The 113076-nt window shown below is 67.8% G+C and carries 102 protein-coding genes and 3 pseudogenes (2 of these 105 cut by a window edge); 68 read left to right on the top strand and 37 right to left on the bottom strand.

Annotated features, from left to right (window positions below; all coding sequences use genetic code 11):
* On the top strand, positions 1-977 hold the 3' portion of the coding sequence (locus ACIP5Y_RS09090; protein WP_400348948.1) for a calcium:proton antiporter. The gene continues 163 nt to the left of window position 1, outside the view; only the last 977 of its 1140 coding nucleotides appear in the window; its start codon lies beyond the left edge, outside the window; its stop codon occupies positions 975-977.
* A gap of 1 nt (position 978) precedes the next feature.
* On the opposite strand, the gene ACIP5Y_RS09085 is transcribed toward ACIP5Y_RS09090, so the two are convergent.
* Complete coding sequence (locus ACIP5Y_RS09085) at positions 979-1194, bottom strand: nuclear transport factor 2 family protein (protein WP_400348947.1); 216 nt, start codon at positions 1192-1194, stop codon at positions 979-981.
* 399 nt (positions 1195-1593) lie between these two features.
* Here ACIP5Y_RS09085 and ACIP5Y_RS09080 point away from each other — a divergent pair, with 399 nt between their 5' ends.
* Genes ACIP5Y_RS09080 through ACIP5Y_RS09040 form a run of 9 tightly spaced genes read left to right on the top strand, consistent with a single transcriptional unit; the run spans position 1594 to position 10052 of the window.
* Positions 1594-2430 carry an MlaE family ABC transporter permease gene (locus tag ACIP5Y_RS09080; protein WP_400348943.1) on the top strand — a complete coding sequence of 279 codons (837 nt, stop codon included), beginning with the start codon at positions 1594-1596 and terminating at the stop codon, positions 2428-2430.
* Positions 2430-3293: an ABC transporter permease gene (locus tag ACIP5Y_RS09075; RefSeq protein ID WP_397011401.1), complete on the top strand. Its 864-nt coding sequence runs from the start codon at positions 2430-2432 to the stop codon at positions 3291-3293. Before ACIP5Y_RS09080 ends, ACIP5Y_RS09075 begins: the two co-directional genes overlap by 1 nt.
* Before the next feature lie 3 nt (positions 3294-3296).
* Positions 3297-4325, top strand: coding sequence for an MlaD family protein (locus ACIP5Y_RS09070; RefSeq protein ID WP_400348940.1), 1029 nt, complete (start codon positions 3297-3299; stop codon positions 4323-4325).
* Positions 4322-5320: an MlaD family protein gene (locus tag ACIP5Y_RS09065; protein WP_400348937.1), complete on the top strand. Its 999-nt coding sequence runs from the start codon at positions 4322-4324 to the stop codon at positions 5318-5320. The genes ACIP5Y_RS09070 and ACIP5Y_RS09065 overlap by 4 nt, the downstream gene beginning before the upstream one ends.
* 14 nt (positions 5321-5334) lie before the next feature.
* Positions 5335-6327, top strand: a complete 993-nt coding sequence (locus ACIP5Y_RS09060) for an MlaD family protein (RefSeq protein WP_400348934.1) — start codon at positions 5335-5337, stop codon at positions 6325-6327.
* Positions 6327-7409, top strand: coding sequence for an MlaD family protein (locus ACIP5Y_RS09055; protein WP_400348929.1), 1083 nt, complete (start codon positions 6327-6329; stop codon positions 7407-7409). The genes ACIP5Y_RS09060 and ACIP5Y_RS09055 overlap by 1 nt, the downstream gene beginning before the upstream one ends.
* Positions 7406-8455, top strand: a complete 1050-nt coding sequence (locus ACIP5Y_RS09050; protein ID WP_400348928.1) for an MlaD family protein — start codon at positions 7406-7408, stop codon at positions 8453-8455. Before ACIP5Y_RS09055 ends, ACIP5Y_RS09050 begins: the two co-directional genes overlap by 4 nt.
* The gene (locus ACIP5Y_RS09045) at positions 8452-9408 is read left to right on the top strand and encodes an MlaD family protein (RefSeq protein ID WP_400348927.1); all 957 of its coding nucleotides are present in this window, start codon (positions 8452-8454) and stop codon (positions 9406-9408) included. The genes ACIP5Y_RS09050 and ACIP5Y_RS09045 overlap by 4 nt, the downstream gene beginning before the upstream one ends.
* Before the next feature lie 23 nt (positions 9409-9431).
* Complete coding sequence (locus ACIP5Y_RS09040) at positions 9432-10052, top strand: hypothetical protein (protein ID WP_400348925.1); 621 nt, start codon at positions 9432-9434, stop codon at positions 10050-10052.
* Positions 10053-10073: 21 nt separating this feature from the next.
* On the opposite strand, the gene ACIP5Y_RS09035 is transcribed toward ACIP5Y_RS09040, so the two are convergent.
* Complete coding sequence (locus ACIP5Y_RS09035) at positions 10074-10619, bottom strand: YdcF family protein (protein WP_400348923.1); 546 nt, start codon at positions 10617-10619, stop codon at positions 10074-10076.
* A gap of 96 nt (positions 10620-10715) precedes the next feature.
* Between ACIP5Y_RS09035 and ACIP5Y_RS09030 the strand changes: the two genes are divergently transcribed.
* Both ACIP5Y_RS09030 and ACIP5Y_RS09025 read left to right on the top strand, forming a co-directional pair.
* The gene (locus ACIP5Y_RS09030; RefSeq protein ID WP_400348921.1) at positions 10716-11585 is read left to right on the top strand and encodes an LLM class F420-dependent oxidoreductase; all 870 of its coding nucleotides are present in this window, start codon (positions 10716-10718) and stop codon (positions 11583-11585) included.
* 64 nt (positions 11586-11649) lie between these two features.
* Entirely contained in the window at positions 11650-12456 is an 807-nt protein-coding gene (locus tag ACIP5Y_RS09025) for a nuclear transport factor 2 family protein (RefSeq protein ID WP_400348919.1), read from the top strand.
* Here the strand turns inward: ACIP5Y_RS09025 and ACIP5Y_RS09020 are convergent.
* Both ACIP5Y_RS09020 and ACIP5Y_RS09015 read right to left on the bottom strand, forming a co-directional pair.
* Positions 12453-12680 carry a hypothetical protein gene (locus ACIP5Y_RS09020; protein WP_400349194.1) on the bottom strand — a complete coding sequence of 76 codons (228 nt, stop codon included), beginning with the start codon at positions 12678-12680 and terminating at the stop codon, positions 12453-12455. The two genes, ACIP5Y_RS09025 and ACIP5Y_RS09020, sit on opposite strands and share 4 nt — an antisense overlap.
* A gap of 40 nt (positions 12681-12720) precedes the next feature.
* The gene (locus ACIP5Y_RS09015; RefSeq protein ID WP_400348918.1) at positions 12721-13737 is read right to left on the bottom strand and encodes an AraC family transcriptional regulator; all 1017 of its coding nucleotides are present in this window, start codon (positions 13735-13737) and stop codon (positions 12721-12723) included.
* Between the two features lie 70 nt (positions 13738-13807).
* Here ACIP5Y_RS09015 and ACIP5Y_RS09010 point away from each other — a divergent pair, with 70 nt between their 5' ends.
* The 4 genes from ACIP5Y_RS09010 (at position 13808) to ACIP5Y_RS08995 (ending at position 17387) form a co-directional block, all read left to right on the top strand.
* The gene (locus ACIP5Y_RS09010; RefSeq protein WP_400348916.1) at positions 13808-15301 is read left to right on the top strand and encodes a flavin-containing monooxygenase; all 1494 of its coding nucleotides are present in this window, start codon (positions 13808-13810) and stop codon (positions 15299-15301) included.
* A gap of 322 nt (positions 15302-15623) precedes the next feature.
* Entirely contained in the window at positions 15624-16301 is a 678-nt protein-coding gene (locus tag ACIP5Y_RS09005; protein ID WP_400348915.1) for a hypothetical protein, read from the top strand.
* 72 nt (positions 16302-16373) lie between these two features.
* Complete coding sequence (locus ACIP5Y_RS09000) at positions 16374-16907, top strand: Rv3235 family protein (protein ID WP_400348913.1); 534 nt, start codon at positions 16374-16376, stop codon at positions 16905-16907.
* A gap of 135 nt (positions 16908-17042) precedes the next feature.
* Complete coding sequence (locus tag ACIP5Y_RS08995; RefSeq protein ID WP_397011371.1) at positions 17043-17387, top strand: Lsr2 family protein; 345 nt, start codon at positions 17043-17045, stop codon at positions 17385-17387.
* A 115-nt stretch (positions 17388-17502) separates the two neighbouring features.
* On the opposite strand, the gene ACIP5Y_RS08990 is transcribed toward ACIP5Y_RS08995, so the two are convergent.
* Entirely contained in the window at positions 17503-21165 is a 3663-nt protein-coding gene (locus tag ACIP5Y_RS08990) for a BTAD domain-containing putative transcriptional regulator (protein WP_400348911.1), read from the bottom strand.
* A gap of 265 nt (positions 21166-21430) precedes the next feature.
* Between ACIP5Y_RS08990 and ACIP5Y_RS08985 the strand changes: the two genes are divergently transcribed.
* The 3 genes from ACIP5Y_RS08985 to ACIP5Y_RS08975 all read left to right on the top strand — a co-directional run bounded on the left by ACIP5Y_RS08985 (position 21431) and on the right by ACIP5Y_RS08975 (position 25062).
* Positions 21431-21661 carry a hypothetical protein gene (locus ACIP5Y_RS08985; RefSeq protein WP_397011367.1) on the top strand — a complete coding sequence of 77 codons (231 nt, stop codon included), beginning with the start codon at positions 21431-21433 and terminating at the stop codon, positions 21659-21661.
* 142 nt (positions 21662-21803) lie between these two features.
* Positions 21804-24386: an ATP-dependent Clp protease ATP-binding subunit gene (locus tag ACIP5Y_RS08980; RefSeq protein ID WP_400348909.1), complete on the top strand. Its 2583-nt coding sequence runs from the start codon at positions 21804-21806 to the stop codon at positions 24384-24386.
* Positions 24387-24558: 172 nt separating this feature from the next.
* On the top strand, positions 24559-25062 hold the full coding sequence (locus ACIP5Y_RS08975; RefSeq protein WP_400348908.1) for a PaaI family thioesterase: 504 nt from the start codon (positions 24559-24561) through the stop codon (positions 25060-25062).
* A 1-nt stretch (position 25063) separates the two neighbouring features.
* On the opposite strand, the gene ACIP5Y_RS08970 is transcribed toward ACIP5Y_RS08975, so the two are convergent.
* The 5 genes from ACIP5Y_RS08970 to ACIP5Y_RS08950 form a co-directional block, all read right to left on the bottom strand.
* Positions 25064-26488 carry a WGR domain-containing protein gene (locus tag ACIP5Y_RS08970; protein ID WP_400348906.1) on the bottom strand — a complete coding sequence of 475 codons (1425 nt, stop codon included), beginning with the start codon at positions 26486-26488 and terminating at the stop codon, positions 25064-25066.
* Positions 26489-26574: 86 nt separating this feature from the next.
* Positions 26575-27180 carry a class I SAM-dependent methyltransferase gene (locus ACIP5Y_RS08965; RefSeq protein ID WP_400348904.1) on the bottom strand — a complete coding sequence of 202 codons (606 nt, stop codon included), beginning with the start codon at positions 27178-27180 and terminating at the stop codon, positions 26575-26577.
* Between the two features lie 657 nt (positions 27181-27837).
* Entirely contained in the window at positions 27838-28671 is an 834-nt protein-coding gene (locus ACIP5Y_RS08960; RefSeq protein WP_400348903.1) for a DUF72 domain-containing protein, read from the bottom strand.
* 82 nt (positions 28672-28753) lie between these two features.
* Positions 28754-30265, bottom strand: coding sequence for a glycerol kinase GlpK (glpK, locus tag ACIP5Y_RS08955; RefSeq protein ID WP_400348901.1), 1512 nt, complete (start codon positions 30263-30265; stop codon positions 28754-28756).
* A gap of 25 nt (positions 30266-30290) precedes the next feature.
* Positions 30291-31055 (bottom strand): IclR family transcriptional regulator, encoded by a 765-nt coding sequence (locus ACIP5Y_RS08950; protein ID WP_400348900.1) that lies wholly within the window; start codon positions 31053-31055, stop codon positions 30291-30293.
* 150 nt (positions 31056-31205) lie between these two features.
* Between ACIP5Y_RS08950 and glpK (ACIP5Y_RS08945) the strand changes: the two genes are divergently transcribed.
* The 7 genes from glpK (ACIP5Y_RS08945) (at position 31206) to ACIP5Y_RS08915 (ending at position 39727) form a co-directional block, all read left to right on the top strand.
* Positions 31206-32729: a glycerol kinase GlpK gene (gene glpK, locus ACIP5Y_RS08945; protein ID WP_400348899.1), complete on the top strand. Its 1524-nt coding sequence runs from the start codon at positions 31206-31208 to the stop codon at positions 32727-32729.
* A 49-nt stretch (positions 32730-32778) separates the two neighbouring features.
* The gene (glpD, locus tag ACIP5Y_RS08940) at positions 32779-34455 is read left to right on the top strand and encodes a glycerol-3-phosphate dehydrogenase (RefSeq protein WP_400348898.1); all 1677 of its coding nucleotides are present in this window, start codon (positions 32779-32781) and stop codon (positions 34453-34455) included.
* A gap of 204 nt (positions 34456-34659) precedes the next feature.
* Complete coding sequence (locus ACIP5Y_RS08935) at positions 34660-35490, top strand: MIP/aquaporin family protein (RefSeq protein ID WP_400348896.1); 831 nt, start codon at positions 34660-34662, stop codon at positions 35488-35490.
* A gap of 174 nt (positions 35491-35664) precedes the next feature.
* The gene (locus tag ACIP5Y_RS08930; protein ID WP_397011342.1) at positions 35665-35976 is read left to right on the top strand and encodes a hypothetical protein; all 312 of its coding nucleotides are present in this window, start codon (positions 35665-35667) and stop codon (positions 35974-35976) included.
* A 179-nt stretch (positions 35977-36155) separates the two neighbouring features.
* Positions 36156-37403, top strand: a complete 1248-nt coding sequence (locus ACIP5Y_RS08925) for an MFS transporter (RefSeq protein ID WP_400348893.1) — start codon at positions 36156-36158, stop codon at positions 37401-37403.
* Between the two features lie 49 nt (positions 37404-37452).
* A complete protein-coding gene (locus ACIP5Y_RS08920; RefSeq protein ID WP_400348892.1) occupies positions 37453-38223 on the top strand; it encodes an ArsR/SmtB family transcription factor in 771 nt (256 codons plus the stop codon).
* A gap of 106 nt (positions 38224-38329) precedes the next feature.
* Complete coding sequence (locus tag ACIP5Y_RS08915) at positions 38330-39727, top strand: MFS transporter (protein ID WP_400348891.1); 1398 nt, start codon at positions 38330-38332, stop codon at positions 39725-39727.
* A 9-nt stretch (positions 39728-39736) separates the two neighbouring features.
* Here ACIP5Y_RS08915 and ACIP5Y_RS08910 read toward each other — a convergent pair whose 3' ends face one another.
* On the bottom strand, positions 39737-40732 hold the full coding sequence (locus ACIP5Y_RS08910) for an acyl-ACP desaturase (protein WP_400348889.1): 996 nt from the start codon (positions 40730-40732) through the stop codon (positions 39737-39739).
* Positions 40733-41066: 334 nt separating this feature from the next.
* Here ACIP5Y_RS08910 and ACIP5Y_RS08905 point away from each other — a divergent pair, with 334 nt between their 5' ends.
* Positions 41067-42311 carry a KasA/KasB family beta-ketoacyl-ACP synthase gene (locus tag ACIP5Y_RS08905; RefSeq protein WP_400348887.1) on the top strand — a complete coding sequence of 415 codons (1245 nt, stop codon included), beginning with the start codon at positions 41067-41069 and terminating at the stop codon, positions 42309-42311.
* 142 nt (positions 42312-42453) lie between these two features.
* Entirely contained in the window at positions 42454-44343 is a 1890-nt protein-coding gene (gene fadD32 / locus ACIP5Y_RS08900) for a long-chain-fatty-acid--AMP ligase FadD32 (RefSeq protein WP_400348885.1), read from the top strand.
* Positions 44344-44410: 67 nt separating this feature from the next.
* Here the strand turns inward: fadD32 and ACIP5Y_RS08895 are convergent, their stop codons facing one another.
* Positions 44411-45721: a diguanylate cyclase domain-containing protein gene (locus tag ACIP5Y_RS08895; protein WP_400348883.1), complete on the bottom strand. Its 1311-nt coding sequence runs from the start codon at positions 45719-45721 to the stop codon at positions 44411-44413.
* Between the two features lie 131 nt (positions 45722-45852).
* Between ACIP5Y_RS08895 and ACIP5Y_RS08890 the strand changes: the two genes are divergently transcribed.
* Positions 45853-46659: an SAM-dependent methyltransferase gene (locus ACIP5Y_RS08890; RefSeq protein WP_400348881.1), complete on the top strand. Its 807-nt coding sequence runs from the start codon at positions 45853-45855 to the stop codon at positions 46657-46659.
* Between the two features lie 4 nt (positions 46660-46663).
* On the opposite strand, the gene ACIP5Y_RS08885 is transcribed toward ACIP5Y_RS08890, so the two are convergent.
* Positions 46664-47272, bottom strand: a complete 609-nt coding sequence (locus ACIP5Y_RS08885) for an NADPH-dependent F420 reductase (RefSeq protein WP_400348879.1) — start codon at positions 47270-47272, stop codon at positions 46664-46666.
* A 264-nt stretch (positions 47273-47536) separates the two neighbouring features.
* Between ACIP5Y_RS08885 and ACIP5Y_RS08880 the strand changes: the two genes are divergently transcribed.
* The gene (locus ACIP5Y_RS08880) at positions 47537-48676 is read left to right on the top strand and encodes a lipase family protein (RefSeq protein ID WP_400348877.1); all 1140 of its coding nucleotides are present in this window, start codon (positions 47537-47539) and stop codon (positions 48674-48676) included.
* 57 nt (positions 48677-48733) lie between these two features.
* Here the strand turns inward: ACIP5Y_RS08880 and ACIP5Y_RS08875 are convergent.
* From ACIP5Y_RS08875 to ACIP5Y_RS08865, 3 genes and pseudogenes are all read right to left on the bottom strand, one after another.
* Positions 48734-49783 (bottom strand): annotated as a pseudogene (locus ACIP5Y_RS08875) (YeiH family protein); the annotation flags it as partial.
* A 91-nt stretch (positions 49784-49874) separates the two neighbouring features.
* Positions 49875-50030: a hypothetical protein gene (locus ACIP5Y_RS08870; protein ID WP_400348875.1), complete on the bottom strand. Its 156-nt coding sequence runs from the start codon at positions 50028-50030 to the stop codon at positions 49875-49877.
* A gap of 107 nt (positions 50031-50137) precedes the next feature.
* Positions 50138-51193: an AraC family transcriptional regulator gene (locus ACIP5Y_RS08865; protein ID WP_400348874.1), complete on the bottom strand. Its 1056-nt coding sequence runs from the start codon at positions 51191-51193 to the stop codon at positions 50138-50140.
* 127 nt (positions 51194-51320) lie between these two features.
* On the opposite strand from ACIP5Y_RS08865, the gene ACIP5Y_RS08860 reads away from it, so the two are divergent.
* Positions 51321-53045, top strand: a complete 1725-nt coding sequence (locus ACIP5Y_RS08860; RefSeq protein WP_400348873.1) for a GMC family oxidoreductase N-terminal domain-containing protein — start codon at positions 51321-51323, stop codon at positions 53043-53045.
* Here ACIP5Y_RS08860 and ACIP5Y_RS08855 read toward each other — a convergent pair.
* A pseudogene (locus ACIP5Y_RS08855) lies at positions 53042-53587 on the bottom strand (NAD(P)H-dependent flavin oxidoreductase); the annotation flags it as partial. The gene ACIP5Y_RS08860 and the pseudogene ACIP5Y_RS08855 sit on opposite strands and share 4 nt — an antisense overlap.
* A gap of 92 nt (positions 53588-53679) precedes the next feature.
* Here ACIP5Y_RS08855 and ACIP5Y_RS08850 point away from each other — a divergent pair.
* A complete protein-coding gene (locus ACIP5Y_RS08850; RefSeq protein ID WP_400348872.1) occupies positions 53680-54336 on the top strand; it encodes a TetR/AcrR family transcriptional regulator in 657 nt (218 codons plus the stop codon).
* Positions 54337-54425: 89 nt separating this feature from the next.
* On the top strand, positions 54426-54965 hold the full coding sequence (locus tag ACIP5Y_RS08845) for a TetR/AcrR family transcriptional regulator (RefSeq protein ID WP_400348871.1): 540 nt from the start codon (positions 54426-54428) through the stop codon (positions 54963-54965).
* Positions 54966-54973: 8 nt separating this feature from the next.
* Here ACIP5Y_RS08845 and ACIP5Y_RS08840 read toward each other — a convergent pair whose 3' ends face one another.
* Complete coding sequence (locus ACIP5Y_RS08840) at positions 54974-55690, bottom strand: TetR/AcrR family transcriptional regulator (RefSeq protein WP_400348870.1); 717 nt, start codon at positions 55688-55690, stop codon at positions 54974-54976.
* 124 nt (positions 55691-55814) lie between these two features.
* Between ACIP5Y_RS08840 and ACIP5Y_RS08835 the strand changes: the two genes are divergently transcribed.
* The 5 genes from ACIP5Y_RS08835 to ACIP5Y_RS08815 are packed head-to-tail and all read left to right on the top strand — an operon-like array spanning position 55815 to position 61217.
* A complete protein-coding gene (locus tag ACIP5Y_RS08835) occupies positions 55815-56669 on the top strand; it encodes a metal-dependent hydrolase (RefSeq protein WP_400348869.1) in 855 nt (284 codons plus the stop codon).
* A gap of 29 nt (positions 56670-56698) precedes the next feature.
* Entirely contained in the window at positions 56699-57598 is a 900-nt protein-coding gene (locus ACIP5Y_RS08830) for a metal-dependent hydrolase (protein ID WP_400348867.1), read from the top strand.
* A 21-nt stretch (positions 57599-57619) separates the two neighbouring features.
* A complete protein-coding gene (locus ACIP5Y_RS08825; RefSeq protein ID WP_400348866.1) occupies positions 57620-59188 on the top strand; it encodes a flavin-containing monooxygenase in 1569 nt (522 codons plus the stop codon).
* A complete protein-coding gene (locus ACIP5Y_RS08820) occupies positions 59185-60159 on the top strand; it encodes an SDR family NAD(P)-dependent oxidoreductase (RefSeq protein ID WP_400348864.1) in 975 nt (324 codons plus the stop codon). Before ACIP5Y_RS08825 ends, ACIP5Y_RS08820 begins: the two co-directional genes overlap by 4 nt.
* Complete coding sequence (locus tag ACIP5Y_RS08815; protein WP_400348863.1) at positions 60156-61217, top strand: 2Fe-2S iron-sulfur cluster-binding protein; 1062 nt, start codon at positions 60156-60158, stop codon at positions 61215-61217. Before ACIP5Y_RS08820 ends, ACIP5Y_RS08815 begins: the two co-directional genes overlap by 4 nt.
* A 3-nt stretch (positions 61218-61220) precedes the next feature.
* Here the strand turns inward: ACIP5Y_RS08815 and ACIP5Y_RS08810 are convergent, their stop codons facing one another.
* Positions 61221-62471, bottom strand: a complete 1251-nt coding sequence (locus ACIP5Y_RS08810) for a cytochrome P450 (protein ID WP_400348862.1) — start codon at positions 62469-62471, stop codon at positions 61221-61223.
* Between the two features lie 164 nt (positions 62472-62635).
* Here ACIP5Y_RS08810 and ACIP5Y_RS08805 point away from each other — a divergent pair, with 164 nt between their 5' ends.
* Entirely contained in the window at positions 62636-63214 is a 579-nt protein-coding gene (locus ACIP5Y_RS08805; protein WP_400348861.1) for a TetR/AcrR family transcriptional regulator, read from the top strand.
* A 27-nt stretch (positions 63215-63241) separates the two neighbouring features.
* Here the strand turns inward: ACIP5Y_RS08805 and ACIP5Y_RS08800 are convergent, their stop codons facing one another.
* Positions 63242-64486 (bottom strand): amidohydrolase, encoded by a 1245-nt coding sequence (locus ACIP5Y_RS08800; RefSeq protein ID WP_400348860.1) that lies wholly within the window; start codon positions 64484-64486, stop codon positions 63242-63244.
* Complete coding sequence (locus ACIP5Y_RS08795; protein WP_400348859.1) at positions 64483-65718, bottom strand: MFS transporter; 1236 nt, start codon at positions 65716-65718, stop codon at positions 64483-64485. The genes ACIP5Y_RS08800 and ACIP5Y_RS08795 overlap by 4 nt, the downstream gene beginning before the upstream one ends.
* A gap of 82 nt (positions 65719-65800) precedes the next feature.
* Between ACIP5Y_RS08795 and ACIP5Y_RS08790 the strand changes: the two genes are divergently transcribed.
* From ACIP5Y_RS08790 to ACIP5Y_RS08755, 8 genes and pseudogenes are all read left to right on the top strand, one after another.
* Positions 65801-66850 carry an Lrp/AsnC family transcriptional regulator gene (locus ACIP5Y_RS08790; protein WP_400348857.1) on the top strand — a complete coding sequence of 350 codons (1050 nt, stop codon included), beginning with the start codon at positions 65801-65803 and terminating at the stop codon, positions 66848-66850.
* A 48-nt stretch (positions 66851-66898) separates the two neighbouring features.
* Entirely contained in the window at positions 66899-68065 is a 1167-nt protein-coding gene (locus ACIP5Y_RS08785) for a serine hydrolase domain-containing protein (protein WP_400348856.1), read from the top strand.
* 263 nt (positions 68066-68328) lie between these two features.
* Positions 68329-69996: a thiamine pyrophosphate-binding protein gene (locus ACIP5Y_RS08780; RefSeq protein WP_400348854.1), complete on the top strand. Its 1668-nt coding sequence runs from the start codon at positions 68329-68331 to the stop codon at positions 69994-69996.
* Positions 69993-70658 (top strand): SRPBCC family protein, encoded by a 666-nt coding sequence (locus ACIP5Y_RS08775; protein WP_400348852.1) that lies wholly within the window; start codon positions 69993-69995, stop codon positions 70656-70658. The genes ACIP5Y_RS08780 and ACIP5Y_RS08775 overlap by 4 nt, the downstream gene beginning before the upstream one ends.
* A complete protein-coding gene (locus ACIP5Y_RS08770) occupies positions 70655-71671 on the top strand; it encodes a 3-oxoacyl-ACP synthase III family protein (RefSeq protein ID WP_400348850.1) in 1017 nt (338 codons plus the stop codon). The genes ACIP5Y_RS08775 and ACIP5Y_RS08770 overlap by 4 nt, the downstream gene beginning before the upstream one ends.
* Positions 71672-71702: 31 nt before the next feature.
* Entirely contained in the window at positions 71703-72713 is a 1011-nt protein-coding gene (locus tag ACIP5Y_RS08765) for a pyridoxal phosphate-dependent aminotransferase (RefSeq protein ID WP_400348848.1), read from the top strand.
* A 122-nt stretch (positions 72714-72835) separates the two neighbouring features.
* Positions 72836-73225 (top strand): MarR family winged helix-turn-helix transcriptional regulator, encoded by a 390-nt coding sequence (locus ACIP5Y_RS08760; RefSeq protein ID WP_400349192.1) that lies wholly within the window; start codon positions 72836-72838, stop codon positions 73223-73225.
* A 57-nt stretch (positions 73226-73282) separates the two neighbouring features.
* Positions 73283-73767: pseudogene (locus ACIP5Y_RS08755) on the top strand (MarR family winged helix-turn-helix transcriptional regulator).
* 6 nt (positions 73768-73773) lie between these two features.
* Here ACIP5Y_RS08755 and ACIP5Y_RS08750 read toward each other — a convergent pair.
* Complete coding sequence (locus tag ACIP5Y_RS08750; protein ID WP_400348846.1) at positions 73774-74499, bottom strand: Mut7-C RNAse domain-containing protein; 726 nt, start codon at positions 74497-74499, stop codon at positions 73774-73776.
* Between the two features lie 317 nt (positions 74500-74816).
* Between ACIP5Y_RS08750 and ACIP5Y_RS08745 the strand changes: the two genes are divergently transcribed.
* From ACIP5Y_RS08745 to ACIP5Y_RS08720, 6 genes are all read left to right on the top strand, one after another.
* Positions 74817-75224, top strand: coding sequence for a hypothetical protein (locus ACIP5Y_RS08745; RefSeq protein WP_400348844.1), 408 nt, complete (start codon positions 74817-74819; stop codon positions 75222-75224).
* Between the two features lie 124 nt (positions 75225-75348).
* Entirely contained in the window at positions 75349-77013 is a 1665-nt protein-coding gene (locus tag ACIP5Y_RS08740) for a condensation domain-containing protein (RefSeq protein WP_400348842.1), read from the top strand.
* Between the two features lie 3 nt (positions 77014-77016).
* Entirely contained in the window at positions 77017-78306 is a 1290-nt protein-coding gene (locus ACIP5Y_RS08735; protein ID WP_400348841.1) for a glycosyltransferase, read from the top strand.
* Entirely contained in the window at positions 78303-79337 is a 1035-nt protein-coding gene (locus ACIP5Y_RS08730) for an ATP-binding cassette domain-containing protein (protein ID WP_400348840.1), read from the top strand. The genes ACIP5Y_RS08735 and ACIP5Y_RS08730 overlap by 4 nt, the downstream gene beginning before the upstream one ends.
* Entirely contained in the window at positions 79334-80164 is an 831-nt protein-coding gene (locus ACIP5Y_RS08725) for an ABC transporter permease (protein ID WP_400348838.1), read from the top strand. The genes ACIP5Y_RS08730 and ACIP5Y_RS08725 overlap by 4 nt, the downstream gene beginning before the upstream one ends.
* A gap of 13 nt (positions 80165-80177) precedes the next feature.
* A complete protein-coding gene (locus ACIP5Y_RS08720) occupies positions 80178-81548 on the top strand; it encodes a hypothetical protein (protein WP_400348836.1) in 1371 nt (456 codons plus the stop codon).
* Between the two features lie 16 nt (positions 81549-81564).
* Here ACIP5Y_RS08720 and ACIP5Y_RS08715 read toward each other — a convergent pair whose 3' ends face one another.
* Complete coding sequence (locus ACIP5Y_RS08715; RefSeq protein ID WP_400348834.1) at positions 81565-82557, bottom strand: amidohydrolase family protein; 993 nt, start codon at positions 82555-82557, stop codon at positions 81565-81567.
* Between the two features lie 186 nt (positions 82558-82743).
* Between ACIP5Y_RS08715 and ACIP5Y_RS08710 the strand changes: the two genes are divergently transcribed.
* Both ACIP5Y_RS08710 and ACIP5Y_RS08705 read left to right on the top strand, forming a co-directional pair.
* Positions 82744-83574, top strand: a complete 831-nt coding sequence (locus tag ACIP5Y_RS08710) for an esterase/lipase family protein (RefSeq protein WP_400348832.1) — start codon at positions 82744-82746, stop codon at positions 83572-83574.
* 8 nt (positions 83575-83582) lie between these two features.
* On the top strand, positions 83583-85133 hold the full coding sequence (locus tag ACIP5Y_RS08705) for a hypothetical protein (protein WP_400348830.1): 1551 nt from the start codon (positions 83583-83585) through the stop codon (positions 85131-85133).
* Between the two features lie 19 nt (positions 85134-85152).
* On the opposite strand, the gene ACIP5Y_RS08700 is transcribed toward ACIP5Y_RS08705, so the two are convergent.
* Entirely contained in the window at positions 85153-85719 is a 567-nt protein-coding gene (locus tag ACIP5Y_RS08700) for a PadR family transcriptional regulator (protein WP_400348828.1), read from the bottom strand.
* 124 nt (positions 85720-85843) lie between these two features.
* On the opposite strand from ACIP5Y_RS08700, the gene ACIP5Y_RS08695 reads away from it, so the two are divergent.
* The 3 genes from ACIP5Y_RS08695 (at position 85844) to ACIP5Y_RS08685 (ending at position 89604) form a co-directional block, all read left to right on the top strand.
* A complete protein-coding gene (locus tag ACIP5Y_RS08695; RefSeq protein WP_400348826.1) occupies positions 85844-86851 on the top strand; it encodes a diiron oxygenase in 1008 nt (335 codons plus the stop codon).
* Positions 86852-86952: 101 nt separating this feature from the next.
* The gene (locus tag ACIP5Y_RS08690) at positions 86953-88455 is read left to right on the top strand and encodes a flavin-containing monooxygenase (RefSeq protein ID WP_400348825.1); all 1503 of its coding nucleotides are present in this window, start codon (positions 86953-86955) and stop codon (positions 88453-88455) included.
* Between the two features lie 90 nt (positions 88456-88545).
* The gene (locus tag ACIP5Y_RS08685; protein WP_400348823.1) at positions 88546-89604 is read left to right on the top strand and encodes an aminotransferase class V-fold PLP-dependent enzyme; all 1059 of its coding nucleotides are present in this window, start codon (positions 88546-88548) and stop codon (positions 89602-89604) included.
* 43 nt (positions 89605-89647) lie between these two features.
* On the opposite strand, the gene ACIP5Y_RS08680 is transcribed toward ACIP5Y_RS08685, so the two are convergent.
* Together ACIP5Y_RS08680 and ACIP5Y_RS08675 are read right to left on the bottom strand one after the other, a co-directional pair.
* Entirely contained in the window at positions 89648-90367 is a 720-nt protein-coding gene (locus ACIP5Y_RS08680; protein WP_400348821.1) for a hypothetical protein, read from the bottom strand.
* 143 nt (positions 90368-90510) lie between these two features.
* On the bottom strand, positions 90511-92058 hold the full coding sequence (locus ACIP5Y_RS08675) for a carboxylesterase/lipase family protein (RefSeq protein ID WP_400348819.1): 1548 nt from the start codon (positions 92056-92058) through the stop codon (positions 90511-90513).
* Positions 92059-92125: 67 nt separating this feature from the next.
* On the opposite strand from ACIP5Y_RS08675, the gene ACIP5Y_RS08670 reads away from it, so the two are divergent.
* Entirely contained in the window at positions 92126-93424 is a 1299-nt protein-coding gene (locus ACIP5Y_RS08670; protein WP_400348817.1) for an ROK family protein, read from the top strand.
* Between the two features lie 14 nt (positions 93425-93438).
* Here ACIP5Y_RS08670 and ACIP5Y_RS08665 read toward each other — a convergent pair whose 3' ends face one another.
* Both ACIP5Y_RS08665 and ACIP5Y_RS08660 read right to left on the bottom strand, forming a co-directional pair.
* On the bottom strand, positions 93439-94080 hold the full coding sequence (locus tag ACIP5Y_RS08665) for a hypothetical protein (RefSeq protein WP_400348816.1): 642 nt from the start codon (positions 94078-94080) through the stop codon (positions 93439-93441).
* Positions 94029-94427 (bottom strand): hypothetical protein, encoded by a 399-nt coding sequence (locus ACIP5Y_RS08660; protein ID WP_400348814.1) that lies wholly within the window; start codon positions 94425-94427, stop codon positions 94029-94031. Before ACIP5Y_RS08660 ends, ACIP5Y_RS08665 begins: the two co-directional genes overlap by 52 nt.
* Positions 94428-94673: 246 nt before the next feature.
* Between ACIP5Y_RS08660 and ACIP5Y_RS08655 the strand changes: the two genes are divergently transcribed.
* Genes ACIP5Y_RS08655 through ACIP5Y_RS08640 form a run of 4 tightly spaced genes read left to right on the top strand, consistent with a single transcriptional unit; the run spans position 94674 to position 99703 of the window.
* Positions 94674-95702, top strand: coding sequence for a helix-turn-helix domain-containing protein (locus ACIP5Y_RS08655; protein ID WP_400348813.1), 1029 nt, complete (start codon positions 94674-94676; stop codon positions 95700-95702).
* 16 nt (positions 95703-95718) lie between these two features.
* Positions 95719-96888: a hypothetical protein gene (locus tag ACIP5Y_RS08650; protein WP_400348811.1), complete on the top strand. Its 1170-nt coding sequence runs from the start codon at positions 95719-95721 to the stop codon at positions 96886-96888.
* On the top strand, positions 96846-98183 hold the full coding sequence (locus tag ACIP5Y_RS08645; RefSeq protein ID WP_400348809.1) for a M20/M25/M40 family metallo-hydrolase: 1338 nt from the start codon (positions 96846-96848) through the stop codon (positions 98181-98183). Before ACIP5Y_RS08650 ends, ACIP5Y_RS08645 begins: the two co-directional genes overlap by 43 nt.
* The gene (locus ACIP5Y_RS08640) at positions 98180-99703 is read left to right on the top strand and encodes a YfcC family protein (RefSeq protein WP_400348808.1); all 1524 of its coding nucleotides are present in this window, start codon (positions 98180-98182) and stop codon (positions 99701-99703) included. Before ACIP5Y_RS08645 ends, ACIP5Y_RS08640 begins: the two co-directional genes overlap by 4 nt.
* Positions 99704-99731: 28 nt before the next feature.
* Here ACIP5Y_RS08640 and ACIP5Y_RS08635 read toward each other — a convergent pair whose 3' ends face one another.
* On the bottom strand, positions 99732-100796 hold the full coding sequence (locus ACIP5Y_RS08635; protein WP_400348807.1) for a fused (3R)-hydroxyacyl-ACP dehydratase subunits HadA/HadB: 1065 nt from the start codon (positions 100794-100796) through the stop codon (positions 99732-99734).
* A gap of 177 nt (positions 100797-100973) precedes the next feature.
* On the opposite strand from ACIP5Y_RS08635, the gene ACIP5Y_RS08630 reads away from it, so the two are divergent.
* Together ACIP5Y_RS08630 and ACIP5Y_RS08625 are read left to right on the top strand one after the other, a co-directional pair.
* Positions 100974-102107, top strand: coding sequence for an LLM class flavin-dependent oxidoreductase (locus ACIP5Y_RS08630; protein ID WP_400348806.1), 1134 nt, complete (start codon positions 100974-100976; stop codon positions 102105-102107).
* Between the two features lie 8 nt (positions 102108-102115).
* On the top strand, positions 102116-102790 hold the full coding sequence (locus ACIP5Y_RS08625) for an FMN reductase (RefSeq protein WP_400348805.1): 675 nt from the start codon (positions 102116-102118) through the stop codon (positions 102788-102790).
* Here ACIP5Y_RS08625 and ACIP5Y_RS08620 read toward each other — a convergent pair.
* From ACIP5Y_RS08620 to ACIP5Y_RS08600, 5 genes are all read right to left on the bottom strand, one after another.
* On the bottom strand, positions 102773-104035 hold the full coding sequence (locus ACIP5Y_RS08620) for an acyl-CoA dehydrogenase family protein (RefSeq protein ID WP_400348804.1): 1263 nt from the start codon (positions 104033-104035) through the stop codon (positions 102773-102775). The genes ACIP5Y_RS08625 and ACIP5Y_RS08620 overlap by 18 nt on opposite strands.
* Positions 104036-104040: 5 nt before the next feature.
* Complete coding sequence (locus tag ACIP5Y_RS08615) at positions 104041-105045, bottom strand: phosphotransferase family protein (protein WP_400348803.1); 1005 nt, start codon at positions 105043-105045, stop codon at positions 104041-104043.
* On the bottom strand, positions 105042-105338 hold the full coding sequence (locus ACIP5Y_RS08610; RefSeq protein ID WP_400348801.1) for a DUF6285 domain-containing protein: 297 nt from the start codon (positions 105336-105338) through the stop codon (positions 105042-105044). Before ACIP5Y_RS08610 ends, ACIP5Y_RS08615 begins: the two co-directional genes overlap by 4 nt.
* A gap of 80 nt (positions 105339-105418) precedes the next feature.
* Complete coding sequence (locus ACIP5Y_RS08605; protein ID WP_400348799.1) at positions 105419-106411, bottom strand: LLM class F420-dependent oxidoreductase; 993 nt, start codon at positions 106409-106411, stop codon at positions 105419-105421.
* A gap of 85 nt (positions 106412-106496) precedes the next feature.
* Entirely contained in the window at positions 106497-106955 is a 459-nt protein-coding gene (locus tag ACIP5Y_RS08600; RefSeq protein ID WP_400348797.1) for a MarR family winged helix-turn-helix transcriptional regulator, read from the bottom strand.
* Positions 106956-107041: 86 nt separating this feature from the next.
* Here ACIP5Y_RS08600 and ACIP5Y_RS08595 point away from each other — a divergent pair, with 86 nt between their 5' ends.
* The 3 genes from ACIP5Y_RS08595 (at position 107042) to ACIP5Y_RS08585 (ending at position 109451) form a co-directional block, all read left to right on the top strand.
* Complete coding sequence (locus ACIP5Y_RS08595; protein WP_400348795.1) at positions 107042-107365, top strand: rhodanese-like domain-containing protein; 324 nt, start codon at positions 107042-107044, stop codon at positions 107363-107365.
* Between the two features lie 124 nt (positions 107366-107489).
* Positions 107490-108179 carry a dienelactone hydrolase family protein gene (locus ACIP5Y_RS08590; protein ID WP_400348793.1) on the top strand — a complete coding sequence of 230 codons (690 nt, stop codon included), beginning with the start codon at positions 107490-107492 and terminating at the stop codon, positions 108177-108179.
* A 72-nt stretch (positions 108180-108251) separates the two neighbouring features.
* The gene (locus ACIP5Y_RS08585) at positions 108252-109451 is read left to right on the top strand and encodes a serine hydrolase domain-containing protein (RefSeq protein WP_400348791.1); all 1200 of its coding nucleotides are present in this window, start codon (positions 108252-108254) and stop codon (positions 109449-109451) included.
* A gap of 1 nt (position 109452) precedes the next feature.
* On the opposite strand, the gene ACIP5Y_RS08580 is transcribed toward ACIP5Y_RS08585, so the two are convergent.
* The 3 genes from ACIP5Y_RS08580 to ACIP5Y_RS08570 form a co-directional block, all read right to left on the bottom strand.
* Positions 109453-111288, bottom strand: a complete 1836-nt coding sequence (locus tag ACIP5Y_RS08580; RefSeq protein WP_400348790.1) for an acyl-CoA dehydrogenase — start codon at positions 111286-111288, stop codon at positions 109453-109455.
* A 143-nt stretch (positions 111289-111431) separates the two neighbouring features.
* Positions 111432-112703 (bottom strand): TetR/AcrR family transcriptional regulator, encoded by a 1272-nt coding sequence (locus ACIP5Y_RS08575; RefSeq protein ID WP_400348788.1) that lies wholly within the window; start codon positions 112701-112703, stop codon positions 111432-111434.
* 49 nt (positions 112704-112752) lie between these two features.
* A protein-coding gene (locus tag ACIP5Y_RS08570; protein ID WP_400348787.1) for a TetR/AcrR family transcriptional regulator crosses the window boundary here: on the bottom strand, positions 112753-113076 show its 3' portion. It continues 264 nt past the right edge of the window; the window shows 324 of its 588 coding nt (coding positions 265-588); its start codon lies beyond the right edge, outside the window; the stop codon is at positions 112753-112755.

Below are 113076 nucleotides of genomic sequence, written 5' to 3'. Positions count from 1 at the left end.
CGGAGACGGTGGCCCACCGGGTGGGTGAGCCGTTCGGGTCGCTGATCCTGGCGGTGGCCGTGACCATCATCGAGGTGGGCCTGATCGTGACCCTGATGATCTCCAGCGGCGAGAAGGCGGCCTCGCTCGCGCGTGACACCGTCTTCGCCGCGGTGATGATCACCTGCAATGGCATTTTCGGGCTGTCGCTGCTGGTGGGAGCGTTGCGCCGGCGGGTGGCGGTCTTCAATGCGGAGGGTACGGGTGCGGCGCTGGCCACGGTGGCGACGCTGGCGACCTTCACCATGGTGTTGCCGACCTTCACCACGAGTGAGCCGGGCCCGGTGTTCTCGGGGGCGCAGCTGGCCTTCGCGGCGGTCGCCTCGCTGGTGCTCTACGGCGTGTTCGTCATGGTCCAGACGGTCCGGCATCCGGACGACTTCCTGCCGGTGGAAGCCACCGCCGGGCTCGGCGGCGGTGCGGCCGGAATCGCCGGCGGGAGCGCCGCGGCGGACGAGGATGAGCACGACGAGCCGCCCAGCGCGCGGCGGGCCCTCATCAGCCTGGGTTTGCTGCTGGTCGCGCTGGTGGGTGTGGTCGGCCTGGCGAAGACGGTGTCGCCGTCCATCGAATCCGGTATCGCCGCGGCCGGATTGCCGCAGTCGGCGGTCGGTGTGGTGATCGCGCTGCTGGTGCTGCTGCCGGAAACCATTGCGGCCGTGCGTTCCGCGCGCCGGGATCGGGTGCAGATCAGTCTGAATCTGGCGCTGGGTTCGGCGATGGCGAGTATCGGCCTGACCATTCCGGCGATCGCGCTGGCGTCGATCTGGATCAAGGGTCCGCTGGAGCTGGGTCTGGGTTCGAATCAGATTGTGCTGCTGGCCTTGACCGTGGTGGTCGGTGCGCTGACCGTGGTGCCGGGCCGGGCGACGCTGCTACAGGGCTGCGTGCATCTGGTGTTGTTCTCGGGCTTCGTCTTCCTGGCGGTCAGTCCGTGATTCAGGAGTCCCAGCCGTAGATCTGGCCGTCGCGGAGTTCATAGCTCGCCGCGGGTTTCGCGCCGCCGCGCGCGGATAACAGGTGCATGACCTGGACGCGTCCGCGGGTGGTGACGCCGTCCTCGGTCCAATGCACGTACGGGTGCACGAGTTTCGCGAATTCCGTCCAGTCGCCGGCCTCGATCGCGCGCAGGACTGCCGAAACGGTGTCATCCACAAGGTCAGTGAACACGTTCACGCAAGGGCTGCGCGAGGGTTCGGCCGAAATTATGGATAGCTCCCAGTTCACTCGCGGCGCGTTTTGGTATGGCCGAACCCGGCCGGAGCCCCTTGTTGACGGTTCGCCAAACATGTGCCGGAGATCATATTGATAGCCGATCCGCTCTAATAACACGTTATAGAACCGCAGGTCACATGGCTGAAAATGCCACTGACCGGGACCTGGGGAGTATGTACTGGAAGGTAACTTAGAGGCCCGGATCACACCCGAATCGGATTTGTTGTAACCCTGCGTAACCATTAGCTTTGAGGGCAGGCAGTGTTGCCGATCACGGAGAAGAAATTTGATGCTCGACACCACGCGCCGATTCCGGCCTCGCGAAGAAGCGGTACTCAGATGACCCGGACCCTCCCGAAGAGTTCGGCGATGCGCATCGTGCGCGACAACTTCTCCGATACCGCGGTGTCGTCGCTGCGCACCTTCGGCCGCGCCGTCGGTATTGCCGAAGAAGCCGTATTCGGCACCTTCACCGATATCGTGCGCCGCGAATTCCAGTGGAAGGAAGCCATCCTCCAGGCCTGGCGGCTCGTCACCGTGACCGCTATCCCGGCCGTGCTCATGGCGATTCCGTTCGGCGTGATCGTCTCGGTGCAGGTCGGCAATCTCATTCACACCCTGGGCGCGGATTCGCTGCTCGGCGCGACCGGCGGCCTGGGCGTCATCAAACAGGGCGCACCGCTGGCCACCGGCTTCCTGCTGGGCGGCGCGGGCGCGGCGGCACTGGCCGCCGATCTGGGCGCGCGCACCATCCGCGACGAGATCGACGCACTGCACACCATGGGCATCAGCCCGATCCACCGGCTGGTGATCCCGCGCATGGTGGCCATGATCTTCGTGGCCCCGCTGCTGAACGTGCTCATCATCTTCGTGGGCGTGCTGGCCGGTTACGCGGTCGCCATCGGCGGCCAGGGCGTGACGCCGGGCAGCTACTGGTCCACCTTCGGATCCTTCACCACCACCGCCGATGTGTGGGTGTCGCTGGTGAAGGCCGTCATCTTCGGCTTCATCGTGGTGATCATCGCCTGCCAGCGCGGGCTGGAGGCGAAGGGCGGACCGCGCGGCGTCGCCGACGCCGTGAACGCCGCGGTCGTGCTGTCGGTGGTATCGATCGTGGTGGTCAATCTGGTCGCCACGCAGATCACCGCCATGTTCCTGCCCACGAGGCTGGCCTGATGTCGGCCACCTATGTGCCCAGGGGACTGGGCTGGGCGGCGCGTTTCTACAAGCGCCGCGGCCTGATCCTGCGCCGGGTGGAGAACCTGGGCTTCGTGCTCGCCTTCGTCTGGCAGGTGCTGTCGTCGATTCCGTTGACGCTCAAGCGGTATCGCGACGAGACCATGCGTGCCATCACCAATATGACCTGGGGCCGCGGGTCCATCATCGTGGGCGGCGGCACCGTGCCGATGATGATCGTGCTGGGTCTGGTCATGGGCGCCTCGGTGGCGGTGGAATCCTTCGAGACCCTCGACATGCTGGGCATGGGCCCGGTGACAGGTCTGGTGTCGGCGTACGCGACCACCCGTGAGCTCGCGCCGATCGCGGCGGCCATCGGTTTCGCCGCGCAGGCGGGCTGCCGCATGACCGCGGAGATCGGCGCCATGCGCATCTCCGAGGAGATCGACGCCATCGAATCCCTCGGTCTGCGTTCGGTTCCCTTCGTGGTGACCACCCGCGTGCTGGCGGGTGCGGTGGCCATCGTGCCGACCTTCCTGATCGCGCTGATCCTGTCGTATGCGGCCTGCCGCGGACTGATCACGCTGGTGGACGGGGCGTCCGCGGGTGTGTACGACCACTACTTCTTCCAGTTCGTCTCCGGCTTCGATGTGATCGCGGCGGTGGTGAAGGTGGCCGTGTTCGCGGTGGTGGTGATCCTGATCCACTGCTACTACGGCTTTTTCGCGACCGGCGGCCCGGAGGGTGTCGGCATCGCCTCGGGTAAGGCGGTGCGGGCCAGTTCGGTGGCGATCATCGCGATCGACATGGTGCTGTCGCTGGGCCTGTGGGGCTTCAATTCGGCGATTACGTTCACGGGGTAGGGGATGCCGAGTTACGGAATGCCCGGTGTGGCCGTCGATCGCAAGCGGGCGATGACGGTCGGTACCATCGCGCTCGCCCTGGTGGTGGCGGTGCTGGCGGCCTGGTGCGTGTACCGGTCGGTGAAAACCGAGGACGGGATGGCGATTTCGCTGCGCACCGAGCAGATCGGTGACGGCGTACTGGTCGGCACCGATGTGCGCGCCAATGGCGTGGTGGTCGGCAAGGTCACCGACATCACCCCGGATCAGCACGGCACGCAGCGGATTTCGCTGCGCCTCGACGATTCCCGGCTGTTCGGGCTGGATGACAGCCTGCAGGTGGATTACGCGCCCGCGAACCTCTTCGGCATCAGCGAGGTCGAGCTGCGCAAGGGGGCCGGCGGCTCGCCGTTGCGGGCGGGGACGCTCATCGATCTGACCGGCAGCCGGGCCAAGGACGTGTACGACGCCACCATGGGTTCCATCCTGCGCAGCATGTCGCAGGTGGGCGGGTCGGTGCTGACGCCGCAGATGGCCTCGGTCATCGCGCAGGCCGCGGCCGATACGCAGGCCCTGACGCCGTTGGCGCAGGCGCTGATCACCGCGCAGCGGACCATTACGAACAACCAGAAGATGCCGATGTCGGAGCTGATGGGCAATCTCGGCCCGGCCTTCGACGGCGGCGGCCAGTTCGCCGGCGCGACCGTGCAGGTGGTGGATCTGCTGCGCAGTATTCAACGGCTGCAGACGAACCGCGAAGCCTATGACCGCGGCGTGGCCATCGTGACCGGGCAGCTGCTGCCCGCGCTCTCGAACAACTTGGGCCAGGCGGGAACTCAGCTGTCCGGGACCACCGACATGCTGGTGCCGGTGCTGACCGCGCTGGCGCAGATGGTGCCCGCGCCGCAGCAGTCCGGCGCGGAGTTGCGACTGCTGTTGCAGCGCTTGACCTCCGCCATGCCGGACAACGGGCAGGGACCGGTGCTGAACGTGCAGGTCGATCTGAAGGGTGTGCCGGCCATCGCGGTGCCGCTGCTGGGAGGTGCGCGATGACTGTGAAGGGCGCCGCGTGGCGGCTGGTGTTGTTCGCGGGTGTCATCGTGGTGGTGCTCATGCTGGTGTTCACCGCGATTCAGCGGCCGGTGTCGGGTTCCACCGAGACGCATGACGCGCTGTTCACCGATGCCAACGGCCTGAAGGTCGGCGACGATGTGCGCCTGTACGGCGTGCAGGTCGGCAAGGTGAAGAGCATCGACCTGGAGGGCGACAAGGCGCGAGTGCAGTGGTCGGTGAAGACCGATGCGCCCGTCTACGACAACTCCAAGCTGGCCATCCGCTACCAGAACCTGACCGGGCAGCGGTACATCGATCTGCAGCAGCAGCCGCAGCCGGGTAAGCGGCTGCCGGGCGGCGCGCGCATCGGGATCGACCACACCGTGCCGTCTTTCGATGTGACGCAACTGTTCAACGGCCTGAAGCCGGTGCTGCAGACCATTTCTCCCGAGGCCATCAATCAGTTCAGCGCCAGCATGGTGGCACTGATCGAGGGCGACGGCAGCGGTGTCGGCCCGGCCATGGACGCCATCGGGAAACTCGCGTCGTACGTGGACAATCGGCAGCAGGTCATCTGGACGCTGATCCACAATATGTCCGATCTCTCGGACCGGCTGGGCGGGCGCGTGCACTATCTGGTGCCGCTGCTGGCGCAGCTGTCGAACATCTTCGAGGCGCTGGAGCAGAACATCGGCGGGCTGGCGCAGTTTGCGGTGACCGCGCCGTCGGTGCTGGGCCCGATCGACAATCTGCTGCGCACGCTGGGCATCAACAGCGGCGATGACGTGGATGCGCTGATCCGCAAGCTCTTCCCGGATGCGAAGGAAGCGGTGGACGTGTTCAGCCGCCTGCCCGCCGTGCTGGGTGCGGCCGATGCGGCGCTGCCCGCTAGCCCGTCGGGCTGGAAGCCGGTGTGCAGCAAGGGCAATGCGGATCTGCCGGCCGTGGTGCGGGTGCTGGTGTCGGGACAGCAGGTGGCGATATGCAACGGATGAGACTGCCTCGCTTCTTGACTCGTGACCATCGGGTCGTCGACGCGCCGACCGCGATGCGCCGGGAACTGAAGCTCGGCATCATCGGCGCGGTGCTGGTGGTGGCGGGCCTGCTGGCCGCGGGCGCGCTGTACGTGCTCCCGCTCGGCAAGCACACCTACACCGCGGAACTGTCCGAGGCGCAGTCGGTGAAGACCGGCGACGATGTGCGCATCGCGGGCATCTCGGTGGGCAAGGTGAAGTCCCTGGATCTGAAGCCGGACAAGGTCGTCATGCGCTTCACCGTGAATTCCAATGTGTTCCTGGGGGATCAGACCTCCCTGGACATCCGCATGCTGACCATTGTCGGCGGCCACTATGTGGCCGTGTTCCCGGCCGGTACGAAACCGCTGGGCGGCAAGGCGATTCCGGCCGATCACGTGCGCCTGCCGTACAGCCTGGTGGAGACCTTCCAGGACGCGACCGCGCCGCTGTCGAAGCTGGACGGGTCCACGCTGAACAAGAACCTGGCGGCGCTGGGCAATTCGATCGACGGCGCGCCGGACAGCCTGCGCACCACGCTGCAGACGGTGAGCAACTACGTGGACGCCTTGGACCGGCAGCGCAGCCAGGTGTCGAACGCCATCGCGGTCGCCGACGAGTACGTGACCATGTACGACGGCGCGAAGAAGGATCTCGGCCGGCTCATGGACAATGCCAATCTGCTGGTGACCGTCCTCGACGACAAGCACACCGAGATGGCCGAGGCCATCCGTCTGCTCAGTGACGTGCTGGGCCGCCTCGACGGTGCGACCCCCACCTGGGACGACCTGAAACCGAAGCTGAACGACGCGCTCACCCAGCTGGAGCAGCTGGGCCAGAAGTTCACGCCGACCCTGACGGCCGCGCAGGAGCTGCAGAAGAAGCTGTCGGATCTGGTGATCCCGGACGGCGGTGTCACCGTCGACCAGTCGCAGCAGACGGTCACCGTGCCGCAGGTGTGCATTCCGGTGCCGGGGAAGGACTGCTGATGCTGAAGCGGATGCTCGGATCGCAGGCGTTCATGTCGGTCGCCGGTGCGGTGCTGGTGTGTGTGCTGGCCGTGGTCGGCTACTTCCTCTGGTTCGATCCGATGAAGAAGACCGAATCCTATTGCGCCATCATGCCGGACGCGGTCGGCCTGTACGCGGGCAACAAGGTGACCATGCGCGGCATTCCGGTGGGCACGGTGGATTCCATCGATTCCGACGGGTCCAAGGTCAAGGTCAAGTTCACGGTGGATGCCGAGTATCCGGTGTACGCGGATGCCGAGGCCACCACCGTCGCGGATTCCATTGTGGCGGACCGCAATCTGGCGGTGCTGAACAGCGGCAAGAACCTGGCGCACTGGGATCCCGCGCAGTGCATCACCAAAACCCTGACCCCCAAGAGCATCACCGAGACGCTGACCGCGCTCGCGAGCCTGTCCGCGCAACTGCAGCAGGCGCAGGCCCCGGATGCCCTGCAGCACGGGCTGTCCGCGCTGGACGCGGCCACTACGGGCACGGGCCCGCAGATCAATGCGATCGTGCAGCAGCTGGGTTCCGCGCTCGCGCAGCCGGATGCCGATATCGGCCATCTGGCGGGCATCTTCGACGCCTTTGCCTCGGTCGGTGAGAAGGTGGAGCAGCACTGGGGTGATCTGCGTTCCATGCTGTTGCGCCTGGCGCCCGCGCTGAACAATGCCAGTACCGAATTGATCGGTCCCGGTGCGGAATTGATCGACCGGCTCGGGCAGGCGCTGCCCATGCTGAACGATCTGGTGACCATTGCCGGTGATCCGATCATGCGCGTCCTGGATGACACGCTGCCGCTGGTGCGGCTGCTGCGCGCCAATGTCGGCTCGCTGTCGGAGATCATGCTCAAGCTGCCGGTGCTCACCAATGCCGCGACTTCCATGCTGGGCAACGGCATCTCCTACGGTTCCCCGCGCGCCGCGCTGCCCGCCCCGCAGGCGCAGCAGGTGTGCGATGCGCTCAACGCTGCCTCGGCCGGCGCTTGCGCCGGTGCCGACAACGGCATGGTGAACGTGCCCCTGGTCCCGCTGGTGCTCGGAATGGCAGGTGCGCGATGAGAATTCGACGTTGGGGCGCCGCCGTGCTGGCCGCCGGACTGCTGGCCGGGATCAGCGGCTGCGCCTTCGATCCGTCGTCCGTCCCGGTGCCGGGCACCACCGTGTCGGGTCCGACCTACACGATCCACATCGAATTCGCGAACGTCCTGAACCTGCCCGCGAAGGCGAAGGTCATCGCCAATGGCGCGCAGGTCGGCACGGTTGCCGGTGTGCGCGTGGTGGATTCGGCGCACTCCGGCGGCAAGGGCGGCTATGTCGTCGTCGACGCCGATATCTCGTCCAAGGTGCAGCTGCCGACCGCCACGGTGGCCGAACTGCGGCAGAACACCGTGCTCGGTGACATCCACCTCGCGTTGACCACGCCGCCGGGTGGATTCGATTCGCTGCTGAAGGACGGCGGCACCATTCCGCAGCAGCAGACGCATCCGCCGGTGCAGCTGGAGGACACCATGGCCGCGCTGGCCGCCTTCACCCAGGGCGGCGCGATCAATCAGTTGCAGGACATCATCAATCGCTTCAATGCGGTGCTGCCGCAGGATCCGGCGGAGACCAAGCGGCTGGCGCAGAACGCGGCCGGGAACGCGGTCGATCTGGCCGCCAACCTGGACAAGGTCGACAGCCTGCTCAACGGTCTGGGCGTGAACGCGCAGGTGCTGCACGATCGTGCGGACTTCCTCGATCACCAGCTGAGCCAGGAGTCGGTGGACACCATGGTCGGTGTCACGAATTCCATCAAGGGCGTGACCCAGATCTTCGCCGTGCTCGGGCAGCTCGGGCAGTCGCTGGTGTGGCTGGCGCCGCTCGCGCAGGCGGGCGATGCGGCGACGGAAGCCTTCGTGCCGCTGGCGCTTTCGGGTAAGCCGCTGGATCTGTCGGTGCCGTCGAATCTGTCGGCCCTGGTTTCGCTGTTGCGGGACAAGCTGATTCCGTTCGTGGAGCAGGGGCCGAAGGTGAATATCACCGGTGTCACGGTGAATTCGGTGTCCCGGGACGATCAGGTGTCGAACATCCTCTCCAGTCTGCGCATGATCGGAGCGGTGCGATGAAGGTGAGTTCACTCGCCTCGCTGGGCGGCATCGCGGCGGTCACGCTCCTGGGCGCGAGCTATCTGACTTTCGGTGTGGTGAAGGCGGATCCGTTCGCCGAGTACACGAATGCCTCCATGGTGCTGGCGGATTCCGGTGGCCTCAGCGTGGGTTCGCCCATCCTGCTCACCGGCATGAGGGTCGGCAAGGTGACCTCGGTGGACGGCACCGCGCAGGGCGTGCAGGTCGGGTTCCGCATCGACGCCGACCGCAAGGTGCCGGTGGACAGCGCCATCACCATCGAGCAGCTGTCAGCGCTGGGTGAGCCCTACGTGGAGTTCCGCCCCAAGACCGGCGGCGCGCCGTACCTGAAGGACGGTCAGCGCCTGGACACCTCCGCGGTGAAGTCGCCGCTGTCCATTCCCGAGGTCTCGCGGCTGGTCAACAAGGTCATGAACCAGCTCGACCCGAAGGTGGCGGCCTCGCTGGCGAGCACCCTGGGCACGGCCTTCCACGACACGGATTCGGCCATGCCGCCGCTCACCCGGGCCGGTGATCTGCTGGCCGCGGCCATATCGAGCCGTGAACCCAAGATTGCGCAGCTACTCAACAGCTTCCAGGCCGCGGCCTCGAACATCGACGGTATCGGCGCGGCGACGGCCGCGGCCGCACCGGCATTCGTGCAGTTCGAGCAGTCGTTGGAGGAGCTCATCAATGCGGTCGGTAGACTCGTGGACCGAGCACCCGGCCCGCAGGTTTATGTCGAGGGCAATGGGCTGGCTCCCTTCCTGGCGAAGCTGACCGACTGGTTACAGCAGGCCGGACCCGAATTGAAGACCCTGGCCCCCCAATTGCAGCCGCTCGCCGATGCGGTCGGCAGCAGTGGGCCGCAGATCAACCTCAGCAGCTTGATCTCGCAGGCGCTCGCGAGCACCGAGGACGGTGCCGTGCGCGTGCAGGTCAACGTGAAATAGGAAACCGAGAAGGAGGAGAGCGGATGTCCCAGGACACCGATCCGAAGCGGGCGGCCGACGTGGAGGCACCCGCTGCCTCCGAGACGGAAACAACGCCGGCCCCAGCGTCCGCGGCGCAGGTGAAGACCGTGTCGCTGAAGCTGTCCACGCTGGGCCTCGCGGCCGCGGCGGTACTGCTCATCGCCGGCATCATCACGACCACCACGCTGTGGGTATCCGCGCGCGGCGATCTGAAGGACCGCGACAATCAGGCCGCCGACGACAAGCATGCCGGGCAGGTGGCCTCCGATTACGCCATGGGCGCGGCCAACCTGAACTACGCGGACTTCAATGCCTGGACCGCACGCCTGAAGAACAACACCACGCCCGCCCTGGCGAGCAAGTTCGATGCGACCGGTTCGAAGCTGCAGCAGATCCTGGTCCCGTTGAAGTGGACGTCCAGCCCGACCCTGCTGAGTTCGCAGGTCGTCGGCCGCGACAACGGCGTGTACAAGGTGAACGTCTATCTCAACGTCAATTCCACCAATGCGCAGAACCCGGACGGCGTGCTGACCACCGTGTATTACACGGTGAACGTCGACCCGAAGAGCGATTGGAAGGTCACCGACGTCGGCGGCATCGACCTGCCGCTGCCCAAACAGTAATCGCACAGCCGAAGCGGTAATTCAGCAGCCGGGCTGGAGAAAGGCCCGCACATAACCCGCCGACTGGCGGATGTACATCCACGTCCAGAACTTAGGACCCGAGTCGCTGGGGCTCGCCACCATGGTGAGCTGCCCGTGGAAACACTTCTCGATGATGTAGCGCGCCCGCGAGACATGCGGCGTATACGTCACCACGATGATGTGTTTCCACCCTTGGGCTTTCGTGAGCCGCTGGATCTCCTCGGCCTCGCCCCGCGTGCTCCACGGATCGGGCACGAAGCAGTACACGGTGAAGTCGAATTTCCCGTCGCAGTACCGGTCCATGTTCGGGTCGTCGGCCCCGGTGGACCGGGAGATGACCAGTTCCCCGGCGTACCCCTCCTGTGCCAGCCGCAGCCCCACATCGAAGCGTGCGTACGCCGTGCCGCCCAGCACCACGATGGCGTCGGCCTTCCGGAGCGGATCCACTTGCGGATACACGTATACCGGTAGTCCGGCGCACGCGATCGCGACGATCAGCGCGGCCAGTGCGGCGGCGACCACGGCTATCCGCCGGAATCCGGGCACGCTTCAGACGGTACCCAGCCGCCCTGAGAAGACCCTCGAGGCAGACTGTGTTGCGTAGCTGTGCAAGGCATGTCACACAGAGACGAGGAGTCCGGCATGGAGCTCGGATTGCACTACTGGACCTATTCGACGCCCGCCGAACCGGAGCGGATCGCGTCCACGCTGACGCAGACCGCGCGGATCGCGGAGCAGGCGGGTTTCGCGGAATTCACCGCCATGGACCACTACTTCCAGATGGAGCATCGCGGCACCGCCGACGAGCCGATGCTGGAGGGGTACACGACGCTCGGCTATGTGGCGGCGGTGACCGAGCGAATGCGGCTGTCGCTGTTGGTGACCGGCGTGATGTACCGGTATCCGGGCCTGCTCGCCAAGATCGTCACCACCCTGGACGTGCTGTCCGGCGGCCGCGCGCAGCTGGGTATCGGCGCGTCCTGGTACGAGCGGGAGCAGCGGGCGCTGGGCGTGCCCGTGGTGTCGATGTCCGAGCGTTTCGAACGTTTGGAGGAGACGCTGCAGATCTGCCTGCAGATGTGGAGTCCCGACAACGGCCCGTACAAGGGGACCCACTATCAGCTCGCCGAAACCCTGTGCGTGCCCGCGCCGTTGCGCAAGCCGCGGCCCCCGATCCTGATCGGCGGCGGCGGTGAGAAGAAGACGCTGCTGCTGGTGGCCCGATATGCGGACGCCTGCAACCTGTTCGCCTCCAGTCCCGAGGACGTCTCCCGCAAACTCGATGTGCTGCGGGCGCATTGCGACGCCGAGGGCCGCGACTACGACGCCATCCGCAAGACGGCCGTCTACATCGGGGAGTCGCCGCTGGACAATCCGGATCAGGTCGTCCGGGACGCCGAGAACTACCGTGACCTCGGCATCACGCTGCTGAATTTCATGCCCGACGGCGACCCGGCCGCCTACACCGAGCAGTTGGCCGAACGCCTGGCTCCCCGCCTGGCGTCGATCTGACCTGTCCGTCCGACGGGGCAGCCGGGTAACATCGCGCGCGCTTGCTTCACCATATGGAGGACCCGTGCCTGCGAATCCGACTGCCGCCGAACTGCTGGCGACCGTAGCGGCCTCACCGGAGGCGGTGGCGGCACACGACCGCGCCGCCTGGGTGGGGCTGTTCGCCGAGGACGGCACCGTCGAGGACCCGGTGGGTTCGCGTCCGCATCGCGGGCGCGCCGCCATCGAGCGCTTCTACGACACGTTCATCGCGCCCAATGGCATCGTCTTCGATGTCGCCAATGATGTGGTGTCCGGTATGACGGTCTTCCGGGACCTGACCATCGCCACCACCATGTCCACCGGCGTCACCCTGCACGTCCCGATGCATCTGCGTTACGACCTGGCCGAGACCGGGGACGCGCTGAAAATCCGTGCCCTGCGCGCGCATTGGGAGTTACCCGGCATGATCACGCAATTGCTGGGTTCCGGCGTGCAAGGTCTGCTGGCCGGTGCGAAGCTGGGCCCGCAGTTGCTGCGCAATCAAGGCGTCGGCGGCGCAATGGGTTTCCTGCGCGGCCTGCGCGGTGTCGGTGCGAAGGGCCGGCATGCGGCGGGCGGGCTGCTGGACGCGCTGGGCCGCGGCGACGCCGCCGGTGCGCGGGCGGTGCTGGTGCCGGTGCCGCGCCTGGAGTGGGTGGGGGACGGGGCCTTCTCGCTGGAGGATTTCAGTACGCGGGTGAAGGGGCTGCGCTGGAGCAAGCCGATCGCGGCCGGCCGCACGGTGACGGCCACGGTGGAGACCCGGCAGGGCCGGGGCATCGCGGAGGTCGATTTCACCGAGCGCGGGCACCGGATCGAGTCGGTGCGAATCTTCGTGTCGCCGAGCTAGTCCCGGGCTCCCACGATCGCGGCCAGTGGATCCTTGCTGCTGAAGGAGCTGCCGCCGGCCGCGCCGACCACCTTCCCGTGCACGCTGATCAGCCATTGCCCGCAGACGCATCGCAGGTATTGCACGGAACGGTGTGATGAGACGGCGGTGGGGGAGGGCCAAGCGCAGGACGGGCATTCGGCGATCATCACCACATACTGGTCGCAGGGCAGGTGGCTTGCCATGATCGACACGCCGCGAGAACCGCAAAACGATTGCGACAGATCAGCTGACGCCGACCCGGCCCTTGCGCACGGCGGATGGGGTTGTGCCCCACCAACGCTGGCAGCAGCGAGTGAAAACCGACTGTTCCGACAAGCCGAGCAGCGAGGCCACCTGGCTCATCGGCATATCCGTGGTGGTCAGATAGCGCACCGCCGCGGCCCGGCGGACCTCGTCGAGCAGGGTAGCGAAGGAGGTGCCCTCGGCCGTGAGCCGCCGCTGCAGGGTGCGCGGGTGTACGGCGAGCAACTGTGCGACAGAGCCGATTTCGGGTGGCGCGGTGCCGAGCAGCTTCTGCAGCGCGATCCGGACCCGCGGGGCGAGCGCGCCGGCCTCGCTGCCCGACTGCCCGGCCAGGAAGTCCATGGCCAGCCGGTGCAGGTTCTCGTCACCACCGGACAGCGCCCGATTGGCCAGGCTGCCGGGCACCCGCAACAGCGCCGCGGGTCGTTCGATTCGCACTGGCGCGCCGAAGAATTCCTCGTAGACGGCGATCGGCGCGATCGGCCGGTACGGCAGTTCCACCGAGCGCAGACCGTAGCGGTCCTCGGCCAGGCGCTGAATCGTGTGGTGTACGAACGCCAATCCGAGGTCGGTGCCCTGAACCGGTGTCGGCACACCGGGTGTCGTGACGCCGTAGCGCAGCGCGATCACACCGCGGTCCCCGTACGGGTCCGATTCCATGGTGAGACTCAGCGAGCGCGCGTGCACGAACAGGTAGCGCGAAGTACACGCCAGCACATCGGCGAGGGTCGGGGAATTGCGGATGGCCAGCGCCAGCGAGCCGAGCATATCCAGCTCCTGCCGATGCGAGATGCGCAGGCCGAGATCCGGGCAGCCGAGCCGATCGGCGGCCAGCTCCAGCACCGCGCCCACGGCCTGATCGGAGACCAGCAGATCGTCGGTGTCGAGCGCGGCGATCGGCAGGCCGCACAGCGTGACCAGTTCCTCCGGATCGGCGCCGAGTTCGGTCACGGTGCTGCGGAAGCCCCGGAGCCCGGCGGATCTGATCACCGACATGTCGTCTAGCATCAAATACTTGTCGTGCAGAGTCAAGAAACCGGGTGACGCCCGCAACAGACTGGAAGGCATGAGTGCTGTGACCGAACTTCCCGAGCACCTGGACGTCGTGATCGTCGGCGCCGGACTTTCCGGCATCGGCGCCGCCTACCGACTACAGAGCGAACACCCCGGCCGCAGCTACGCCATCCTCGAGGCGCGCGACTCCCTCGGCGGCACCTGGGACCTCTTCCGGTATCCCGGCATCCGCTCGGACAGCGACATGTTCACCCTCGGCTACCCCTTCAAGCCGTGGCGCGACGCCAAATCCATTGCCGACGGGCCGTCCATCCTGCGCTACATCGGCGAGACCGCCACCGAGAACGGCATCGACCGCCACATCCGGTTCGGCACCAAAGTGCTTGCCGCCGAATGGGACAGCGGCGCCGCCCGCTGGACGCTCACCCTGTCCGCGGCCACCCCCGAGGGCACCGGGACCCGCACCCTCACCTGCGGCTTCCTCTACTCCTGCTCCGGCTACTACAACTACGAGCACGGCCACCAGCCCGACTTCCCCGGCCTCGCGGACTTCGCCGGCACCGTCGTGCACCCCCAATTCTGGCCGGAGGACCTGGATTACGCCGGCAAGAAGGTGGTCGTCATCGGCTCCGGCGCCACCGCGGTCACCCTGGTCCCCGCCATGGCCGAGCAGGCCGAGCTGGTCACCATGCTGCAGCGCACCCCCACCTGGATCTCCGCCGTGCCCGGCCGCGACAAGCAGGCCGACAAGATCCGCGAACTGCTGCCGCCGAAGCTGGCGCACCGGGTCATCCGCACCAAGAACATCCTGTTCAATGTGGGCTTCTACCAGTACTGCCGGCGCCGGCCCGAGGCCGCCCGCAAGCTGCTCACCGGCCTCACCACTCGAATCCTGAAGGACGAGAAGCTGGTTGCCGAGCACTTCACGCCGTCCTACAACCCGTGGGATCAGCGGCTCTGCGCGGTGCCGGACGCCGACTTCTTCAAGGCCATGCGCAAGGGCAAGGCCGAGGTCGTCACCGACCACATCGAAACCTTTGTGCCCGAGGGCATCCGGCTGCGGTCGGGCCGGGTGCTGGAGGCGGACATCGTCATCACCGCCACCGGGCTGCAGCTGCTGGCCTTCGGCGGTATCGGCCTCACCGTGGACGGTGCGCCGGTGGACCTGTCCGAGCAGTTCGTCTGGCAGGGCACCATGCTCACCGGCGTACCCAATTTCGCGGTCTGCGTCGGCTACACCAACGCCTCCTGGACCCTCCGCGCCGACCTGACCTCCCGACTGGTCTGCAAGGTCCTCGCCTACATGGACCGCAACGGCTACGCCGCTGTGGTCCCCTCGCCGCAGGGCGCGCTGTCCGAGCGGCCGCTACTGGATCTGGCCTCCGGCTACATCCAGCGCTCGATCGGCGACTTCCCCCGCCAAGGCGACCGCCACCCATGGCGAGTCCGCCAGAACTACCTACTGGATTCCGCCATCACGCTGCGCACCGATCTGGGTAAAACCCTGCGCCCGGTGGCCTCGGCGAAGACCCTGCAGCGAGTGTGAGATTCCCGAGTCTCAGGGTGCCGGCGGTCTCACGGATCGCGCAGTGTCAGGGTTCCGGCCCCGTGAACAAGGCTGCATCGGGAAGCGCCGGGCGGCCCTGGGAATGAGCGGCCAACCCGGGAAACAGCTGGCAACACTGCCGGATCGGCCAACTCGGGAAGCGGCGGGCAGTGCTGCCGGATCGGCCAACCTGGGAAGCGGCGGGCAGTGCTGCCGGAGCGGTCGGCCCGGGGGTGGCGGGCAGGTCCTGGAGGAGGCGGGCCGCCTCGATGGCCGTGGCCGCACCGCGCCGCAATCGCCGCCGCTGGATAGAGTCGGCCATATGAGTTCGAGGCGCAGGACGGCGGTGGCGGTGGCCATCGCGGCAGCGGGATCGTTGGTCACCTTCGGAGCGCTGTACGCGGCCGGTGCGGCGGGCGCCGACCCGGCCGCCGCCGTGGCCGGGCAAGCGCCGCTCGATCTGTGGACCGTCCCGGCCGCGCCGGCCGATTCCGCGACGCTCATCGTTGCCTACAGTTTCGGGAATCGCATTCCGGCGGGCGTGGATTCGGCGCGCACGATCGGGGAGCCGGGACCGGTGAACGAGGAGCTCGCGGCGGCCGTGGTGGCCGCGCGGGGGAATCGGGACGTTCCTGTCTACGCGCAGACCGAGATCGCGGAGGTGCTGCGGTCGCGGTACGGGCTGACCGATGTGATCTCCATCGATCCGGATCGTGCGGCGGATGGCACGCTGATCTATCTCTCGACCGACGGTGTGGCCGCCAAGGTGGCCGAGCTGCGCGGGGATTCGGTTGCCACCGACCATGCGGCCGTGGTGGCTTTCCACGATCATCAGTGGCGTGCCACCCGGACGACCGCCAAGCACGGGTTCGACGCCTTCGCACCCGCCGGGGTGCCGATGCCGGATCAATACGATCCGCAATCGGGGCAGCCGTGGACGCGGAGCGCGCTGGTCTATCTGCCGACCGATTTCGCCGGGCGGCTCGCGCTGCTGCGGTAATCACGCGGCGAAGCCGGTGCGAGGTTTCGATTCGAGTCCTCGGCCCGGTGCGCATCGGCCATGCTGGCGCCCGTGAATACGACATTCGGCGGTGGCTTCCTGCTGCCCGCGCCGGAGCTGGAACCGTCCCGCGAAACCTGCCACCGGCCCGCCCCCGCGGCGCCGGAATCGCCGCGCTGCCGAAATCGGGCGCTCCGTATATCTTCCCCGGCAAGGGCCGGAAGTGCTGGCCTGCAACGGGTTATGCATGCTTCGCACGCTGCGAAGACCCGCCCGTGTGATGAAGTCGACAGTGCCGCGCAGCAATTCGCAACCGCGGCACTGCGAGTGGTGCTGGAAGCGCTGGACGGCCGCCGTAACCCGCAGCAGCTGCGGCCGCTCGCCGAGCCGACGGTGATTGCCGCGGTACGTACCGTTGCCGCGACCGGCGCGCCCGGGAGGGGGCTCGGCGCCGCGACGCTCACCAGGGTCGATGTGATGATGAGCGGTGCGGCGTCGGCGGAAGTCTGTGCCGCCTACGATCGCGGCGCGCGCCATTTCGCGCTCGCCGCGCGCATTGTCCGCGGTCGTTCCGGGTGGCGGTTGACCGCATTCCGGGCTTGCTGAAGACCGGCCGGTCTCTGCGGTAATAGCAGAATTGTCTGATCTCAGCGAATTCTAATCGCGCCTGGTTTGAAACCTGGTTCCCGCGGCATTAGCATTTCGGCGAATAGCGGCACCTCACACGTGGAAGGGCAGTCCATGGCGAAGAAAGTCACCGTAACTCTGGTTGACGACTACGATGGCGAATCGAAGGCAGACGAAACCGTCTTTTTCGCGATCGACGGGAATGAGTACGAGATCGATCTGTCGAACAAGAACGCCGGCAAGCTTCGCGAGTCCCTGGAGAAGTGGACCGATAAGGCTCGCAAGGTCGGTCGCTCCAGCAAGCGGAAGGTGACGCCCGGCGGTCGCACCCGCCCGGCCGTGGACCGCGAGGAGAGCACCGCGATCCGCGAGTGGGCTCGCGGCCAGGGGCACCAGGTTTCCTCGCGCGGCCGTATCCCGGCCGAGATCGTGGAGGCCTACCAGCGCACCAAGAAATAGCGCGCGAATATTCCCCGCCACGGCGGTGAGAATTGGGAAGAGCCGGTGGGTACCCACCGGCTCTTCCCATATCCACCAATCATGTGATGACTCGCGACTCCGCAATTGCCGCGGGTCAGGCGGCACGCAACAGTGCGTCGCGGGCGGCCGGGAGTTCCGATCTGACACGTTCCAGCAGCAGGCGCGCGCGTTCGTGATGCACGGTCGCGGCGGCCGCATCGCCCAGCGCCTCGGCGAGGGCGGCCAGGACGGTGTCCATCGGGCCGAATTCGGTAATGCCGGTTTCGATGCCGATCACCGTGCCGGTATGCGGCGCCAGATAGTCGTACAGCACCCGCATCTCCGCGGTATCGCCCAGCTCGACCGCGGCGACGGCCCGCAGTGCGGCCATCAGCACCGGATACAGCCCGGTGCGAATCGGATCCGCGCTCTCGAACACACTCCGTGCGCGCTCCCGGTCCCCGGCGTGCAGCAGGGCCAGCGTGTACGCCTGCGCCCAGGCGGCCGGCAGCGCGGCGTACCCCTCGGCGAGTCGATCCAGCAGCACCGAGAGATCACCCCGCGACCACGCGACGGCGGCAGCGCAGAACAGCTCGGAATCGGCCTGATTCGGGTTGCCTGCCGCGGTGACGCGGGCGGCGAACTGCTCGTACAGTCGCGCCGCCACCGCCACGTCGCCCCGGAGCAGTTCCATGGTGGCGGCGAAACAACTCACCATGTCCAGCAACTGCTGCAACTGCCCCTCGTCGGCGTACTCCACGGCGAGCGCGACCCGCCGCCCCGCCTCCCGCAGATCGGCCTCCGCCACCGCCGCCCGATACGCCAGATAATGCGCCAGCGCCTGATACTCCGCCAGCCCCGCTCGCGCCGCCGTCCGCTCCAATTCCACGGTCAGCTCGGCGAACTCGGCCCCGTACTGATGCTGCAGATACGCCATCGCATCGATCGCCGCACACAGCAACTCCGCATCCCCCACCTCCCGGGCCAGCTCCAACGCCAGCCGCGCCAGCCGATGCCCCGCCCCCGATTCCACCAGCCCGGTCTCGAACGTGGCCGCCACCAGCAACCGCACCAGCTGCGCCGCATCAGCCCTTCCGCCACCGGCCCTCGCGACCGCCCGGACGCCATCCCGTGCCGCCACCGAGTCGCGCACCGCTACTGAGTCGCATGATGTCGCTGAGTCGCGTGGCGCTACTGAGTTGCGGACTGCTGTCGCGTCGTGCGCTGTAATCGAATCGCGGGGTGTGGTCGGGTCGTAGGGCCGTACCGCGTCGTGGGCGGGGATCGAAATGCGTTCCGCTGCGGCGAGGCTCGGGGCCGCGGCGCGTATGGCTTGCCGGGTGGCGCGCAGGCTGTGAGTGGGGGCCTCCGGGGCGCCGGGGTCGGCGAGGAGGAGGGGGATGGTCCAGTCGGGGGCGCCGTGGCGGGTGAGGGCCTGGGCGAGGGCGCGGCGGATGCGGTGGTCGGGGTTGCGCCATTCGCGGATGGCCCAGATGACGGGGGCGCGCCAGCAGGTGAGGGCGCGGGTGCGGAGGTCGTCGTCGTCCAGGCGGTCGGCCAGGTCGAGGGCGAGGCGGCGCTGGGCGCGGGCCTCGCGGTGGCGGTTGTCGTAGGCGAGAGCGGTCACCAGCAGGCAGCGCACTTCGAAGAAGGCCAGGCGGTCGGCGCGATCCGCGTGCTCGGCGCCGTCGCCGGCCAGTTCGTGCAGGTCGACGGCGGCGTGCAGCAGGCGGACGGTGGCGCTGCGGAGCTGCCGGGCCAGGCGCCGTTCGGCGGCGGCCCGCACGTATCCGAGTGCGCGCCGGGCGGTTTCGGGTCCAGCTCCGCGAATCGCGTGCCAGGCCAGCACATCCGGGTCGCGGGCGACGGCGGGATGCGCGTCGGCGTGCTGTTCCAGTAGTTCCAGCGCGGTCCAGTGCATGCGCCCGCGGCGCAGCGCCGGAATGCCGAGATACACGGCGTCCCGCAGCAGTTCGTGCTGGAAGCGGATGCGGCCGGTGCTGCCGGTCGTCACCAGCCCGGCGGCCTCGGCCGCGGCGATCAGGTCGATGAGCGCGTCCGCGGTGATCCCGGAGGCGAGGCTGAGGATCCCCAGCTCGACCTCGGCTCCCCAGATCGACGCGTGCCGCAGCACCTCGGTCACCCCGGTCGGCAGCTGCGCGATCCGATTGTCGACGAGCTCGCGAATGGAATCCGGCACCTCTTCCAGCGGCAAGGCCGCCCGGCTGCCGCCGCGGGCCGCCACGAGTTTCGCCAATTCCCTTACGAACAAGGGATTTCCGCCCGTGCGAGTGTGCAGCTGGGCCAGCAGTTCGTCGCTGATGGTGCTCAGGCCGGCCGCCATCGCGGCCTGCCGGGTCGCCACCGTGTCCAGTCCGCTGAGCTCCACCCATGCCGCGGTGTGCCGCGCCAGCGCGGCCGCCGTATCGGCGACTGCCGGGCCGCCTTCGCACCGCCGCACGGTGATCAAGATGAGTACCGGTTCGTCCCGCAGCCAGTTCGCCACCTGCCGCAGCACCTGCAGGGTGGCGGTGTCGGCGCGGTGCACATCCTCGAGCAGTAGCGCCACGGGGCCGGAAGCCGCTGCCCGCCTGCACTTCTCGGTCACGGTGCGGGAGATGGCGAAGGCGTCGTCCCCGGTGGGGACGGCGGTGAGGTCGGTGTCGTCGAGGGCGGCGAGCAGTTCGGACCAGGCCCAGGCGGTCGGTGCGCCGTCGATCTCGGAGCAACTGCCGGTGGCGGTCGTCCAGCCCGCGGTGGCCAGGGTGGTGAGGGTGGCTTCGGTCAGGGTGGTCTTGCCGATGCCGGGCGGCCCGGTGATCCAGGCCAGTCGCAGCCGGCCGCGGCGGGCGGTCTCGGCGATATCGAGGAGCTCCGCGAGCTGGCTGGAATACCCGGTGCCACTGGCCTTTTCGGCGTTCGCCTGGGATCTGTCGGAGGTCGCGTGGGTGGCGGTGATGAGCTCGATCGGAATGCGGGATTGCCCGCCCGCCAGGGTGAGGTCGGCGGAGTGGTTGAGTATCGCGACTTCCAGATTGCGCAGCGCGGGACCGGGATCGACGCCGAATTCGGCACCGAGGAATTCACGGGATCGTCGAATCGTGGTGAGCGCTTCCAGTTGCTGGCCGAGCCGATATTGCGCGAGGGCCAGCAACCGGACGATGCCCTCGCGCCCCGGATGGTCCTCGACCAGCTGCCTCAGTTCCAGCACCACTTCGCCGGGCCGCCCGAGTTCGAGTTCGGTCTGCGCATTGAGTTCGACGGCGGTCAGATACAGGTCGGTGAGCCGGTCGGCTTCGGGTGCGGCCCAGTCGGCTTCGGCGAAGGCTTCCAGTGCGGGCCCGCGCCATTGGGTGAGTGCGGCCTCCAGTAGGGCATTGCGGGCGAGCGGATCGGGCCGGGTTTCGGGGTTGCCAAGAAGTTCCTGATAGCTCCGCAACTGTTCTTCGAAATGCCAGGCGTCGACGGCCTTCTCGGCGATCTTCAGTGCGTATCCGGACGATTTGGACACAATGAACCGGGACGGCGCCCGCCGTGGCCGATCGGGTTCGAAGAGTCGCCGCAAGGTGTGGATGTGTACCTGGAGCACCGAGGCGGCCTTGGGCGGCGGTTGCCCGGACCACAGATCGTCGATGAGTCGTTCGGTGGTGACGACCTGGCCGTGAGCGACTACGAGGCGGCCCAGGACATTGCGTTGCATGGGGGTGCCGAGGGGTATTTCGCGGCCTGCGACGGACAGCTGGAGGGGCCCCAACACTCTGAGCTCCGCTCCGGTCATCAGCGCCCTCCTCGGCCCCACGGCAAACTGGACGTTTGCTAGAAGAAGGCCACTATCCCGCAAAAAGTCGAAGACGCCAAAAGGTTGCTGAATTGTTGTTAAAGCGTTATGAAGGCGTAAAGAGGCCAATCAAACCGTGTGGTACGGAATTTCATTCGTGATGCTAACAGTAAGCGGGGGTCGCACAACTGGACCGGAAGTGAACCGGAAGAGACGCGTCGGATACTTTCGGTTGGAAGCAACCTGAAGGAAGGGGTTGGTCGTCATGCACCAGCAACCGCATTTATCACGTGGATTCGGAGAGCCCGGAGTCGAACCCGAACGGGCTGGGTACTACGTCGACCGCGACGGCGACATCTGGGAGAAGCAGGAAGACGGCTGGCGGCTGGTATTGCAGCGCGGCGTCGAGGTCGACCCGATGTCCCTGTGGGACTGGACGGACGGGCACGTCCGCGACTACGCACCGTTCACCCCGATGGTCGGCGCTGGACGCTGAAAACGATCTCACCAAGGCGGGTTGTGATCCGATACGCGGCGATTAGTGTGGAGGACGGTTCAGCCATCCGTTCGTTGACGCGTCGGCAGGCTCCATAGGTTTCCCGAGTTGTCGTCGCGCCACCCGATGCCGCGAGGTGCACATGACTCAGGGTTGGCCAGGTTCGAGAGGCTCCTTCGATTCGTTCGACGACATTTTCCAGCGATTCTTCGGCAATGGAATGTCTCTGCAGCCGCCGGTTCAGCGCACCGACCTGAGCCGCCTGCTGAGCGAGAGCGCCAAACAGGTGGTGGACGGCGCCCGGGCCGCCGCCCACGAATGGGGCAATACCGAAATCACACCGGAGCACCTGCTCTACGCGGCCGCCGATATCGAACCGTCCCGGAGCATCATCGCCGAAATCGGCCGGGACCCGAAGGAATTGCGCGAACAGATGCGCACCGCCGCCGGCAGCGGCGTCGGCGCGCACGGCGGTGATCACGCCCTCGCGCTCAGCCCGGCCGCCAAGTCCGCCCTCCGCAATGCGCAGCGCAGCGCCGCGGAGGCCGGCAGCAGTTATATCGGCCCGGAGCACATTCTGCTCGGCATCGCCGCCATCCCGGAAAGTCCTGCCGCCCAGGCCCTCTCGGGTGCGAAGATTCCGACCACCAACGGTCCCAAGGAGCCCAGCGAGACTCCGACCCTGGACGAATACGGCCGTGACCTCACCGCGGAGGCGCGCGCCGGCAAGGTCGATCCCGTCGTGGGCCGCGCCAAGGAAATCGAGCAGACCGTCGAGATCCTGTCCCGCCGCCGCAAGAACAATCCGGTGCTCATCGGCGATCCCGGCGTGGGCAAGACCGCCATCGTCGAGGGCCTGGCCCAGCGCATAGTGAACGGTGACGTGCCCGCCACCCTGGACGGCAGACGCGTGGTCGCACTGGATGTCGGCTCATTGGTGGCGGGCAGCAAATACCGCGGCGAATTCGAGGAACGACTCACCAAGATCCTCGACGAGGTACGCGCGCACTCCGACGAATTGGTGGTCTTCATCGACGAACTGCACACCATCGTGGGCGCGGGCAGCGGCGGCGAGGGCTCCATGGACGCGGGCAATCTGCTCAAGCCCGCGCTGGCCCGCGGTGAACTGCACTGCATCGGCGCCACCACCATCGACGAATACCGCAAATACATCGAGAAGGACGCGGCCCTGGAACGCCGCTTCCAGCCGGTGCTGGTGGCCGAACCCTCGGTGTCCGACACCATCGAAATCCTGCGCGGCCTCGTCGACGTGTACGAGGAACACCATCAGGTGCGCTACGAGGACGACGCGCTCATTGCCGCCGCCGAACTATCCGACCGTTACCTCACCGATCGATTCATGCCGGACAAGGCCATCGACCTCATCGACCAGTCCGGCGCCCGCGTCCGATTGCGTACGCGCACACCGGATCCGAAGGTCCGGGAACTCAGCGAGGAACTCGCCCGGCTGCATCGCGAGAAGGACGCCGCGGTCGCCGGAGAAGACTACGAGAAGGCCAACAAGCTCAAGGCCCAGATCGCCAAGACCGAGCAGAAGACCGAATACGAACACGACCGCACCGAAATCCCCACCGTCGCCGTCACCGATATCGCCGAAGTGATCTCGCGTCAGACCGGTATTCCGGTGGCCGACCTCACCATCGAGGAGAAGCAGAAACTGCTGAAACTCGAGGAACACCTGCATCAACGGGTCGTCGGCCAGGACGAGGCCATCATCGCCGTCTCCGAGGCCGTGCGCCGCGCCCGCGCCGGACTGAAGGACCCGAACCGGCCCATCGGCTCGTTCCTGTTCCTCGGCCCCACCGGCGTCGGCAAGACCGAACTCGCGAAGGCGCTGGCGCAGGCCGTGTTCGGCGACGAGGATCGGCTGATCCGCTTCGACATGAGCGAATTCCAGGAGAAGCACACGGTGTCCCGGCTGGTCGGCGCCCCGCCCGGCTATGTCGGCTACGACGATGCCGCCCAGCTCACCGATCGGGTTCGGCGGCAACCGTATTCGGTGATCCTCTTCGACGAGGTCGAGAAGGCGCATCCGGACGTGTTCAATGTGCTGCTGCAACTGCTGGACGACGGCCGCGTCACCGATTCCAAGGGCCGCACGGTCGATTTCAAGAACACCATCGTCATCCTCACCAGCAATATCGGCTCGGATCTCATCCTGTCCGCGAAAGACGGTGACCTGGACTCGATCACGCCGCAACTGGAGGAGCGCCTCCGCACCCACTTCCGCCCCGAATTCCTCAATCGACTAGACGAGCAGATCATCTTCCACCGCCTCGACAAGTCGCAGCTCCGCACCATCGTCGACCTCGTCCTGGAAGGCACCCGCCGCCGCCTGCACGCCCAGGACATCGCGCTCGACGTCACCGACAAGGCCATGGACTGGCTCGCCGACAACGGCTACCAACCCGAATTCGGCGCCCGGCCCCTGCGTCGCACCGTCCAGCGCCAACTCGACAACAAACTCTCCAAACAACTCCTGGAGGGCGCGCTCGCGCCCGGTGACACCGTCCGCGTCGATGCCGGCGCGGACAGCCTGCTGATCGAAGCCATCCATCGGCGCGGCGGCAAAACTACCGAAAGCTCGATCATGACCGCGGGCAAGAGCGGCAGGACCAAGCCCGAGTCCGCCAAGAGCAACGGCCACAAGCCCGCCGGAAGCAAGGGCAAGCCGACCGGAAAGGCCGCCGGCAGCAAGGGCTGACCGGCCGCCGTAGTGGCCGCCGACCACAATCGCGGGGCAGAGATTTCCAGCGCGATGTGGTCGGCTGGCGGCATCCGCACGGGTCGGTCGGCGTGCACCGCCCGCGCCGCCGGTCCGGGCCGATGTCGGCCGGGGTCTCGCTCCAGCGCCGAATCTGGGTTAACTTGCTGGAATGGAGAATGATCGCGCCGCCGCACCCTTGCCGCTGGGTGACCGCTTCGCGGAAGGGCCGCTCCCTCCGCATCACGCCGGCTGCTTCGGCTGCGGTCACTCCAATCCGGCCTCGCCGCGCATCGCCTTCGAGCGTCGGGGCGACACCGTGCGCGGCACATTCACGCTGGATGGCCGCCACCAGGGTGCCCCGGGTGTAGCGCACGGAGGTATCGTCGCGGCCGCGCTGGACGAGGCTTCGGGTTCGGTGCTGATGCCGCTGCGGCTTCCGGCGGTCACTGTCAAGCTGGATGTGGATTTCAAATCGCCGGCGCTGCTACAGCGAGAACTGGTAGTAACTTCCGTGCTGACCGCCCGCAGCGGCCGCAAGCTCTACATCGATGCGGTCCTCACCGACGGCGACACCGTGGTCGCCACCGCCCGGGCGATTTTCCTCGAGGTCTCACCCGAGCACTTCGTGCGCAATGGCGCGACCCCGGGCGAACTCTCCAGCGTGGGAGCCTGATTCAGCCGAGGCGGCGGATATCGCCGCGGACCCGGTAGAACCCGCCACGGCCGGACTCGGCCACCGCGTCCACCACGTATCGGGCGCCGGCCTGCCGGATCTCGCGGGGGAACTGCACGTTCCAGGAACGCTGGAAGCCGGGGGAGACCACGTGCACGCGCAGGGTGCCGCTCTCCTGCACGCACTCGACGACGATGCCGTCACCGGCGTCCGCGGTGACTTCGACGGTGGCGCTGGGCAGCACGGCGGAGATCTCCGGCGCCTTGACCGACACGGTCTGCGGCAGCACACCCTGCTCGGCGTCGCGGATGGCGGCTTCGCTCACGTCCAGGCAGGCGAGCACGCCGTTGGTGGTGACCAGGTACAGCTTCTCGTCGTGATACTGCATCGAGTACGCGGACCCGCAGCCGGTGCCGAGTTTCCACAGTCGCCGCCCCGTGTCGTCGAAGCAGTAGACCGAGGAGTAGTTGTCGCCCGCGAACACGTACCGGCCGTCTGGTGAAGTGGCGCAGGAGAATACGGCGGCGTCGCACTGATAGGAACGCTCGGCCCGGCCGTCCTTGGCGACCATGTGCACCTGGTTGGCGCTGGTGCCCGCGTAGACGGCGTCGTTCTCCTGCCAGCCGAACAGGACGGATCCGCGCGTGCGCGCGTGCCACTGCTGGTTGCCGCTGGTCAGCTCGTAGGCGGTGACACCGGTCGAATGTCCTTGGTACACACCGGAATCGTCGATGCGCACCATCCAGCCGGAATCACCGGTGCTGCGCCGCGACCACAGCGATTCCTCTTCATGATCGATGACGGTGAGCCCGCCCTCCCGATCGGACACCCCCAGGATGCCGTCGTGAATATCGAGCCAGTAGATATCGACATCGGCCGCAATGTCGTACGCCGCCCGCGGCACCTTCCCCGACAGGTCGTACACCCGCCCGTCATCGCATCCGGCGTAGATCCAGAAATCGTCGGCCACAATGCATTTCACCGCGTCCGGCAGCCGGAACCGCCCCGTCACCGCCCCGTCGTGCGTCAGCGTGAACACATCCCCGCTCTCGTTCCCCACCCAGCAGCGCCGCTCGTCCACGAAGATCCCGAACGCCGCCGCCCCCGAATCGAACCGCCACAGCACCGGCGCCGACTTCGCGGTGGACCGCTGACTCACCATGACCCGCCGCGTCACCGTCCGCGCCGCCCGCGCCCCCATCACCGCCTGCGCATACCCCTTGCGCACCTTCTCCCCGACCTTCTTCGCGGCCGCGGCCCGCGCCTTTTCCTCGGACGCAAAGGAACTGACCTTCGTCTGCCCCGATTCCCCGATCCGTCCATACCGAATGGTCACCTGCGTCCCCGCCACAATGACCTCGTAAAACTTGTGCGCCGACCCACTGTCCTCCGACAGTTCCAGGTAAGTAACGCCGTCCCCGCTCATCCGCCAACTCCGTGCATCGCCCAACTCGTGATGCCGCGAAAACTACCAACCCCCACCGACATCCGCCTCCGATACGAGCAGAACCGTCAAGCGGAGGGTTTGGTCCACACGATCGAGTACCGCCACATGGCATGCCGCCGGAACCTGGAGCCCGGCAACACATTCCCGGCGATCCGCCGAACCTGGCCATAGGTGCGCGGCGGGGGCCACACGATCGGCGAAGGATGCCCCCACTCCGTGCGCGAGAAGCGATACCAGGTACGGGTCGCAATGGCGGCGATCGCCCACGGCACCGCCGCCGGCAACGTATCCCGTGCCAGTCCCACCGCCGCCACCGTCCCGCCCGGTCGCAGCAGCTCCCGCATCCGGGCCAGCACCGCCGCCTCATCCATATGGTGCAGCGTCGCCACGGACACGATCCCGTCGAACGACTCCGGCTCGAACGGATGAGTCAGAAAGTCCCCCTGCAGATAAGTGATCTCCCCATCGGGCGACTGTTCCCTCGCCAGCTCGATCCCGCCCTCATCGAGATCTATCCCCGTAACTTCGGCCCCGCCCGCCCGCAGCCGCCGAGCCAGCATCCCCTCCCCGCACCCCACCTCGAGCACGCTCTTCGCGCCGGCCACCGCCTCGACCAGCACCCCGTGATAGTGAATGTTCCCGTTCCACCGCTCCGAATCAGGCACCGACATCCCGCCATCCTGCCAGCTGCCGACACCAGATGTGGAGACGCAGATTTTCTGGGGACAACGATTGGGTGAGTGCATTTTTCCGAGAAAATGTGCCCATGGGGGAGACGAGTGAACCGTTTCCGGGGAGTTGGGCCGTGCAGTCGAGGCTGCTGACCAAACGTGAGTTGCGCATGGATTGTGAGCGCGTCTTCCCGGATGTATATGTGCGCAAAGGGGTTCGGCTGGACGCGCGCGGCCGAGCCCGGGCGCTGGGGCATTGGGCCAAAGGCGACGGAATTCTCTCCGGCTTCTCGGCCGCGGCCCCTGCACGGTACGAAGTGGCTCGACGACAAGCCCGCCGAACGGTTTTCGCTGCACCACACCCGTGCGCACGGCATTCGATCTGGGTCGCCGGCTCGAATTCGCCGAAGCCGTAGAGGTACTCGACGCGCTCTGCAATGCCACGGCACTCGCCCCGGAGGACATCGACCGCTACGCCCTCCTCCCCACCCTAGGCTGGACCCTGATCCGAGTAAGCGCCCGCCACCTAACCCACACCCCCCACCTAATCCACCAAAGAGTCACCCAAGCCCTAACCCACCAAGGCTGGCGGCCGAGTGGCACATGAGGGACGGCTGCTCTCGGCGTTTGCGAACCTGATGTGCCACTCGGCCCTCATTAGAAGAGGGTTGGGGGGTCGGTGGGGAGGGGGATTGGGAGGGGGGTTAGGGCTGGGAGGTTGGCTCTTACCTCGTCGTGGAAGCGGCGGGCCAGGGTTCGGGAGGTGGCGTTGTCGGGGGTGTGGATGAAGATGGTCGGTGACCTGCCCTCTTGGAGCCAGGTGATTGTTTGGTCTACCCAGGGTTGCCAGCCGGCGATGGTGGCGGCTTCGTCGTCTCGGCCGTGGTAGCGGACTATCGGGTATTCCGTGAGGGCTCGGGTGCGGCGGGGGAGGCGGGGTTTCTTGGAGCCGGCCTCGTATTCGGCGGGGCTGGTGGGTGGGGTGGCGAAGAGGGTGGTGGTGTCGAAGGGGATCCATTCGGCGCCGGCGCGTTCCAGGAGGGCTTCCAGTTGGGCGGTGGCGCGCGGGTTTTCGAAGAAGACGGGGTGGCGGACCTCGACGGCGGCGCGGTAGTGGGTGGGGAGACCGTCCAGGAGGTTGGCCAGGGCGGGGAGATCGGTGAAGGTGCCGGGGAGTTGGATCCAGAGGGCGTGCAGGCGGCGGCCCAGGGGTTCGATGGCGTCCAGGAAGGCGGCCATTTCGCCGTCGATGCCGGTGAGGCGGCGTTCGTGGGTGACGGTGCGGGGCAGCTTCATTACGAAACGGAACTTCGGGTCGGTCTGCCGCGCCCAGGATTCCACGGTCCGGCGTTGCGGGGTCGCGTAGAACGTCGTATTGCCCTCGACCGCATTGCACCAGGAGGCGTAGGAGCGCAGACGTTCCGCCGGGGGCAGGGGTTTCTCCTGCCACTCCGGATGTGTCCACATCGCGCATCCCACGTAAAGCCGCATATCAGCAACGTTAGTACCCGGTCGTGCGGCTCATGACGGGCAGCCGGATAGTCGCGCATTTGCGACAAATCAGGCGGGAGCGCTATGTCCGATCACGCGGTCGTAGCCACCCGAAGGTGAGTTCCACTGCGCGCCGCCAGTTGTCGTACTCCGCCTCGCGCAACGCCGGATCCATCCGCGGCACCCACTGCGCGGCCAGCCGCCAGTTGGAGCGCAGCCCCTCCAGATCCGGCCAGTACCCGACGGCCAGCCCGGCCGCGTAAGCCGCACCGAGAGACACGGTTTCGGCCACGATCGGGCGCATGACCGGAATCCCGAGCACATCCGCGATGATCTGCATGAGCAGATTGTCCGAGGTCATACCGCCCGCCACCCGCAGCGCCCCGGCGTACAGCCCGGAGTCGGCATTCATGGCCTCCACCACATCACGGGTCTGCCACGCCGTCGCCTCCAGCACCGCCCGGGCTATGTGCCCCTTGGTGATATACGACGTCAACCCGATGAGCAGTCCGCGCGCGTCACTCCGCCAGTGCGGCGCGTACAGCCCGGAGAAGGCGGGCACGAGATAGCACCCGCCATTGTCTTCCACTGTCCCCGCGAGAGTTTCGATCTCCGGCGCACTGGAGATGAGCCCGATATTGTCCCGCAGCCACTGCACCAGCGAGCCGGTGACGGCGATCGGCCCCTCGAGCGCATACACCGGATCCGGTCCGACCTGATAGCCGATGGTGGTGAGCAGCCCGTGCTTGGATCGCACCAGCTCACGACCGGTGTTCTTGAGCAGGAATCCGCCTGTCCCATAGGTGCATTCGGTTTCACCGGGCGCGAAACAGGTCTGACCGAACAGCGCGGCATGCTGATCCCCGAGCGCCGCGGCGATCCGCACCCCGGGCGTCACTCGCCGCGCGGTGCCGAACGATCCGGTGGACGGTTCGATCTTCGGCAGCATGGCCTTCGGAATGTCGAAGAACCGCAACAGTTCGTCGTCCCACTCCAGCGTGGACAGGTTCATCAGCAGTGTCCGGCCCGCATTGGTCACATCGGTGACGTGCACGCCGTGATCGGCCCCGCCGGTGAGGTTCCAGATGAGCCAGGTCTCCATGGTGCCGAACAGCACCTCGCCGCGTTCGGCGCGCTCGCGCAGTCCGGGTACATGGTCGAGCAGCCAGCGCAGCCGGGGCGCGGCGAAGTAGGTGGCCAGCGGCAGGCCGCAGAGTTCCCGGATGCGTTCCGCGCGAGGGTCTTCGGCGAGCTTCCGGACCAGCTCCTCGGTGCGCACGTCCTGCCAGACGATGGCGCGCCGGATGGGCGTCCCGGTGCCGCGATCCCACACCACGGTGGTCTCGCGCTGATTGGCGATGCCGACGGCGGCGACCTGATCCACGGTGATGCCCGAATCCCGCAGCGCCGCGGGAACAATGCGCTCGACATTGCGCCAGATCTCCAGCGCGTCCTGTTCCATCCAGCCGGGCCGCGGATAGTGCTGTTTGTGCTCGCGCTGCGCCACTCCGGTGAGCCGGGCGCGCTGATCGAACAGGATGCACCGCGTGGAGGTGGTGCCCTGGTCGATCGCCAGCACGTATCGCTGCGTCATGCGGGGATTCTCCTGATCGTGAAAATCATTGTGCGCCACCGAGATCCCGCGACACCGCCTGCGCCGCGTTGCGCACCTGCTCGACCAGCGCGGGCCGGAACCGTAACTGTCCGTCGCAGAGATGATCGATCGGCCCGGTGATAGCGATGGCTCCCGCCACCAGTCCGCCCCGCGCGCGGATGGGTGCGGCGATGCTCGCTTCACCGGAACGGTACTCGCCGATATCGCCCGCCCATCCGGCGCGCCGTACCTCGGTGAGTGCCCGTCCCAGTGCGGGTTTGGCGATGATGGTGCGGTGCGTCAGCGCGGGCAGGTCGCCCGCGCGCACGGTGGCGGCCAGCTCGGCGTCGTAGGCGAGCAGCACCTTGCCGAGCGCGGTCGCATGGGCGGGCAGTATTTCGCCCACCGCGAGTTCCTGTTCGGAGTTGTCGGGCCGGAAGACGTGGTGCACCACCTGGATCTCGCCGTCGACGGGTGCGGCGATGCGCACGGATTCCCCGCTGCGGGCCGCGAGGGCGTCCGCGCGATTGATGGCGCGTGACCGCAATTCATTGGCATCCAGGTGTCCGGCCCCGAGTTCCTGGATGGCCGCGCCCAGTTGGTACTTGCCGCTGACCGGATCCTGATCGACGAACCCGACGCCCTGCAAGGTGCGCAGAATCCCGTGCGCGGTGGGTTTCGCGAGCCCCAGTGCCGCCGCGATCTCGCCGACGCCCATCCGCCCGGAGCCGCGCGCGAGTAACCGCAGCATCGCCGCGGCGCGCTCGATGGACTGGATCGGGCCCGGCATAGCCGTAACCTACCAGCAAACCGTTCGGCATTGTCGAACGGCAAGCCTGTCCGAGTAAGTGATCTCTTCGTAGCGTGGACGTCGGGCGCAGCCGACACCGCGCCGACCAGGGCATACGGACTCAATGACGAGAATCCGGAAAGGACCGCGATGACGCAGTACGTCGGAGCCATCGACCAGGGCACCACGAGCACCCGCTTCATGGTTTTCGATCACGGCGGCAACGTGGTTGCCCGCCATCAGCTCGAACACGAGCAGATCATGCCGCAGGCCGGCTGGGTCGAACACAACCCCGATGAGATCTGGGAACGCAGCCGCACCGTCATCAAGAGCGCCCTCGCCGGCGCCCGGCTCACCGCGAGCGACCTGGTCGCCGTCGGCGTCACCAATCAGCGCGAAACCACCATCGTGTGGAACCGCCGCACCGGACGCCCCTATTACAACGCCATCGTCTGGCAGGACACCCGCAGCGACCGCATCATCTCGGAGATCGAGAAGGCCGGGCACGCCGACCTCATTCGCACCAAGGCCGGACTGCCGCCCGCACCGTACTTCTCCGGCGGCAAGCTGAAGTGGATCCTCGACAATGTCCCGGGCGTGCGCGAGGCCGCCGAGCACGGCGATGCCCTCTTCGGCACCCCCGACTCGTGGCTGATCTGGAATCTCACCGGCGGTGTGCACGGCGGTGTCCACATCACCGACCCCACCAACGCGTCGCGCACCATGCTCATGAACCTCGAAACCCTGGACTGGGACGAGGAATTGCTCGCGGTGTTCGGTATCCCGCGCGCCATGCTGCCCGCCATCGCACCGTCCTCCAACCCGGCGGGCTTCGGCACCACCAATCCGGAGGGCCCGTTCAAGGGCGCGGTGAAGATCGCCGGCGTGCTGGGCGATCAGCAGGCCGCCACCGTCGGCCAGGTCTGCTTCCGCCCGGGTGAGGCCAAAAACACTTACGGCACAGGGAATTTCCTGATGCTGAATACCGGTACAGACATTGTGCGCTCCCAGCACGGCCTGCTGACCACCGTCGCCTACCAGTTCGGCGACGAGAAGCCGGCGTACGCGCTGGAAGGCTCCATCGCGGTGACCGGATCGGCCGTGCAGTGGCTGCGCGATCAGCTCGGAATCATCGCCGGTGCGGCGCAAGTCGAGAATCTGGCCCGCCAGGTCTCCGATACCGGCGGCGTGTACTTCGTGCCCGCCTTCTCCGGCCTGTTCGCGCCGTACTGGCGGCCGGACGCGCGCGGCGCCATCGTCGGCCTGTCCCGCTACTCCAACAATGCCCACTTGGCCAGGGCCACACTGGAATCCATCTGCTACCAGACCCGCGACGTGGTCGAGGCCATGCAGCGCGATTCCGGCGTCAAGCTCGCCACCCTGCGCGTCGACGGCGGCGTCACCGCCAACGAACTGGCCATGCAGATTCAGGCCGACTTCCTCGGCGTCCCGGTCTCGCGCCCGATGGTGCCGGAGACCACCGCGCTCGGCGCGGCCTACGCGGCCGGTCTGGCCGTCGGATTCTGGAACAACACAGACGAACTCGTCGCCAACTGGCACGAGGACAAACGCTGGCAGCCCTCGTGGACCGAGGAGCAGCGCGAAAAGGGCTACGGCCGCTGGCTCAAGGCCGTCTCGCGCACTCTCGACTGGGTCGATATCGATGACGACTGAACCCGGGCTGCCGCAACAGACTCAGAACACCGATTGCAAGGAGTATTTCGTGTCCGCTCAATTGGATCCCGCCTACCGCGCCCGGGCGATTGATTCGCTCGGCGACACCGAGATCGACGTCCTGGTCATCGGTGGTGGAGTGACCGGCGCCGGCGCCGCCCTCGACGCCGCCTCGCGCGGCCTGTCCGTCACCCTGGTCGAGGCGCGCGACTTCGCGGCCGGTACCTCCAGCCGTTCGTCCAAGCTCATCCACGGCGGCCTGCGCTACCTGGAGCAGTTCGACTTCGCTTTGGTCCGTGAGGCTTTGAAGGAACGCGGCCTGCTGCTCAACAAGCTGGCCCCGCACCTGGTACACCCGGTCTCGTTCCTGTTCCCGCTGCAGAAGCACTACGAGCGCTTCTACATCGGCGCCGGCATCGCCCTGTACGACACCATGGGCGGCGCCCGCTCGGTGCCGATGCACCGGCACCTGAGCCGGGCCAAGGCGCTGGAACTGGCTCCCGCGCTGAAGGAAGACGCCATGACCGGCGCCATCCGCTACTACGACGCGCAGGTCGACGACGCCCGCCACACCATGATGATCGCCCGCACCGCCGCCCAGCACGGCGCGACCGTGCTGACCCGCACCAAGGTCACCGGCCTGCTGCGGGACGGCGAGCGGGTCGTCGGCGCGAAGGTCATGGATCTGGAAACCGGTCTGGAGCACAGCATCCGGGCCAAGACCGTGATCTCGGCGACCGGCGTGTGGACCGACGACATGATCAAGATGACCGGCGTCGACTTCCCGTTCCACGTCCGCATGTCGAAGGGCGTGCACATCATGGTTCCGCGCGAGCGCCTGGACCTGGGCAGCGGTATCGCCATGAAGACCGAGAAGTCCATCCTGTTCGTCATCCCGTGGGCCGAGCATTGGATCGTCGGCACCACCGATACCGACTGGACGCTGGACAAGAACCACCCGACCGCCTCCGCGGCCGACGTGCAGTACATCCTCGACCACATCAATTCGCTGCTGCGCGAACCGCTCACCCGCGCCGACATCGTCGGCACCTACGCGGGCCTGCGGCCCCTGATGACCGGCGCCTCGAAGGAGACCTCCAAGCTGTCGCGGGAACACGCGGTGGCCGAGCCGGCGCCGGGCCTGTTCGTCATCGCGGGCGGCAAGTACACCACCTACCGGGTGATGGCCAAGGACGTCATCAATGCCGCGGCCGAGCGCCTGGGCAGCGATGTCGCGCCGTCGGTGACCGAGAACCTGCCCATCCTGGGCGCGGTCGGCTACCAGGACATGCTGGACGACCTCGCCGGGGTCGCCGAGCGCGCCGGACTGCCGATCGAGACCGTCGAGCACCTGCTGGGCCGCTACGGCTCGCTCAGCCACGAGCTGTTCGATCTCATCGCCGCGGTTCCCGAACTGGCACAGCAGATTCCGGGCGCCGACGACTACATCGCCGCCGAGGCCGTCTACGCCGCCACCCATGAGGGCGCGCTGCACCTGGACGACCTGCTGACCCGCCGCACCCGCATCTCCATCGAGGTGTCCGACCGCGGCCTGACCGCGGCGCCGGAGATCGCCCGTCTGATCGCCCCGCACCTGGGCTGGGACGACGAGCGCACCAATGCGGAGATCAACCGGTACTACGACCGCGTGCACGCCGAGCTCGCGGCCAACGAGGCCCGCGACGACGAGGCGGCCAATGCGGCCCGGCTGGTCGCAGTGAGCTGATTTCCCGCAAATCCTGAATATCGCTGTGTGCCGCGCCGGAGAATTGCTCCGGCGCGGCATAAGCGATTGCGCGCCACCGGAATTCATCCATGCGCCGGACTTGTGCGTTTGCCGACATTACCTCTAGCTTGTTTCTAGAGATTTGCTGAAAGAGGCCACGAGTCCCTTTCAGCGTGGCAACGACGCCGACCGGGAGGCACATCAATGAACTTCGGCTCGATATTCGTCAGCGAGGCGCTAGGCACCGGTGTGCTGATCCTGCTGGGTGCGGGAGTGGTCGCCAATGTGGTGCTCACCAAATCCAAGGGATTCGACGGCGGCTGGCTGCTGATCACCTTCGGCTGGGGTCTCGGCGTATTCGCGGGCGTCTACGCCGCGTACAAGACCGGCGGCCATCTGAACCCGGCCGTCACCATCGGAACGCTCTTCTCCGGCGCGGACGATTACGCCCCCGGTATTCCGGTGAACTTCGCCAATACCCTCGCCTATCTGTCCGGCCAGCTGGTCGGCGCATTCCTCGGCGCGTGCGCGGCATTCATCGCCTACAAGCGGCACTTCGACGAGGAGCCCGACGAGGGCAAGAAGCTCGGCATCTTCGCCACCGGCCCGGCCATCCGCTCCTACCCGTGGAACTTCCTCACCGAGGTGGTCGCCACTTTCGTGCTGGTGCTGGTGATCCTGGCCTTCGGCCACACCCCGAGCGGCCTCGGCCCGCTGGCCGCGGCCCTGCTGGTGGTCGGCATCGGCGCCTCGCTCGGCGGCCCGACAGGCTACGCCATCAACCCCGCCCGCGACCTCGGCCCCCGCATCGCCTACGCCCTGCTGCCCACCCGCCGCGCGGCGAACATTCTGCCGCAACGCATTCCGGCCGAATCGACGGTGGGCGCCGGCGCGCAGCGCGTCGTCGACGAGAGCCCCGGTGACCCGGTGTCCTCGACCGAGAAGAACGCCGACTGGAGTTACGCCTGGGTCCCCGTGCTGGGCCCGCTCGTCGGCGGCGCGCTCGCCGGACTGGCGGCCCAGGTCTTCCTGTAGGCCCCGGGTCCTTCCGCCGGACTCCCGATCGGCCCGGTTCCGCAGTCGCGGAACCGGGCCGATCCGCATCAGCCGCAGGTCATAGCCCTTGAATCCAGCACTCTCGCTGGAGGGTTATGGTCGAAGGGCCGGTGCGAAGACGCCCGGCTTTCGTATGCGTTGGAGGTAGTACAGATGGCTCGCATTCCCTCGGTACCTACGTCGCTGCTGGCGGCCGGCGGACTCACCGGCGGCTTCGCGCTCGCGCAGGCGACCAAGCAGCGGCAGCTCGGCGGCGCGGTCTTCGCCGCGGGCGTCGGTGCGGCGGTACCGCGCTGGAAGAAGGCCGCCGGCCTCCCCGGTGCGGCCGCGCTCGTCGGCCTCTCGATCGGCGCCATGGGCGCCTCCCACCCGCTGGCCAAGAAGATCGGCGCCTGGCCCTCGGTCGCCGTCGTTTCCGGCGTCGTCGCGGTGGCCGCCTGGGCGGTGGCGGACCGGAAGGCCTGACCGCCCAATCGAATTCGCCGAACACATCGGGCCCGCGGCAACGCGGGCCCGATTGCTGTGCGCGGCCGGTCCTTCCGGTACAACCGGTGGTTGTGAATTGCCGCGGGTCGGTTGTTTGATTCCCCGGCGGGTGGGCTGTTTCATCGGGCGGTCGGAAGTGGCGGCCGGAGGGAGATGGCGTGGGGCAGGGGCGGTTGGGGCGGGAGTTCGAGTGGATGTGGCGGGCTTATGCGGTGAGCACGCTGGGGACGATGGTGGCGCTGGATGCGTTCCCGTTGATCGCGGTGTTCGTGCTGCATTCGGGGGCCGTGCAGGTGTCGATACTGTCGGCGGCGGGGTTGCTGGTGGGGGCGTTGATCGCGGTGCCGTTGGGGCCGTGGGTGGAGTTCCGGCGGAAGCGGCCGGTGATGATCGGGGCGGATCTGGTGCGGCTGGGCGTGCTGGCCACGGTGCCGGTGGCGTTCGCGCTGGGGTGGTTGAGTTATCTGCAGCTGGTGGTGGTTGCGATGGTGATGGCGGCGGCGAACCTGGTCTACAACTCGGCGCGCGGAGCCTTCGTGAAATCGCTGGTCGGGCCGGGGGACTTGCTGCAGGCCAATGGACGGTTCGAGGCCACACAGTGGACGACCACCGCGCTGGGGCCGCCGTTGGGCGGCACGGCGATCAGTGTGTTCGGGCCGGTTACCACGGTCGTGGTGGATGCGGTCAGTTATGTGTGCTCCGCGCTCGGGCTGGCGGCGATCGGCCGCGGGGAGGCGGCGCCGCCCGCACGTTCGGGTCAGCGGCATGCCCTTGCCGAGATCGGGGAGGGCTGGCGGTTCATCCTCGGTCATCCGCGACTGCGGTTGCTGTTCTTCAATGCCGCGCTGGTGAACAGCGGCATCATGGCGGGCGGATCGTTGTTCGCGGTGTTGTTCCTGCGCGAACTCGGTTTCGCCCCTTGGCAATACGGACTGGCGTTCGGGGTGCCGTGTATCGGCGGGCTGATCGGTTCGCGGCTGGCGCGGCCGCTGGCCGCCCGGTTCGGTGAGCATCGGATCATGTGGGTCAGTGGCTTGGTGCGCGCCTGCTGGCCGATCGGCCTGGCCTTCGTCCCCGGCAAACCGTGGGGGCTGCCCTACGTGATTCTGATCGAGTTCGGCCTCATCACCAGTTGCAGCATCTTCAACCCGATCTTCGCCACCTACCGCCAGCAGCAGACACCGGCCGATCGGATGGCCCGCACCCTCGGCGCCTGGTCCATCACCACCAGCAGCAGCATCGCTCTCATGACCGTCCTCTGGGGTTTCATTGGCGCCGCCATCGGAGTGCGTGAGGCGCTCGGCCTGGTAGGCCTGCTGCTGCTGGCCACCCCGCTGCTGCTGCCACGCCGCGAGAGCGTGCCCGAGCCCGAGCAGGTACCGGCCGCGGCCCGGGAATCCGTCTAGCCCGGACACTTCGGCTCGCACCGAAGCATGAGCGCGGGACACTGGACTCATGGAGCCGATCAAAGATGGCGATGTGGATGTCTCCGCCGCAGCCCGGCTGCTGGCGGACCCGGCCCGGGCGCGCATGCTCATGGTGCTGGCCGACGGCCGCGCCCAGCCTGCAGGCGAGCTGGCCCGCGCGGCCGGTGTGACCGCGGCGACCGCGAGCGAGCATCTCGCGAAGCTGGTCGCGCAGGGCTGGCTGGGTGCGGAACGCTACGGCCGGCACCGCTACTACCGGATCATTGCGCCCGATGTGGTGCCCGCGCTGGAATCGCTGGCCGTCATCGCCCCGATCACCCCGGTGCGGTCACTGCGCGGCGCCCGCGCGAGCCGGGCCATGAAGATTGCCCGCACCTGCTACGACCACCTGGCCGGGGCGGTGGGCGTCGCGGTCTTCGACTCGCTCTGCGACGGCAATGCCCTGGACATGGTCGGCGGCGAATGGCAGGCCACCACGAACCCGCACCCGCTGCTCACCGAATTGGGCATCGAACCGGCGCAATTCAAGCTGACGGGCCGCAGACCCCCGGTCCGGGCCTGCCTCGACTGGTCGCAACGCCGCTACCATCTGGCCGGCGGCCTCGGCTCCCTGGTCCTGCAACGCATGTTCGATGAGAAGTGGTGCACCAGCGAAAAGCCCAACCGCGCAGTGGTTTTCACTCCCGCCGGCTGGGCCGCCCTGGAACGCGTGGCGGACGTCGATCGCGCCGCGACCGAGTCGGCCGCCGAATCCCCGGCCCCGGACCCGCGCTCCCTCCCCACCGCCCGCGGCGCCTGAGACCCGAGCCCGCGCTGCTCTCTCCGCCATTCGGGGTGTGTGAGACCTGCGCTCGTGCGGGCGTAGTTCGGTGCCTGCCTAAGTAATTCGGCCGGATGCTGGCCGTATGACACGGACCCTCGAACTCGAGCGGAGCGGCGGATGGCTCGCATTGACCGCGATTTCCGCTGGGTATTTTCTCGTGATTCTGGATGCGACGGTGGTGGCGATCGCGACCGATCGGATGGCGATCGGGCTGCACACCACGGTGACCGGACTGGAGTGGGTGGTCGACGGGTACACCGTCACGCTGGCCGCGTTGCTGATGCTCGGCGGGGGATTGGCTGATCGGTTCGGCGCGCGGCGGTCGTTCCAGGCGGGGCTGGTGTTGTTCGGGGTGGCCTCGATCGGGTGTGCTGCGGCGCCGGTGGTTTGGGTGCTGGTGGTCGCGCGGGTGGTGCAGGGCGCGGGTGCGGCGCTGCTGATTCCTGCGTCGCTGGCGTTGGTGCGGCATACCTATCCGGATCCGGCCGAGCGGGCGCGGGCCATCGGGATCTGGGGTGCGGTGGGTTCGGTGGCCGCCACGTGTGGACCGGTGGTGGGTGGGTTGCTGGCCCAAAGTCTGGGCTGGCCTGCGATTTTCGCTATCAATGTGCCGGTTTGTGTAGTGACCTGGGTGCTGATCAGGCGCACCACGCCCGCGGTTTCCGGTAGCGGACAGCCGATTCCGGTGGCCGGACACCTCGCGACCGTGGCCGCCATGAGTGGTGGGACGGCACTCGCGATTCTGGGTGGCGCGCGCCCGCTGTCGGTACCGTCGCTGGTAGTGGCGGCAGTCGTCGCGGTCGGTGGTGGGATCGCGATCGGAGTGGCCGGGCGGGCGGGGCGTCCGCTGGTTCCCGCCGTATTGCGCACGGATCCGCGTTTCCGCGGCGGCAGTCTGATCGGCCTGGCGCAGAACTTCGGTTTCTACGGTCAGTTGTTCGTGGTGAGCCTGTATCTGCAACGCCAGCTGGGGTATTCGCCTGCGGTCGCGGGTCTGGCACTGCTTCCGGAGTGTGCGATCGGCATCGTGGCCTCCGCCCTGAGCGGTCGTTTCGGCGCCCGCTACGGCGCCCGGCCGGTCATGCTGTGCGGGTTGTCGGCGGGTGCGCTGGGGCTGGCCGGTCTGGCCTGCATCGGCCCGCACACGTCCTATCCATTGCTGGTACTGCCGTTGCTGCTGATCGGTTTCGGTATGGCGTTCACCATGCCCGCCGCGACCACCGTCACGGTGTCGCCGGCCGGTCCCGCGCAGGCCGGGTTGGCGGGCGCGGCTTTCAATGCGGCTCGCCAATTCGGTGGTGCGCTGGGTGTGGCCGTGGCGGGTTCGCTGCTCACCTTCGAGCACGGTTCCGTCCGGCTCGCATTGGCGTGTGCCGCAGCGGCTTTCCTGGCCGCCGTGCCGATCGCCGCCCGGCTGCGTGACATCAAGGATCCAGAGACGAAAAATGCCGCGCCGGAGGTTATTCCGGCGCGGCACTGATTTCACGGATCAGCCGATGGTGACCGGTTCCTTCCCGCGAGCGGCGTCGCGGGCGAGGGAGCGGTCGCGCTGTTCTTCGAACCGGACGACGTCCTTGCGGAGCTTCTCGATGAATTCGCCCAATTCATTGCGGGATTGGTCGCCGCGCGGCCCGAAGTCGGTGCGTTCGAAGATGTTCCACTTCTTCAGTACCGGCAGGATCACTTCCTCCAGATGCTGGCGGAGGTCATAGATGCCGTGTTTGGCCATGAGGACCCCGTGCCGGCGGAAGTTGGGCATGCCGGCGCCGGGCATCTGGAAGGTGCGGATGATGTCGTAGATGGCGCCGATGGCCTGATCGGGTGAGAGGTCCAGCGCGGCGCCGCACATGTTCCGGTAGAAGATCATGTGCAGGTTCTCGTCGGCGGCGATGCGCTGCAACATGCGGTCCGCTATGGGGTCATTGCAAACTTTGCCGGTATTGCGATGAGAAACGCGAGTCGCTAATTCCTGAAATGTCACATAGGCGACGGAATACATGAATCCGGCAGCGGTGGGGACGCGCTCGGTTCCCGCGTGCTGCTTGATCAGAGCGGCCGGTTGGTATCCGTTGGTCATGTGGATCATCCGGGCCTCTTCGAGCGCGACCGGGTCGACACCACGGGTGACCACGAGGTAGTCGCGGATGACGATGCCGTGCCGGTTCTCCTCGGCGGTCCAGCGGCCGACCCAGGTTCCCCAGGCGCCGTCCTGGGAGAAGTTCTCGGCGATTTCCCGGTGATAGCTGGGCAGATTGTCCTCAGTGAGCAGATTGGTGATCATGGCGGCCTTGGCGACCTCGCTTAGCTTGGACTGCGCTGGATCCCAGTCGATGCCGTCCATAGCTGCGAAGTTGCGACCTTCATCCCACGGGACGTAGTCGTGTGGGTGCCAGTCCTTGGCCATGGATAGATGCCTGTTCACATTAGCTTCGGCGATCGGCTCCAGCTCGATGAGCAACTCGAGCTGCGTCAGATTCCTGGCCACGATCGTGTGCCTCCCTCGAAATGGCTCGGTACTGCGGAAAGATAGTGATGATCAAAGGCTGTCGGATGCTGTCCGGCTGTGGAATGCTGGAATTTCAGGCGCTTGCCGCCGCGGCGAAGGGGCCGTCGGGAAGAGATCCGGGGATGCCCGCGTGTCGCTCGAGGAGACTGGTCGGCTTCGCCTCGGATAATCTAGCCCAGTTCGCCGCAGATTGGCTCCATCCCCCGCCAATGTTTTGATGGCCGGGTCCGTTCGCTAGTTCCAAACCAGTCCTTGACAGCCCACGCGGATCGAAATCTGGTTCGCCGGAGCATTGCTACGGAGAGTGAAGAACATGCAGACCCCCAACCGCCGTACGTTTCCCAGCGTCGTCGTCACCTCGCTCGCGGCGACCACCTCCATCGCGGGTGATGTCGACTCGACCTGGAAGGGACTACTCAACGGAGAGAGCGGGATCGATGTGCTCGAGGACAGCTTCCTCGACGACTTCGAACTCCCGGTGCGCATCGGCGGCCACCTCAAGGTGAACCCCCGTGACCTGATGACCCGCGACGAGACCCGCCGCTGGTCCTATGTCGAGCAGATGGCCGTCTATCTGGGTCGCGAGGTTTGGCGCAATGCGGGCAATCCGGAGGTGGACGGGGATCGGCTGGGCGTCGCGATCGGTACCGGTCTCGGCGGCGCCGAAGTGCTCATGGCCGCGCGGGACAAGCTGGTCAACGGCGGCTATCGCAAGGTCTCGCCGCTCACCGTGCAGTCGATCATGCCGAACGGCCCGGCCGCGTGTGTCGGTACCGAACTGCGTGCCAGGGCCGGTGTGTCCACGCCGGTTTCGGCCTGTTCCTCCGGTTCCGAGGCGATCGCGAACGCCTGGCGCATGATCGTCATGGGTGATGCCGACATCGTGGTCACCGGTGGTGTCGAGGGATCCATTCAGGCGCTGCCCATCGCGGGCTTTTCGATGATGCGCGCCATGAGCACCCGCAATGACGATCCGAAGGCCGCCTCGCGCCCGTTCGACAAGGACCGTGACGGTTTCGTCTTCGGTGAGGCCGGCGCGCTCATGGTCATCGAGACCGAGGAGCACGCCAAGGCGCGCGGCGCGACCATCCACGCGCGCCTCATGGGCGCCGGTATCACCTCGGACGGTTTCCATCTGGTGGCCCCGGATCCGGAGGGCACCGGCGCGGCCCGCGCCATGGCTCGCGCCATGGAGAACGCGGGTATTTCGAAATCCGATGTCACGCATATCAATGCACACGCCACCGCCACTCCGATCGGTGATACCGCGGAGGCGAACGCCATCAAGCAAGCCGTCGGCAACCATGCCGCGGTGTACGCGCCGAAGTCCGCTCTCGGGCATTCCATCGGTGCTGTCGGTGCGCTGGAATCGGTCATCACCGTGCTCAGCGTGCGGGACGGAATCATCCCGCCCACTCTGAATTTGGACAATCAAGACCCGGAAATCGACCTTGACGTGGTCGCCGGCCAGGCACGGTCCGGTCGATACGACTACGCCCTGAACAACTCCTTCGGTTTCGGCGGGCACAATGTGGCCCTGGCCTTCGGCCGCTACTGAGTGCTCTCCGGTTGGTTCCGAGTGACGCGGGATCTCGGCACCTGTTAGAGTTCCCCAGCCCCAGCAACTTCCGGGCCTTCGGTATCGATTCTTGTTCGGTGTCACTGCACAGCCACGGCTGTGAGTTGAAAAAGGATAGGGAATGATCGGCGAGACCTTTGAAGATTTTCTGGACGAGCGAGGCAACATCAGCCTCCCCGAGGACAAGACCATGATCGATCTGGTCGACCGGCACGCCGCCGCGAACGGGGATGAGCTCGCCTACCGCTTTATCGACTATTCGCGGGAACGCGACGGCGAGGTCCACGACATCACGTGGAACCGATTCGGCGTCCGGCTGCGCGCGGTGGCGGCCCGGCTGCAGCAGGTCACGCAGCCGGGCGATCGAGTGGCGATTCTGGCGCCCCAGGGCCTCGACTACGTCGTAGCCATGTACGCCGCGGTGTACGCGGGCAATATCGCCGTGCCGCTGTTCGATCCGGATGAGCAAGGGCATTCCGACCGCTTGCACGGGGTGCTCGACGACTGCACGCCGTCGGCCATCCTGACGGTCGCCACGGCCGCCTCCGGGGTACGTGACATCTTCAAGCATCTCCCCGCGCCGCAGCGTCCGCGCATCATCGCGGTGGAGGCGGTTCCGGACGGTGTCGGCGAGACCTGGGTGCGCCCGGACCTGCAGATGGACGATGTCGCCTATCTGCAGTACACCTCGGGGTCGACGCGCACCCCGGCGGGCGTGGAGATCACGCACCGGGCCGTGGGCACCAATCTGTTCCAGATGATCCGCGCCATCGGCATCACCGAGAAGGCGCGCGGGGTGACCTGGCTGCCGCTGTTCCACGATATGGGGCTGCTGACGGTCATCCTGCCCACCATCGGCGGCAAGTACATCACCATCATGTCGCCCAGTGCCTTCGTGCGGCGGCCGTACCGGTGGATCAAGGAGCTGGCGGCGCAGGAGGACGGCGCCGAGATCTTCGCGGCCGCACCGAATTTCGCGTTCGAGCATGCGGCGGCGCGTGGCCTGCCCAAGGCGGGGGAGGAGCTCGACCTCTCCAATGTCATCGGGCTGATCAACGGCAGTGAGCCGGTGTCGGTGACGTCGATGAAGAAGTTCAACGACGCCTTCGCCCCGTACGGCCTGCCCAAGACGGCGATCAAGCCCTGTTACGGCATGGCCGAGGCGACGCTGTTCGTCTCCGCCACCCGCCGCGACGACGAGGCCCGCGTGGTCTACGTGGACCGCGACAAGCTGAACGCCGGCCGCATGGTGGAGGTCGATCAGCACGCGGATCAGGCTGTGGCCCAGGTGTCCTGCGGCTATGTCTCGCTGTCGCAGTGGGCGGTCATCGTGGATCCGGAGACCGGTGCGGAGAAGCCGGAGGGCGAGGTCGGCGAGATCTGGCTGCACGGCCAGAACATGGGCATCGGTTACTGGGGCCGGCCGGAGGAGAGCCTGGCCACCTTCCGCAATCGGGTCACGAGCCGGCAGCCGCACAGTCATGCCGAAGGCGCGGATCCCGAGGCGAATTGGATGCGCACCGGCGATTTCGGCGCGTATCTGGACGGTGAGCTGTACATCACCGGCCGCGTCAAGGATCTGGTGATCGTGGACGGCCGCAATCACTACCCGCAGGATCTGGAGTACTCCGCGCAGGAGTCGAGTACCGCCCTGCGTCCCGGATTCGTTGCGGCCTTCTCGGTTTCGGCGAACCAGCTTCCCGTCGATATCGCCGCGGCCGACGGCGGCCCCGCCGCCGATCCCGGCGATACCGCTGAGCAGCTGGTCATCGTGGCCGAACGCGGTACGGGCGCAGCGAAACTCGACGCCGACCCGATCACCGAAACCGTCCGCGCCGCGATCGCCAAGCGGCACGGCGTCACGGTCCGCGATCTGCTCCTGGTCCCCGCGGGTTCCATCCCGCGCACCTCCAGCGGCAAGATCGCCCGCCGCGCCTGCCGCACCGCCTATCTGGAGGGCACTCTCCGCGGCGGCCACCGGCAGCAGGCGTTTCCCGACGAATCCGACTGAGCCCAGCCGATATTCGACCCGCCCGCGGTGGGGCGTCGCACCAGCTGCGACGCCCCGGATGCACGCGCTACAAGGCGGTGCGAGTGGTGCTGCGCCCCACCGCCTTGGCCCAGTACATGCTGTAATCGGCTGCCTGCAGTAGATGATCGGCGGTGGTGTGTGCGGCGTGGTCCGCGGCCACGCCGACGCTGGCGGTGACGGTGAGCCGCCGCCCTTGGACCTCGAAGGGGCGGTTGAACTTCGTGCGCACGGAGCGGGCCAGCTCCTCCATGTCGGCGCCGGCGTGCGGTACGAGGATGACGAATTCGTCGCCGCCCATGCGGGCCACCAACTGGCCGGGATCGGTGGTGCAGGCGTCCAGCCGGGCGGCGACCTGCTTCAGTACCTGATCGCCGACCGCATGCCCGTAGGTGTCGTTGACGGCCTTGAAACGGTCCAGATCCACGTAGCAGAGCCCGATCCGGGCGCCGGGCTCGTCGAAGGCCGCGGTGAGCGCGTCGAAGAAGCGGGACCGATTGGCCAGCCCGGTGAGCTGGTCGTGGTGGGCCCGGTATTGCAGGCGTTCGCGTAGCACCCGCTGTTCGGAGATGTCCTCGACCAGGATCAGGGTGTATTGCGGCCGGCCGTCGTCATCGCGGATGAGTGAGACATTGATCTTGGTCCACACGGTGGTGCCGTCGCGATGCGGGTAGGCCTTCTCCAAGTGGACATTGTCGACTTCGCCCTGCACCACCGCGGAGTAGAGCGCCCACATGTTCGAATCGTCGTCGGGATGGGTCAGGTCGGTGACGTCGAGCGCGCACATCTCGGCGGGGGTATAGCCGAGCATGTTCGCGAAGGCGGCGTTCACCTCGATGATGCGACCGGTCATATCGGACAATCCGGTTCCAATTCCGGCCTGGGCGAACACCGCCCGGAATCGGGCCTCGCTGGCCCGCAGTTGTTCCTGCACGCGTAATCGCGCCGCCATGTCCGCGGCGCGCACGCTTTCCTGTTCGGCCAGCAGCCAGCCCCGGAAGGCGCGCACGTACCCGGTGGTGAAGGCGCCCACCAGTGCTGCCGCGCGGGTCGCCGGAATATCGGCCTGCTGCGCGCAATAGGTCTGCAATGCCGTGATGCTGCGGCCCAGTACCTCATTTCCGACGAAATGTGCCCGCGCCAGCTCGACGCCCAGACTGGTCGCCCTGTCCGGTGGGCCGTCATCGTGTGCGGCGGCGACGAATTCGCGGGCCAGGCGGTCGAGCAGACCGCGGGCCTCATGGCGGCTCATGGGCACCACATGATCGCGGGTTCCGCCCTCCAGCGCAGCGGCCCACTGTTCGACCAGTGCGGCGTGCGGGCTGCGCTGATCCGGCCCGCCCCCGGGATCCGACGCCATGAGAATCGATGGTAGCCCGACCGGTCGGTGACGTGAACACCACCCCTTTTCATCGTGGTGGGATACCATTGCGGCGCTTCGGAATTGGCTGAAATGCCGATTCGTTCGGTTCGAGAGAGGTAGTGGCTCCGATGACCAGACCGAGTTGGGCACCCGAAGGTATCGATCTGGATCGCCCGAGTGCTTCCCGCGTATACGACTATTTCGTCGGCGGCATGCACAATTTCGAGATCGACCGCGAATTGGCCCGCATGATCGAGCAGTTCACGCCGAATGTCGCCGAAACCATGCGCGCGAACCGCGATATGCTCCGCCGTGTTGTCCGCTATCTGACCGATGCCGGTATCGACCAGTTCCTGGATCTGGGTTCCGGCATTCCGACCGTCGGCAATGTGCACGAGGTCGCACAGGCCCGAAATCCCGAAGCCCGAGTCGTTTACGTGGACATCGATCCGGTGGCCGTGGCGCACAGTCAGGCCATCCTGGCGGGCAATGACCGCGCCATCGTGATTGCCGGTGATGTCGCGGATCCGGAGGCGATTCTGTCCGATCCGGGGACGAAGGACCTGCTCGATTTCAACCGACCGGTCGCCGTATTACTGCTCGGCGTCCTGCATTTCGTGCCGGACTCCGCTGATCCGGCCGCCGCGGTGTCCCGTCTGCTGGAGGTGGCGTCGCCCGGCAGCTACGTCTCCATCACCCATGCCACCGCCGACGGCCAGCCCGCGGAAGTGCTGGAGGCGCAGAAGCTTTCGGGCCGCACCTCCACCGAGATCGTGCTGCGCGGCAAGGACGAGATCGCCGGCTACTTCCAGGAATGGACGCTGCTGGAGCCCGGTCTGGTGCACCTGCCGCTGTGGCGCCCGGACAATCCGGAGGATGTCGGCGCGAATCCGGAAGCCTCCGGCGCGTACGGCGGTCTCGCCCACAAGGGTTGAGTCGTCAGGGCGCGATCATGGGAATGCTCAGCATGCGCAGCGCCCCGCCCGGTTGCAGCACCACGCTGTCGTCGATATTGCCGATGACGATGGGTACGAAGCCGGTGGTCTTGATCAGTTCGGCGACCCGGCACAGGGCCGCCGGATGGTCGCCCGCGATGGGCGCCACGATGCGCCCCAGCGAGGTGAGCGGTCCGGACCGGTACATCGGCGCGGTGAACCCGTTGAAGGCCTTGACCAGCTGTGTCTTGGGCACCAGATCGGCCACCACGGCGCTGCTGGGCCGTCCGTCCGTGGACAGTACGGTGACGCTGCCGTCGGCCTCCCGGGCCAGCGGATTGGCCGGGTCGATCCAGATCTTCCCGTCGAGCGGCGGCAATTCCTTTGCCAGGGTTTCCAATTGACTCCACTCGACCGCGCCGACGAGCATGGTCGCCGATTCGGCGACCTCTTCGGCCTCGGCGGCCCGGGTGCGCCGGAAACCCCTGTCGGCCACGGTTTTCGAGAGGTGGTCCAGGTGACGGCTGGCTATGAACACGGTGTGGCCCGCGCGATCGAATAATCCCGCAAGGCTCAGACCGACCAGTCCTGCTCCGAAAATGCCCACGTCCACAGCCGCACCCTCCTGGTGAGGAAGAGCAACCACCCGAACAGTTGGTATTCCTTGACGAGGATACCGCAACCGCTGTGATCAGCGATTTCGCCCGCGGACGTGCGCGGCGGTCTCACCGAGTGGGAGCGGCTGCGACATGACCTGTCACATTTTCTCATTTTGGGTATCGTGAACGTACGGACCGGACTGTCCGGGACAGTTGTAACACCCGGATCCGTTTGCGCGACAACTCCATAACGCGTGATCGTGTGCGAAAGGCAGGCAATGATGACTGCGAACACCAACCGCTTCGACGAGGCGGCGGTAGGTGCCGGACCGGGCCGGCTGTTGTCGGCGGAACCGATGACGGCGCGGCTGCTGCCCGGCGTGAAACTGCCCGCCCGGGCGTGGCGGATCAGCTACACCAGCACCCTCGGTTCGGGGGAACCCACAACGGTCACCGGGACCGTACTGGTCCCGCGCGAGCCCTGGCGCGGACCCGGCGCCCGGCCGCTCATCGGCTATGCCGTCGGCACCCAGGGCCTGGCCGATACCGTGGCCGCCGCGTCCTGGCAGCTGCGCTTCGGGCTGGAGTACGAATCGCTGTTCATCATCTCGGCCCTGCGCCGCGGCTGGGCGCTCGCCATCACCGACTATCCGGGCCTCGGTAATCCGGGGACCCACCCGTACGTCATGGGCCGTTCCCTGGGCCCGTCCGTGCTGGACAGCATTCGCGCCGCCCGCCGACTGCCCGCCGCGGGCCTGGATCCGGACGGACCGCTCGGCATCTACGGGTACTCCGAGGGCGGCTGCGCCGCGGGCTGGGCGCTGCAATTGCAGCCCGGTTACGCGCCCGAGCTGGAACTGTCGGGCGGCGTGGTGGGTTCCGCGCCCGCCGACCTGCTGGACATGGTCGAATTCCTGGACGGCACCCCGTACGCCTTCCTGCTGTTCTACGGCGTACTCGGTTTGGACGCCGCGTACCCGGAACTCGATGTGCTGCAATACCTCCGGCCGCACGGCCGCGCCATTGCCGCATTGTTCCGCCGCACCCACGCCATTCCGGCGGCCGTGCTCGGTATCGGCGTCGGCGCGCTGATCCCGACCCGGGTATCGGCCTATTGCAGCCGCATGCCTTTCGAGGTGCCGGAGGTCCGGCGGCGCATGCTGGAGAACAAACTGGGCGGAATCGCGCCCACCGCACCGGTATTGGTCGCGGGCGGCACCGCCGAGCAGATCATTCCGTTCCCGCAGGCGGTCGGCCTGGCCGATGACTGGAAGGCGCTGGGCGCGGACGTCACCATGCTGACCATGCCCCGGCGTGAACACATCACCGGCGCACTGTCCTTCGCCGGTCCGGCCATGCGCTTCCTGGCCGACCGCTTCGCCGAATCCCGCGCGCTGGTCCTCCAGAAAGGCGCCTGAACGCCGGAATGGCGCATGGCCGAGGGTTTCCCGGGCCATGCGCCATGCGAGCGCGGCTCAGAGGTTGACGCCCCAATGCAGGACCCGGGACGTGAACAACACCAGGGCCAGCGAGACGATGGCGACCGTCACCAGGCCGATCACCGCCACCACCAGCGGCCGCCACCCGGTCTTGGCCAGCTCACGAATGTTCGTGTTCAGGCCGACGCCGGCGAAGGTGAGCAGGAACGCCCACTTCGAGAAGTTCGCCAGGTTGGTGACCTGGGCCTTGGTCAGCCAGTGCACGGTCGCCACCGCCGACACGGCCAGGAAGCCGAGCACGAACTTGGGGAACTTGGACCAGACGAAGACCGCCTTGGCGCGCAGGCCCGGCGCGATGGCGTCGGCCTCGCCGCGGGCCGCCCAGTAGGCCGCGAAACCCAGCACCACGAATCCGATGAGCGCATTGCGGGTGGACTTCACCAGCACCGCGGTCTTGCCCGCGGCATCGGAGAACAGGTAGCCGGTGGCCGTGGTCTCCGCGGTGTTGTCCACCGCCAGACCGGCCCACAGCCCGAATTCGTGATCGGTCAGCCCGATCGCGTGTCCCAGCGGCGGCAGCGCGAACAGCGCCACCGCGCCCAGCGCGAGAATGGCCGCGATGGCGTAGCCGACATCGGAATTGCGCGCCCGGATCGCCCCCTTACCCGCGATGATGGCGGACACGCCACAGATCGAGGTGCCGATGGCCAGCAGTGAGCCGAGCTTGCCGGACAGTCCCAGCCAGTGCGCCACGGCCAGGATGATCGCACCCGAGACGGTCATATCGACCAGGATCTGAATGATGCTGGTGCCACCGAGTTTCGCGACATCGCCGAGCACGAAGCGCGAGCCCAGCGCCACGATGCCGATCTTGAGCCAGAACTCGTAGGTGCCCACGCCCTTCCGGAAGATCGGGTGCAGGCCGACGGTATTGGTGATGAGCAGGCCGATGAGGATGGCCCACAGCACGTATTCGATATCCGGGACGGTCCAGTGCTGGTGTTTGGCCAGCTTCAGCCACCAGATCTCCGCGTACTTGCCGAGCACGCCCACCGCTACGAGCAGCAGGACGCCCGGCAGGTAGGCGGCCAGGCCGCGCGCGGTGAGCGGCCCGGAGTCGGGTTCGAGGAAGTCGTCATCGGTTTTTCCGAGGTCGACCGCGGTGTCGCTCATATCGTCACCACGGAATCTTCGGCAGGAGGTCGAGTACGGCGAGCACCGTCACCGCGCCCGACACGATCACGGACCACCAGTCGGCCCCGAGCCGCCCGGCGGCCTCGAGCCACGTTGGTCGGGCGCCGGATGTTTCCGGCGCGGGGTTGGGACTGTTCACCCTTGGGCCTCCAGACTGAGTTCGCAGTACGGCAGGCCTGCACTATGTCGAGGCCGGCGGCGTGCGGACAGTGTTGGAATCGCCCTGATTCGTTGTCGGAATTGTCCTTATTCGCGCACCGTCCGCCGATACGCTGCGGGTGTCGTCCCGGTCCAGCGCTTGAAGGCGTGGATGAAGGGCGTGGCCTCGGCGTATCCCAGGCGGATGGCGATGTCGTCCACCGACAGCGGGGTGGCGGTGAGCATTTCCTCGGCCAGCGTCTGGCGCACCTCGTCGAGCAGCACGCGGTAGCTGGTGCCCGCGGCGTCCAGATGACGGCGCAGGGTGCGCGGACTCATATTGAGGGTCCGGGCCAGGGCGTCGAAAGACGGCGGCGCGGTGAATCCCGTTGCCCCGGAGCCGGGTAGCAGCCGATCACGCACCTCGGCGGCGATACCGGTGCGGGCACTGCGCCGATGCAGCAGGTCCCGGCATTGCGCGACGCATACCGCCCAGGTGGGCTGATTGGCCTGGGGGAGCGGCTGCGCCAGCAGGTCCGGGTCGATCCCGAAAACCGTGTGGGCGCGATCGAATTGCGGGCGGATGCCGAACAGCGCCTCCAGTCGTTCGGCCTGATCGGTGGCGGGATAGGCGAATTCGGCCCGGGTGAAGTCGACCCGTGCCCCGAGTAGATCGCTCATCACCCGATGCATGGCGACGATGTCGCGTTCGGCCAGGAACCGCTGCACATCGGCCGGAATGGTGTCGTGGTGGATCCAGGTGACCACTTCGCGCGGCCGGGATTCGACGATCGGTGTGCAGAAGGCGAATCCGAGCCGGTAGTAGCGCAGGGCCAGCGAAATCGCCTCGCGCAGTGTCGGACTGGTGACACAGGCGTAGCCGAAGATGCCGAAGGTACTGATCCGGTAGCGCCGCCCGACCTCCACCCCGAGCGCCGGCACCCCGGTCACCTCGCGGAGCAGATTGCGCACCACGGCCAGTTCGGTCTCGGCCGGGATCTGCGCATCCGGATCGGCCAGCTGCGGCCCGCTCAGCCCGGTGCCCGCGAGTATCCGTTCGGACGGCACGCCGTGCTCGCGAGCGAATTCCACCATGACCGCGACGCTGGCCGTGCCGCGCGGGAAGTTCCAGGTCCGGACATCCGGCTCCTCGACCGTGCTCATCCCTCGATTATGGCCGGAAGTATGGATTTTCTGGCCGTCGCTGATTCATGACCGCATAACCCCAGCTCGTAGCGTTGAGCGCAATACATCGCTGAACCCCGCCGACTTCGAACCTGTGGAGATCCGAATGCGCTTCGACTACGACGTCCTCGTCATCGGCTCGGGCTTCGGCGGCAGTGTGAGCGCACTGCGCCTGACCGAGAAGGGCTATCGCGTCGGCGTGCTGGAGGCCGGGCGCCGCTTCGCGGACGACGAGTTCGCGAAGACCTCCTGGCGGCTGCGGCAGTACCTGTGGGCTCCCGCGCTGGGCTGCTTCGGCATTCAACGTCTGGCGTTGCTGAAGAACACCTTCATCATGGCGGGCGCGGGCGTGGGCGGCGGTTCGCTGGTGTACGCGAATACCCTCTACCAGCCGCCGGACAAGTTCTACGCCGACCGGCAGTGGGGGCACATCACCGACTGGAAGGACGAGCTGGCCCCGCATTACGACCAGGCCGAGCGGATGCTGGGCGTCACCGTGAATCCCGCGACCACGCCCACGGATCGGGTGCTGCTCGAAGTGGCCGGGGAGATGGGTATCGCGGGCACCTACCGGCGCACTCCGGTCGGCGTGTGCTTCGGCGGCCCCGGGCGGCGGCCCGGTGAGGATGTGCCCGACCCGTATTTCGGCGGCGTCGGGCCCGATCGCCGGACCTGCACCCATTGCGGCGAATGCATGACCGGTTGCCGCCACAATGCCAAGAACACCTTGGTGAAGAACTACCTGTATCTGGCCGAAAAGGCCGGGGCCACAGTGCATCCGCTCACGACGGTGACCGATGTCCGGCCACTCACCGGCGGCGGATACGCGGTGACCACCGTGCGCACCGGTCGCAAGGTCCGCAGGCAGCGCCACGAATTCACCGCCGAACAAGTGATCTTCGCGGCGGCTGCACTGGGTACCCAGAAGCTGCTGCACAGCCTGCGCGATCGTGGGTCGCTGCCGGACATCTCCCCGCGCCTCGGGTATCTGTCCCGCACCAATTCCGAAGAGCTGCTGGCGGTCCGGAGCCGGCGGAAGGACGGCGACTTCACCAAGGGTGTGGCCATCACCTCGTCCATCCACCCGGATCCCGACACCCATATCGAACCGGTGCGCTACGGCAAGGGCAGTAATGCCATGTCGCCGATGACCACCGTCATGGTGAGCGGTGACGCCCCGCGCTGGCGCGGCTGGCTGCGGGAACTCGTACGGAATCGGCGCGATCTGGTCAAGGCGCACACGCCCCGGCGCTGGTCCGAACAATCACTCGGCCTGCTGGTCATGCAGTCGGTGGACAATTCCATCATCACCTATACCAAGCCCGGCCTGTTCGGTCGCAGGATGACCACCAGACAGGGTGCGGGACAACCGAATCCGGATTGGATCCCGGCCGGCCACGAGGTGGCGCGCCGCATTGCCGACAAGATCGACGGTATTCCCACGGCCGCCACCAGCAGCAGCATCTTCAATATCCCGATGACGGGCCACTTCATCGGCGGGTGCGTCATCGGCGACAGTCCGGAGACCGGTGTCGTCGACCCGTATCACCGGATCTACGGCTACCGGGGCCTGCACATCATCGACGGCTCGACCATCTCCGCCAACCTCGGCGTGAACCCGTCGTTGACCATCACGGCGCAGGCCGAACGCGCAATCTCGCTGTGGCCCAACCGGGGTGACACGGATCGACGTCCCGTCGTCGGTGCGGCCTATCGCCGCCTCGCCCCGATTCCGCCGCGGCATCCGGTGGTGCCGCCCACTGCTCCGGCGGCGCTCCGTTTGCCGATCGTCGAAATCAATTCGGCCCGAACGGAACCCGCTGATACCTAGAGGGTTTCGAGCCGGGCCTTGGCGTCGGCGTATTCGTGACTGAGGCGGTCGACCACGGCGGCGACCGGCACCACCGCGTCGACCGCGCCGATACCCTGACCGGAGCCCCAGATATCGCGCCAGGGCTTGGCTCCGGCCGGGGCGTCGGCGACGGTGCCGAAGTTCATGGCCGACGGGTCGGACTCGCCCAGGTCGTCGGGGTCCATGCCGGCCGCGGTAATGCTGTGGCGCAGGTAGTTTCCGTGCACGCCGGTGAAGAAATTGGAGTAGACGATATCGCCGGCGGTGGAGTCGACGATCATCTGCTTGTAGCCGGGGACGGCATTGGCTTCCTCGGTGGCGATGAAGGCGGAGCCGATGTAGGCCAGGTCGGCGCCCGCGGCCTGCGCGGCGAGGATGGAGCGGCCGTGCGCGATGGCGCCGGACAGCAGCAGCGGGCCGTCGAACCAGGAGCGGATCTCGTTCACCAGCGCGAAGGGTGACTGTGCGCCCGCATGCCCGCCCGCGCCGGCCGCGACCGCGATGAGGCCGTCGCGTTCCTTCATCAGGTCGTTCCGAGGCTGTGACCAGCACTCTGGTGATACTCTTCACCAGAGTATGCCCGAAGCAAGATCGGTAGCCCAGAGGTGATGACGTGAGCGGTGGTGACGCGACCGCGCCCCGCGGCCGATACGCCGGCCTCACCGCCGACGAGCGCCGCCTCCGGCGCCGCGAGCAATTGCGCACCGCCGCCCTGGACACCATTGCCGACGAGGGCATCTCCGGCCTCAAGGTGCGTGCCCTCTGTGCCCGCGCCGGCCTGAACGACCGCTACTTCTACGAGAGCTACCCCGACACCGACCGCCTCCTCATCGATGTGGTCGAAGATCAACTGGCGCAGGCCATGTCGGAGATCATGGCCGCCATCACCACCGCCCCCGCCGACACCCGCCTGCGCGTCCGTGCGGTCATCGAAACCGGGCTGGCCGCCATAGTCGACCACCCCGCCCGCCGCCGGATGGTCACCGAACTCCAATCCCTCGCCGAACTACGTAGCCGCAGAGCCGAACTCGTCACCCTCCTCAGCGGCATCATGCTCGACCAGGGCCGCGAACTCCTCGGCGAATCCGCCACCGGCATGTACGCCGAACTCGCCGCCCGCACCGTCGTCCACGGCGGCCTCGAACTCCTCGCCGAATGGGTCCGCGGCGACCTCCGCATCACCCGTTCCCAACTGGTCGACTTCCTGGTGGCCATGATCCTCACCGCCTCCGACATCACCACCACCGTGGAGCGCGAGGTCGCCGGGTAACCGGTCTGCGCCGTCCTCTCCGGTGCGGTCTGGACGAATGCGATCCGACGTCTCAGGATGAGATGCGATCTCGATGATGAGGAGTGCGGATGGTTGCCAACCAGCGCGTGGACTGGCTTGCCGGTGGCGTGCGCCGGTCGATCGCCGCGGAGCGGATCGTGGCGTCGGCCGGAGAGCTGTTCCGGGCGCGCGGGTTCGATGAGGTCGGCATGGATGAGGTGGCCGGCGCGGTCGGATGTTCGCGGGCCACGCTCTATCGGCACTTCCCGGGCAAGGCGGCCTTGATCGATGCCGTGCTGGCGACCTCGGCCGAGGCGGTGGTGTTGCGGGTGGCCGCGGTCGTCGCGCGCTACGACGGGGCGCGGCGGATCGTGGAGGCCATCCTCGCGTCGGTGAGTGCGGTGCGGGCGGATCCGGCGCTGGCGCACTGGTTCGCGGATCGCGCCGGCGGCAGTGCCGAAGTCTTCGCCACGTCCGGCGAATTGGGCCGCATCGCGACCATGCTCACCGGGATCGCACCGGATGACGAAGCGGCGCAGTGGATTGTGCGCGTGGTGCTGTCACTGCTGGTGTGGCCGCTGGCCGACGCGGCGAGCGAGCGGCGCATGGTGGAGCGGTTCGTGCGTTAGCGGCCGGGTCAGCGGTGGGGCTGTTCCGACAGCTCCGGGAGCGGGAGCAGGGGTGCGTCCGGGTCGAGGGTGAGGCCGCGGGATTCGGCGGTGGCGGAGAGGGCGCCCCAGGCGAAGGAGGTGAGCTGGTCGGCCAATTCCTTTGCGGTGATGACGGGTTCGTTGAGCCAGCGCAGGACGCCGAGGCCGATGGCGCCGAGCATGGCGTCCACCGCGAACTGGGTGTGCTCGCCGTCGGCGCCGTGTAGCCGGAGCACGCCGGAGAAGAAGTCGGCGACTGTATCGGACAGTGGCCTGCCGTCCTCGATGAGGCGGGCCGCGCCGAAGGCCGTGACCACGTGCGCGCTGACGATGAACCGGAACAGGTTGGGCCGCTCGGAGACCAGATCGATGTAGGCGGCGAGCACCGTGCGCACGGCTTCCCGGCCGGGTCCGGTCGGATTCAGGTGCGGTGTCACGCGATCCATGATCAGTTCCTGCACCCGCCCGCTCACCGCGGCCAGCAATTCCACCTTGTCGCCGAAGAACCGGTAGAGCTTGGGACGCGGTATACCAGCGGTTTTCACCACATCGTCGATGGAGAGTTCGGGTCCGTGCTCGTCGATGGCGCGCATGGTGGCGTCGATGAGTTCCGCGCGGACGGAGGTGCGGTGCGAGTGCCAGCGGTCGTAGCGGGCATCACCCTTCGGGGCGGCCGGTCGGTCGCGATTCGGGGGAGAGGCCATGCGACAGATTGTAATTCGATCCGTTACGGCACACCCCCTTGTGTGGTGTCTGGGACAATCCTACACTGGCCTCACATCGAACACGCAGTACTAGGTACTCAGTGTTGCACCAAGGATGGTCAAGATGGCAAGTGTTCTTCCCGCTTATCCCAAGGCCCGGCGGATCAGATTCCGCTTCGACCAACACGATTCGAACGACAAGTACTTCGTCGACGGCGATATGGTGTTCAGCCACTTCGTCGCCGGCCTCTCCGGCGGCTTCCCGCCGGGCGAGGAATCCTTCATCCGCTCGGTGCGCCGCGTGGCCGAACGCGTCACCGATCCGGTCCTGAAGAAGCGCGTCACCGGCTTCGTCGGCCAGGAGGCCATGCACGGCCAGGAACACCGGCGGCTCAACGAGAAACTCGTCGAAATGGGTTATCCCATCGCCTGGTACGACTCCCCGACGCAGCTGGAACGCATGCTCGGCCTCGAGGCCCGGCTGCCCGCCGAGGTGCATGTGGCCATGACGGCGGCGGCCGAGCACTTCACCGCCGTGCTCGCCGAACGCGTGCTCTCCAGCGACGAAATCCAGTCCATCCCGGCCGAACCCGAGTTCTGGCAACTGCTCAACTGGCATGCCCTGGAGGAACTCGAGCACAAGTCGGTGGCCTTCGACGTGTTCCGCGCCATCGGCGGCAGCGAACGCATGCGCATCGGCGTCATGCTGGCCATGTATTCACTGACCCTGCCGCTCACCTACGGCAGTCTCGCCTACGCCCTGGCCACCGATCCGGTCGCGCGCCGGCAGCCCGTGCGCGTGGCCCGCGAGGCGTATCAGCTGTTCACCGGCCCGATCTTCCGCGGCCTCATGGGTGAGCTGGCCAAGTACCTGCGGCCCGGCTTCCATCCCGACGACATCGACACCACGGCCTTGCTCGCCCGTTGGCAGCAGGAGCTTTTCGGCGACGAGGGCGTACTCAACGACCACCTGAAATAGCCATAACTCCCTCGAGAAAGGACCGGCCAATGACGATCGGTCAGGACGCCCAGTCCCTCACCCCCAACGGCAAATCTCGCACCCCGTATCCGAAGGTGCGGCGCATGCGCTTCCGGTTCGGCCAGCCCGAACCCATGCAGCACCGTTTCGTCCAGGACGATATTCCGCTCACCCACCTCATCGCCGTGCTGTCGGGTGCGTTCCCGCCGGGTGAGGAGTCCTTCATCCGCTCGGTGCGCAAATTCTCCGAGGAGATCACCGATCCCGTGCTCAAGAAGCGGGTGGCCGGGTTCATCGGCCAGGAGGCCGTGCACGGGCAGCAGCACCGCGTGCTCAACGACATGCTGATCGACAACGGATTCCCGATCGTGCGCATCTTCACCTTCGACCGCGACGCGCTGCGCGAACGCGGCCTGGTCGCGCTGGAGAACGCGGTACCGCGGCAGGTGCACCTCGCGGTTACGGCCGCGGCCGAGCACTACACCGCGACACTCGCCAAGCGCGTGCTGGGAACCCAGGAGATCCAGGACATTCCGGGTGATCCGGAGGTGCTGAACCTGCTCAACTGGCATGCGTTCGAGGAACTCGAGCACAAGTCGGTGGCCTTCGACGTCTTCCGTGATCGCGGCGGCGCGGAGGTGGTCCGCATCGGTGTCATGGCCGGCATGTACGTCTTCACGATTCCGGTCGTCTCGCTGGGCGTGCTGGCCTCGATCCTGTCCGATCCCAGCAGCTGGCGGCCGTTCAAGGTGGTGCGCCAGACCATCCGGCTGTACCGCGGCCCGATCGTGAAGGGCCTGCTGAAGGAGATGCGGCCGTACATGCGGCCGGGCTTCCATCCCGACGATATCGACACCGACGCGCTGCTGGAGGCGTGGCGGCAGGAGCTGTTCGGGGCGCACGGCGAGCTCGTGGACCGGATCGGCTGAGGCAGAGGATCTTTCGAGAATATGAGCAGAGACGCCGGCCGGGACGCCCCGGCCGCCGTCCGGCCCGACCACGAGGTCATCGTGGTCGGCGCCGGATTCGGCGGCATCGGCACCGGCATCGCCTTGCAGCGCAAAGGCATCCACGACTTCGTGATCGTGGACAAGTGGGACCGCGTCGGCGGTACCTGGCACGCCAACACCTATCCCGGTGTGGCGGTGGACATTCCCTCCTTCATCTACAGCTTCTCCTATGAGCAGCGCGGCGACTGGTCGCGGATCTTCGCGCCCGGCACCGAGCTGCGCGACTACGCCGAGAGCATGGTCGACAAGTACGGGCTGCGTGATCGGCTGCGGCTGAACACCACCATCGTCGGCGCCGAATTCGACGACCGGAACAGCCTGTGGCGCTTGACCACCGACGGCGGGCACGAACTCACCGCCCGGCACGTGGTGCTGGCCATCGGCGGCCTGGAGCGCCCGAAGATGCCGGATATCGCGGGGTTGAACGACTTCGGCGGCACACTCGTGCACACCGCCATGTGGGATCACGATGTGTCCCTGCGCGGCAAGCGGGTCGCGGTGATCGGCACCGGGGCGACCGCCCTGCAGCTCATCCCGGCCATCGTGGACGACACCGAACACCTCACCGTCTTCCAGCGCACACCCATCTGGGTGTTCCCGAAGAACGACTCCGAGGTCGGCCGGCTCGGCCGGCAGGTGCTGGGGCGCAGGAGTATTCGATCCGCCCTGCGCGCGGTGGGCAATGTCGGCACCGAAATCGCCATGAGCGGCCAGGTGGCCGGGCCCGCCTGGCTCACCGAGGCCGGGCGGAAGGCGGCGGAGATCCCGATCCGGCGCTGGATGCGCAGTCAGATCCACGATCCGGAACTACGCGAGAAGCTCACGCCCCGCTACGGGCTGGGCTGCAAGCGGCCGTCCATGTCGAACGACTACCTGAAGACGTTCAACCGTTCCGACGTCAGCCTGGTGACCGATTCCATCGAGCGGATCACCGAGCGCGGCGTGGTGACCGCGGACGGGACCGAGCACGAGATCGACGTGCTCATCTGCGCCACCGGCTTCAAGCTCTGGGACAAGGGCGCGATCCCGCCCTTCCCGGTGCGCGGCCGCAACGGCAAGGACCTGGAACAGTTCTGGGACGAGCATCGGTATCAGTCCTACCAGGGCGTTTCGGTACCGGGTTTCCCGAACGCCTTCACCATCACCGGCCCATACGGGTTCGTGCTGGGCTCCTACATCTGGATGATCGAGGCCACCTCGGCGCATCTGGCGCGGGCCATCGCGGAGTCGAAACGCCGCGGCGCCACCGAGATCGAGATCCGGCAGGAAGTGCACGACGAGTACTTCCGCAGATGCCTGCGGCGGCAGGAGAAGAACTTCCTGTTCACCCCGGTCTGCGAAGGCTCCAACACCTACTACATCGACAATAACGGCGATTCACCGTTCCGGCCCTCCACGCACGGCGAAATGTACTGGCAGAACCGGCATTTCAATCTCGACGTGTACCGGTACACCACCGGCGCGCCGGCGCCGTCGGAGGTCGGGGTCCTGTCCGAGGAGGCATCGTGAAGCTCAATACCATCGAACCGCGCCTGGTCGTGGTGACCGGTGCGGGCAGCGGCATCGGGCGGGCGGTCGCCCTGCGCTTCGCGCGCATGGGTGCGAAGGTCGTGGTCTCCGATATCGACAAGGACGCCGCACTGGCCACCGTCGCCATGATCCTCGCCGAGGGGCGGCGCGCGGTCGCCATGCAGCTGGATGTCACCGATCCGGAGGCGTGGGGGACCTTCACCCGCGACGTGCACGCCGATCTCGGCGTGCCGGATGTGCTGGTCAACAATGCCGGCATCCTGGTCAGCGGGGCCTTCCTGGACCTGGAACCGGAGGACTGGGACAAGCAGCTGGGCGTCAACCTGCTGGGTGTGGTGTATGGCTGCCGGGCTTTCGGGCGGCTCATGATCGACGAGGGCAAGCGCGGGCACATCGTGAACATCGCCTCCGCGGCGGCCTTCACGCCCACGCCGGTCATGTCGGCGTACTCGGTGTCCAAGGCCGGGGTCAAGATGCTCACCGAATGCCTGCGGCTGGAGCTCGCGCCGAAAGGCGTGGGCGTGAGCGCCATCTGCCCCGGCGTGATCAATACCAATATCGGCGAGCACGCCACCACCATCGGCGTCGACCCGGCGCTGGTGCGGCGCGGCAAGGAGATCGCCAGGCAGGTGCAGGAATTCGCGGCGCAGCTGCCGTTCTCGCCGCTGAGCCCGGACCTGGTAGCACGGGCCGTGGTGCGCGCGGTGAACTACGACCTGGCCGTGGTGCCGGTGCGGGCCGAAGCCTGGCTGGGGTACTTCATGCTGCGCATCGCGCCCGGCGTGAATCGCCGTATCACACAGCCGATCTCGATCGAGCGCATCGAAGCGACCGGTGCGTGGCTGCTGGAGCGGTTCGGCGGCTATCTGCCGTCGCCGCCGGAGACCGTGCCGGAGGCCGTCACCGCGGGCAGCGGGAAGTCGGCCATCGGCAGAGGGGAGCATGTATGAACCCTCGCGCCCACTTGATCAAGGTGCGCGAGGTGATCAGCGAGACCGCCGACGCGGTCTCGCTGGTCTTCGACATCCCGGCCGACCTCGGTCCCCGATTCGCCTACGCGCCCGGACAATTCCTCACCCTGCAGGTGCCCAGCGACCGCACCGGCTCGGTGGCCCGCTGCTATTCGCTGTCCAGCAGCCCGCACTGCGACGACCGCATGACCGTGACGGTCAAACGCACGGCGGACGGCTATGCGTCGAACTGGCTCTGCGACAACGTCGCGGCGGGCTCCCTCCTGACCGTGCTGGAACCGGCCGGGAACTTCGTGCCGCCGTCGTTGCAGCGGGACCTGCTGCTGTGTGCGGCGGGCAGCGGCATCACGCCCATCATGTCGATCCTGAAGTCGGCGCTCACCGTCGGTCGCGGGAAGGTCGTGGTGCTGTACGCCAATCGGGATCGGCGCTCGATCATCTTCGAGCGGCAGCTACAGGACCTGACGCGCAAGTACCCGCGCCGGTTGACCGTCCATCACTGGCTGGAATCCGAACGTGGCCTGCCGACCGCGCGCGGTATCGCGGGGTGGGCCAAGCCCTACCGGCGGCACGATGTATTCCTTTGTGGTCCGGCGGGATTCGCGACAGCGGTGCAGCGCGGGTTGGGGGAGTTGCGTATTCCCGATCGCGCGATTCGGCAGGAGGCGTACCGCTCACTCACCGACAACCCGTTCGAACATCACACACCGGTCCTCGCCGCGGCATCGCCGGCAGCCGATTCCGGCACGGCGCGGGGCGACACCGCCACGGCTCGGGTCGAAATCGACGGCGCGACGCACACACTGCCCTGGCCGAGGGACAAGAAGCTCCTCGACCTCCTGCTCGACCACGGCATAGACGCCCCCTATGTGTGCCGCGAATCCGCCTGCGGCACCTGCGTGTGCAGCGTGAAGCAGGGCCGCACCCGCATGATCATGAACGAGGCGTTGATCGAGGAGGAACTGGAAATGGGCCTGACCCTGGCGTGCCAGACCCTTCCCGAATCGGATGACGTGCACATCGCCTTCGACCAGTGAGTCCTACTCGGCAGGAAGGATTTTCGTGTAGGTCAGCGGCATGGCCGCGGGACCGCGCAGATTGACGTGCGCCCGATACGCCGGCGGATCGCACGTCAACCGCGGTTCGATGACGCGCTGCGCGAATCGGGTCAGCGCGATATCGGCCTCCAGCCGGGCCAGCGACGCACCGAGGCAGAAGTGCGGGCCGAGCCCGAAAGCCAGATGCTTGTTCTCCCGGTAGGGGTCGAAGCGTGCGGGCTGCGGGAAGACGCTCGGATCCCGGTGCGCGGCGGCGAGCAGCATGACGGCGACGTCGCCCTGCCGGAGTTCCAGCTCGCCGATCCGGATGTCCTGGTAGACGATGCGCGGAATGAGCTGCACGGGCGGGTCGTAGCGCAGCGTCTCCTCGATGACCTGCGCGCCGAAATCCGCTTCGGTGCGCAGGGTTTCGAGATGCTCCGGATGCCGCAGCAGCGCGAGACCGCCATTGGCGATGAGATTGACGGTGGTCTCGTGCCCCGCCATGAGCAGCAGCCCGCAGGTCGCGATCAGCTCATTGTGCGTGAGCAGATCGCCGGAGTCCTCCGCCGTGATGAGCCCGGACAGCAGATCGTCGCCGGGTGCGGCGCGGCGGGTGCGGGCGAGTTCGTCGAAGTAGTCGTACAGCTCATTGTTGGCGCGCACCAATTCCTCGGCGTCGGGCCGGAATTCGGGTGCGGAGCTGGACACCGGATCGAGGCTCCGCGCCAGCAGGCTGGACCAGTTGCGCAGCCGCGGTTCGTCGCTGAGCGGTATGCCCAGCAGTTCGCAGATGACCGTCACCGGCAGTGGATAGGCCAGATCCGCGACCAGGTCGAGACTGCCCTGCGCCGCGGCCCGATCCAGGGCCTGGTCCACGATGGCGGTGATGCGCGGTTCGAGCCGCCGAATCACGCTGGGCGTGAACGCCTTCGACACCAGCCGCCGCAGCCGGGTGTGATCCGGCGGATCCCGGAACAGGAACGAGGTGGTATCCCGCAACTCGATCGCATGCGGTCCGGCGAGATCATGCGTCGGCGTATTGCCCATCGGGATCGTGGCGTGCCGCCGCTCCACCCCGGCTCCCGGATCACGCAGCAGCGCGGCGCATTCCGCGTACCCGGCCAGCACCACGACGGGCGCTTCCCCGATGCGGACGGCGCCGCTCTGCCGAATCTGTTCGAACACCGGATAGGGATCGGCGCGCACCGCCGGATCCAGTAGCCGGGCGAAGGTCCCACCTGTCGTGGTCATGGCAACTCCCTTGAAAGCTACAGAACTGTAGCTCTATGCCATCGAACTTTAGCTACAGTCCTGTAGCTTTACAAGGGGCGGCTCGTCCGAAAGGCTCGCCCGAGAAGGAGGTGTTCCCCATGTCATCAGCGCCGGCCAGGCGAAATCGCCCCTACGCAGCCCGCATGACCCGCGAAGACCGCCGCGAACAACTCCTCGACGTGGTCCTCGACATCATCGACACCGACGGCACCGCCGCCGTCAGCATGGACGCGGTAGCCCGCCGCGCCGGCGTCACCCGCCCGGTCGTCTACGGCGTCTTCACCGACACCGACGACCTCCTGCGCAACTCCCTGAACCGCGAATCCGACCGCGCCCTGGCCCAACTCGCCGGCGCCCTCCCCACCCCCGGCACCCCGCCCATCCCCGCCTTCACCGCCCTCTTCGACGCCTACCTGCACGCCGTCCTGGCCGCACCTCAACGGTGGCGCGCCGCCTACATGATCACCGACAGCAACACCAAGGCCTTCCAGAAACGCGTCAACCGCCTGCGGGCGCTGCTCGTCCACCACTTCGCCGAGGCCCTCCGCCCCGCCCTCCCCCCGGACGCGGACATCGAACTCATGGCCAGCCATCTACTGGCCGCCCTCTGGGAATCCGGCCGCCTACGCCTCATCCACCCGGGCGACTATCCCCACGACCGCTTGCTCTGCTCCCTGGAAAACCTTGTCACCGCGCTGGTTACGGCCGTCCCCGGCCGATAGTGGCCGGGGACAACGGATTCCGTCCGCTCAGTCGCGGGTGAGTTCGGAGCGGGCCGCGGTGACCATGGTGGTGATGGCGGTGGGCAGGGCCACCGCGGGATCGGGGGCGAAGTAGGGGGAGTGGTTGGAGGGGCGGTCGTGCGGGAGGGCGCCCTCCTCGAGCATGTGGGCCTGGTCCTCCGGGGTGAAGCCGGCGGGATCGATGCCGCCGATGTGCCAGAAGACGGAGGGGCAGCCGGCCGCGGTGCCGAAGAGGCCGAAATCCTCACTGCCCGTGATGGGATTGCTCATGGGCATGACGGGGAGGTGCGCGGCGGTGAGGGTGGCCATGACACGTTCGGTGTCACCGGGGGTGTTCACGGTGACCGGGAACGGATCGAAGAACTCGACCTTCGGGTCCTGCGGCGCGCCCAGGGCGGCGGCCTCGGCCTGCGCCATGCGCTCGATGCCCGCCATCATGCGCTTGCGGACACCCGCGCTGAAGGTGCGCAGGCTCAGCAGCACCTCGGAGGTGTCGGCGATGATGTTCGGGCGGGTGCCCGCGTGCAGGGCGCCGGCGGTGAGAACCGGGGAGTTCGCGGTCGCCGTCTGACGGGCCGCCAGATGCTGCAGTTTGACCACGTAGGACGCGGCCATCAGCAGCGGGTCGACGGCGGTCTGCGGCTGCGAGGCATGGCCTCCGAGGCCGTTGAAGGTCACCCGCACCGAATCCGAGGCCGCCATCAGCGGGCCGCTCTTGGTGGTCACCAGGCCCGCCGGCGCGGGGCTCACATGCTGGCCGAGCACGATGCGCGGATGCGGGAAACGGTCCAGCAGACCGTCATCGATCATGCCCTGCGCGCCGGCGCCGGTCTCCTCGGCGGGCTGGAAGAGCGCCACCACGGTGCCCGGCACCGGGTTCGCGGTCAGGTCGGCGCAGGTGCCCAGCAGCGCCGTCACATGCACGTCGTGCCCGCAGGCATGCATGACACCCGGTGTGCGGGAAGCGTATTCGAGCTGGGTCAGCTCCTGCACCGGTAGCGCGTCCATATCGGCGCGCAGCCAGATCACCGGGCCGGGACCATTGCTCAGCACGCCGACCACACCGGTGCCGCCGACCCGTTCGGTCACCTCCCAGCCGGGGAGGGCCCGCAGTTCCTCCGCCACCAGCCGCGCCGTCTCGTGTTCGGCCCCCGACAGTTCCGGGTGCTCGTGCAGGTACCGGTAGAGCTGCTGCCAGTGCTCGGCCCCCGGAAGCTGCTGCGTGACAACGGTATCGGTGGCATCGGTCATGTGAGACTCTCCTTTTCGGGGATGGTGACGGCGGATCGGGCGGCCACGGCCGCCCGGAACGCGTCGGCGGTCTGCGGCACCAGCGCCGCCGCGACGATCGCGAGCAGCGGCCCGGCGGCCATGGTTTCGAAAGCCGCGGTGTACGAAAGATGATCGGTGATCACCCCGAAGACCAGCGGACTGAACACACCGGCCAGCTGCCCGCCGAAGATGATCACCCCGGCGGCCACGCCCATGTACGCGCTCGGCAGCGCGCGCAACGGCACCGCGAAGGCGGGCATATAGGCCAGGCCCGCGATCAGCGTCATGACCGTGCCCACCACCACGAAGAGCGGAAAATCCAAGCGCGGCAGCAGGAACAGCAGCCCGGCGGTGACCGTCATGGCGGGCACCACGATCACCCGCGGCCGTCCGCCCAGCCGATCCGACAGTCGCGCACCGAGAATCGTCCCCGCCGCCGCGGCCAGCGTGATCGGCACGGCAGCGAAGGCGATGGTGCCCAGGGAGATACCGCGCTGCTCGTGCAGGAAGGTCGGCGTCCACGCGGTGACGCCCCAGATGAGCACGTCGTAGCCGAAGAAGATGGCCGCGAAGCCCAGCAGCGACGGCGAGCGCAGCACCGCCCGCCGCTCGGCCTTCGAGCCGCCGGGCGCGACCGGAATCTCGTCCTGCGCCAATGGTTCCGGCATCCAGCGCCGCCATGCCAGGATCGTCGCCACACCCAGCACCGAGATGATCCCGAACATGGCCCGCCAGCCCACCGTGGGCAGCGCGATCCCCGCGATGACCGCGGCCGCCAGCACGCCCGCGGCATTGGAGGCATTGGTCCAGCCGGTCGCGGTGGTCCGCTGCTCCGGCAGTGTGCGTTCGGCCAGCGCCTTCAGGGCCGCCGCCGGGAACACGCCCTGCACCAGCCCGAACAGGAACCGCATGGCCAGCAGGACCGCGAAAGACCAGGCGATGGCGGTCAATCCGGTGAAGATCGACCAGGCCAGCAGGCCGATCATGCCGACCTTCAAGGCGCCGTACCGGTCGGCCAGCAGCCCGCCCGGCACCTGGACCAGCGCGTACGCGATGAAGAACACCGATACCAGCAGCCCGAGCTGCGTGTGATCCAGCCCGAGATCACTGCCGATGGACGGCAGCGCGAAATTGATGACCGTCCGATCGATGTAATCGACCACCCACGCCGCGAACAGCAGCATGACGGTTATCCGGGTGGTACGTGGCATTCGTGCCCCTTCATCAACCTCTCGAGCGGGCAGTGCCGGCTACTCGAACCGGGCGGCGCGGTGAAATGCCACAATGAGCCCTATGCCCGAGGATACGGCGAAAACGCCGGATACCGGCGGCATCGGAACTCTCCCGCCGGATTCCGCCGCCTTCAGCGAACGCGACCTGGACCTGGTCAATGCGCTGCAGATCAATCCGCGCGCCTCCTGGACCCGCATCGGCGCCACCCTCGGCCTGGACGCCACCACCGTCGCGCGCCGCTGGCAGCGGCTCACCGATGCCGGACTGGCCTGGATGACGGCGTACGCGCCGGAATTCGCCACCATCGGACACCTGCGGGTGCACTGCCGCGCGCCGGAGCTGGCCGCCGTCTCCGACGCGGTGTGCGCGACGCCCTCGGTGTTCTCGGTGGAACGGATAGCCGGCCGCCATCAACTCCAGCTCTCGGTGGCGGCCGAAAACCTCGCCGCCCTGGACGATTTCACCGTCGAGCACCTCGCCGCGCTGCCGGGCATCGAGGAGATCCGGGTGGCGATCAGCCTGCACATGTACGTCGAGGGCAGTCACTGGCGACCGCAGGCCCTCGATGCGGCGCAGCGCATCGAACTCCTCGACGACCGGGAACATCCGGCGCCGTCGCCCGCGCAGCGCCGGGCCGGCGATGCGGCGCTCATGCTGGCGCTGGGAGTCGACGGCCGCCGCAGCGCCGCCGAACTCGCGCTGGACACCGGCCTGAGCGAGACCACGGTGCGCCGCCGCCTCGCCGAGATGATTCGTTCGGGGCGCCTGATCATTCGCTGCGATATGGCCCAGCAGGCCGCCGGCTGGGCGGTGAACATGCATTACTGGGTGCGGATACCCGCCGATGAACTGGACAAGCTCGGCGGCGCCCTCGCGGGCTGGCCCGAGATCCGGCTGTGCGTGGCGACCACCGACGACAGCAATGTGCTGCTCATCGCCTGGCTGCGCAGCCAGCAGGAGAGCATCCATCTGGAAACCCGCCTACTGCAGACCTTTCCGGCGCTGAGCATCGTCGAACGGCAGATGACGCTGCGGGTGCTCAAACGCATGGGCCGGTTGCTCGGTCCGGACGGCCGCGCGGTCGGGCGGGTGCCCTTCGCGGTCTGGTAGCGCCGGGCCCGACAGTCGGTGCCAGGTGCTTACGTAGGCTTCGTATCGATGACCGAGCAGCAGATTCACGGATACGTCGCCGAGGGCTACGGCCGGGTGGCCGACGCCTTCCGGCGCAATTTCGAGCGGCAGGGCGAGATCGGCGCGGCCGTGGCCGTGTTCGACGGGGATCGGCCCGTGGTGGATATCTGGGGCGGATGGCGCGATGCCACGCGGCGATTGCCGTGGGAGCGCGACACCGTCGCGCCGGTGTTCTCCTCCACCAAAGGCGTTGCCGCACTGGCGCTCGCCATGCTGGTGTCGCAGGGACGGCTGGACTACGACGAGCCCGTCGCGAAGTACTGGCCGGAGTTCGCCGCGCACGGCAAGGGCGAGGTCACCGTGCGGCAGCTCATCGACCACCAGGTGGGGCTGCACATCCTGCGTGGCCGGCTCACCCTCGCCGATCTGCTGGAGCTGGATCGGGTGGCCGCGGTGCTGGCGGCGCAGCGGCCCGGCTGGGCACCCGGCACCAGGCAGGGTTATCACCCGGTGAGCATCGGGCTGTACGTGAACGAGCTGGTGCGCCGCACCGATCCGGCCGGGCGCAGCCTGCGGCGCGTGATCGCCGACGACATTGCCGGACCGCTCGGGGTGGACTTCACGCTGGGCCTGCCCGAGGACCTGGCTGCCGACCGAATTGTCCGACTTGTCCGGACCTCCGGCACGGACCTGCGGTACGAGCGGAATGTGCCCTGGAATCAAGCGCTTCCGGCCCTGCTGCGCCGCGGCCCGCTGTTCCGGGCGCTGGCCAACCCGGACCTCGGCATGCCCGAGGATTTCGTGCGGCCCGAGATCATGCGGGTCGAGCTGCCGGGCAGCAATGGCGTCGGTTCGGCGCGGGCCCTCGCCCGCATCTACGCGGCCGGGCTGCGGGGTGAGTTGCCCATCGACCCGGAAGTGCGCGCCCGTCTGGCCGATCCGGGCCCGGTGCCCGCGCCCGATGCCGTGCTCTGGACGCCGACCCGATTCCATCTGGGATTCCGCAAGTCCAGCCCGGTGTTCCCGTTCGGCTCGCCGGATCACCGCGCCTACGGCACGCCCGGTATGGGCGGTTCGCTCGGTTTCGCCGATCCGGCCACCGGCCTGTCCTTCGCCTATGTCCCGAACCGGCTCGGCCTCACCCTCAATGGCGATATCCGCTGCCTGCGCGTGGCCCGCGCGATCTTCGGCTGAACCCGCGCGGCGTGCCCTGCGGCCCGCCGCATGCCGATTGAACCGAACGCGCGGGCCGATCGTAGTCCCGGTGTACCGGCCACTCGGCCGGTTGCCCATACGAAGCTGGTTCGGATGACGTAGCTCCGGACCCGCGACCCCGCCGGTGCTGGCCCGGCGGGGTTGTCGGTCGCCCAATATTTCTGTGCGGCAGCGCATTTCGGGCAATGATGTGATGCCTGACACATTGATCTGTCTGGGTCGGCGGGGATACATTGTGGGCGATGTATCGCGCACAAGGCACAAGAACCGTGGCCGACCTGATCGTCGACCGCCTCGCCGAGCACACCGGACATCTCTTCGGAGTCGGCGGGGCGAATATCGAGGACATCTACGATGCAGTCCACCGCACCGACACCGCCCTCACCGGCATAGTCGCCAAACACGAATTCGGCGCCGCCACCATGGCGGACGGGTACGCTCGCAGCACCGGCCGCCTAGGCGTGGTAGCCGCCACCTCCGGCGGCGGCGCCATGAATCTCCTTGCCGCCCTGGCCGAATCCTTCGACTCCCGAACCCCGGTGCTGGCCCTCGTGGGCCAGCCCCCGCTCCCGCTGGAAGGCCGCGGCGCCTTCCAGGACACCAGCGGCGGCCCCGACCGCCTGGACGCGCAGCGGATATTCGCCGCGGTATCCCGCTACTGCGCGAAAATCACACGCCCCGAAGACATCCACACCGAACTCGACCGCGCCATCGCCGCCGCGAAGTCCGGCGGACCGGCAGTATTACTGCTGCCCAAAGACATTCAAGCGGCAGTGCTGCCGCAGCCCGGGTCCGGCGCGGAGCCCCGTCCGGCCACGCCGAAGGCCATCGGCGAAACAGGAGCCGCCGCGGCCGTCGCGCTGCTCACCGGGACGCACAAGGGGCCGGCCGTCATCATTGCCGGACCGGAGATCGCGCGTGCGGATGCGCGTGCCGAACTGGCCGCGCTGGCCGCGGTACTGGATGCGTCGGTACTGGTGACGCCGGACGCCAAGGACGCGTTTCCGAACGATGACGCGCGGTTCGCGGGTGTCGTCGGCATCATGGGGCATCCGCATGCGCCCAAACTGGTTTCGGAAGCGGCGGTGTGTGTGCTCGCGGGGGCGACGCTGTCCATGACCGCACGCGCTGGATTGGACGATCCGCTGGCGGCTTGTCCCGTGGTGGTGCACCTCGGGGTCGACGAGCCGTTCGTGCCGGTGCACGCCAGGGTCCAGGGCGACCTCGGGATATCGCTGCAATTCTTGGCAGACGCTCTCGGTGTATCCGGATCCGCTGTGTCACAGGAGATCCGGGACGTGATCCCGGAACTCTCGGTGCCGGCTTCGGCAGGGCCCGGTGTCCGGTATCGGGAGGCGGTCGCCGCCATTGCCGCTCGGCTGGAGCCGGGGACCGATGTCGTTGCCGATGCCGGGAATACCGGCGCCGCGGTGGTGCACCACCTGCCGGTGCCCGCGGATGGGCGGTTTCTCATTGCGCTCGGCATGGGCGGGATGGGGTACGCGTTCGGCGCAGGGGTCGGGAGTGCGCTGGGGCGGGGGCGGCGTACTGTCGTAATCGCCGGGGACGGTGCATATTTCATGCACGGGCACGAGGTCCACACCGCGGTCGAGCATGGTGTGCCGGTTACGTTCATCGTGTTCAACAACAATGCACACGCCATGTGCGTCACCCGGGAACAGCTGTATTACTCCGGGGAGTACACCTTCAACCGGTTCGGGCCCGCCGAGATCGGGGCGGGGGTGGCGGCCATGTTCCCGCACCTGCCCGCCTGGGCCGCGACCACTCTCGCGGAGTTCGAGGAGGCGCTGGATCGAGCCCGCACCGTGGCGGGCCCGGCCTTCATCGAACTCCGTTGTGATCCAGACGAAATACCTCCGTTCGCACCATTCCTGAAGGAGTTCGCATGACCGAGTCGGTGAAGGCCGCACCCGTCGAGGTGCCGGATGTGGGTGTGCCGGGCGTGTACCGGATCGAGACCCTGACCCTCAAAGAGGGCATGCCCATGGTGCTCGACATGACCCGCGCGGTGTACCCGCACGACGAGATCTTCGGCGAGTACTGCACCGTCAACGAGTACGTCGCCGCCCCGCCCGACGAGGTGTACGAATACCTCGCCGACACCCGCAGCCTGTGCGAATGGACCTACAGCATGCGGGGTTTCGAACGCACCGAGGAGCCGGACCTGTGGGTCTCCGATGACCGCATCGGCTCGAACACCCGCATCTACACCCGCACCGAAGCCAATCCCGCCGCCCGCACGGTGGACTACCACTGCGCCTGGGATCAGGGCGAACACCTGTGGATGATCTACCTGATGCGCGTGGTCGACGCGCAGAAGGTGCTGAACAAACCGGGTTCGGTGGTGCTGTGGACCAACTGTCACCACCCGTTCTACGACGAGAACGGTTACCCGGAAACAGCACCCGCGGACCGCCCGGTCTGGGTGGGCGACTTCTGGCATCTCTTCGCCGCCGGGCACCTGCTCGAACTGCGCAACCTCAAGGCCATCTGCGAGCACCGCCACGCCAACGGCCTGCCCATCAAGCCCGAATGGATGGACCGACCATGAGCATCGACACCGTCAGCCTGGTGGACGTCGCCGGGTATCTGCCCGAAAACATCGTCCCCGCAGACTATTTCGCGCAGTTCGCCGATCCCGAGGACCTCACCTCGAACGTCATGTTCAAGGCCCCGAAGTTCCGTCATCACGCCGCTCCCGGTGAGACGGTCGCCGATATGGCCGAACGCGCGGTCGCGCCCATTCTGGAGCGGCAGGGCCGGAACATCTTGCAGGACATCGATATTCTCATCGTGCACACCCAGCTACCGGAGACGCCGGTGGTGGGCAACGGCGGTGAGGTCGCGGCCCGGCTCGGCATCGCGCCGGAGTGGCTGATCGATCTGCACAACGGCGGCTGCGCCGCCTTCGTGCACGGCATGAAACTGGCCCGGCAGCTGCTGCTGAGCACCTCGGCCACCTCGGCGCTCGTGGTGACCGTGCAGAATGCCGCGGGCCAGATCTTCACCCAGGAGCAGGTGCGCGGCAAGCCGCAGGCCGCCATTCCCGGCGACGGTGCCGGCGCGGGCCTGCTGGTGAAATCCGATGTCTCGCCCATCCTGGATATCGAAACCCGGCACCTGCCGGAATTCGCCGGGCAGATGACGGCCGTCGCCGATCCGCCGCGCCGCTACTGGGAGGCCGGATCCGGCCAGATGCACGTGGGTTTCACCGAATCCAAGATCGCCAAGGTGCTCGGCCGCGGCAACAAGCTGGTGCCCGAGGTCGCGCAGGCGGTGTGCGCACGCATCGGCGTGAAATCCGATGAGCTCGATCTGCTGATCACCAACCAGCCCAACCGCGCCTTCCTGCGCAACTGGCGTGATGCTCTGCAGCTGCCGGTCGACAAGCATCCGGACACCTTCGACGACTGCGGAAACCTGTTCGCGGCGGGCATGCCCGTCACCTTCGATCGCGCGGTGGACGAGGGCCGTGTCCCGGCCGGATCCGTGGTGATGTTCGCGGGTTTTGCGCACGCGGGCGATTTCGCCGCCGCCGCGGCCGTGCGCTGGGGCGGGCGCTGAGACCATGTCGAGTACGGCCGCACTCCCCAGGGTGAGCACCTCACCGCTCACCGCGCCGGGGCATCGACTCCAGCTCAACGAGATCCCCTACGGCCCACCGGTGTCCGTGCGGGAGGCGCTGAGCCGGGCGCTGGCCTCGGCCAACCGGTACCCCGAATTCCTGCCGGAGCGGCTGCCGCGGCTCATTGCCGAGCGCCTCGGCGTCCCGCCCGAGCAGATTGTGGTGGGGGCGGGCGCCACCGGTGTCATCCTGCATCTCGTCCAGGAATTCGGTTCCGCCGGAGCGCAGGTCGTGATGGCGACGCCGACCTTCGACGGCTACCCCATCCTCACCGCCATGGCCGGAGGCGATCTCGTCGCGGTGCCGCTCACCGCGGACGGCCGTCAGGACCTGCGCGCCATTGCCGCGGCCGTCACCGAGCGGACCAGCCTCGTCGTGTTGTGCAGTCCGCACAATCCGACCGGAACCCGGCTCACGCCAGGGGAATTCGAGGAGTTCTTGCGGCAGGTGCCGCGGGATGTCGTCGTCGTACTGGACGAGGCCTACGTGGATTTCGTGCCGGCCGCCGATCGCATCGATGCACTGGAACTGGTGCGCCGGCACGCGAATCTGGTTGTGCTGCGCACCTTCTCGAAGGCGTACGGGCTGGCGGCGCTGCGGGTCGGTTACGCGGTCGGTTCGGCCGGTGTGATCGGCCGCGTCGCCCGCCGTCAATTGCCGTTCGGCATGAGCTCGCTCGCCGAGGTCGCCGTGCGCGCCTGCTATCAGGCGGAGCCGGAGATCGCGGGCCGGATCGCCATGATCGGCGCGCACCGGCACCGGCTCACCGCCGGACTGCGCGAACTGGGTATGCGCGTGCCGGAGAGCTACGCCAACTTCGCCTACCTGCCGCTGCCGGCTCCTGACATCGATCGGGTGGGGGCGGCATTGGCCGACGCCCACATTCACGTCAAGCGCTATCCGACCGGTATCCGGATCACCGTCGGCGATCGGGACGCCACCGACGCGGTGCTCCATGCCGTGCGCAGTACAGTGCAGTAATGCAAGAAAATCCGCCTTCCGCACCCGAAGGGCACCGGGCCGGAGCGGACGAGGAGATCGACTACGGACTGCTGTCGCTCAATGCGCAGTTGTGTTTCGCGCTGTACTCCACGTCTCGGTCCATGACCGCCGCATACCGGCCGTTCCTGGACGATATGCACCTCACCTACCCGCAGTACCTGGTACTGCTGGCCTTGTGGGAGCATCCCGGCATCACCATGAAGGATCTGGGTGAGCAGATCCACCTCGACTACGGCACGGTGTCCCCGCTGGTCCAGCGTCTGCAGACGCGGGGCCTGGTCGAGAGCGTACGCAGTCCGAACGACGGCCGGGCCGTGGTCCTGCACGCCACCGAGGCGAGCCGGGAACTACAGCACGCGGCGCAGGACATGATCCACACGGTTCTCGAGCTGGTGGGCGTTCCGATCGAGGAGATCGAGGCCCTGCGCGACCAGGTGAAGGCGCTCGGTCTCCGCCTCGACCAGGCCGCGGCCGCGGCACGCACCCGCTGAGTCGCGCCCGCACCCACCGACATCCGGACCCGCCATGCGAAGCCACGGAGGACGGCCATGATGCGCCGCAGTGAGACGGCGGAATCCGTCGACGCCCTCACCGATGCGCTGCTGACCGCCTCCCGGCTGCTGGTGGCGCTCTCGGCCCGGTCCCTCGCGCATGTCGACGAGACCATCACCATCCCGCAGTTCCGCACGCTGGTGATCCTTTCACCCGCGGCTCGTCGAATGTGGCGACCCTGGCCGGGCCGCTGAACGTGCAGCCCTCCACGGCCACCCGCATGGTCGATCGCCTGGTCGCGGCCGGTCTGATCGACCGGCAGCAGAATCCGAACTCGCGCCGGGAGCTCATCGTCGAATTGAGCGGGCGCGGGCGCGAAGTCGTGCAGGCCGTGCTCGAGCGCCGGCGCGAGGAGATCGCGGCCGTCGTGCAGCGCATGCCCGACGAGGACCGGGCGGGACTGATCCGCGCCCTGAACGAATTCAGCGCCGCCGGCAACGAACGGCACGCCGGCCTGGACGTCGAGGACTACCAGCTCTAGCGGGCCTCACCGCGCGAGCGGGTCCGGGTACTTCGCGAGCGCCGCGGCGACGATGGCGTCGAGCCGCGCATGATGCGCGCCCTTCCAATAGGTCTGCCCGCAGTCGGCACAGCGCGCGAAGGTGTCGTAGGTGCGGCCCGTGTTGTCCGGCAACTGCGCGCGGACCGATTCCGGATCCGCCGGATGCAGGGTGCCGTTGCAGGAGGTGCAGCGCGTCCACGGATCCAGTGGCGGCGCGAAGCGGGACAGCACATCGTCCAGCTGCTCGGCCGGCTTGTGACTGTAAACGTATGCGCCGGAGTAGATTTCGCGGCGTCGCAGCAGACCGCGATCCCGGGACAGCAGCACCCGGTGCTCGGCCGCCGAGCGGGCCGCCAGCGCGGCGTCGCCGATATCGGGGTTCTCGTAGGCGGCGTCGATACCGAGCAGCCGCAGCCGCCGGGTGAGCGTGCCGAGATGGATGTCGAGCAGGAAGCGCACCGGCTGGGCGGAGAGCACCGGGCGGGTCACGGCGGCAACGGCCACGGTCTCGCGGTCCGCGGGTACATGTGACGGCCGCACCGGGCGGCCGTCCACTGTCAGTTCCCCCACTTCGGTCAGCGGTACGCCGAGCGACTCCACCACATGACCGAGCGTGGAAACGCCATCGATGCGTATCGGATCGGCGGCCCGCTGGGCCACGAACACCCGCAGTTCGGGCGCGAACGCGACCGTGATCTCCCCTGTGTGCACGCGGACAGTATCGCCGAAATCAGAATGCACGAAAAGTGAATGAACGACGGAATTCGTTGGCGCAGTGGCGTGGAGCACATGAAAGGCTTACGAACAGCTCGTTAACCAAATGTTTGCGAGTTTGAAGGTTGCGAATACTGCCAACTGGTGATTTTCTGTGCAGGCAGGTCGAATCCGACCACCGATGGACGAAGAGGTTCTCCCGTCGGGTGCCATTCTCGGCAAAGTCGCCGCCGCACTCCCGACCTGCAGACAATCGAGTTCGCCTTTTCATTCGGCGTACTCGTTCCTGATGAAGGTTTGAAAGGAATCGGGCCATGTACGTACCCGGATTCGCGCGTGCGGCCATCGTTTTCGCGGGTCTCGCCGCACCGCTCATCGCGCCCGGCCTGGCTGCCGCCGCACCGGCGGGAGGCGATACGCCGCCTCCCGCCGACGCGACCTCGCCGGCTCCCGCCAACACGGTATTGCCGCAGCTCGGATCGGGTAGTGCCGCACTCGGCACGGGCAGCTCGACCGCGTCGGGACTGCTCGGCGCACTGGGTACCGGCAGCGCCGCAGCCGGTTCCGTGGCCGGGCTCTTCCCGGGTCCGGGCTCGGTGCTGAGCGTGCTCGGCACCGGTAGTGGTGCGGCCAGTGGCTCGGCACAGGCAGGTGGTACCGCGGCGCAGGCGCTGGGCAGCGGTAGTGCGGCGGCCGGCAGTGGCTCCGCAGGGTCGAAGTAAAGATCGTTCAATTCTCCTGTCGTGCCGACGATTCGCGCGAAACGAACGTTTTGCTCGTTCTGATTTCTCCGCGAGATAAAAACGTAATCTGAGGCATGATTCGAAATTCGATGAGGGAATAGCCATGGAATACACCCACCTGTCCGAATTCGCTATCCGCCCCGGCACTCTGACGCTCTGGCGCGCGGAACTCGAACCCGGCCACGACTGGACCACCGACGAGCGGCCGCTCGCGAGCGTGCACGTGCGGCACTGCAAGGAAACCGATGCCGCCGATCCGCGCCCCGGCCGCGGCCGCTGGATCGGCACCATCTTCGAAATGGACGCACCCCTCGACGCCGAGCACTGGCGCGAAACCGTGCGCCTGTGGCACGCGCGGCACGAGGGCCTGCGCACCACGCTCGGCCGCCACGATGTGGCCGAACCGCAGCGCCTGGTCTGCGCCCCGGAAGCCGTCACCATCACCGACGAGCCCGTGCCCGGCCGCACAGCTCCGGAAGCCGTCAGCGAATACCTCACGGACGCACTGGAATTGCGGCTCTCGCCGCTGATCTGGCCGCACTGCCTGCTGGCCACCGTGGACCACGGTGACTCCGGATTCACGGTGCTGGTGGCCGCGGACCACTCCGTCATGGACGCCTACTCGCAGGCCATCGTCATCCTGGAACTGCGTGCCCTCTACCAGTCCGTGGTCGCCGGTGAACCGGCCCGCGAATCGGTGACCTTCGGCAGCTCGGCGGATTTCGCCGCCTACGAGCGCGACGCCGCGGCGGCCCTCACCGCGCAGTGCGACGGCGTCCAGCTGTGGCGGCGCTTCCTGGACGGCTCCGGCGGCATGCTGCCCCGATTCGAACCCGCCATCACCCGCGGCAGCGCCACCCACTCCGAGACCGCGCAGACCAGCATCTCCCGGAAGTTGTTGTCGCTCAGCGAGTTGGAGGCCGTGGAGGCGGGCGTCAGCGCGCGCGGCCACCGGCTGACCGTCGCGGTGTTCACCGCGCTGGCCATCGCCTACCGCCGCAGTTTCGGCTACATCTCCATGCGGGCCATCATGCCCATCTCCACCCGGCCCGATCTGAAGTGGCTGGAATCCATGGGCTGGTTCGTGAACGTGGTGCCCATCGACATCACCCTCGCGCCCGACCTGGACCTCGACACCGGACTGGAATCCACCCGCAACGCCCTGCGCCGCTCCCGCGCCGGCAACGAGACCACCTGGACCCGGGCCCTGGAACTGCTGGGCTGCAACGATCGTCCGCGCTTCGGCATCTCCTTCCTCGACATCCGCGTGCTGCCCGACTACGAGCTGGTCGAATCCCTGCGCGGCCACACCCTGCGCGCCGAGTGCTACTCCGGCGACGAGGTGTTCTTCTGGGTCGTGCGCGGCGCCGACGGCCTGCGCCTGTCCACCCGTTTCCCGGCCACCTTCCCGGTCGAGGAGATGGACCGCTTCCTCGGCGAATTCGTCCGCGCCATGCGCGAATTCGCCCGCGAGGTGGAGCTCGCCGCCCCGCAGGACGCCGCCGCCGAACTGCTGGCAGCGGTACCCGAAGTACCGGGCGGCGCCGTGCTCGACATGCTGCGCGACGCGGTCCCCGCCGGCCCGTCCACCCCGCCCCCGTCCGCAGACCCGCAGCCCGCTGCGGCCGCCGCACCCGCTGTGCTCTCGGGCAGTGAGCCGCAGCTGGTCGGTGTTCCGGCAGGAGGCCTTCCGGCGCCGCAGGGCGATGGCGTACCCGTCCCGGCCGACGCTGCGCCGGAACTGGTCGCCTCCTCGACGGGGAGGTGAATCATGCGGGTCCTGCTCGCCTTCGCCGGCAGCCGGGGTGACGCGCAGCCGGGCATCCTGCTCGCGCGGGAGCTGGCCGGGCGCGGTCATCGGGTGACGCTGGCCGTCTCGCCGAACCTGGTGGAATTCGCCGAGCACCATGGCATTCCGGCCGCACCGTTCGGGGTGGACAGCGAGGTGCTGCTGCGTGCCCAGCTCGACGACACCCGCTTCGCCGGCCTGAATCCGTACCTTCGGGTGCGGGCCCTGCTGGATCTGCAGCGGCGCGGCGTGCCGGAGGCCGGGCGGGACCTGCTCGATATCGCCACGGACGCACAGGTTCTCGTCACGGGCATGGCCTGTGAGGAGCTCGCCGCGGAGGTGGCTGCGCAGCGTGGCGTGCCCCTCGCGGCGATGCATTTCTTTCCCATCGCGCCCAGCCGGGCGGTGCCGGTGGTCCCCGCGGCCTGGGGTCACCGGATTCCCGGTCCGCTCAACCGCCTGGCCTGGCGGGCCCTGGCCTGGGTGCGGGCCCGCGCGCTGGAACCGGCACTCGCGGAACTCCGCGCCGAAGCGCCCGTCCCGCACCGGGAGCCGGGCAAGCGGGTGCGGATCCAGGCGTACGACGGAGAGTTGTTCCCGGGACTGGAACTGGAGCTCGGGGGAGCGCCGGTCACCGGATTCCCCGTCGTCCCCGAGGATTCCGCGTCCGCGGGGAGCCCGGCCGCGAGCGGTGCGCTCGAGGCCTGGCTCTCTGCGGGGCCCGCACCCGTCTATGTCGGATTCGGATCGATGCAGATCCCGGATCCGGAGGGACTGGAGCGCACGATACGCGCCGTCTGCCGGCATCTGAGCATGCGACTATTGTTGTCCGGCAGCATGTTCCGGCAGGGCTTCAGCCCGGAGGTGGCCGTCGTCCGGTACGTCGACCACACCTCCGTGCTGCCGCGCTGCGCGGCGGCCGTGCATCACGGCGGCGCCGGCACCACGGCCGCCGCACTGCGCGCCGGAGTGCCCTCGGTGATCTGCGCCGTGCAGGCCGACCAGCCCTACTGGGGCCGGCAGCTCGAAACGCTGGGACTCGGTGCGACCCTGCCCTTCACCGATCTCACCGCCGACCGCCTCGAACAGGCGCTGATCAGCGCCACCGAGTCGTCCACCGTATTGCGGGCGGCGGCCTACGGCATGCGGTTCCGGGACGACGGCGTGAGCCGGGCCGCCGATGTCGTCGAATCCATGGTCCCCGTGGCCGATCGGCCCGATCACTCGGGCACGGCCACCGGGCCGACACTGTTCGGAGGTAGCCCCCAATGACCGGAACCAGTGAGCCGCAGCTCGAGATCATCGTGGAGAGACCGGAACTCGCCATCGAAACCCACGGTCTGGGCAAGACCTTCGGCGGCATGACCGCGGTCGACGCGGTCGACCTGGAGGTCGAGGCCGGCACGGTCTTCGCCCTGCTCGGGCCGAACGGCGCGGGCAAGACGACCACCGTGCGCATGCTCGCCACCCTGCTGCGGCCGGATCGCGGCCGCGCCAGCGTCTTCGGCTACGACATCGTGCGCGATGCCACCGCGGTGCGCTCCATGATCGGGCTCACGGGCCAGTACGCCGCCGTCGACGAGAACCTCACCGCGGTGGAGAACCTGCGCCTGTTCGGGCAGCTGCTCGGCCTGACCCGCCGCGCCGCCGCCCGCCGCGCCACCGAACTGCTGGAGGAATTCGAGCTCACCGGCGCCGCGACCCGGCGGGTGAGCACCTTCTCCGGCGGTATGCGCCGCCGGCTGGACCTGGCCGCGACGCTGATCACGGTGCCGCCCTTGATCTTCCTGGACGAGCCCACCACCGGCCTCGACCCGCACACCCGGGAACGCATGTGGACGGTGGTGCGCGGACTCGTCGATCGCGGCGCCACCATCCTGCTCACCACCCAGTACCTGGAGGAGGCCGACGCCCTGGCCGACCGGATCGCCGTCATCGATCACGGCACGGTGGTCGCCGAAGGCACGGCGGGCGAACTGAAGTCGTCCATCGGTGAGGAGATGCTGCGCATCGATCTCGCCGATGCCGGGCAACGTCCGCTGGCCGATGCGGCCGTCGAACGGATCACCGGAATCACTCCGCTGCACGGTGATACGCCCGACACGCTCACGGTTCCCCTGTCCGACACCGATCTCGCCGCCGAGGTGATCGCGGCCTGCCGCACCAGCGGTATCCGGTTGCGCGGCTTCGCCGTGGACCGGCCCGATCTGAACTCGGTCTTCCTCGCTCTCACTCGCCAACCGGCTGCCACAGCGTCGTCCGCGGCCACCTCACCTGCCGTCACCCGGGGGTCCGCATCATGACCGTTCTGACCGAAACACCCGTGCGCGTCCACGCCCCGCGTGTCGTCCGGGAGCCCACCGTCCTGCACGTGGGATTGGCTGCCGCACTGTGGCAGTCGCTGATCATGGCCAAGCGCGGCATGCTCACCTTCCGGCACAGCCCGCAGCTGCTCTACGATGCCGTGCTGCTGCCGATCGTGGGACCGCTGCTGTTCGGCAATGTGTTCGGCACCGCCATCGCGGGCAGCCTGCACGCCTATCTGCCCACCCTGGTGCCGGGCGTGCTGGTGCAGATCGTGCTCACCTCCTCGGTGGCCACCGGTGTGCAGCTGTCCGAGGACATCCACTCGGGCGTCTTCGACCGGTTCGTCTCCATGCCGATCTCCCGCTTCGCACCCGTGGCGGGCGCATTGGCCGCGGGCGCAACCAGATACGTGATCGCCGCCGTCATGGTGCTCGTCGTCGGTTTCGGCATGGGCTACCGCCCGGATCATCCGTTCGGGTTGCTGGCCGGCGCACTGCTGGTGGTGCTCGCGACCACCTCGATGAGCTGGCTGTTCGCCTTCATCGGTGTCACGGTGGCGCGGCCGGCGGCCGTGCAGGGCATGTCCATGCTGGTGCTGACCTTCCTCAGCTTCGCCTCCAATGCCCTGGTCCCGGTCGCTGCCATGCCGACCTGGCTGCGGCACGTCTCCGACTACAACCCGGTCTCGCATCTGGTGGCCGCCGTGCGCACGCTCGCCGATTCCGGTCACGCGGGCAGTGACCTGCTCTGGTCGGTGGTGGCCGCCGTGATCGTCGCCGTCGTGTTCGCGCCCTTGACCGTTCGCGTGCTGCGCACCCGATAACCGGAGGATCCCCATGAATCGCCTCACCGCGGACGACGACCTCTTCCTCAAACTGCACGACCTCTACGGCAATGCCCTGGTCAACCAATTGGCCTGGCGCTTCGACGAACCCGTGCACCCCGAGGTGCTGGAACGCTTCCACGCCCACCTCGCGCACGGCTTCCTGGCCCGGCGGGTCCGCGGCACGGCGGTGCCCATCGCCCGGCCGTGGTGGACGGTGGCGGCGGAATCCCATCCACTGACCGTCGAGACCGCCGTCGTGCCCGAAAGCGGCGTCCTGGACTGGTATTTCGCGCAGAGCCGGGTGGACTTCGATCCGCGCACCGGCCGGGTGTGGCGGCTGTCGGCCGCGCCCACCGCCGACGGCGGCATGCTGCTGTCCCTGGTCACCTCGCACGTCGGCGCCGACGGCGGCGCGGTGCTGTTCGCGGTCGGCGATGCGCTGGAACGGCTGGATTCCGATGCACCGGTGTCGATTTCGGCCAGTTCCGGCCGACTGGTCACCGGAGCGTCGGCCACCGGATCGTCTGAAACCACGACGCCGCGCGTCAGCGGACGCGAGGGGCATGTCGCCGACGCGCTCGGTCAGTTGCGTGCCGCGGCGAAGAGTATTCGCGCGGCCATCGCCGCCCGCGGTGTGCGTGAGCCCGAGCGCAATCCGCGCCCGGAAGAACCCCGGCTGGACCTGCCCGATCAGTACACGGCCGCCGTCGCGGTGGTGGAGGTGGAGCTGGCCGAATGGAAGGCGGTGGCCGCCGCCCATCAGGGCACCGCGAACGGTCTCATGGTCGGCGTCGCCGTCGGCCTGCTCGGCCGCACCGGCCGCCTCGGCGAGGAAGCCGTTGTGCGCGTGGACATTCCGCACTCCATGCGGAAGCCCGGCGATCCTCGCGCCAATGCCACCACCGGCCTGCCCATCGCCGTGCCCTACCGGTCGGGCGAGCTCACCGATCTCGCGCACGTCCGGGCCGCCATCAAGCAGGCCGGTCAGGCCTACGCCGATCCGGCCACCACACCGGCGCTGCAACACTTGCAGCCCGTGCAGATGATGCTGCCCCGCGCGGTGCTCGGCTACTTCTCGCGCACCGCGAAGGCGCCGGAATGCCTGTGCACCAACCTCGGTGAGACCGGTCAGGCGGTGGCCACCATCGGCGGCCGGCGCGCCCGCTCGGTCCTCATGCGGCCGATCGTGTGCACTCGCGAGACCGAGATGTTCCGCCGGCTCGAGGTCGGCCTGAACCTGTCCTGGTCCAGTGGCGGCGAGACGGTGACCCTCGCCATCACCGGTGCGGACCCCGACCGCTTCCCGACCCGCGCCGCCTTGCACGACTATGTGGCAAAGGAATTCGCGGCCTGGGGCCTGCACCCGACCTTCTGGAGTTAGGGCGTTCCGTGCGCAGTTACCGGCGGATGTTCGCGCACAGGCGTTCCCAGTTGCCCGAGCCGATCTGCTCGCGCTCGGCATCGGTGAGATCGGCCTGTTCGAGGAAGTTCCGGCACCCGTTCTCGGGGACGGGCACGAACGGGTAGTCGGCGGAGAACATGATGCGGTCGATGCCGAGCACCTCGATCGCCCAGCGCAGATAGCGCTGGGTGAACATGCCGCTCGGCGTCACCGACACATTGGTGCGCCAGTAATCCGATACCGGCCGCGGCAGGTTCACCACCCGCTGCAGTAGATCGATGCGGTCGAGATAGAACAACGCCACCTCACCCCAATGCCCCACGATCACCTGCAGATCCGGGAACCGGTCGAATACGCCGCCGATGATCATGCGGGTGATCTCGATGCCGACGTCGTAGTGCCAGCCGATGCCGGGACCCCCGAACACCGCGTCCACCACCTCGTCGAAACCGCTGTAATACGCGTTGAGCACCCCCGCCGGCGGCGTCTGCGGATGGATGTACAGCGGCGCCCGCAAGGCTTCGGCGGCCTCGAAGATCGGCCAGTAGTCCGGATGATCGAAATGCTGATCGCCGGTGCGCCCGAATACCATCGCGCCGCAGAGACCCAATTCCGTGACCGCGCGCCCCAATTCGGCCGCCGCCGCGGCGGGCGCGGGAGTGGCCAGCGTCGCGAACCCCTGCAATCGATCCGGATGCGCCCGCACCGCCGCGGCGATCACATCGTTGACCTCGGTCTGCAACGGCACGGCCGCGGCCGGTGTCAGCCGCTGCAGGCCCGGGGTGGTCAGCGACAGGACCTGAACGTCCATACCCACCTCGTCCATGGCCTTCAGCCGCTCGTCGCCCAGATCCAGCAGCCCCGACGGGGAAGGGCCGCGCAAGGCGAACTGCAGGGCCGGATCGTCCGGCGCGGATTCGGCCCCCGCCCGCCAGGTGTCGAGAATCGATTCGGTGACCAGATGTTCTTCCAGGCCGATGATTTTCATTGCCATCTCCTCTTCGCTCCGGAGTCGACACTAGAAGGCCGACGACCGCCGGCGTGGGATCTTTGCTTGGGCCTATGTTCGACATAGATGTGTACGCACATAGATATCTCTTAGAAATGCGACGTAGGATGCCACGAGGAACAAACATATATGTGTGTTCACATCTACTCGTTTCGGGAGGATTCTGTGCGTGCCATCGCGGCTGTTGCCGTCTTGCTGACAGTGTCGGGTATCGCGGGTGCGGGCTCGGCCACCGCGCGGCCCGCGCCGCAACCGGATACGCCGCTCGCGGGGATCGCGGCATGTCCGGCAGGAACCCGGGGTGATGCCCCGGTGCTGCTGATTCACGGCACCGGCGCGACCGTCGAGAAGAGTTTCGGCGCGGTGCGGCAGGCGCTGCTCGACGACGGGCGCTGCGTCTACGGACTCGATTACGACTCCACCCGGCCGCTGTCGGATTCGGTGGATTACTTCGCGGCCGCGGTGGACCGGATCACGGCGGTCAACGACGGCGCCCCGGTCGATGTGATCGGAAAATCGCAGGGCGCGCTCATCGCCCGCGCCGTGAGCCTGAAATTCACTGACCGGCAAGAGAATCCGGTGCGGTCGGTCATCGCCGTCAGCGGCCCGCAATACGGAGTCACCCTCGCCGGAATGACTCTCGGCGCAGCGGCCGCCGCCCTGCCGCCGGATATCCCGTTCCCCACACCGGCCCTCCGCGACATGCTCGCCGGATCGCCGTATCTGACCGACCTGAACAGCGGCCCGATGACCGCACCCGGCGTCGCCTACACCATGATCGCCAGCCGCGACGACGAGATGGTGACCCCCTACACCGCCGCGTTCATCGACGCCCCGAACGTCACGAACATCCTGCTCCAGGACGGCTGTCCCGAAGACCACTCCGGCCACCTCGCCGAATCCACCGACCCGCGCAGCGTGGACCTGGTCCTGCACGCCCTGGATCCACAGCGCCACACCAGGATTCGCTGCACCGCGAACGACGAACGGAAATAGGACCGGACATGACCGATCCGCACTTGCCGCGCCTTTCGAGCGGGATCAGCAGGCGCGCCTTCACGACCGGTGCGCTCGCTGCGCTCGGCGGTGCGGCGCTGTACGCGAGCGGGCGGCCGCCGATGGCCTCGGCCCGGCCCGCCGCGGAGTCTTACGGGCTCACCGTCGACCCGGCCACGCACACCGTCGGCCGGGACTTCTTCGGCGTCAACGGAGCCCGCATCATCTCGGCCGAGAACGCACGGCAATGGCACGATCCCGCATTCCGGGACGCGCTGGCGGCGGTCGGACCCGGCCTGATCCGGGTGCAGGGTGGCACCACCTCGCAGTGGCTGGATTGGCGCACCGGACTTTTCGAGGAGGACAAGGGCGGCGGCTTCGGCGGCCGGAACGACGGGCGGCCGCCCCTGCTGCTCACCGACTGGGCCGAGCTCGTCCGGAACAGCGGCGCCACCGCGGTTTTCGACCTGAACGTGCTGAACGCCACGCTCGATGATCAGCTCGACATGCTGCGCGAGGCGCGGCGGCTGGGCCTGCCGGTCCGCTACGTGGAACTGGGCAACGAACTCTGGGTGCCCGGCCGGCCCTACACGACGGTCTTCCCGACCGGAGCCGACTACGCACGGGCCATGAACGACTGGATTCCCGCCATCCGCCGGGAGTTCCCGCAGGCCCGGATCGGCGTCTCGGCGGCCGTGCCGATGGCGGTCGCCGCGCTGAGTCCGCGGTACGCCGACTGGAACGACGGGTTGTTCGCGACGATTCGCGACGCCGACGCCGCCGTGTTCCACCCGTACTGGGTGGTCGATCCGGTGGCGGCGGATATCGCCTCGACCGCCGGCGGCGGGGTGGCGACGTGGACCGACCTCGCGGCGAACACGCTGTCGAAAGTGCCTGCGGGCATGGATATCTGGATCACCGAATACAACCAGATGGGCAGGGAGGCGACGCCGCCGCTGACCCTGCTCCCGCCCGTGCGGCAGACCTGGGCCGTCGGCCTGAGCGTCGCCTCCTTCACGCTGCGGGCCTTGCTCGATCCGCGCATGCGCATGGCCGTCATGCACTGTGCGCTCAACGGTGTGCCCGCCGCGGACACCGGTGGCGGCGGCACCACCAATCAGGCGGTGCACGCGCTGATCTCGGATGGTTCGGGCGGCTCGGAGCTGTTCGGCCGCACGGCTCTCAACTGGGCGCTGACCCCGATCTACCGCAGCATGACCGACGGCGCGGAGGTCAGCGCATTGCGGTTGGATCCGGGCGTACGGATCCCGGCCGCTCTCCTCATGCCGCCCGTCGCCGGTCCGGTCGATGCCTGCACGGGTGTCCAGCTGTCGGCGCCGGGACTGACGACCGGCATCCTCGTCAATACCTCGGACCGGCCACTGCGAATAACGCTGCCGCCCAGCCTCGCCGGTGCGCAGGAAGCGACGATATATACGGCCGCGCCCACTGCCGCTCCCGCATTCGAGCCGGGCGTCACCATCTCGGCGATCGGTGTGGCGGCGTCCGATCACCTTGATGTGCCCGCCTATTCGGAGGCGGTGCTGCGCAAGCGGTAGATCGCCCCGAACCGCCGGGTCAGTGCCGGTCCGTGCGGTTCTCGAAGTCGGCCAGCGTGATCTCGAGCCACCCGATGTAGGACGCGGTGGAGGCGCGGCCCTGGTCGTGCGCGGCCTGCAGGACCTGTCCGGCCCAGTGCGCGTCGATGGCTTCGATAGGTGTGAGGGCAGTGGTCGCGTCGTCGATCCGGGTGGGCGTGCGCACCTGGTTGCGGCGGTAGTCGAGTTCGATGCGCAGGATCTGGACGGCCAGTTGCCGGTCCAGCATGCCGGCGAAGAGGAAGCGCAGCATGAAGTCGGGGTCCATCGGCCGGGGTGCGGGCTCGTAAGGCGAGTGGGCCCAGTCCTGCAGCGCCCGGATGCCGTCGGCGGTGAGCCGGTACACCTTGGCGTCGGGTTTGCCCGTGCGCGCGTCGACCTCGAAGTCGACCAGTCCGCGCTCGACCAGCTTGGCCAGCGTCCGGTACACCTGCGGCAGTGTGACCCGGTAGCCGATGAACCGGCCCGGGCCGTCCATCCATTTGCCCAGGTCATAGCCCGACAGCGGTCGCAGAGCGAGCATGCCGAGGATCAGGGTGTCGAGCATTGCGCCAGCATAGGTGTTCGCAGCCGTCATATATGTGTTCGCGCAGCTATATTGACGCGCCGCCAATATAGGCGTAACCATGAGGTACAGATATTTGGATCACACTCCATGAGAGGCCCTGACAATGGCGTCAGCACCCGTGAAGACCGATTCTGCGGTCGCCATCGCACGCGAGTACGCCGAGAAACTCCTGCTGCTGTCGCAGGGCTCGGTCGACAAACACTTCGATCCTTTTACCGATATCGATTGGGACAACCCCGATTTCGCGGTCGATCAACAGGACGAGCGGTGGATTCTGCCGGTGTCCGGGGACATGTTCGCCCGGCATCCCTGGTATCAATCGCAGTCCGAGGCCCGCAAGATCGAGATCGGGCTGTGGCGGCAGGCGAATATCGCCAAGGTCGGGCTGCAGTTCGAGACCCTGCTCATCGGCGGGATGGTGCAGCACACCTTCAAGCTGCCCAATGGCTCCCCGGAGTTCCGCTACTGCACCCACGAGGTGATCGAGGAGTGCAACCACACCCTCATGTTCCAGGAGATGGTCAACCGCATCGGCAAGGACGTGCCGGGCATGGGGCCGATACTGAAACAGCTCACCTACGTTGTCCCGGCGCTGGCCTCGCTGTTCCCGAATCTGTTCTTCATCGCCGTACTCTCCGGTGAGGAGCCGATCGACCACGTGCAGAAGGCGATTCTGCGCGCGGGCGAGGACGTGCATCCGATCATGCGGGGCGTCATGGCGATTCATATCGCCGAGGAGGCGCGGCACATCTCCTTCGCACACGAGTTCCTGGAACATCATGTGCCGCAGGCGAACCCGCTCAACAAGTTCGTGCTCTCCATGGCCTTTCCGATCGTCATGTGGATCGGCGGCCGGGCCATCGTCATCCCGCCGCGCTCCTTCTTCCGGGAGTTCGACATTCCACGGTCGGTCCGCAAGGAGGTCTTCTTCGGATCGCAGGATGCGAAGGATTCGTTCGCGGGCTTCTTCGGTGATGTCCGCTCGCTGGCCAAGCGTCTAGGCCTCATGAATCCGGTGGCCAAGCAGGTATGGAAGGTCCTCGGCATCGACGGTCCCACCACCCGCTACCGCTCGGAACCCGATCGGCCGGGTCAGGTGCGCGCTGCCTGATCGTCCACTTCCCAGGATTTATAGACGTAACCCTGAATAACATGTAATACTCGGTGCGCCCGGACGCCGGTGTCCGGGCGCGACCAGAAGCGAGTGACTCGATGACGCGGCATGTCGATGTACTGATCATCGGCGCGGGCCTGTCCGGAATCGGCATGGCCTGCCACCTGACCAGGGAAAAGACCGGGCGCAGCTATGTGATCCTGGAACGCCGGGAAGCCATCGGCGGCACCTGGGACCTGTTCAAGTACCCCGGCATCCGCTCCGACTCGGATATGTACACCTTCGGCTACGGCTTCCGCCCCTGGATCGGTACCAAGGTGCTGGCCGACGGACCCCATATCCGCGAGTACATCGAGGACACCGCCGCCGAATACGGCGTCACCGACCATATCCGCTTCGGCCGCAAGGTCACCCGCGCCAACTGGTCCAGCGCGCAGGGCGTCTGGGTGGTCGAGGCCACCGACGAGCGCACCGGCGACACCGAGACCTACACCGCCGGCTTCCTGGTCGGCTGCACCGGCTACTACAACTACGACGCCGGCTACCGCCCGCGGTTCCCCGGCGAGGAGAACTTCAAGGGGCAGCTGGTGCACCCGCAGCACTGGCCCGAGGACCTCGACTACGCCGGTAAGAAGGTCGTCGTGATCGGTTCCGGCGCCACGGCCATCACGCTCATCCCCGCCATGAGCAAGGACGCCGCGCACGTCACCATGCTGCAGCGGTCACCCACCTACATCGCCGCGCTGCCCGCCGACGATCCGGTCGCGGTCGGCCTGAAGTTCGCGAAAGTGCCTGCCGCCATTGCCTATCGGGCGGGCCGGGCGCGCAATATCGCGTTGCAGCGGGCCAGCTACCAGCTCTCGCGCACGAATCCCAAGCTGTCGGCCAAGCTCATGCTGGCGGCGGTGCGCGCGCAGGTCGGCAAGAACATCGACATGCGGCACTTCACGCCCTCGTACAACCCGTGGGATCAGCGGTTGTGCGTGGTCCCCAACGGTGATCTGTTCCGGGTGCTTCGCAAGGGGGAAGCATCCATCGTCACCGATCACATCGAATCCCTGACCGAGCACGGGATTCGCCTGAAGTCCGGTCAGGAGCTGGAGGCGGACATCATCGTCACCGCCACCGGCCTGCAGGTGCAGATGCTCGGCGGCGCCGAGCTCGAGGTGGACGGCGAGGTGCAGCGCACCCACGACCTGGTCGCCTACAAGGGCGCCATGCTGAGCAATATCCCCAATGCCATGGTGATCCTGGGCTACACCAACGCCTCCTGGACGCTGAAGGCCGACCTGGCCGCCGAATGGTGCTGCCGCCTGCTGAATCACATGCGGGACAACGGCTATCGCGAGGTCGTGGCGGTGCCGCAGCCGGGTGACATCTCCGAGCACTCGCTCATGGGCGGCGCGCTCACCTCGGGATACATCCAGCGTGGTGACGGCGTCATGCCGCGGCAGGGCACGCGTGGTCCCTGGAAGGTGATCAACAACTACTTCCGCGATCGGCAGCTGCTGCGCAAGGGCGAGATCGAGGACGGCGAACTGCGGTTCACCCGCACCAGCACCGCGGCGGTCCCGGTCACCGCCGAATCCCGTTCGGCCTGATCCGGTCTCGATCGAACGATCGGGTTCGATCAAGCCAGCAATCGGCCGCTGGATCTTCCGCCGGCGGCCGATCGATCGCAGGATGGGTTGATGACGACCCTCCCGCCCTCAACCCCGTTCCCGGCCGCCGTGCGGGATCAGTTCGCGCCCACGGTGACCTACCTGAATGCGCCCAGCTGTGGCCTGCTGCCGCAGTCGGCCGCGGCGGCGCTGGCCGCCGCGGATCTGCAGCGCGTGACCGGGGAGTTCGATATCCCGGGCGTCGATGTCGTGGTCGACGAGTGCCGGGCCGTGTTCGCGCGGCTCTCCGGTTTCGAGACCCGGCAGGTCGCCATCGGCTCGCAGGTCTCCCAGCTCATCGGATTGATCGCGCAGAGCCTGCCGCCGGGTGCGCGCGTGGTCGTGCCCGAACACGAATTCACCTCTGTGTCCTGGCCTTTCCTGGCCCGGCCCGATCTCGACGTGCGCGAGGTGCCGCTGGCCGGGCTGGCCGCGGCCATCCGTCCCGGTGATGCGGTGGTGGCCGCCGCGGTGGTGCAGTCCGCCGATGGCGCGGTCGCGGACATGCCGGCCGTGGTCGCCGCCGCCCGGGCCGCGGGCGCCCGCGTGCTGTTCGATCTGAGCCAGGCCGTGGGCTGGTTGCCGGTGCGGGACAACGGCGCCGACTGGGTGGTGAGCGTCGGCTACAAGTGGTTGCTGGGTCCCAAGGGCACCGCATTCCTGGCCGGCACCGATGCCGCGCTGGATACCCTGCGACCGCTGGCGGCGGGCTGGTACTCCGGCTACAACCCGTGGGAGACCTGCTACGACGCCCCTCTGCGGCAGGCCGAGGACGCCCGCCGTTTCGATGTGTCGCCCGCCTGGACCATGTGGATCGGCCAGCGTCCCGCCATGGCCGTGATCGAGCAGGCCGGAATCGAGAATATCCACCGGTACGATGTGGCCCTCGCCGACCGGCTACGCAAGGGACTCGGTCTGGCGGAGGGCAATTCGGCCGTCGTCTCGGTGCGGATCTCGCCCGAGGCGCGGGAGCGCGTGCGCGCCGCGGGCATTGTCGGGGCCGTGCGGGCGGGGCGGCTGCGGCTGGGCTGTCACCTCTACAACACCGAGGACGATATCGATCGGGCCCTGGACGTGCTCACCGGATAGTTCGAAGCCGGAAAGCCTGCCGCCCAGCGGAATCGGCGTTCGATCAGGCCGGGTGGAAGCCCGCTCCCACACCCTTCGCGGCGTCGACGGCCGCGCGCACGCTGTCCCACGACACCGCGAAGGTGGGGGTGTGCACCGGGTTGTACGGATCGGAGCAGCTGAACCGGGTCGACTTGGTGTCGCTGATCAACGGACCCGACACCAGACCGACCAGTCGATCACCCAGTACCAGCGGCCCACCGGAGTCGCCGTAGCTGGAACAGGCCTGATCGAGGAATCCGCCTGCACCGGAAGCCCATACGACACCGCAGGCATCGCCCATGGTGCGCCCGCCCTGGCACACCACATCCCACGCGATGGGGGACAGGCCGGTGCTCGCGATGGTGGTGGCGCCGACCGTACGCAGCGGGATCACCTTGGCGGGATCGAATTGGATTACCGCGTAATCGATCTCCGCGTCCGAACTGACCACCGTGCCGACCACACCGGCATCGGGGAATTGCTCACCGGTGACCGGCGTGCCCTCCTCGGCGCAGTGCCCCGCGGTGAATCCGACCAGGCGGCCGGCATTGTCGTAACCGATGGTGGTCAGGCTGCACTTGGTCGCCTTGCCCAGCACGATCCCGGATCCGCCGCCGAGCGCCGCCTGCGTATCCCCGGGCGCGGCATGCGCCGCCGGGGACTCGAGCAGCGGCGGCGCCTCGAACAGTCCGAATGCGGCGACCGCCGCCACCGGGGCGACCCAACGACGAAATCCGAGCATGTGGAACCACCTGTCCGAGTCGTACGACGTGAGTTGCCTTCAGCTTGCCACTTGCGTGGCGAGTCGAACGCCACAGCGCGTCAGGTCACAGCTGGGCGATTGTGTGGCCGAGAACGGTCACCGATGGTAGCTGGCCGCGGGACTCAGGTCAGCCAGATGGGTCGTTGCGGGGCAAAGGCATCGGCCTGGACGCGTGGCGAATCGCCCCAGCGCATGGCCTGCCGCTGCGCCGTCGTGTACCGCGGCCAGTTCGCACCCGGATCACCATCGGCGATGAACGACACCCAGGCCCGATGGATCGAATCCGCCAGGGACTGCGGCGGATTGTCGCCCGCCACCTCGGTCACGCCCTCGGCATGCAGTAGATCGAAGGCGAAGGGAATGTCCAGGCAGTGGAAGGACATGCCAGCCACCTTGGGCGCCGTTGACGCCCAATCGAATTCGTACAACCAGGTGGGCTGATCGCGGCTCGCCCGGAATTCGGCGATGCGGTACGACGGCGCGCGCAACAGGGCATCGCTCTGGGCCTGCCCCGCGAGCTCGGCCGCCGACTTGCCCGGATAGGCGGCGCGGAAAGCAGCGGCATCGGAGAAGCCGAGGGCCGCGAGCGCGGTCGGCAGCGTGGCATCGGTGACCGGCGCCTGTTGACCGAGTCCGGCATTGAACTCGTCGCGAGTGAAGCCGATCAGCAGTGGAACATTCGCCGCCGCACCGGATTTCAGCAGGTCCGGCGTGCTCTGCGGGATCAGGGTTCCGTCCGCGAAGGGGGCGAGGCCGAGCAGCAGGGCCGGACCGCTGTCCGGGCCCGGGACGCGCAATCGGTCCTCGAGGTCCTGGATGCGGTCGCCCGGCAGGTCGCGCAGGGCCGCGGCGGTGGCGGGCAGGCCCGAGCGCTCGGTGAAGAGCCGGGACATGACCAGCGCGGTGGCGCGGTCGTTCGGCTGGGAGACCGCGCCGGATTCGGAGATGCCGGCCCGGAACAGACCCTGCGCCTTCGGGGTCGCCATGAGCGCCCACACCGCGCCGCCGCCCGCCGACTGCCCGGCGACGGTCACCTTGGCCGGGTCCCCGCCGAAGGCGGCGATATTGTCGCGGACCCAGGTGAGGGCGGCGATCCAGTCCAGCACGGCCCGATTATCGGGGGCGTCGTCGAGATGCAGGAAGCCCTCGATGCCCAGCCGGTAGCCGATCGACACCAGCACCACGCCGTCCCGGTTGAACGAGGCGCCGTCGTACCAGGGGCTGGCATTGCAGCCGGCCACGAAGCCGCCGCCGTGAATCCACACCAGCACGGGCAGTTTCGCGTCCTTGCCCGGATTCGGCGTGAAGACGTTCAGGTTCAGCACCGCATCGCCCGGAATCGTGGGCTCGGGGATGGTGGTCACCTCGGAGAGCTGCTTGCGCTGTGCGGTCGGGCCGTACCTGGTGCAGTCGAGCACCTCGCGCCACGGCGTGGGCGGCACGGGGGCTGCGAAGCGCAACGCGCCGACGGGCGGCTGGGCGTAGGGGATGCCGAGATACGCCGACCCGGTCTCGCGCCGCAGACCGCGCACCGGCCCGTACGTGGTGGTGACGGTCGCCGCGACCTGCGTGTCCTTGCTGCCGGCCTTGGTGCTGGAGCAGGCCGCGGCGAAGGCCAGCATGCCCGCGCCGAGCAGTAGGTTCCGGCGACCGATATGTGGTGCGGGCATAACCAACCTCTGTCGAACATTTACGTCAATGCTTGAAATAATTACTTCCGAGCATAATCTCGCACTTGTGGACCATGCACCCTCGGGTACCCCCAGCGACTCGGCCGCCGTACGCCGCCGCAACCTCGGCCTGGTCCTGTCCCACATCGCCGCCCACGGTCCCTGCCCCCGCACCGACATAGCGACAGCCACCGGCCTCGCCCACGGCTCCGTCACCGCCCTCACCACCGACCTCCTCGACCGCGGCCTGATCCACGAGGCCGAGGCCCCCCGTAGCGGCACCCGGGGCCGCCCCACCCGCCCCCTCCTCCTCACCCCCACCCGAGCCCTCACCATCGCCGTCCAGATAACCGCCGAACACCTCCGCGCAGCAGTGGCCGACCTCTCCGGAAACCTCCTCTGGCGCACCGAAGCCCGCCATCACTCGGCCCCCGGCACCCCCGAAGTCATGGCCACCGCCGTCGCCGTCATCGTCCGCCATGCCGCAGCCGCCACGCTCGGCCTCGGAAGTGCCAGTGCGGCAGCGCCGGTCGCCGGTGTACCGGCGGGGGCCGGCAGCGTCCTGGTGCGGGTGGCGATCGCGATGGCGGGGCCGGTGCGGGATGACGTGGCGCAAACGGTGGTGGTGGCACCGGATTTCGGGTGGATGGAGCCGGTTCGGCTGGGGGAGTTGGTGGTTGGTCTGCTGCCGGAGTTGGGGTGCCCGGTCGATGTGGTCAACGACGGCAATGCCGCCGCGCTGGCGGAGTATCACGCACGGCCGGGTGGGGGTGACGCGATGGGGCGAGGGCTGGTGCTGGTGGAGGCCGGGACCGGGATCGGTGGTGGCGTCGTACTGGACGGTCGCATTCACACCGGTGGGCATGGGATCGCCGGTGAGCCGGGGCATATACCGGTGACGCTCGACGGGCCGCCGTGTGTGTGCGGGGCATCGGGGTGCCTGGTGCTCTATGCCGGCCCGGAGGCGGTGCTGACCGCGGCCGGGTTGTCGGAGACCTTGCGGAACAAGGGCTTAGAGGCGGCCTCGGAGGAGCTGATCGCGGCGCTGCGATCGGCCGACGGACGGGCGATCGCAGCGGTGGAGCGAGCGGGGAACGCGCTCGGCGTGGCCCTCCTGGGCATCATCGCCCTGCTCGATGTCGACGAGGTCGTGCTGGGTGGCACACTCGCGCAATGGTTTCCGTGGCTGGCGCCCGCCGTGAACGAGCGCCTGGCGGGCCGTCGCGCGCTGGCCCCGGCGCTCGAATTGGAGATCGTCCCCGCCGTACTCGGCGAGGACGCCATCCTCCTCGGCGCTGTCGAATTCGCCCGCCGCACCGTCATCTCCGACCCCTCGGCGGTTCCCCTCCTGACGGTGCGGCGGTGAATTCTGCCCACCGGTCAACCGGTGGGAGCCACGAAGAGCAGGACGACCAGCACCGCGCAGGTGACGGTCGTGTAGGTGGAGACGGCCCACCGGCTGATGTGCCGGGTGCCGGTGCGGATATTGGTGAGGGTGAGGGCGCGGAATTCGCCGTAGCGGTTCTCGTGGCCCTCGGCGAAGGCCGGATCACCCACGTGCAGATCGGTACCGAACAGCGGCAGGAAGTGCAGCGTCCAGCGGGCGCCGGTGTCGTCGGTGATGCCGAGCCGCATGCCCTTTCGCATCCGGATGGGGGCGACGCGGCGCGCGGTGCGGGCCAGCGGACGCACCCCCGAACGGGTGAACAGGTAGATGAGCGCCGCGGTGGCGGCGACGCCGCCCAGCGTCGCACCCAGGATCGGATGCGACAGCCGGGCGATGTCCTCGGCCACCACGGCGACCGCCGCGATGACGAACCAGAACGGTTGCACCACGGGCATTCCCATCGGTTGCGGATCGCTGGTGACGATCCCGATCAGGCTGGACCGCCGGTAGCCCGACGCGGGTAGCGGAAAGGCGGCGATCCGGGCCAGTGGCCGGGCGCAGCCGCGGCAGCGCCGGGCATTGCTCAGATTGGTCCAGCCGCAGCGGAAACATCGTTCGGTGGTGTCGGCATACATGGTTTCCCCCCTTGGAACTTCCGGTCACCCCGATCGGCCCGGCGTGGTTTCCGATTGCGGTGCAGTTCCCGCTCCGCCATCCGGAGAGCCAGTCGCAGAATGACTTCCGGCAGCGTCAGTTCCAGTTCTTCGGCATGCAGTTCGGCCACTTCCAGGGCGAACGGGTCGTCGGCGGCCGCGGGGTCGCTGAGCATCTCGTCCAGGATCATCGCTGCGCGTGCCTGCTCGAAGGTCAGTTCTCGATCTGCCAGCCAGCTCACTGTCCAGCTGAAAGTCGTTGTGCAGAAGGCGACTTCGGGTGTCTTGTCGCTCGTGATGAACGTCGGGTCGTCGAAGAAAAGAACCATGGCGGGGCACCTCCTCGGGATGCCGGGCCACTCGGGGTGGCGTGGCACCAATGATAATCCATATCATTGGTGCCTAGCTAGGATCGTTATCTGCTTACGATGTATCTCGCAGTGGATAATTCGGGCATTGGTAACACTCTTGTGTTGCTGGGGCAGTCGATGCGGCGCTGTTGACACATCGTGCTTAGGATGGGTGTCGAGCCCTATCCAGGCGTATCACTGCGAAATCATGATGGGAGGCGCAGCATGTCTCACTCGACCACGAGCGACGAGGAACAGGTCGGGGAGCTGGTTCGCCGACTGCGCAAGGAGCGCGATCTCACGCAAGCGCAGCTGGCCGAGCGGGTCGGTTGCTCGCGCAGCCTCATACAGCAGATCGAGAACGGTACGCGCGTACCGCCTCTCGGACTGCGCGAACGCCTGAGCTCGGCCCTGGGTGAACAGCTCCCGGTCGCCGACGGGGACGCCGATATCGTCGGCAGCGACCTCCGCATGCGATTCAATATCCTGCTGGGCAAGGACTCCGAGGTGATCGAACGCGTGCTGGCCATCGCCCAGCGCCTGGTCGACCTCTCGGCCACCCGCGACGAGGTGGCCCCGCTGCGCGAAATCGCCGAGCGCCAACTGGACCGCGCCGAAGAGCTCATGGACCAGATCGCCAGCGGCACCGTGACCGTGCAGGACTGGAACACCATCAACGACTGGCTCACCGTCCTCGACGGCACCCGCTCCTCGGTGCGCACCATCCACACCGTGAACATCTCGACCATCAGCGGGCCCACCGGTGATAACTACAACGACCGCTTGATCGCCCTGGCCCGCGCCGCCGTCTCGGTGCAGCGGGTCTACGTCCTCGACACGATCACGGACGCCATCCCGCACGAGGACCGCCTCTGGGATCAGGCCCGCGCCGGCGTCGAAACCATTCTGGTCCCGCGCCGCTACGCACCGCGAGCCCCCAGCGTGCTCATCTTCGACGACGCCTACGTCGCCAAGGGCGAGTACGAGATCCAGGGCCGCGAGCGCATCGCCTCCCGCATCTCCTCGCTACGCCACGAGGTGCAGTTCGAATTGCGCCGCTTCACCGACGTTTACGAGCTCGACGATGCGGGCAAGGCAGTGCGAGTGGAGACCTTGATCGCGCAGCCGCCGCTGGCCGCCCACCGCGACAGCGAACTGGGAGAAGGGGATTGCCGTGCCCTGTTCCGCGCCGAACTGGCACGGGAGTGGGTACGGGTCGGTGGAGAGATCCCGGCCGAGGACGGACTCCGATGACCGATACCATCCCCGCGTGACCATCATCGGCGTACCGGTCGAGACCGCCGCACGGGAGCGCCGCGTCGCACTGACCCCGGCGGACGTCGCCCGGTTGGCGGCCGCGGGCTTCCGCGTGGTGGTCGAACAGGGCGCGGGCTGGCGAGCCGATTTCACCGACGCCGCTTATCGGGAGGCCGGCGCGGTCGTGGTGGCGGGCCCTGACGCGGTGTTCGACCTGGCGGACATCGTGGCATGGGTGAAACCACCTGTCTACGAACTGGATTCGATGCCCCTGCGGCCGGGGCACGTGCTGGTCGGGTTCCAGGACCCCGTTTACCGCGAGGACGGCATTGCTGCCCTTCGTGAGCGTGGCGTGGAATCCATTGCCTTCGAACATTTTTCACCGGCACGCGATGCCCGGCCAAGTGATGCGCTCGGCTCGGCCGACGGCGACCTCCCGCCGGTCGATGGGGATCGCGCTCGAACCGGTGGTGACCGCTCGTCGGGTGACGCCGTGGCACGCGTGGATCCGATGTCCGTCATGAGCATGATTGCCGGCGACGTCGCCTATCAGGAGGGCCGCGCGCTATTGCGGAAGGACGTCGGTGCCCGCCGGGTGCGCACCTTGGTGCTCGGTCCCGGCAAGGCCGGTCTCGCCGCTGTCGGCGCGGCTGTCGCGGGCGGGGACGAGCCGCCGATTGTGCTGGGCCGCCGCCCGGATCAGTCGGTCGTGGCGACTCGGCACGGCGCGGGCGAGTTCCTCGTGGGCCCCGATGCCGCGGCGGTCACCGAGATCATTGCGACCACCCACCCCGATCTGGTCATCTGCGCTGCGGGACGTGGCAGCCGGGCGCCCGTCCTGCTGGACGAATCAGGATTGCGGGCGCTCACGCCCGGCGCGGTGGTGGTCGATCTCGCGAAGAAGGCGGGCGGTAACTGCGTGGAGACGCGGGCCGACGACACGGTGGAACTGACGAACGGCGTGCGGGTCACGCATCGGTCGAACTATCCGGCATCGCGGCCGCACGCGGCCAGCAAGGCGTATGGGGCTGCGGTTGCCGCGCTATTGCCGGAGCTGGCTCGGGCGCTGGTTCCGGAGACGCCCATCGGACACAGTCGGAGATTCGCCGATCTTGCTGCCCGGGGTGGTTCGATACCGGAATGGACCTTCGCGGAACCGTTGATGGCCTCGTACCAGAACTGAAGGAGCTGCTCGGACGGCTGGTTTCGATACCGTCCATTGCGTTCCCCGATTATCCGAAGGAGAACGTGCGGCGGGCGCACGATCTCGTTGCCGATGAGTTGCGCAAGTCCGGGGTGGATGACCTTCGGGTGTTGAATCTGCCGGATACCTCGCCGGTGGTGTACGGGCGGATACCGGCGCCGCCGGGGGCGCCGACGGTGCTGTTGTACGGGCATTACGATGTGCAGCCCGCGGGGGATGAAAGTCTTTGGAATACACCGCCGTTCACGCCTACCGAGAAGGATGGGGCGATATACGGGCGGGGAGCCGCGGACTGTAAGGCCAATGTGGTGGCGCATATCGGGGCTCTGCGAGCCTACGGGGGTAAGCCCCCGGTCGGGGTCACCATCGTCATCGAGGGGCAGGAGGAGTACGGGTCGGTCTTCGACGACTATCCGGCGGAACAGCCGGAGCTCTTCGCGGCCGATGCGCTGCTCATCTGCGATGCGGGCAATATCCGGGCCGGGACACCGACATTGGTGACCGCGCTGCGCGGGGTGGCCGATGTGTTCGTGGAGGTTCGCACGCTGGCGGCGCCGGTGCATTCAGGTCAGTTCGGCGGCGCCGCGCCGGATGCGCTGCTGGCGCTCATCGCGGCGCTGGCCACGCTGCACGATGCGGACGGCAATGTCACGGTGCAGGGATTGCGGCGCGACCAGTGGAAGGGCGCGAACTACACCGACACGGAGTTCGCCGAAATCACCGGTATGGCACCGGGAATGCCGCTGCTCGGCACCGGGCCGATCGGTGAGCGCATCTGGTATGGCCCGGCCATCACCGTCATCGGCCTGGACGCTCCGCCGGTGAAGACCGCTGCGTCCGCGGTGGTTCCGTACGCCAAGGCGTATCTCAATGTGCGCGTGCATCCCGAACAGGACCCGGCCGAGGGGCAGCGCGCGGTCATCGAGCATTTGAAGAAGGTGAAGCCGTTCGGCATCGAGCTGACGGTCACCGGCGGCGATGTGGGTTCCGGATTCGCCTCGGGCACAGGAGGTCCCGCGTATGCGGCCATGCGCGACGCCATGAGCAAGGCGTGGGGGACCGAGACCGTGGACTCGGCCATGGGCGGGTCGATCCCGCTCACGAATTCCATGGCGGCCGCCAATCCGGGCTCCGAGGTGCTCATGCTGGGCGTCGAGGATTCCAAGTGCAATATGCACGGCTTCAACGAACGGGTCCTGGTGAGCGAGCTGGCCAATGTGGCGCTGGCCGAGTCCGAGTTCTTCCAGCTCTTCGCGGACAGGATGCGCAAATGAGCGACACCCGGACCGCCGAAGCAACCCCGGAACCCGCGCAGCACAGGAAGAAGCGCGGCTTCCCTTCCACGTACACCATTCTCGCCGGGGTCACCCTGGCGGTGTGGCTGGCGGCCTTCGTCATTCCGCCGGGCGCCTACCGGATGGACGACAAGGGCCACCCCATCGCGGGCTCGTATCACCGCCTCGACCAGACCAAGAACTTCGTGGAGCGGATGCGCGATCTGTTCCTCGCACCGGTCAACGGCCTCTACGGCATCGAGGACGGTAAAACCGGTCAGGTAGCCCCGGATCTTTCCGGTTCGCTGTACGGTGCGGCGGCCGTGTTCCTGTTCGTGCTGGCGGTGGGCGCGTTCATCACCGTCGCCTTCGCCACCGGCGCGCTGGACAGCGGTATCGGCCGGCTGGCGTACAAGCTGCGCACGCGCTCGTTCCTGCTGATCATCGGCATCATGGTGGTGTTCGCGGTGGCGGGCACGGTGGAGGGTTTCGCGGAGGAGACGCTGGGCTTCTACGCACTGCTGGTGCCGCTGACCCTGGCGCTGGGCTACGACCGCATGACCGCGGTCGGCGCGATCATTGCCGGAGCCGGTGTGGGCGTGCTGTGTTCGACGGTCAATCCGTTCGCCACCGGTACCGCGTCGTCGGCGGCCGGTATCGCCATCGGTGACGGCATCGTGCTGCGCCTGGCCATGCTGGTGGTGCTCACCATCGCCACCGTCGGCTATGTGCTCTGGTACGCGCGTCGGGTGAAAGCCGATCCGGGCAAGTCCTGGTCCGGCTGGCAGCCGGGGGATCGGGACGTGAAACCCGAAGACCACGAACCGGATCCGATGACCCGCCGCCAGGTGCTGGTGCTGTGGCTGGTCGGAATCACCTTCGCCTTCATGATTTTCGCGATCATTCCGTGGGGCACGGTCATCAAGGGCCCGGACGCGGCCAAGTATCCGTGGGAATTGGATTGGTATTTCCCGGAACTCACCGCGCTGTTCCTGGTCGGCGCCGTGGTGGTCGGCCTGTGCGGCGGGCTCGGCGAGGCGAAGATGTCCGAGCAGATCGGTAAGGGCTTCAGCGATTTCGTGGGTGCGGGCTTCGTCATCGTGCTGGCCCGCGGCGTCACGGTGATCATGAACAATACGCAGATCACCAGCACCGTGCTGCATGCGCTGGAAGGCATGGTCACCGGCACGTCGTCGGCGGTGTTCGCGGTCGCGGTGTTCCTGGTGAACATTCCGCTGGCCTTCCTGATCCCGTCCACGTCGGGGCATGCGACGCTGGCCATGCCGATCATGGCGCCGCTCGCCGATTTCGCGAATGTACCGCGCTCCCTGGTGGTTACGGCGTGGCAGTCGGCGTCGGGCTGGGCGAATCTGGTCACTCCGACCACGGCGGTGGTGACGGGTGGTATCGCGCTGGCGAAGGTGCGCTACGACCGGTACGTGAAGTTCATCGTGCCGCTCATGGGGATTCTGTTCGTGCTCATCTGCGTGTTCCTGGCGATCGCCGCCTGGATCGGCTGAACCGGTCCGGGCGGCGACCGCCGTCGCATCAGGTCAGCTGTACTACCGCGGTGGCCCGCCCGAAGATCTTGCGTCCCTCGTGCATCGCGGTGAGCGCCACCGTGGCGGTGCCGGCTTCCGCGTCGATCGATTTGATCTTGCCGGTGTATTCCATGGTCGTCGGCCCGTCGATCGGGACGTAGACCGGAGTGCTCATCCGCACGCTGTACTGCTTCAGTGCGCCCGGATCGCCCAGCCACGAGGTGACGAAGCTCGCGCCGTACGCCATGGTCAGAATGCCGTGGGCCACCACGCCGCGTTCCAGGCCGACCGCGTGCGCCGCCCCGGTGTGCCAGTGGATGGGGTTGGAGTCGCCGGCCACGCCCGCATAGCGGACGAGATCGCCGATGGTGAGAGTGACGGCGCGCGAAGGTAATTCGTCGCCCTCGCGGATCGAGTCCAGCCGGGGCGTGTGCGGACTCCGATAGGAGGCGAATTTCGGCACCCAGCCCGGGATTTCGATCAGGCGTGGCGAGCGCTCCGCGATGAGGTCCGTCCCGCGGTGCAGGATGTCCTGGATCAGCCGGGTGGCCGCGACGTTCTCCTCGGTCTGCCCGGAGCGGGTGATCACGCTGGTGGCTCCGGTGAGCACCGCCTCGCCGTGCTGGTCGGTCAGGACGTTCTCGATGACGAGCATGTCGCCGCCGAAGGCCTGCCGGAACGAGCGCAGGGCCATATTGCTGACCAGCCGGTCGCCGGCCAGGATCGGGCGGTGATAGTCCAGGACCTGATCGGTCTGGACGGACGAGGTCAGGTTGTAGCCGGCCAGTAGTTCGGTCATGGCGTACTGCACCGCTCCGCTGAGTACGGAGGTGAAGGTGGGCGAGGCCGGTAGCGCGGGGTAGCCGAGCGCGGCGGCGGCCTGCTCGTCCCAGTGCGCGGGGTGGTCGTCCTGGACGGCGGTCGCGTATTCGCGGATCTTTTCCCGGCCGACCTCGTATTGCCGGTCGAGGGTGTACCACCGGCCCATCATGGCGTGGGCGTGTTCGACCGGATCGAAGTCCGGGAGGCCGGACAGGGGTGGATCGGACGCGGTGTCCGGGGCTTCGAGCATGTGCAAAGCCTTCTCCTTGATCGAGTGACTGACCCGGATTTCCGCGACAGCGTATGACGAACCGCTCGCTCGGTTTGTTGGCCATGCCGTCGGATGCCGGTGGAATATCGGCACCGGAGGCGTGGTTCATTTGGTTGCCATATCCACAAAAATGGATATCGAGAAAGAGGAGGACCCGTGCAGTTCGGAATCTTCACCGTCGGAGATGTGACCCAGGACCCGACCACCGGCCGCACCCCGAGTGAGGCCGAGCGCATCCAGGCCATGGTCGCCATCGGTGAGAAGGCCGAGGCGGTGGGACTGGACGTCTTCGCGACCGGTGAACACCACAACCCGCCCTTCGTCCCGTCCTCGCCCACCACCATGCTGGGCTACCTGGCGGCCAAGACCGACAACCTCATCCTCTCCACCGCGACCACCCTGATCACCACCAACGATCCGGTGAAGATCGCGGAAGACTTCGCCATGCTGCAGCACCTGTCCGGCGGCCGCGTGGACCTCATGCTGGGCCGCGGCAATACCGGACCCGTCTACCCCTGGTTCGGCAAGGACATCCGCGACGGCCTGGCCCTCGCGGTCGAGAACTACCACCTGCTGCGGCGACTGTGGCGCGAACAGCGCGTGGACTGGGAAGGTCAGTTCCGTACGCCCCTCAACGGATTCACCGCCACCCCCGCACCGCTGGACGGCACTCCGCCGTTCGTCTGGCACGGTTCCATCCGCTCGCCCGAAATCGCCGAGCAGGCCGCGTATTACGGCGACGGGTTCTTCCACAACAACATCTTCTGGAACAAGGAACACACCCAGCAGATGGTGAACCTGTACCGCCGGCGCTTCGAGCACTACGGGCACGGCGCGGCCGATCAGGCCATCGTCGGACTCGGCGGCCAGGTCTTCATGGCCGAGACCGAAGCCGAAGCGAAGAAGGTCTTCCGGCCCTACTTCGACAATGCCCCCGTCTACGGGCACGGGCCGTCGCTGGAGGACTTCACCGAGCTGACCCCGCTCACCGTGGGCACGCCCGAGCAGGTCATCGAGCGCACGCTCGGCTTCGCCGACACCGTGGGCGACTACCAGCGCCAGCTGTTCCTCATGGACCACGCCGGCCTGCCCCTGGACGTGGTGCTGGAACAGATCGAGATCCTCGGCACCGCAGTGGTTCCGGTGCTGCGCAAGGAATTCGAGGCGCGCCGCCCGGCACATGTGCCCAGCGATCCGCCCACCCACGCCGGTCTGGTCGAGGCCGGACCGGATACACCGCACCACCTGGTCGAACCCGCCCGCGAGCGCGTGCTCGCCGAAGAGAAGTGAGGACGAGCGTGAGCCGCAAACTCGTAGTGCTGACGGCCGGGCTGTCGCAGCCGTCGTCGACCCGCCTGCTCGCCGATCAGCTCGCCGACGCGGTCTCGTCGGCGGTCGGCGGCCGCGGGGAGAGCCTCGAGGTCGAGGTGATCGAACTGCGGGAACTGGCAAGCGATCTCGCCACCACCCTGACCACCGGCGGTCTGCCCACACCTGCAGTGGCGGCCGCGCGCGAGAAGGTCTCCGCCGCAGACGGTTTGATCGCGGTGACCCCGGTCTTCACGGCCAGCTACAGCGGCTTGTTCAAGATGTTCATCGATGTCCTCGACACCGATGCGCTGAACGGCATGCCGGTGCTGATCGCGGCGACCGCGGGTACGGCCCGGCATGCGCTGGTACTGGATTTCGCCATGCGCCCGCTGTTCACCTACCTGCGTTCGGTCGTGGTGCCAACCGGAGTCTTCGCTGCCACAGAGGATTTCGGTTCCACCGGGCTGACGGATCGGATCCAGCGTGCGGCAAGTGAACTCGCGCAGCTGATCGTCGCCGAGCCCACCGGCGTGCAGGGCTTCCTGCGGGACGAGCCGCCCCGCCACCGCACCTCGGGCAATTCGCTCGGCGAGGTGACCCCGTTCAGCCGGCTGCTCGCCGGTCACACCGGCAACGGCTCCGAATCACATGCCCTTGGGTGAGCGCTGGGGCATGAACCCGAACATGTACCCCGCCACCCGCCGCATCTGAATCTCCTCACTACCCTCGGTGATTCGATAACGCCGGTGGTGGCGGTAGATGTGCTCGAACGGCGTGTGCCGGGAATAGCCGAGCCCGCCGTGTACCTGCATGGCGCGATCGGCGGCCTCGCAGCAGAGCCGATTGGACCAGTAATTGCACATCGACACCTGCGCCGACTGCGTGAACGGGCCGAAATGATCCATGGCCCAGGCGGTCTTGTGAATCAGGGCGCGCAGCATCTCGCATTGGGTCTGTAGCTCCACGAGGGGGAACTGGATCCCCTGATTCACCGCCAGCGGCCGGCCGAAAGTCTTGCGCTCCAAGGCATAGGCCACCGATCGATCGATACAGAACTGTGCCGCACCGAGACTGGAGGCGGCCTGCCGAATCCGGTTCTCGTTGAAGAAGTGCTGGACCACCGCCAGCCCGCGCCCCTCGCCGCCGAACACCGCGCTGTCCGGGACCCGGACATCGGTGAGCGTCACATGGGCGTGATCGGTCGGCATATTGAATGTCCACAGGAACTCCGCGATCTCGAAGCCCGGTGTCTCGACCGGCACCAGGAACGCCGTGATCCCGGAGGCGTCGCCGGGCACACCGGCGGTGCGCGCGAAGACCAGATCCGCGCGGGCATGGTGCATGCCGGAGTTGAAGGTCTTCTCCCCGTTGATGATCCACTCGCCGCCGGCGCGAACGGCGGTGGTCTCCATATGGGTGGCGTCGGAGCCGTGCTCGGGTTCGGTGATGCCGAAGCCGAAGAACGCGGCGCCGGTGGCCAATTCGTCGATCCACTCCGCTTGCTGTGCCGCGGAGCCGTACTCGGCCATCAGCAGTAGTCCCACATTGTTGGCCACGATGGCGTGCTCGTTCTGCAGATCGCAGTGCAGGCCCAGACCGCGACGAGTGAGATGTTCCCGGATCACCGCCATATCGAGGTTCGACCCGCCGCGGCCGCCGTATTCGACGGGGTACGCGTAGCGCAGATGCCCGGCCGCGTCCGCGCGCCTGCGGGTTTCGGCGAGCAGGGCCTCCCAGTCGGCGGTGGGCAGGCCGCCGCCGTCCCAGTCGGTGCGGGCATGCTCCCGGCGGTGATCGAAGAACCTGATGTTGTCGTGGATCTGTTCCAGCGGCACGATCTCGCGCTCGATGAAATCGTCCAGTTCGGCCAGGTACTTCACCAGCTGGTCCGGCAGTTGGAAATCCATGCGGTTCACCTCGATCCGGCGGGGCGGATCTGCATGAGCAGATCCCATTCGATCTCCGGGATGCGGCGGCCACTGGCCGCCATGACGATATTGCGCACGCTGCCGTCCAGATGCGCCTCGGCCTGCGCGGCCAGCATGGCGCCCCACGCCAGCGTGCAGGCGACCTTCCACCAGCGGAAGCGGTCCTCGTCGAATTCGCCACCGGCATTGCGGTATCCGTGCACGACCACCGCGCGGCCCGCGAAGCCGCCGAATTCGCGATCGTCCACGCCGAATCGCCACATGCGCAGGGCGGACCAGGCGAGATCGCGCATCGGGTCGCTGTACCGTTGCGCGCCTTCCCAATCCAGGACGGCGCAGATGCCGTCCGGGCCGACGATCAGATTGCCATTGCGGATATCGGTGTGCACCAGGGTGAGTCGCGCCGGGCGGGCGGGCAGCCGCCGATGCAGCCAGCGCAGCGCCAGCCCGAACACCGGGCGGTCACCGAGCAGCCGCGCCACCGTCGGCTCGACATCGCGGAGCAGGTCCACGGCCGGGTTGGCGTCGGGCCGGCCGGGCAGGGCGGGAGTGGCGGATTCGGGATCGATATCGTGCAGGCGGCCCATGAGCTGCCCGAGTTGCTCGGCGATCAGATCACCGGTCCCCGCGGCCTGTACGAGCCGCAGCACCCGGCGCGGCACCGTCTCGCCATCGAGCCGCTCGGACAGCATGAACGGCTCCCCGGCGAATTCAGTGTCGTCGCACACGCCCACCACACGCGGCGCCTGCACACCCCGATCCCGGGCCAGCTCGCGCACCGCGGCCTCGGCCGCGACGGGCAGCTGCTGGACGGCGCTCGGCACCAGGGTCGCGACCAGACGCAGCACATGATCGCCGGTATCGGCGTCGACGGCGATATTGCGCCGCCGCGCCCCCGCCGAAAGCGGCTGCATATCAGTGATTTTCACCGGGCGCCCGAGTTCCCCGGTGAGGAATCGCGCCAGCCCGGCCGCCAGGTCGGGAGTCATTCCCCCTCCCAGGCGTCATAGCCGGGTTTGGCGATGGACAGGTCGGCGCGGACGATCTCGACCAGCGCCGCCCACAGTTCCGCCTCATCGGCCGGGTCGAGGTCGGCGCGGGCTTCCCGTTCGCGCCGTGCGGTTTCCGGCCCGAGGCGCAGCTCGCGCTCCAGCAGGCGCGCGAGATGCGCTCCGACGCGGGCCTGATGCCGTAGCTCCGGCGGCAGCGCGGGCAGCAAGGTGTCCTCGAGCAGTTCCGCCAGCGTCGTCAGCAACTCCGTGGCGGTGGGCCGGTACTGCATCCCGCCTCCCTGGCTCGAATACGGCTGATGCACAGGTCTGTTCGGGATGTTACGGCGTCGGGATGCTCCGGCGGCGCGGTTCAGCGCAGGGCGGGAATCACTTCCCGTTCGAAGAGGTCGAGTCCGGTGGTGTCGTACGCAAGCTCCGGGAAGTAGTGAATGGCGTAGCCGAGGCCGAGATCACGAGCCTGCGAGAGCTTTTCGATGACCTGTTCCGGGGTGCCGACGGCCGCGGATTTGCTGAAGTAATCCTCGACGTACTTCCGGGCGCCGTCCGCGCCGAGGGCCGCCGCCATCCGCGACTCGACCTCACCGAGTCGGTCCTGGACCTCGGCCTCGGTCGCGGCGACCAGGGTATTGAAGTTGGCGCTGCGGGTGATGGCGTCGAAATCGGTGCCGACGGCGGCACAGTGGCCGCGCAGCAGCTCGGACTTCTGGGTGAAGATCTCCGGTTCGGCGGAGAAGTTGGTGTACTGCGCGTATTTCGCGGCAATGCGCAGCGTGACCTTCTCACCGCCGCCGGCGACCCAGATCGGAATGCCGCCCTGCTGCAACGGTTGCGGCTGCACGATGGCGCCGTCCACCTGGTAGTACTTGCCGTCGAGGGTGGCCGAGCCGGTGCTCCACGCCTGCCGGAAGATCTGCACGCCCTCGTCGAGACGGCCCAGGCGCTCCCCGGCGGGCGGGAATCCGTAGCCGTACGCGCGCCATTCGTGCTCGTACCAGCCGCCGCCGATGCCCATGTCGACCCGGCCGCCGGAGATGAGGTCCACGGTGGCCGCGACCTTGGCCAGGTAGGCCGGATTGCGGTAGCCCATGGCGGTGCACATCTGGCCCAGCCGGATGCGCGAGGTGGCGGCCGCGAACGCGGACATGAGGGTCCAGGCCTCGTGGGTGGCCTCGGCGGTCGGTTGCGGGGTGGTGTGGAAGTGGTCGTACACCCACAGCGATTCCCAGTCGGGCGTGGCGTCGGCGCGTTGCGCCAGGTCCCGCATCACGCCCCACTGCGCCGCCGGGTCGATGCCGACCAGGTCCAGCCGCCAGCCCTGGGGGATGAAGATGCCGAAACGCACGCCGTGCCTCCTTGGTATGGGAACAGATTCGTCACCACCCTTCCCTTTCATCCCATGATCGGCAACCGTTCGCCGCGCGCGGCGTCTAATCCGTGGTCGCGGGGGAGTTCAGGTCGGTGGGGCCGAGCACCTTGCGCAGCGCGTTCGCGACGGTGTCGAGTTCGGTGGGGTCGAGTGGCCCGCCCATCCGGCGTTCGATGCCGGCGAGATAGTGCGGTGCGGCCTCCCGGAAGCGGCGGCGGCCGTCGTCGGTGATGGCGACGAAGGCCGAGCGGCCGTCGTCGGGGTTGGATTCGCGCCGGACCAGGCCCTGCGCCTCGAGTTCGGTGACCAACCGGCTGACGCGAGTGCGGCTGAGCACCACGCGTTCTCCGAGGTCGCTCATCCGGAGTCGTTGCGGTCCATCCAGTTCCAGCAGGACGTCGTACCAGCTCAGCGGGAGTCCGGTGGCGCGGCGCAGTTCGGCGTCGAGTTCGGGCACGAGTTTGGCGTGCACCTGCAGCAGGGCCGCCCAGGCGTCGACGGCCGGATGGGATTGGTTCACGCCCTGATTCTAACCAGTTGCGTGCGCTCGCACATAAGTAGTAGCGTGCACACGCACATAAAATTCGTGCTCGGAAGGGAAATCCCATGACCGCACTCATCACTCGCGACGAACTCGCCACGGAAATCGAGGCCGGATCGGTGATCGTGCTCGACGCCCTCGGTGGCGAGTACTACGCCAAGGCGCATCTGCCCGGCGCGCTGGCACTGGTCGAGGCCGAGGTGGAAGCCAGAGCGCCGCAACTGCTTCCGGACCGGGACGCCGCCATCGTGACCTACTGCTCCAACCCGGCCTGTGCCAACAGTCAGCAGGTGGCGACCAAGCTGGAGCAGCTGGGCTACACCAATGTCCGCAAGTATCGGGAAGGCATTCAGGACTGGTCCGAAGCGGGGCTGCCGATCGAAAGCTGATCTCCCGCGGCGGAACGGCTGATCCCCACCGGGTTGGCGGCGGGGATCAGTGCGGGTTGTCTGAGACAACATTAGGATGTGGTCGAGTTCGACCAGCAGCCGACCAGCGGGGAGGGGCTCGACGATGAGCACGATCCAACTGAACGCACCCGATGGCGCCATCGACGCTTTTCTGGAAATGCCCACCGGACCCGGCCCCTGGCCCGGCGTGGTGGTCCTGCACGACGGCATGGGCCTGACCGAGGACGCCCGCAATACCGTCCGCCGGTTGGCCGCCAACGGCTACCTGGCCATCGCCCCGAACCTGTTCGCGCGCGGCCGAGTGCGCTGCGTGCCGGCTGTACTGCGCGAGGTGCTGACCAATCGCGAGGGCCGCACCAGCCGCGACATTCTGGCCGCCCGCTCCTACCTCGCCGACGACACGCAGTGCACCGGGCGCATCGCCGTGGTGGGCTTCTGCCTCGGCGGCGGATTCGCGCTGCTGGTGGCGCCCAAGGGTTTCGACGCGGCCGCGCCGTTCTATCCGTCGGGGAGCGGCAAATACGCGGAGATGCTGCGTGGTTCCTGCCCGGTCGTGGCGAGCTACGGTGCGCTCGACCCGCTGAACCCGGGCCGCGGGCCCAAGCTGGAACGTGTCCTCACCGAATACGGCGTCGACCATGACGTCAAGGTGTATCCGGGCGTCACCCACGCCTTCGCCAACGAGACGCCCGCCGAACCGTTGCTGCGGGTCACCGGACTGGGCTACGACTCCGACGCCACCGCGGACGCGTGGCGGCGCATCTTCGCCTTCTTCGACACCCATCTGAACTGAACCGGTTCCAATTCGGTCCGGGTTCGTGCGACCCTGGGAACGAAATATCCTGACAGACAAGGGAGTCTGGTCATGCCGTCCGCCATGTTCGTCGACGATCGGTTCATCGGCGTCGCCGCGAAGTTCTTCGCCCTCTTCGGACCTCCGCGCAAGGGCGGCGGCGCGGTTGCGGTCTATCTGCACGGTGAGCCGGTGGTGGACATCTGGGCCGGCTTCGCCGCACCCGGCCGCCGCTGGCAGGAGGACACCATGGCGATGGCCTACTCCACCGGCAAGGGCGTGGCCGCCACGGTGCTGCACCGGCTGGCCGATCGCGGCCTGATCGATTACGACGCACCGGTGGCCGACTACTGGCCGGAGTTCGCGGCCAACGGCAAGGCCGGCATCACCGTGCGTGATGTGCTGCGGCATCGGGCCGGACTGCAACAGATACGTGGGCTGCTGCCGGATGAAGCCGACCTGCTCGACCATGATGCGGTGGCCGCCGCGCTGGCCGCCAGCGCACCGGATCCGCTGCGCTACAAGGCGTCCGGCTACCACGCCATCACCTTCGGCACGCTGGTGGCCGAGATCTGCCGGCGGGTGACCGGCCGCGACTTCCGGGACGTGGTCCGGCAGGAGCTCGCGGTTCCGCTGGGCGACAACGACTTCTGGTTCGGGGTGCCGGTGCACGAACGCGGCCGCCTCGCCAAGCTCGGCCCGCGCATGAGCGTCGCCAAGCTGCCGGTGGACGGGCTGCTCGGGATCGCGGCGGCCGTGCCGCCGCTGCGTTCACTGCGCGGCGTGCTGTACGACGGCATGCTGAATTCGGCGCAGGTCTCCGACACCGTCTACGACGCCATGATGCCCGGCTGGAACGGGGTCTTCACCGCCCGCTCACTCGCGCGCATGTACGGGGCCATCGCCAATGACGGCCTGGTCGGCACTCAGCGGCTGCTGAAATCCGACACCGCGGCCCGCATTGCCGAGATGCCGTTCAACAGCAAGTACGACTACGTGCTCGGCGGTCCGCCGAATCACTCGCTCGGCTACCACCGCGCGATCGTCGGAACCCATATCCGCCGGGATGCGCTGGGGCACTTCGGCATCGGCGGTTCCGGCGCCATGGCCATGCCCCGGCTGGGGCTGTCGATCGCGTTCGTCACCAATCACCTGGGCAATATGGTGTCCACGCTCGGCGACGCGCGCTTGCCGGTGCTGGCGGCGCTCGCCGCGCGGGCCGCACGCGAGCTTCCGGAATCGGAGTCGGTGCGGTCCGCGGCGGCGAGTTAGGTCAGAATCCGGCCTCGTCCAGCTGCATGGCCTCGAGGTCGATGGCCGCGAGGACGGCCCGGTCGGCGGACAGCCGGGGCAGCACCTCGCGGGCGAAGAACGTCGCGACCGTGACCTTGCCTTCGTAGAAGGCGCGGTCCGCGGCGGCCATCTCGGAACCCAGTGCGGTGAGCGCCGTTTCGGCGTTCACCAGCAGCCGCCACGCCACCACCAGATCGCCGACGGCGAGCAGGAAACGCACCGAACCGAGGCCGACCTTGTACAGCTCCGCCGGCTGCTGTTGTCCCGCCAGCAGGTAGCCGGTGAGGCTGCCCGCCATTTCCTGCACCTCGGTGAGAGCCGTTGCCAGCAGGCCCTTCTCGACCTTGAGCCGGCCATTGCCGACGGTGGATTCGGTGGTCTCGCGAATCTTCCCGGCCAGGTGGGCCAGGGCCACGCCGCGGTCGCGGGCGATCTTGCGGAAGAAGAAGTCCTGCGCCTGGATGGCGGTGGTGCCCTCGTAGAGGGAGTCGATCTTGGCGTCGCGGATGTACTGCTCGATCGGGTAGTCCTGCAGGAAGCCGGAGCCGCCGAAGGTCTGCAGCGATTCGGTCAGGTACTGGTAGGCGCGCTCGGAACCGACACCCTTGACGATCGGCAGCAACAGATCGTTCACCCGCGCCGCCAGATCCGGGTCGGCACCCGAAACCTGCTGGGCCACCACATCATCCTGATGCGCGGCGGTGTACAGGTACACCGAGCGGAGACCCTCCGCGTAGGCCTTCTGCATGAGCAGAGCGCGGCGCACGTCCGGGTGGTGGGTGATGGTGACGCGCGGCGCGTTCTTGTCCGCCATCTGGGTCAGGTCGGCGCCCTGCACGCGGATCTTCGCGTACTCCAAGGCATTCAGGTATCCGGTCGACAGGGTGGCAATGGCCTTGGTGCCCACCATCATCCGCGCATTCTCGATGACCTTGAACATCTGCGCGATGCCATTGTGCACCTCACCCACCAGCCACCCCTTGGCCGGCACGCCGTGCCCGCCGAAGGTGACCTCGCAGGTGGCCGACGCCTTCAACCCCATCTTGTGCTCGACATTCGTCACGAAAGCGCCATTGCGCGCACCGATCTCACCGGTCTCATGATCGAACTCGAATTTGGGCACGAGGAACAACGACAGCCCCTTGGTACCCGCCACCGCACCTTCGGGCCGCGCCAGCACCATATGCACGATGTTCTCGAACAGGTCGTCGGAGTCGGCGGACGTGATGAACCGCTTCACACCCTCGATGTGCCAGGACCCATCCGCCTGCCGAATCGCCTTGCTGCGCCCCGCGCCCACATCCGATCCGGCATCCGGTTCGGTCAGCACCATGGTCGCGCCCCAGCCGCGTTCCACCGCGAACTGCGCCCACCGCTGCTGCTGCTCGGTCCCGAGCGTGTACAGGATCTGCGCCATGGCCGGGCCCATGGTGTACATGTGTGCCGCCGGCTGCGCACCGAGCACGAATTCGGTGATGGCCCAGGTCAGCATGGCGGGTGCGGGGACGCCGCCGATGGCCTCGATCCGGCCGACCCGCCACCACTCGGCGTCATACCAGGCCCGCACCGCCCGCTTGAAGGACTCCGGCAGCGTGACCGCGTGCGTATCCGGATCGAAAGTAGGTGGAGTCCGGTCGGTCTCGGCGAACGGCGCGGCCACCGGCCCCTCGGCCAACCGGGCCGCCTCGGCCAGCATCGACCGCACGGTATCGCCATCGAGATCGCCGAACGCGCCCGAGGACAGCAGACTATCGAGTCCGTACACCTCGAACAGATTGAACTCGAGGTCGCGCACATTGCTCTTGTAATGGCTCACGCGCCGAATCTCCGTGAACCGAACGCCTCCGGCAATGGATTGTTAATCGCGACTAAGCAACCGGGCGCTGATCCGGTCGGTGACAATATGCCGAAAGACGGGCGCAGACACGCGATATGTTAACTACCGCTAAGTGGGAGAAATCACTGGCGAGGTTCCGTTGCTGTTACCGGCCCGGGTTTGCGCAGCGGGACGGGCGCCGCTTCGATCGCCTCGCCGATCGCGGTCAGTGCATCGACCAGGTCGGTGCGGCGGTACAGGCGGGGATTGCGGACCGACTCGATGACCACGGTCGTTACGGCGCGAATCAGGATGCGGGCCACGGGGATCGGCAGCTCCGGGCGGACGGCGTGGAGCATGCGCGCCCATCGTTCGATCCCGTCCAGTCGCACCCGGCGGTATCGCCGGACCGCGTCCTCCGGGAGGTGACGGGTCTCGCTCATGGTGATGCCCAGCAGGTCCGGGTCGTCCACGCCCAACTGGGCGAATCCGTGCAGCATGGATCGCATGGCGCCGGCCGCGCCCTGTCCCTCGGCCAGGGCGCGCGCCATCAGCAGCCCCATCCACTCGTCGTGGCGGCGCACGATGTGATCGAGTACCTCGGCCTTGCAGGAGAAGTGGTGGTAGAGGGCGGGGCCGGTGATGCCTACCGCCGCGCCGATGTCCTCGATCCCCACTGCCGCGTATCCGTGCAGGCTGAACAATCGGGCCGCTTCCGCGAGAATGCGTTCGGTGCGCAAGGCGCGATCCAGTTCGGTTCCGCCGCTGCCTGCCTTGGCTGTCCGCGGGGCAGGATTGTCGGCCGTCGCGGGCAATGGCACGTCCACCACGGCGGTGACCGCCGCATCCAGCACCCGTGCGGTCACGGCTGCGGGTAGCTCGGCCCGGTGATACGAGGGGCTGACCGCGATCGACAGCACGCACCAGCTCAGCAACTCCACGTCCGCTGCCGTGAGTTCGGGCCGTCGCGCCCGGATCGCCGCCCGCAGATTGCCGACCATCCGCACCGCCAGTCGCAGCACCGCGCTGCGATCCGCGGCGCTCACATGCCGGAACTCCAACTGCCACAATCGCGGCAGCACCCGCACCTCCAGCCCGACCCGCACCACCTCCGCCAGCACTTTCGCCCCGGCCGGGTCGTCCCGTCCCGCCTCCTCCACGCGTTGCGCGCATTCCCCCAGCCCCACTCGCAGACACTGCCCCAGCAGGTCCTGCTTGTTCCGGAAATGCCGATACAAGGCCGGCGGCGAAACCCCCACCGCAACAGCGATATCCGCCATGGAGGTCCCGTGATATCCATCGTGCGCGAACGCGTCGATGGCGGCCTCGAGAATCTCGGCCCGCCGCGTCCGGGGGCGACGCGCGCGCCCGCGCCCCGCCCCTCGCCGCTCGACCGCGGCGCTCCGCTCGCTCACACCGACCATTCTGTCGTCGCGCCCGCGGGTTCGCGCTGCGGGCGCGGGGTCACTCGTCGACGGTGATGGTGAGGTGGGGTTTGGGGGTGTCGTCGGCGTCGGCGACCATCTGCCAGACGGAGTCGATCATGGGGGCCAGCAGGAGTTCGCCGAATTGGCGGATGAGGACGGCGACTATCTGGGTGGATTCGCGGCGGGTGGTGGAGGCAACGCCCGCCTCGCGGAGGAAGAGGACCTCGCTGCGGACCAGTTCGACTATGCGCTCCAGGAACTTCAGCTGGGTGGGTTCGGGTTCGAGGATGGCGCGGCGGATGTAGTTCACGACCGCGGGGTTGTCGCGCAGCATTTCGCGGACGGCGTCGTCGCGGGCGCC

It is taken from the genome of Nocardia sp. NPDC088792 (assembly GCF_044750615.1).
In the GTDB taxonomy this organism is placed as follows: domain Bacteria; phylum Actinomycetota; class Actinomycetes; order Mycobacteriales; family Mycobacteriaceae; genus Nocardia.
Note: the sequence above shows the minus strand (reverse complement) of the source record. Positions and strands in the feature narration are given on the sequence as shown.

Bases quoted from the DNA above. Each gene is read 5' to 3' on its own strand.
- ACIP5Y_RS09080 (WP_400348943.1), top strand. From the start codon at position 1,594: ATGACCCGGACCCTCCCGAAGAGTTCGGCGATGCGCATCGTGCGCGAC.
- ACIP5Y_RS09075 (WP_397011401.1), top strand. From the start codon at position 2,430: ATGTCGGCCACCTATGTGCCCAGGGGACTGGGCTGGGCGGCGCGTTTC.
- ACIP5Y_RS09070 (WP_400348940.1), top strand. From the start codon at position 3,297: ATGCCGAGTTACGGAATGCCCGGTGTGGCCGTCGATCGCAAGCGGGCG.
- ACIP5Y_RS09065 (WP_400348937.1), top strand. From the start codon at position 4,322: ATGACTGTGAAGGGCGCCGCGTGGCGGCTGGTGTTGTTCGCGGGTGTC.
- ACIP5Y_RS09055 (WP_400348929.1), top strand. From the start codon at position 6,327: ATGCTGAAGCGGATGCTCGGATCGCAGGCGTTCATGTCGGTCGCCGGT.
- ACIP5Y_RS09050 (WP_400348928.1), top strand. From the start codon at position 7,406: ATGAGAATTCGACGTTGGGGCGCCGCCGTGCTGGCCGCCGGACTGCTG.
- ACIP5Y_RS09045 (WP_400348927.1), top strand. From the start codon at position 8,452: ATGAAGGTGAGTTCACTCGCCTCGCTGGGCGGCATCGCGGCGGTCACG.
- ACIP5Y_RS09040 (WP_400348925.1), top strand. From the start codon at position 9,432: ATGTCCCAGGACACCGATCCGAAGCGGGCGGCCGACGTGGAGGCACCC.
- ACIP5Y_RS09030 (WP_400348921.1), top strand. From the start codon at position 10,716: ATGGAGCTCGGATTGCACTACTGGACCTATTCGACGCCCGCCGAACCG.
- ACIP5Y_RS09020 (WP_400349194.1), bottom strand. From the start codon at position 12,680: ATGGCAAGCCACCTGCCCTGCGACCAGTATGTGGTGATGATCGCCGAA.
- ACIP5Y_RS09015 (WP_400348918.1), bottom strand. From the start codon at position 13,737: ATGTCGGTGATCAGATCCGCCGGGCTCCGGGGCTTCCGCAGCACCGTG.
- ACIP5Y_RS09010 (WP_400348916.1), top strand. From the start codon at position 13,808: ATGAGTGCTGTGACCGAACTTCCCGAGCACCTGGACGTCGTGATCGTC.
- ACIP5Y_RS09005 (WP_400348915.1), top strand. From the start codon at position 15,624: ATGAGTTCGAGGCGCAGGACGGCGGTGGCGGTGGCCATCGCGGCAGCG.
- ACIP5Y_RS08995 (WP_397011371.1), top strand. From the start codon at position 17,043: ATGGCGAAGAAAGTCACCGTAACTCTGGTTGACGACTACGATGGCGAA.
- ACIP5Y_RS08990 (WP_400348911.1), bottom strand. From the start codon at position 21,165: ATGACCGGAGCGGAGCTCAGAGTGTTGGGGCCCCTCCAGCTGTCCGTC.
- ACIP5Y_RS08985 (WP_397011367.1), top strand. From the start codon at position 21,431: ATGCACCAGCAACCGCATTTATCACGTGGATTCGGAGAGCCCGGAGTC.
- ACIP5Y_RS08980 (WP_400348909.1), top strand. From the start codon at position 21,804: ATGACTCAGGGTTGGCCAGGTTCGAGAGGCTCCTTCGATTCGTTCGAC.
- ACIP5Y_RS08975 (WP_400348908.1), top strand. From the start codon at position 24,559: ATGGAGAATGATCGCGCCGCCGCACCCTTGCCGCTGGGTGACCGCTTC.
- ACIP5Y_RS08970 (WP_400348906.1), bottom strand. From the start codon at position 26,488: ATGAGCGGGGACGGCGTTACTTACCTGGAACTGTCGGAGGACAGTGGG.
- ACIP5Y_RS08965 (WP_400348904.1), bottom strand. From the start codon at position 27,180: ATGTCGGTGCCTGATTCGGAGCGGTGGAACGGGAACATTCACTATCAC.
- ACIP5Y_RS08960 (WP_400348903.1), bottom strand. From the start codon at position 28,671: ATGCGGCTTTACGTGGGATGCGCGATGTGGACACATCCGGAGTGGCAG.
- glpK (WP_400348901.1), bottom strand. From the start codon at position 30,265: ATGACGCAGCGATACGTGCTGGCGATCGACCAGGGCACCACCTCCACG.
- ACIP5Y_RS08950 (WP_400348900.1), bottom strand. From the start codon at position 31,055: ATGCCGGGCCCGATCCAGTCCATCGAGCGCGCCGCGGCGATGCTGCGG.
- glpK (WP_400348899.1), top strand. From the start codon at position 31,206: ATGACGCAGTACGTCGGAGCCATCGACCAGGGCACCACGAGCACCCGC.
- ACIP5Y_RS08935 (WP_400348896.1), top strand. From the start codon at position 34,660: ATGAACTTCGGCTCGATATTCGTCAGCGAGGCGCTAGGCACCGGTGTG.
- ACIP5Y_RS08930 (WP_397011342.1), top strand. From the start codon at position 35,665: ATGGCTCGCATTCCCTCGGTACCTACGTCGCTGCTGGCGGCCGGCGGA.
- ACIP5Y_RS08920 (WP_400348892.1), top strand. From the start codon at position 37,453: ATGGAGCCGATCAAAGATGGCGATGTGGATGTCTCCGCCGCAGCCCGG.
- ACIP5Y_RS08915 (WP_400348891.1), top strand. From the start codon at position 38,330: ATGACACGGACCCTCGAACTCGAGCGGAGCGGCGGATGGCTCGCATTG.
- ACIP5Y_RS08905 (WP_400348887.1), top strand. From the start codon at position 41,067: ATGCAGACCCCCAACCGCCGTACGTTTCCCAGCGTCGTCGTCACCTCG.
- fadD32 (WP_400348885.1), top strand. From the start codon at position 42,454: ATGATCGGCGAGACCTTTGAAGATTTTCTGGACGAGCGAGGCAACATC.
- ACIP5Y_RS08895 (WP_400348883.1), bottom strand. From the start codon at position 45,721: ATGGCGTCGGATCCCGGGGGCGGGCCGGATCAGCGCAGCCCGCACGCC.
- ACIP5Y_RS08890 (WP_400348881.1), top strand. From the start codon at position 45,853: ATGACCAGACCGAGTTGGGCACCCGAAGGTATCGATCTGGATCGCCCG.
- ACIP5Y_RS08880 (WP_400348877.1), top strand. From the start codon at position 47,537: ATGATGACTGCGAACACCAACCGCTTCGACGAGGCGGCGGTAGGTGCC.
- ACIP5Y_RS08865 (WP_400348874.1), bottom strand. From the start codon at position 51,193: ATGAGCACGGTCGAGGAGCCGGATGTCCGGACCTGGAACTTCCCGCGC.
- ACIP5Y_RS08860 (WP_400348873.1), top strand. From the start codon at position 51,321: ATGCGCTTCGACTACGACGTCCTCGTCATCGGCTCGGGCTTCGGCGGC.
- ACIP5Y_RS08845 (WP_400348871.1), top strand. From the start codon at position 54,426: ATGGTTGCCAACCAGCGCGTGGACTGGCTTGCCGGTGGCGTGCGCCGG.
- ACIP5Y_RS08840 (WP_400348870.1), bottom strand. From the start codon at position 55,690: ATGGCCTCTCCCCCGAATCGCGACCGACCGGCCGCCCCGAAGGGTGAT.
- ACIP5Y_RS08835 (WP_400348869.1), top strand. From the start codon at position 55,815: ATGGCAAGTGTTCTTCCCGCTTATCCCAAGGCCCGGCGGATCAGATTC.
- ACIP5Y_RS08830 (WP_400348867.1), top strand. From the start codon at position 56,699: ATGACGATCGGTCAGGACGCCCAGTCCCTCACCCCCAACGGCAAATCT.
- ACIP5Y_RS08825 (WP_400348866.1), top strand. From the start codon at position 57,620: ATGAGCAGAGACGCCGGCCGGGACGCCCCGGCCGCCGTCCGGCCCGAC.
- ACIP5Y_RS08815 (WP_400348863.1), top strand. From the start codon at position 60,156: ATGAACCCTCGCGCCCACTTGATCAAGGTGCGCGAGGTGATCAGCGAG.
- ACIP5Y_RS08810 (WP_400348862.1), bottom strand. From the start codon at position 62,471: ATGACCACGACAGGTGGGACCTTCGCCCGGCTACTGGATCCGGCGGTG.
- ACIP5Y_RS08805 (WP_400348861.1), top strand. From the start codon at position 62,636: ATGACCCGCGAAGACCGCCGCGAACAACTCCTCGACGTGGTCCTCGAC.
- ACIP5Y_RS08800 (WP_400348860.1), bottom strand. From the start codon at position 64,486: ATGACCGATGCCACCGATACCGTTGTCACGCAGCAGCTTCCGGGGGCC.
- ACIP5Y_RS08795 (WP_400348859.1), bottom strand. From the start codon at position 65,718: ATGCCACGTACCACCCGGATAACCGTCATGCTGCTGTTCGCGGCGTGG.
- ACIP5Y_RS08790 (WP_400348857.1), top strand. From the start codon at position 65,801: ATGCCCGAGGATACGGCGAAAACGCCGGATACCGGCGGCATCGGAACT.
- ACIP5Y_RS08785 (WP_400348856.1), top strand. From the start codon at position 66,899: ATGACCGAGCAGCAGATTCACGGATACGTCGCCGAGGGCTACGGCCGG.
- ACIP5Y_RS08780 (WP_400348854.1), top strand. From the start codon at position 68,329: ATGTATCGCGCACAAGGCACAAGAACCGTGGCCGACCTGATCGTCGAC.
- ACIP5Y_RS08775 (WP_400348852.1), top strand. From the start codon at position 69,993: ATGACCGAGTCGGTGAAGGCCGCACCCGTCGAGGTGCCGGATGTGGGT.
- ACIP5Y_RS08770 (WP_400348850.1), top strand. From the start codon at position 70,655: ATGAGCATCGACACCGTCAGCCTGGTGGACGTCGCCGGGTATCTGCCC.
- ACIP5Y_RS08760 (WP_400349192.1), top strand. From the start codon at position 72,836: ATGACCGCCGCATACCGGCCGTTCCTGGACGATATGCACCTCACCTAC.
- ACIP5Y_RS08745 (WP_400348844.1), top strand. From the start codon at position 74,817: ATGTACGTACCCGGATTCGCGCGTGCGGCCATCGTTTTCGCGGGTCTC.
- ACIP5Y_RS08740 (WP_400348842.1), top strand. From the start codon at position 75,349: ATGGAATACACCCACCTGTCCGAATTCGCTATCCGCCCCGGCACTCTG.
- ACIP5Y_RS08735 (WP_400348841.1), top strand. From the start codon at position 77,017: ATGCGGGTCCTGCTCGCCTTCGCCGGCAGCCGGGGTGACGCGCAGCCG.
- ACIP5Y_RS08730 (WP_400348840.1), top strand. From the start codon at position 78,303: ATGACCGGAACCAGTGAGCCGCAGCTCGAGATCATCGTGGAGAGACCG.
- ACIP5Y_RS08725 (WP_400348838.1), top strand. From the start codon at position 79,334: ATGACCGTTCTGACCGAAACACCCGTGCGCGTCCACGCCCCGCGTGTC.
- ACIP5Y_RS08720 (WP_400348836.1), top strand. From the start codon at position 80,178: ATGAATCGCCTCACCGCGGACGACGACCTCTTCCTCAAACTGCACGAC.
- ACIP5Y_RS08715 (WP_400348834.1), bottom strand. From the start codon at position 82,557: ATGAAAATCATCGGCCTGGAAGAACATCTGGTCACCGAATCGATTCTC.
- ACIP5Y_RS08705 (WP_400348830.1), top strand. From the start codon at position 83,583: ATGACCGATCCGCACTTGCCGCGCCTTTCGAGCGGGATCAGCAGGCGC.
- ACIP5Y_RS08700 (WP_400348828.1), bottom strand. From the start codon at position 85,719: ATGCTCGACACCCTGATCCTCGGCATGCTCGCTCTGCGACCGCTGTCG.
- ACIP5Y_RS08695 (WP_400348826.1), top strand. From the start codon at position 85,844: ATGGCGTCAGCACCCGTGAAGACCGATTCTGCGGTCGCCATCGCACGC.
- ACIP5Y_RS08690 (WP_400348825.1), top strand. From the start codon at position 86,953: ATGACGCGGCATGTCGATGTACTGATCATCGGCGCGGGCCTGTCCGGA.
- ACIP5Y_RS08685 (WP_400348823.1), top strand. From the start codon at position 88,546: ATGACGACCCTCCCGCCCTCAACCCCGTTCCCGGCCGCCGTGCGGGAT.
- ACIP5Y_RS08680 (WP_400348821.1), bottom strand. From the start codon at position 90,367: ATGCTCGGATTTCGTCGTTGGGTCGCCCCGGTGGCGGCGGTCGCCGCA.
- ACIP5Y_RS08675 (WP_400348819.1), bottom strand. From the start codon at position 92,058: ATGCCCGCACCACATATCGGTCGCCGGAACCTACTGCTCGGCGCGGGC.
- ACIP5Y_RS08665 (WP_400348816.1), bottom strand. From the start codon at position 94,080: ATGTATGCCGACACCACCGAACGATGTTTCCGCTGCGGCTGGACCAAT.
- ACIP5Y_RS08660 (WP_400348814.1), bottom strand. From the start codon at position 94,427: ATGGTTCTTTTCTTCGACGACCCGACGTTCATCACGAGCGACAAGACA.
- ACIP5Y_RS08655 (WP_400348813.1), top strand. From the start codon at position 94,674: ATGTCTCACTCGACCACGAGCGACGAGGAACAGGTCGGGGAGCTGGTT.
- ACIP5Y_RS08645 (WP_400348809.1), top strand. From the start codon at position 96,846: ATGGACCTTCGCGGAACCGTTGATGGCCTCGTACCAGAACTGAAGGAG.
- ACIP5Y_RS08640 (WP_400348808.1), top strand. From the start codon at position 98,180: ATGAGCGACACCCGGACCGCCGAAGCAACCCCGGAACCCGCGCAGCAC.
- ACIP5Y_RS08635 (WP_400348807.1), bottom strand. From the start codon at position 100,796: ATGCTCGAAGCCCCGGACACCGCGTCCGATCCACCCCTGTCCGGCCTC.
- ACIP5Y_RS08620 (WP_400348804.1), bottom strand. From the start codon at position 104,035: ATGGATTTCCAACTGCCGGACCAGCTGGTGAAGTACCTGGCCGAACTG.
- ACIP5Y_RS08615 (WP_400348803.1), bottom strand. From the start codon at position 105,045: ATGACTCCCGACCTGGCGGCCGGGCTGGCGCGATTCCTCACCGGGGAA.
- ACIP5Y_RS08610 (WP_400348801.1), bottom strand. From the start codon at position 105,338: ATGCAGTACCGGCCCACCGCCACGGAGTTGCTGACGACGCTGGCGGAA.
- ACIP5Y_RS08595 (WP_400348795.1), top strand. From the start codon at position 107,042: ATGACCGCACTCATCACTCGCGACGAACTCGCCACGGAAATCGAGGCC.
- ACIP5Y_RS08590 (WP_400348793.1), top strand. From the start codon at position 107,490: ATGAGCACGATCCAACTGAACGCACCCGATGGCGCCATCGACGCTTTT.
- ACIP5Y_RS08585 (WP_400348791.1), top strand. From the start codon at position 108,252: ATGCCGTCCGCCATGTTCGTCGACGATCGGTTCATCGGCGTCGCCGCG.